This is a genomic window from Bacillus sp. LJBS06 (genome assembly GCF_016924995.1).
GTDB lineage: Bacteria > Bacillota > Bacilli > Bacillales > Bacillaceae > Bacillus > Bacillus stercoris.
This window is the reverse complement of the sequence record NZ_CP070483.1, coordinates 1,582,270-1,697,612: the sequence shown is the minus strand read 5'-3', so window position 1 is coordinate 1,697,612 and position 115,343 is coordinate 1,582,270. Positions and strand designations below refer to the sequence as shown.

Genomic DNA, 115,343 nt, shown 5'->3' with positions numbered 1-115,343 from the left:
GGGCCAACGGCATTCGCCACATTATTCATGCCGGCAGAGAATGCTTCGAAAAATCCGGCAACTAACAAAACAATGCCGAGGATTTTTTGCTGTTTAGAAGATTTCACTTCAATCTTAAAATAACGAAAAAGCTTAGATACGAAATAGGTGAAGCCAAAAGCGAACAGCGGGACAAAAACCCAAAATGTCACAATGATCAGAAGATTATTCACAAACAATACTTTATAAGCCACTCCCACGCCGACAACCGCGCCGACCGTCACTTCACTTGTCGATAAAGGAATGCCGAGCAGATTAGCCGTAAAGAGCGACAGCGCAGCAGCTCCAATAATGATGCAAACAATCGTCAGTGTAATCGTCTGTTCTGGGATAATGCCAGAGCTGATTGTTTTTACGACCTCGCCTCCGCCAATGACCGCCCCGGCCAAGACACCGACTGCGCATAGGATCAAAGCGTAGGTTTTCTTTTTGATGGCTCCAGAGCCGTAAGCAACTCCCATCGAAGCTGCAGCGCCGCTTGCACCAATATTCATCGCGAAAAACAAGCTAAATAAAATAGCGGCTAGTTCCATTTTGCAGCTCCTTATTCATGCAGTCCGCATTCTGTTTTCGCCATACCATTCCATCTGCCTGAACGCAGATCCTCTGCGGTAAAAGCGGGAGCAGTGCAAGGCGCACAGCCAATACTTGGGTATCCTTGGTCATGAAGCGGATTGTAGTCCAGTTCATTCCGTGATGTGTATCTCCAAATGTCTTTCCAAGTCCAATGGATAAGCGGGCAAACTTTTACTGACTTGAATTTTTCATCTTTGTTTAAGAAATTCGTATTGGCACGGCTTGGCCCTTGATCACGGCGCAGACCGGAAAGCCAGGCTGGATGTCCTGAAAGCGCCTCTCTTAAAGGAACGACCTTTCTAAGGTAGCAGCACTGATTCGGCTCTCTTTCCCACAGCTTGTCACCATATTCCTCGGCTTGTTCCTCAAGGGTGAGGTCTGGTTTTTTCAGGATGATATTAAGACCTGGATAACGCTCTTTCACTCGTTCAATTGTTTCATAGGTCTCTTTAAAATGAAGTCCTGTATCAAGAAACACAATCTCTGCGTCTTTTTTCACTTTATAAATTAAGTCAATCAAAACGATTCCCTCAATTCCGAAACTGCAGGCATAAACAAGCTGGTTGCCGTAATGGCCGTATGCCCACTTTAAAACTGACAGCGCTCCTTTATAAGGATCGTCTTCCGGAAATGTAATCGTTGGTTCTTCCCAATTATCATACGTTAACATTTCTTCTTTCCTCCTTTCGGAGACAAACAAACAGTAGCTTCCTGCCGGTTGTCTTTTCCCAATTGTAATGTGATTCTTGGCTGGTGATTTCAAACAGCCTTTTTGCCTCTTAAAATAAAAAACTTTCAATCCGGCGGAAAGAAAGACAGGAACAGCATGTAGCCCTTATCTTTCAAAATGGAATTCATTTTGCTGGAAGTAGCACCTTACAAACTATGCAGGTTGCCGGGCTTCATAGGTCCAGTCCCTCAGCCGCTCTTGATAAGTTTTTCAGATTTGTAGTAAATTTTAGCACAATTCTAACATAAGTCAACCCGACTTTTTTTATAGGATTAATAAAAAAACAGGCCTCATGGCCTGTTTTTAAGTACAGCAAGGCTTTGAAGCCTCTTTACATTGTTGGAATTTATTTTTTATTTTTTAAACCAATCTTTTGACTCGGGATTTCGTTTCCATGTTTTCAGCTTTTTTAGATCATCTGAATGAATATTTCCGTTCTCAAGTGCGACCTCTGTGAGCGTATCGTAATCAGTTAATGAGTAGTATGGCAGTTCTGCCTTTGCGAAGGCTTCTTCTGCTTTGGGAAGTCCGTACGTAAAGATTGAGACGACACCAAGCACCTCACAGCCGGCCGCTTGTAAGGCTGCACAAGCTTCAAGCACGCTGCCTCCTGTGGAGATTAAGTCTTCAATAACGACCGTTTTTTGCCCTTTCTGCACAGCTCCCTCAATCTGATTGCCTTTTCCGTGCGCTTTCGGCTTGCTCCTCACATAACACATCGGAAGATTCAAACGGTCAGCCGCCAGAGCAGCATGAGGAATACCCGCAGTTGCTGTTCCTGCTATCATTTCAGCTTCGGGAAAATGCTCTTTGACAAGCTTGCTGATGCCTGAGGCGACATCATTTCTGACCTCTGGGAAAGATAGCGTAAGGCGGTTGTCACAGTAGATTGGTGATAAAATGCCGCTTGCCCATGTGAACGGCTCGTTCGGACGTAAAAATACTGCTTGGATGTCTAATAGATGTTTTGCGATGATTTGTTTCAAGATTTGATTCCCTCCCATTCAAGTCTGACAGCCTTATAGGCTTTTACCGGATCTTCCGCTTTTGTAATCGAGCGTCCTACTACAATCGCTGATGAACCTTTTTCTCTTGCAATTGCAGGTGTCGCCACGCGGACTTGGTCATTCGCAGCGTCATCTGACATTCTGATCCCTGGAGTGACAGTCAGAAATGAAGGCGACACTGCTTGGTAAATGGCTTTTGCTTCATGAACAGAGCAGACCACTCCATCCAGTCCGCTTTCTTCCGCCTGTTTGCTGTAGTGCACAACCGTATCGATCAGAGGCTTTTCGATCAGCAGTTCATCCTTCATGATTTGTTCAGATGTGCTTGTCAGCTGGGTTACCGCAATAAGTGACGGGCGTTTTTTCCCCGCCGGCGTACCTTCTTCTAAGCCTTCAAGAGCTGCTTGCATCATTTTTTTGCCCCCGGCCGCATGAACATTGACGAGGTCTACGCCGAGACTGGCAAGACGCTTCATCGCCTTGTTTACAGTGGTGGGAATGTCATGAAGCTTTAGATCCAAAAACAGCTCGCAGTTTCTTTCTTTTAGCTGTTTCACGATAGATGGCCCTTCTTGGTAAAAAAGCTCCATTCCAACCTTTACAAATAACGGTTCTTGCTGAAAAGGCGTTAAGAACGCAAGTGTTTCTTCAGCTGATGCAAAATCAAGCGCGATGATGGGCAGGTTGTTTTTCATGATTCCAGCTCCTTCCGATGCATTCTTCAATTGATTGATAGCCGTATTGGCGCAAAACAGATGGAAGCTGTTCAATAATCTCTGGACACGCAAAAGGATTCACAAAGTTTGCTGTTCCGACAGCGACCGCGCTTGCTCCAGCGAGAAGAAATTCCAGGGCATCTTCGGCCGACTGCACGCCTCCCATTCCGATAATCGGGATGTTGACCGCCTGGCTGACTTCATACACCATGCGAATGGCAACCGGCTTCACAGCAGGGCCGGAAAGTCCTCCTGTTTTATTCGCTAATATCGGTTTGCCGGTTTTTAAATCGAGTCTCATGCCGATTAGTGTGTTGATCATCGTAAGGCCGTCCGCTCCCGCTTCCTCGATCGCTAATGCAATCTCTGTGATATTAGCCACGTTCGGGGAAAGCTTCACATAAACGGGTACATTTGAAACCTCTTTCACCGCTTTTGTCAAATCGGCAGCCATTTCAGGGTTCGTGCCAAAAGCGATTCCGCCTGTTTTCACATTCGGGCAGGAAATATTCAATTCAAGTGCATGAACATTAGGCGCTTTGCTGATACACTCTGCGACTTCAACATAATCCTCGACTTGAGAACCTGCGACATTGGCAATGATCGGCGTATCAAACTGCTCAAGCCACGGTAGTTCATGATGCAAAACGCTATCCAGCCCCGGATTTTGGAGACCGATCGCATTAAGCATTCCAGCACCTGTCTCAGCTACCCGCGGCGTCGGATTCCCGAAGCGAGGCTCCTTTGTCGTAGCCTTAATCATGATGGCTCCAAGACAAGACAAATCATAAAAACGTGAAAATTCTTTTCCAAAACCGAAGCAGCCTGATGCAGGAATGATTGGATTTTTCAAATCAAGTCCCGGCAATTTCACCTTGAGCATTACAGCGCCACCTCCTGAGCTTTAAATACAGGCCCGTCGAGACATACTTTTACATAGGATGTCTCACTTTCGTTTGTATGGCACACACACGCGAAGCATGCGCCGATTCCGCAGCCCATTCGTTCCTCCATGGACAGATATACTTCTTTATGGGCATATTCCTGTTTTAGCGCCTTGAGCATCGGTGTCGGCCCGCAGCTGAGAAGGATATCAAACTCTAGATGTTTCCGTTTAATCACATCTGTGACAAATCCGGTTTCCCCGTAGCTTCCGTCAGCTGTTGCCACAAACGTGTCTCCATACTGCCGGCATTCTTTCTCGTAAAAAACATCCTTTGCCGATTGGAATCCTAAAACGTGGATGACATTTACCCCTTTTTCAATCAAGCGTTTCGACAGCTCTTGGAGAGGCGGCACACCTACACCGCCTCCTACCAGCAAAGCCGTCTTTCCGGGTTGGACTTCATTGACAGGAAAGCCATTTCCCAAAGGCCCGAGGACATCCACAAGCTCTCCCTGCTGTTTCAGAGACAATAGCCTTGTACCTTCCCCATCTACTCGATAAATGATGGTGACTTCACTTTTTTCAAAATTGACGTCGGCGATGCTGATTGGCCTCCTCAAAAGAGGCGTAACCGCTTCGCTCACTTTAAGATGAAGGAACTGCCCCGGGGTTGTAAACCCTTGGACAAGCTCCCCTTTCAGAACCATTTGATACACCCGGTCTGCAATTTGCTGGTTAGAACATACTGTCAAATACGCTTTTTTCATATAGTGACTGCCGCCTCCTGATTTGTATTGACTGCCGGCATTTGATCAGCGCGGAATGTCATGCTTTCCAGCACTCGCAATATCGCCTCTGCCGTATCTAATGATGTTAAGCAGGCAACACCATTTTCTACTGATTCACGTCTGATTCTAAATCCGTCTCTTGCCGGCTGCTTTCCTTTTGTCAGCGTATTGATGACAAACTGTGCTTCACCGTTTCTGATGACATCAAGCAGGTTCGGACCATCCTGGCCGATTTTTCCGACAACCTTCGCTGGAATAGAAGCTTCTTTCAGGTAGCCTGCCGTTCCTTCCGTCGCTAAAATGTTGTAGCCAATCGCGTGGAACCGCTTAGCAATGGCAAGCCCTTCTTCTTTGTCCTTATCAGCTACTGTTAAAAGCACGGAACCGTAGTTCGGGATTTGAATACCTGAAGCAATCAAGGCTTTATAGAGCGCCTTTTCAAGGGTCGAATCTTTCCCCATGACTTCACCTGTTGATTTCATTTCAGGCCCTAACGTAATGTCAACTCTTCTCAGCTTGGCGAAGGAGAAGACCGGCGCTTTTACAAATACACCTTGCTGCTCAGGCTGAAGGCCCTCTGTATAGCCAAACGCAGCCAGCTTTTGACCGAGAATGATTTTTGTTGCGAGATTCGCCATTGGGATACCCGTAATTTTGCTTAAGAACGGTACGGTTCTGCTTGATCTCGGGTTCACTTCGAGCACGTACACCTCGCCTTGTGATAAGACGAATTGAATATTGAGCAAACCGACAATGTTCAGCCCTTTAGCAAGTGCGATCGTGTATTGTTCAATTTTTTTCTTAATGTCCTCAGTGAGCGATTGAGGCGGATAAACAGCGATCGAGTCTCCGGAGTGAACGCCCGCACGTTCAATGTGCTCCATAATTCCCGGAATGACGACTGTTTCACCGTCAGATACTGCATCAACTTCAATTTCTTTCCCAGTCAAATATCTGTCAATTAATACAGGGTGCTGCGGATTGATTTTGACTGCGTTTTTCATGTAATGAAGCAGCTCTTCTTCATGATACACAATCTCCATCGCCCGGCCGCCAAGTACATAGGAAGGGCGCACCAATACCGGGTAACCGATATCGCTCGCGATGCTTACTGCCTGATCAACTGATGTCGCTGTTTTGCCAAGCGGCTGCGGAACACCAAGTTCTCCAAGCGCTTGTTCAAATTTATCCCGGTCTTCCGCACGGTCTAAATCTTCTAATGAAGTTCCAAGGATTTTCACTCCGCGTGCAGAAAGCTCGTCAGCAAGGTTAATCGCAGTTTGTCCGCCAAATTGTACGACAACGCCTATTGGCTGTTCGAGGTCAATGATGTGCATAACATCTTCAATCGTAAGCGGTTCAAAATACAGCTTGTCTGAGATGCTGAAGTCTGTTGAAACAGTTTCCGGGTTGTTATTGACAATAATGGCTTCATAGCCTGCTTGTTTAATTGCCCATACAGAGTGAACAGTCGCATAGTCGAACTCGACACCCTGGCCGATTCGAATCGGACCCGAACCAAGCACCATCACACTTTTCTTATCTGTAACGACAGATTCATTTTCTTCTTCATATGTGCTATAGAAGTAAGGTGTTTCCGACTCAAATTCCGCCGCGCACGTATCTACCATCTTGAATACCGGCGCAATCCCCGCTTGTTTTCTCAAGCTGTATAGCTCGGATTCTTTCATTTTCCACTCGCGGCTGATGTACTGATCAGAGAAGCCGAGTTCTTTTGCCCGTCTCAGCACATCTGTATCGCCCACATTCGCCTTCAATTCTTTTTCAAACTGTACGATTCCGAACAGCTTATGCAGGAAGAAGACATCGATAGCGGAAAATTCATGAAGGTCTTCTACCGTGTAACCTCTTCTGTACGCTTCAGCTAAGTAGAATAAGCGTTCATCACCGGCCTTTTTAATTCGCTTTTCAAGAAGTTCATCTGAAATGTCAGCGGCGTCCTTCAATTCAAGATGATACACATCAGCTTCCAATGAACGCACCGCCTTCAGCAATGACTCTTCAAGCGTGCGGCCGATCGCCATGACCTCACCAGTCGCTTTCATTTGCGTGCCGAGCTTTCTGTTTGCTGATTCAAATTTATCAAACGGCCAGCGCGGAATTTTGGATACGACATAGTCAAGAGCAGGTTCAAATGCTGCATATGTTTTTCCTGTTACCGGGTTCATCATTTCATCTAATGAAAGGCCGACTGCAATTTTAGCAGCGAGCTTTGCAATCGGGTACCCCGTTGCTTTTGATGCAAGGGCAGATGAACGGCTGACACGCGGATTTACTTCAATAATGTAATATTGGAAGCTGTCTGGATCTAAAGCGAGCTGTACGTTACATCCGCCTTCGATTCCAAGCGCGCGAATCAGTTTTAACGATACATTCCGCAAGAGCTGATATTCGCGATCGCTGAGCGTTTGGCTCGGCGCGACAACAATACTGTCTCCAGTATGGATTCCAACTGGATCAATGTTTTCCATGTTACAAACGACAATGGCGTGATCCTGGCTGTCTCTCATGACTTCATACTCGATTTCTTTATAGCCGGCGATGCTTTTTTCAAGCAGACATTGGTGTACCGGGCTTAATTTCAAGCCGTTCTCAACGATTTCTTTTAACTCTGTCTCATTCGAGCAGATGCCTCCGCCTGTTCCGCCTAATGTATATGCCGGGCGGACAATGACAGGGAATCCAATGTGACTGACGAATTTTTCCGCTTCTTCGAGGGAATGGATAATCTCACTTTCAGGCACCGGTTCATTCAGTTCATTCATTAATGTTCTGAACAAGTCACGGTCTTCAGCTTGCTGAATCGCAGACAGTTTCGTGCCAAGCACTTCGACGCCGCATTCTGCCAAAACGCCTCTTTCAGAAAGCTCAACCGCAAGATTCAAACCGGTTTGGCCTCCGAGCGTAGGAAGAATGGCATCTGGGCGCTCTTTTCTGATGATTCGTGTCAGGAATTCAGGTGTGAGCGGTTCGATGTAAACCCGATCAGCCATTTCTGTATCTGTCATGATCGTGGCAGGGTTTGAGTTGACAAGGATGACTTCATAGCCTTCTTCTTTCAAAGCAAGACAGGCTTGCGTTCCCGCATAGTCAAATTCTGCTGCTTGGCCGATGATGATCGGCCCAGATCCGATTACTAAAATTTTGTTAATGTCTACGCGTTTTGGCATACCGCTTCCCCTTCTTTCTCTGTTGTTTCGATCATTTCGATGAATCTGTCAAATAGATGGTTAGCATCCTCAGGACCAGGTGAGGCTTCGGGATGATATTGAACCGTAAATGCCGGCAATGTTTTATGCTTCAGCCCTTCAATCGTATCGTCGTTGATTGCGATATGCGTCACTTCAAGTTCTGTTTCACTGATAGATGAAACTGTATAACCATGGTTTTGAGATGTTAAGGCAACTTTCCCTGTAGCCAGCTCTTTTACCGGGTGGTTTGAACCTCTGTGGCCGAATTTCATTTTTTCAGTATTCGCCCCGCACGCCAGCGCGAATAATTGGTGGCCGAGACATATTCCGAATAAAGGCACTTTTCCGAGAACACCTTTAATCATTTCAATCGCTTCAGGCACATCCTTCGGGTCTCCAGGTCCGTTAGAAAGCATGATGCCGTCCGGTTTCAGCTGAAGCACTTCTTCTGCTGTAATGTTGTAAGGCACAACGATGACGTCACATTTCCGTTTGTTCAGCTCTCTTAGAATCCCGTGTTTCATGCCGAAGTCAACCAAGACGATGCGTTTGCCTCTTCCCGGGCTCGGATATGCTGTTTTTGCTGATACTTGTGATACTTGATTTCTTGGCAATTCCGTTTCGTTCAGTCTTTTCAGCACAGCTTCGATGTCTTCATCAGATGAAGCGAATGTTCCTTTTAGCGCGCCTGCCGTGCGGATCATTCTTGTCAGCTTCCTTGTATCAATCCCCTGGAGTCCGGGAATGTTTTTCATTTTTAAATACTCGTCTAATGTGTATGCTGAACGCCAGTTGGAAGGCAGTTCACATAATTCCTTGATGATCAGCCCTTTGACAAAAGGGGTAATGGATTCAAAATCATCACGGTTAATGCCATAATTTCCGATAAGCGGGTATGTCAATGTTACGATCTGCCCGCAGTAAGAAGGGTCAGATAAAATTTCCTGATAGCCTGTCATCCCAGTATTAAAAACGACTTCTCCCATGTTGTGTTCTAAGCTCCCGAAGGCTTCTCCTTCGAATACCGCTCCGTTTTCCAGTACTAATCGTCTCTTCATTTGACAAGTCTCCCTTCTTCATAAGCAAGCTTTCCTGCCGCAATTGTAGCGACCGGCCAGCCGGTGCAGCTGATGCCATTGAATGGTGTATTTTTTCCTTTTGATAAAAATGTCTCTTTGTCTATAACTGCTTCTTTTTCTAAATCAATTAATGTCATGTCAGCAACTTGCCCCGTTTGTAATGTTCCATATGGGAGACCGAACGCTTCGCATGGCTTGATTGTCATGTAGTCAATGAGCTGCTTCAATGACCAGCTGCCATTTTTGACAAAGTGTGTGTAAAGAAGCGGGAATGCTGTTTCTAAGCCGACAATTCCGAATGGCGCCAGCTTCATTTCCGTGTTTTTCTCTTCTTCCGTATGCGGTGCATGGTCTGTTGCGATAAAATCAATCGTTCCGTCTAAAAGACCTTCAATTAAAGCAGCCCTGTCTTCTGCGCTGCGGAGCGGAGGATTCATTTTAAAGTTTGTGTCCAGCCCCGGGATGTCCTCATCACAAAGCAGCAAATGATGCGGCGACACTTCTGCTGTCACTCTGATTCCCGCTTTTTTCGCATCGCGTACAACTCTGACAGATTCTTTCGTGCTGATATGGCATACATGATAATGGCAGTTTGCCGCCTCAGCCAGCAGCACATCGCGGGCAATATGAACCGATTCACACACAGAAGGAATGCCGTTTAGCCCGTTCGCTTTGGAGAATGTCCCCTCATGTACGCTTCCTCCGTAAATTAAGGAGTTGTCCTCGCAATGTGCAACAATCGCTTTGTCAATTGCGGCTGCCCGTTTCATCGCTTCATACATCATGCCTGCTGTCTGTATCCCAACGCCGTCATCTGTAAAGGCAAATGCCCCGGCTTCTTTTAACGCTTCAAAGTTTGTCATTTCATCGCCGATTTGCCTGATCGTAATGGATGCATATGGAAGAACTCTGACACATGATGTTTCTTTAATTCTGTTTTGCACCCATTCCATCTGCTCCTTTGTATCGGGAACCGGCCGCGTATTCGGCATTGCTGCTACTGTTGTATAGCCGCCGCGTGCCGCTGCTTTCGCCCCGGTTTCAATTGTTTCTTTTTTCTCTCCGCCCGGCTCTCTGAAATGAACGTGGAGATCAACAAACCCAGGTGAAACAAGCAAACCTTTTGCATCAATTACAGTTTCATTATCCGTTGCATCAAGCTTGCCGATTGCAGTAATGGTTTCTCCTGTCACTCGGATATCCGCTTCTGTTTTTTCACCATTTTCGTTAAGTATCCAGCCGTTTTTAATGAGATATGACATACGCTGCTTCTCCTCTTTTCACATTGGTTTGTAAGGCACGCTGTATCACTGCCATTCTGATAAATACGCCATTTTGCATTTGCTTGAAGATTCTTGATTTTTCGCTTTCTACTAAGCTGTCATCAATCTCCACTCCTCTGTTTACCGGAGCAGGATGCATGATGATCGCATGCTGTTTCATACGCTCAGCCCGTTCTACGGTCAAGCCGTATTTGTTTAAATAGCCTTCCTGGCTGACAGCGGACTGATGCCGTTCATTTTGAATGCGCAGCAGCATGACGACATCGGAAGACTCAACTGCTTCATCCATTGAGACATACGTGCCGAATGTATTTTCTTCATCCTGCCATTCCGCAGGACCGGAAAACAGGACCCGGGCACCCAATCTTGTCAACACTTCCGCATTTGACCTTGCCACTCTGCTATGCTTGATGTCACCGTGAATGGAGACGGTAAGCCCTTTGAACGTACTGAACTCTTCATAAATCGTCATTAAATCAAGCAGTGATTGTGTCGGATGCTGGCCGCATCCGTCTCCCGCATTCAGAATCGGAATGCTCACCTGGCTGACAAGCTCTTGATAATACTCATCTTCACTGTGCCTGATGACGCACACGTCCACACCGATTGATTCGAGCGTCCGAATCGTATCATATAAGGTTTCGCCTTTTTGTACGCTTGTGCTTGTTCCATCAAGGTTCAGCACATTCATGCCCAGCTTTTTTTCTGCGACCTCGAAGCTGAACCGCGTTCTCGTGCTCGGTTCGAAAAACAGGTTTGCTGCAAACTTTCCTGTAAGCTGATTGTCTGTTTTTCCTTTTTTGAGGTCTTGTGCTGTGTGAAGAAAATCTTTGATTTCCTCAGTGCTGAGTTCACTCATCGTCGTTAAATGCTTCATGTTCTTTCCCCTCTCATTTCAACTTAAGGCTGAAAAAAACCCCGGGTCTAAGATAGACTCGGGGTATGGTTAAATAGAGGGCAGCATTGAAGCTTCCTTCTCTTCATAACCCTTCCAAGCCTCTCTGGACTTTCATTAAAAGGTTTTAAATATGATGTTGTTCAGATGTGTCAGCCTGCTCTTCCTTTGCTTCCGGAAGAATCAGGTTTAAGATGACACCGACAATTGCGGCAAGCGCCATCCCTGACACTTGGAATCCGCCTTGTGATACTTGGATAAATGCGCCTCCTACACCGATCACAAGGATCACCGATGTGATAATGAGGTTTCGGTTATTTTCATAATCAATTTTGTTGTCAATCAGCATTCTCAGACCGCTTGAAGCAATGATTCCGAACAGCAGGAAGGAGACGCCTCCCATGACCGCTGACGGCACTGAACTGATCAGCGCTGAAATTTTGCCGATAAAGCCGAAGCAAAGGGCAATCACTGCCGCGCCTCCGATGACAAAGACGCTGAATACCCTTGTGATGGCCAGCACGCCAATGTTTTCTCCGTAAGTCGTCGTCGGTGGGCCGCCGATCAGGGAAGCAAGAATTGTCGCCACGCTGTCACCCATAATGGAGCGATGCAGTCCCGGCTTTTTAATGAAATCTTGTCCAACAACCTTACTCAGCACCATTTGGTGGCCGATATGCTCCGACATTGTCACAAACGCGACCGGTACCATTGCGGCCGCGATGCCGAGTGTTACTGACGGTGAATAGTCTTTGAACGGGATGATAAATTCAGGCACTGCGAACCATTTCGCGTCAAGCACCGGCTGGAAGTTGACAATCCCTTGAGTAAGGGCGAACAGGTATCCGCCGATGATTCCGATCAAAACCGGAATCAGGCTTAAGAATCCTCGCAAGAAAATCGCGCAAATAATCGTGATGGCCAGCGTAACGCCTGCAACACTGAAGTGCTTTAAGCTGTAAACCAATTCACTCGCATTTGGATCAGCATACATCGCCATGTTTACCGCAGTGCTTGCAAGTCCCAGCCCGATGACGATAATAACAGGTCCTACGACTACAGGCGGGAGAATCTTCATCAGCCATCCTGTGCCAAGCTGCCTGATCAATAAGGCAATCAGCCCGTATACCAGCCCTGCAAGAAACGCCCCGACCATTGCCGCTCCCGGCCCGCCGGTCGCTTTTACCAGTATGATCGGAGAAATAAAGGCGAAGGATGAACCGAGATACGCCGGAATTTGCCCTTTCGTAATAAGAAGGTACGCCAGTGTTCCGATGCCGCTTGTCACCAACGCCACAGCAGGACTCATTCCGACGAGCTTCGGAACCAAAATGGTTGAGCCGAACATGGCAAACAAATGCTGAAGGCTGAATGAAACCCAAGAGAAAGGTGTCGGGACATCCCTGACCCCTAAATTTACTTTTTTCTTACTCATGATGATTTCCCCCTGATTGTTGACTTTCATTTTAGGATGACTCAATGGCTGTATAAAAAAACCTCTTTGCTATTTTTACGCAAAGAGGCATACAAAGACCTGCCGAATGCTTTTCGGGTCTTTGTTGTGCACCTCTTTGCAACCTCTCTGGATTGCCCTTAAAAAGGTGATCTATTATTCATTTTCATAAATGGCGACGAGATCGTTTTGATCTACCTCATCAAGCTGAACCATAACCTTTTCAGCCTTTGATGTCGGGATGTTTTTCCCAATATAATCCGCTCGTATCGGCAGCTCCCGGTGTCCCCTGTCAACAAGCACAGCCAGCTGAATGGAGGAAGGTCTGCCTACATCAACAAGCGCATCCATACCTGCTCTGACTGTTCTTCCGGTATAAAGGACATCATCAACGAGAATGACTTTTTGATCTGTGATATCTACCGGAATATCTGCACCTTTCACAAGCGGTTCTTCGTTGCTCGTTTTTTTAGAAAGATCGTCTCTGTAAAGGGTAATATCAATTTCACCAACTGTAACAGGATTTCCTTCAATCTGTTCAATTCGTTCCGCAAGGCGTTTTGCCAGGTAAATCCCTCTTGTCTTAATGCCGACAAGAATGCAGTTATTCATTCCTTTATTGCGTTCGATCATTTCGTGCGCAATCCTGGTCAAGGCTCGTCTGATTGCCTGTTCGTCGAGAATGACAGCTTTTTGATTCAATGTGTGACACCTCACAGTTTATATAGAAGAAAAAACCCCTCCTGCCAGAGCATAGAGGGGTTTTAGGACAAGGTGCGCACTATACACGCATCCCGTCTATCCGTTATCCTTCTCAGCCTCTCTGGACTGTTTTAAAGAATCTATTCAGCTTCGTTTATTATTTCAGAAAAGAAACACTCTGTCAACCGTTTTTTCTGAGGGTTTCGATTAATTCTGCCATATCCTCAGGGAGCGGCGCTTCAAATTCGACATATTCTCCTGTTCGCGGGTGGTCAAAACCTAAAACGCCCGCGTGAAGCGCCTGGCCGTTAAAGTCGATTGTTTTTCTCGGACCATATTTCGGGTCGCCCGCTAATGGGAATCCGATATATTTCATATGAACACGAATTTGATGGGTTCTCCCTGTTTCAAGCTGGCATTCCACTAACGTAAAGTCCTGAAAACGCTCAAGCACATGAAAATGAGTAACAGCGTTTTTGCCATCACGTGTCACAGTCATGCTTTGACGGTCTTTTTTATCCCGCCCGATCGGCGCGTCAATTGTGCCGTCATCATGAGAAATAAGCCCGTGAACAACAGCCGTATACTTTCGCGTGACCGTTTTGTTGACCAGTTGGTTTACAAGTGACTCGTGTGCCATATCATTTTTCGCCACCATTAATAAGCCGGACGTGTCCTTATCGATTCTGTGAACAATTCCCGGACGCATCACACCATTGATTCCGGAAAGGTCTGTGCAATGAGCCATAAGGCCGTTTACAAGTGTGCCCGTAAGATGACCGGGTGCTGGGTGTACAACCATTCCGCGAGGCTTATTGACAACCAGCACATCCTGATCTTCATAATAAATATCAAGATCCATAGGTTCTGCCAGGACGTCGAGCGCTTCCGGTTCGGGTACAGTGACGGTCACCCGATCACCCGGCTGAATTTTATAATTTGCTTTCACCGCGCTCCCGTTCACGACAACCTGTCCGTCTTTTACCCATTGCTGAACCTGGGTTCTTGACCAATCATTCTCAGTTGATGCCAAAAATTTATCAATCCGCTCACTTTTTTGTTCTTCTGAAGCGGTTATATCAATTTGATTCATGCTATTGCTCCTTTTTCTTTTTCCCGCTGTCCAACAGCATTTGTATAAATAAAAGCATGACGCCGACACATAGTGAAGAGTCCGCGATGTTAAAAATCGGGTAATTGTAATTCACAATTATAACATGGATAAAATCCACAACTTCTTGTCTGACAGCCCGATCGATAAAGTTGCCGATGGCACCGCCAAGCATAAGCCCGAGGGCAACGCCAAGAAGCCTTTGTCCTTTTGTGTAACGCTGTATGTAATAAACAATACCAATAATAACAGCGGTTGTTATGAGGTAGAAAAACCACATCTGACCCGCTAATATCCCCCATGCAGCACCCGTATTGCGATGGGAGGTGATATAGAATACCTGATCAATGATCGGAATGCTTTGGCCAAGTTCCATGTTCTTAACGACTAGCCATTTTGTCAATTGATCGGCTGCAATAATAAGTAGTGCAATTATATAATACAGCACAAACGTTCCTCCAGTTTACGGTTACTTTAATCCATTATGCATTTTATCAATAAAAAGCACTGGAGTAAAGAAATATCAGGCATATTAACTGGTCAGACACTGTTTATTCATACAGTGCCTGACCATATTCGATATCCGTTGATTTCCATATCGGAAGCGTTTTTTTTTCGAATTGGACAGAATAAAGAAAATCGTTTGCTGTTCGGGCCGTCGGCAGCACCGCCAGCTTTGAAAGAGGAATGGGGGCTCCGGTCTCTTCACAGTATCCGAATGTGCCGTTTTCGATTTTCGACAATGCAAGGAGAACGTCTTGAAGCTCTTCTTTAATGTGATAGATCAGAGTTGCTTTTTGTTTATGATTGATTGCTGCTTGCGGGCTTGTAGAAACCTGAAAGCAAGAATACTCAAATAATCTCGACTGTAATTCTTCTTTCATCAGAAGAAGTTCCGTGTAAATTGCGGTCAGTTGATCATTCATTCTTCACAACTCCTGCTCTTAACGTAGTACCTTTATTGTTGCCTATGAATGATGATCTAAAGCCCATAAGATTTTTCCTGCCGTTCTAAAGGATGTCACTCTTGGCACAAAAAAAGCCCGGCTTTTACGCCGGGCCCCTTTTGCATTATTTTTCATAGTATTTTTCAACGATCTCAGCATTGCGTAATGAAAGTGTAGGATATTTCGGATTTGCCCCTACATCTTTTGAAATCACACGTGATCTCTCACACATTTCGCCTTCCGCTTTCTCCACAGCGATTTTACCCGTCGGAAAGCTTTGCGCATCGTTCGGCGCTTCATGTTCTTCACTGATTGTCAGTTCTGACACAATAAACAGTTGAGAAAGATTTTCTTTAATGGAAGCCAAGAGCTCTTTGTTTTCTTTATTTGGATACAATTTCAGGTTAGCTTCCAATGATTTACCGATAATTTTTTCATTCCGCGCAGTTTCTAATGCTTTTAGCACGTCATCACGAAGAGCCATAAAGCGGTCAAATTTTTCTTCAGTCGCTTCACTGTTTGAAACTGCGATTGTTTCCGGCATATCTGTCAGCTGAACGCTCTGATCTTCAACAAATGTTAAATGAGACCATAATTCGTCAGCCGTATGCGGAAGGATAGGCGCTGAAAGCTTCACTAATGCAAGAAGCGTTTCGTAGAATACTGTCTGCATGCTGCGTCTATCCGGATGATCCGCATGCTCGATGTAAACAATATCCTTTGCAAAATCGAGATAGAATGAGCTTAATTCGATTGTGCAGAAATTATGGATGCTGTGATACACAACCGCAAATTCGTACTCATCATACGCTTTTTTCACTTTATCAATCAGTTTGTTCAGCTTAATCAGCATATACTGATCCACTTCACGAAGTTCTTCAACAGCCACCGCATTTGTTTTTGGATCAAAATCGAAAAGGTTGCCGTGAAGGAAACGGAACGTGTTACGGATTTTACGATATACTTCCGCAACCTGCTTCAGAATGGCGTCAGACACGCGAACATCCGCCTGATAATCCACTGAAGATACCCATAATCTTAAGATGTCCGCACCAAGCTGTTTCATAACTTTAGCCGGAACAACAACGTTACCGATTGATTTACTCATCTTGCGACCTTCTCCATCCAGTGCGAACCCATGGCTGAGCACACCTTTATACGGCGCTTTTCCTGTTACGGCTACTGCTGTAGAAAGAGAAGAGTTAAACCAGCCGCGATATTGGTCAGATCCCTCTAGGTATAAATCAGCCGGACGAACGAGGTCATCACGTTCTTCAAGTACTGCTTGATGTGAAGAGCCTGAATCAAACCAAACATCCATGATATCCTGTTCTTTTGTAAATGTGCCGTTCGGGCTTCCAGGATGTGTAAAGCCTTCCGGAAGAAGGTCCTTTGCTTCTTTTTCAAACCAAATGTTTGATCCGTGCTGTCTGAACAATTCAGAAACATGTTCAATGGTTTCATCCGTAATAATCGGTTCCCCATTTTCGGCATAAAATACCGGAATCGGCACACCCCACGCACGCTGTCTGGAAATACACCAGTCTCCGCGGTCCCGAACCATGTTGTGCAAACGCTGCTCGCCCCATTCAGGAACCCATTTGGTTTCTTTGATGGCGTCCAGCAGGTCTGATCTGAAATCTTTAATAGACGCAAACCATTGCGCTGTCGCTCTGAAAATGGTTGGTTTTTTTGTTCTCCAATCGTGCGGATAAGAATGAGTAATAAATTCAAGCTTCACAAGTGCGCCTTTTTCATCAAGCTGCTGTGTGATCGCTTTGTTTGCATCATCATAGAACATGCCTTCAAAGCCAGGAGCTTCGCTTGTCATGACACCTTTTTCATCGACCGGGCAAAGCACATCTAAACCGTATTTTTGGCCGATGATAAAGTCATCTTCCCCATGCCCTGGCGCTGTATGAACACAGCCCGTTCCGGCATCAGTTGTTACGTGTTCACCTAGCATAACGAGAGAATCTCTGCCATATAGCGGGTGTTCAGCTATAATGTTCTCAAGGTCTTTTCCTTTGACCGTTCTTGTCACTTCATACTGATCAAATCCGCATGCAGACGCAACATTTTCGACTAAAGCACTTGCTACGACAAAGCGGTCTTCACCTACTGCAATCACGCTGTACTCAAGATCAGGGTGCACTGAGATTCCGAGGTTCGCCGGAATTGTCCAAGGCGTTGTTGTCCAGATGATGATACGTTCTCCATTCTCAAGAACGCCTTTTCCGTCTTTTACACCAAAAGCAACGTAAATTGATGCTGAACGTTTGTCTTGATATTCGATCTCGGCTTCAGCCAAAGCAGACTCACTTGAAGGTGACCAGTTAACCGGTTTAAGACCTTTGTAAATGTAGCCTCGTTTTGCCATTTCACCAAATACGCGGATTTGCTGCGCTTCGTATTCCGGTTTTAATGTCACATATGGGTTTTCCCAATCACCGCGGACACCAAGACGTTTGAATTGCTCACGCTGTCCTTCGATTTGCTTCCAAGCGTACTCTTCGCACAGTTTGCGGAATTCCGCTACTGACATTTCTTTGCGGTTGACTTTTTTGTTTTTTGTCAGAGCTGTTTCAATTGGCAATCCGTGTGTATCCCAGCCTGGTACATACGGTGCGTTGTAGCCGCTCATTGATTTATAGCGGACAATGAAGTCCTTCAAAATCTTGTTAAGCGCGTGGCCCATATGGATGTCACCGTTAGCATACGGAGGTCCGTCATGTAAAACAAATTTCGGGCGGTCTTTCGTCCGTTCCTGCACAAGACGATAGATATCCTCTTCCTCCCATTTCTTTTGAATGTCAGGCTCACGGTTTGGCAAATTTCCACGCATCGGGAAATCTGTTTTTGGCATTAAGAGCGTGTCTTTAAAATCCATTTTCATTCCTCCACTGCATTTTTTCAGAAAATAAAAAAAGCCCTCTCATCCCATAAGGGACGAGAAAGCTTATCTCGCGGTACCACCCTTTTAGAAAAAGCCAGCATACGCTTTTTCCTCTTGAGCATCGTAACGTGATGAACGTCCTAACCTACTGTGAGTTCAGAAAGGAAACTTAAGGGCTGATCTACATGATTCCGGCCATCCCGGACTCTCACCATCTCCGGGTCGCTATGAAGGCCTGAAGGAAACATGACTGTCCCTTTCAACCGTTTTTTCATCTGAATTTATGAACGTATTATATTCGACAAGCTAAGAAAATGTCAAGATAATCAGAGAATTTATTCCTTTTCCTCAAATACAGCGTCGACTTCATACTCAAGGAGATGATCCCAATCGTCATTTTTCAGAAGATCGAGCTGAGCCTCAATCAGCATTTGGAAACGTGTTCTGAACACTTTAGACTGTTTTTTCAGCTCTTCGATTTCCATGGCGATTTTTCTTGATTTTGATAACGATTCGTTGATAATGCGATCAGCATTTTTCTCCGCTTCCCGTACGATCAGCTTTGCCTCTTTTTGTGAATTGCGTTTTACGTCTTCAGCTGCTTCTTGGGCAACTAAAATCGATTTATTCAATGTTTCTTCAATATTGGCAAAGTGTCCGATTCTTTCATCTAGCTCATTGACTTTCGCTTCTAGTTCCGTTTTCTTCCGGAGAACAATTTCGTAATCTTTTCTGACTTGCGCTAGAAATTCATTTACTTCATCTTCATCATATCCGCGAAAACTTTTTGTAAACGTCTTGTTGTGAATATCATTTGGCGTTAATGGCATGATGCCACCTCCATTTTTACATTTCAGTACGGTTATCTAGTTCACATTATAAAACAAATTTCGCACAGATGGAGAAAAAAACTGAAAAACCGACTATTTTTGTCGTTCAAACGTAACTCTCCATTTGTCTTTTTTGGTTTTTCCTTCGATTTTGGATAAACTGCAGCGGCCAAAGCCTCTGATAGACAGCATGTCCCCTTCTGCCACTATGTAGGAAGGATCTTCAACTACCTTCCAGTTCACTTTTACGAGCCCGTTTTTCACAAGTGTCTGTGATTTCTGGCGGGATTGCCTGCTCATAGAGGCGCAGACAGCGTCAAGCCTTAAAGAAGAAACCGTGTCATCTCTTATTTCGACATCAATAGCCGGAATGTTAAGGTCTGACAAGCCAATTTTCTCAAGGCTGACCGTCGCTTTGCCTGCTTGAGTCAGCTGTGCGGCCACAAAATCAGCGGTATCGGCTGATACAATCAATTGCACAGCTGATTCAGAAAACACGATGTCACCGAATTTTTGCCGCTTTAATCCTATGCCCATTAATGCACCAAGCAGAGAACGGTGATCTACTGAGACAAACTTGTCAGCATAACGGACGTGAAACGCCTGCAGTTCAAAATCCGATTCTTCTGTAGTAATGTATTCTGGATACAGAATCGCCCGTTTCCGCTCCGCTCTGTCATAGCCGCCGGAAAAAGCAAGCCCGACGTCTGTCTGTCCCGTAACAGCAGTGAGGATGACCTGCTCTCGAGGGTCTAAAAAGTCGGTCAGCTTCATTCTGTACTGCTCCTGGACAATTCTTTTCCATTCGAGCGCCTGATCAATAAAGGCCCGCTCGTCTTTTCTGAAGTGCTGATAGATATCGCTCATCGTCTTTCCCTTCTATGTAAAGAGGCTTGGCTGCTGCCAAGCCCCTATCAAACTGTCACATTAAAACGCAATCATGCGGTAAAGTCCCCACAAGCCAGTAGTCGCAAATCGAAGCACAAGGATTGCTACGATTGGTGAAATATCCAGCATTGCAATCGGAGGGATGATTTTTCTGAATGGTTCGAGATATGGTTCACAAATCGATGCTAAAAAACGCCCGACTGCTGTTTCCCTCGTACTCGGCACCCATGACATAAAAATGTATATGATCAGGGCAAATGAGTATATTGTGATTAATAAGCTTAAAACCGAAAAAACTTGATAAAGGATCATCTCGCTTTACCACCTCTGATGTTCGTCTTCAGATATGAGCTCAGAAATTGTGCCTGATACATCTACGTTATCAGGCGTGCAGAGAAAGATATCTGAGCCGATTCTTTGAATATCTCCGCCGATGGCATAGACGGTTCCGCTTAAAAAGTCAACAATCCGCTTCGCCTGGTCATGCTGTATCCGCTGAAGATTGACGACAACTGCCCGCCGGTTCTTCAAATGGTCGGCTATTTCCTGCGCCTCCGCATACACGCGCGGCTCACTCAACACCACTTTAGAGGATTTCTGAACACTTTGCAAGCTCACTACATTCTGTTTGCCCGCAGGTTTATTCCCGGTATAAGCCGGCTTTTCTTTTTGCTCATGCTCCTCATGCGATTCCCGCTCTGTCTCAATATATTCATATTCATATTCTTCATCTTCCATCGAGAAAAAGTTTTTCAGTTTATTTTTCATACTCATTGCTGTACACCCCCTGTTTCATTTCCGACTAACGATGAGCCGATTCTAATATAAGTAGCCCCTTCTTCAATTGCAATTTCAAAATCATTTGACATGCCCATCGACAGTTCAGTACACGGAGCGTTCGGCTGCTTCAGTTTCTGAACCTGGTCACGGAGTTCTCTCAGCGACCTGAAACAGCTTCTGATCTGATCTTGATCATCAGTCAGCGGAGCCATTGTCATCAGTCCGGCCACTTGGATATGTTCGAAACCGGAAAGCTCCTGTATGAATGGAATGACTTCTTCTTTTTTCATGCCGTGTTTAGAAGGCTCAAGAGAGGTATTGACCTGCACAAAGCATCGGACAGTACCTTCAGCCCGTTTTTCAATTTCTTTCGCTAATGAGAGCCGGTCTAGGGAATGGATATAAGAAACCGCATTGACGACAGATTTTGCTTTTCTTGATTGCAGACTGCCGATAAAATGCCATTCCGGATTCCCTTTCATCAATTCCTGTTTGCGGAGCAGTTCCGCATCCCGATTCTCTCCGAGGCAGGTGATGCCAGCATCTACTGCCTCCTGTGCTCTTTCAGGCGATACATATTTTGTGACTGCAATAACCGTAACTTCATCGGAGCTGCGGCCCGATCTGTTACATGCTTCGTTTATTCGTTCGTTTATATGTCGTAAATTATCAACAACACGCAAGATCTTTATGCCTCCTTCATTCCGATAAAGGACATCATCCGTCCAGTTTTCCCCTGATCGCGGCGGTGAGAATAGAAAAGAGACGGCTCGCTTTCCGTGCATAAACCGCTGACAGAAATCTGTTCATTTGCCAAACCGCTGTCTATCAGTATGAGGCGGTTCAGCTCTTTCAAATCAAGCTGATATTGTGCCATTGCCGTCTGATTAACGGCACGGTCTGCTGAAACCGGCAATGCGCGGACAGCATCCATGACACGGTCATCTACCGTATAGCATGCTCCGCTGATAGACGGACCAATAACAGCCTGAATATCTGAAGGATTTGAACCTTCCTTCTCAGTCCATTGCTTCACCATTTCTCTGCCAATCTGTTTGACAGTGCCTTTCCACCCGGCATGGGCAACTCCGACAAGTGATTTAACCGGATCATAAAAGAAAAGAGGCACACAATCAGCAAAGCATAATGCTAAAAATACATTTTTTTCATTTGTATAGAGACCGTCCGTTGCTTTTAGCGCTGTGTGATACTCACGGGCGCCTTTTCCCCTATCCCTCTGCGTTACTTTCTGAACGCAATTATCATGTGTCTGATCAGCGAATACCCAAGACTGCAAATCAGTATTAAACATATCGGCAATATATTCACGATTTTTAACTACATCTGCATCTTTGTCATGAACGTGCAATCCTGTATTTAACGATTCAAAAGGCTTTTGGCTGACACCGCCGTTTTTCGTCGTAAATCCGGCAATGACTTCTTTGTTGTTTTGATTCGTTTGAGCCCAGTCTTGTATCATGAGTGTCGAGGGTGTGGTAAGACTAAATGGGTGATATGTATTCATGATGATCCAACCTTTCGACAAACATTTAAAAAAGCGGAATTTCCCACTTATTTTACCACATCTTTCTGCATTCGTTGAGCGCCGATTTGCATATTTCTAAATGAAATGTGCCGGAAGAAACGAGACTTCCGGCATTTGCCAATCCGCGGTAGAAAAGCAGGTTTATGCATGCGGTTCACTTAATCGGACCAAGATTACATCTTCCCCGATTTTTACTATATTTCGCCATGGAATGACCAATTCCTCTTCTTTTCCGAAAAATCCGAGCACTTTCCCATTTCCTCCTAGTATGATCGCCTGAATTTTACCAGTGGTCACATTGATATCAATATCCCCAATACTCCCCAGCTTTTTTCCGTTTGAGACATTGACGACATCCTTCACCTGAAATTCTGAAATGCTGATCATTCCATCACGTCCTTTTCCCGTCCTTTTTTCAAGTATATGAACGGGCAGGCTGAACCTTGTCAGCAAGAAGAAATTTTCATGTCACTGTTCTTTTTTCCGGCTGCACCAGCTCATGATAAAATCGAGGATGATTTTTGTATACTCTACTAGCTGCTCAATCGATACCTTCTCATTCACGGAGTGTGCATTGTGCAGATCGCCAGGACCGTATATCACGCATGGAATACCGGCATCATACAGCCACCCGCCATCTGTAACCGATTGAGAAACGTCAATAATTGGACTCTCCCGCTTCACTTTCTCATGAGAGGCAGTAAGCGCTAAGACGCCTGGGTGGCCAGGGTCAACTTCCAATGCCGGAAAAATTTCTCCTCTGTCTTCAATCATCGATGAGCCTCCCCACTTAAATAAGGGGCGGTTTTCCCTAAGCCAAATATCACTGTCACTCAGCCGATTGACGTAATCTTCTATTTCCGCTGCCACTTGGTCATGGGTTTCATTCGGATAAAAATGAACTGTGATCCACAGCCGGCATTCGTCCGCTATAAAAGCCGCATGTCTGCCGCCTTCTATAACAGCCGGGTTAATTGTATTTGTGCCAGGTTTAAAGCCGGGATAACGTTTCATAATGGACCAGTGGCGCTCAAGCTCACCGAGCCCCGAAATGATTTTCGCCATTTTTTCAATTGCGCTTGCTCCGAATGTTCCTCCGCCTGCATGAATCATATTTCGTCTCGTTCCATCATGAAATGTTTGACTGCTTTTGATTTCTATCCAGCCTGTAATGACACCGCCTTGGCCTTGAATATGCATATCGCTCGTATCCGCGACAATTGCAAAATCAGCGTGGTAGCCCCTCTTGCAGCATTCAAGCGTGCCGGCTTCTCCAACTTCCTCCCCGATAACCGATTGCAGAATCAGATCACCGGGAAGTTCAATGCCTGCTTCACGAATTAATTTGACAGCAAACAGCACACATGCCATTCCGCCCTTCATATCGGAAGCGCCTCGCCCGATTAGGAGACCGTTTTTTTCAATTGGATGAAATGGATCGTGCTCCCATTCCTCATCCTCCTTTACCTCTGCCACATCTACATGGCCATTAATGATCAGGCTATGATAATCTGCTGAACCTGTTCCCTTTAGCTGGCCTACAACATTGGGGTCTCCAGGGTACACATCCCATTTGTCGATCGAAAATCCTAATTCATTTAAAAATCCCGAAATCCATGACTGAATCCCCTCTGTATTTCTTGCAGGCGGAGCAGGTGTTTGATAAAAAATCAGCGTTTTTGCCAGCTGAATAAGCTCCTCCTTTTGTTCTTCCACTTTTTTGAGCAAAGAGTCTATTTGTTGTTCCAATCTAATCCGCTCCTATTCTTCAAAAATAAAAAGCCGCTTCAAGTTATGAAACGGCTCAATAAAAACAAACAGAGTCCTATGCACTCTGTTTCTTCACCGCTTCCCTCCGCTGGCATGATCCAGATCAGGTCAAAAGGGTTGAGACAAAGTCTCTCTCAGCTTCGCAAAGCACCCCTAGGATGAATCTATGTGTTTGTCAGGCATTCGTTATCGGCTCAGCTCTTGTTAAAAACGGCCGATCTTGGTTCCATAATACATGGATTGGCGTATCAAAAAAAGCGGAAAGTATTTGATCAGTAAGCATTTCCTTTATTTCTCCGGCTCCAAAGACCTCTCCCTGCTTTAATAAAAGAGCTTTATCAAAGACAGGCAAAATTTCCTCAGCATGATGAGTCACATAAAGGATAGATGGTGCATTTTCTTTGTTTGCAATGTATGTAATCGTATCTAACAACTTTTCCCGGGCAATAAAATCCAGCCCTGTGACTGGTTCATCCAGTATCAGCAGCTCCGGATCGGCCATTAGTGCTCTTGCAATCAATGCTCTTTGTTTTTCCCCTTGAGAAAGGGTTTCATAGCGACGGTCGGCATATTCAATTGCTCCCAAGTCCTCTAACAAACCAATCGCTTTTTCCCTGGTTTCCTTACTTGGCGTTTCATATAACCCAATCGAAGCGTAAGCTCCGCTCAAAGCAATTTCAAAGGCTGAATCTGCCGGGTACAATTTTTGCTGAAGAGCTGCTGAGACGAGGCCAATTTTACGTCTGAGTTTTTCCCCAAGCTCTGTCTTGCCAAATTCATGGCCAAGCACCTGCATCTCGCCTGATGTTGGAAAATAATATGAGCAAAGCATATTTAACAGTGCTGTCTTCCCGGCGCCATTTAGGCCGTAAAGCACCCAATTTTCCTTTTCTTCCACCTTCCAATGAATATCTCTCAGTATCCATTTCCCATTCCGTTTTAATGAGACATTGTCAAGCTGCAAAATCATCGTGGTCCTCCTCTTGATTGCCTTTTGTAATTGTTTTAATTTTCTTAAAACTTCGTACAAACTAGGATACCTTATTTCTTCCAAAACGTAAACCGTCGGCAAACAATAGAAAAGCCTTTAAAACAAAATCGTTTTAAAGGCTTTTCATTATTGATGAATATTTTTATTCATTTGTTTGATAGCCGCTTTTTCAAGTCTGGACACCTGTGCTTGGGATATTCCGATTTCCTCGGCGACTTCCATTTGGGTTTTTCCTTGGAAGAATCGTTTTCTCAAAATCATTTTTTCCCTATCGTTCAGCCTTCTCATGCCCTCTTTTAAAGCCAGCTCTTCAATCCATTGTGTATCTGTATTGCGCTCATCACTGATTTGGTCCATCACATAAATCGGGTCTCCGCCGTCGTTATAGATCGGTTCAAATAGAGAAACCGGATCCTGAATGGCATCAAGCGCAAATACAATTTCCTCATGCGGTACTTCAAGAACTTTTGCGATGTCTTCTGCAGTCGGCTCCTTGCTTGTCTCACTGATTAACCGCTCTCTTACCTGAAGCGCCTTGTAAGCGATGTCCCGGAGTGATCTTGAGACACGGATCGGGTTATTATCGCGTAAATACCTGCGGATCTCTCCGATAATCATAGGTACAGCGTATGTTGAAAACTTAACATTGTGGCTTAGGTCAAAATTATCAATGGATTTCATTAGTCCGATGCAGCCGACTTGAAATAAGTCATCAACATACTCCCCTCTGTTATTAAATCGTTGAATGACACTTAAGACAAGACGCAAGTTCCCATTTACAAGCTTTTCTCTTGCTGAATCATCGCCTTCATCCTGCAGCTGCCTAAACAGCTTTCTCATCTCTTCATTCTTGAGTACTGGTAATTTGGAGGTATCCACCCCGCAGATTTCGACTTTATTTCTCGACACTTTTTTCCCTCCCTACAGGAGCTGCTGTACACCGTTAAGTATCTCCTTGGGTGGGAAAAATATGCACTGCAATCAGGCCGAAAAACTGTCGAAATCAGGAAATCCCTGTAAAATCAAGGGGTTCTTCCCATAAAATTTTTTACACCATTTTGTTGAACTCTTTTCTCAATCTTTTTATAATTCGTTTCTCAAGCCGTGAAATATAGGACTGTGAAATCCCCATCATATCCGCTACATCCTTTTGGGTTTTTTCTTCTTCACCGACAAGCCCAAACCGCAGCTCCATAATTTGCTTTTCCCTCTCATTAAGCTGTTCAAGCGCTTTTTTCAAAAGCTTTTTATCTACGTTAGCTTCTATGTCTTTAGTGATGATGTCATCGTCTGTGCCGAGCACATCAGAAAGCAAAAGCTCATTGCCGTCCCAATCAATATTAAGCGGTTCATCAAAGGAAACCTCTGAACGGATTTTGTTGTTTCTCCTCAAATACATCAGAATTTCATTTTCTATACAGCGGGAGGCATAGGTCGCCAGCTTAATTTTCTTTTCTGGGTTGAATGTGTTCACAGCTTTGATTAATCCGATGGTACCTATGCTGATTAAATCCTCTATATTAATTCCCGTATTTTCAAATTTACGGGCGATATAAACGACCAGGCGCAAATTGCGTTCAATTAAAATGGCACGTGCCGCCTGATCGCCGTTTGGGAGCTTCATTAACAACACCTGCTCCTCATCTTTAGACAATGGAGGCGGCAGGGCTTCACTCCCGCCTATGTAGTAGACTTCATCACTTTTCAGCCCAAGTTTCATCAGCAGCTTATACCAGAGGTGCGTCAACCGTAATTTTAGTTTTTTCATCTTCCTCTCCCTTCTAAATGTACCGCCGTTTGAGTATGATAAGTAACGGACATTTGCGAACTTTATGAAACGTGTTTGACAGCCTTGCCCGAAAGCATTTTCGGATGAATAATCGCATCAAACTCTCCATCTGCTGAAAGCTTTGTTGTGCTGATACCGATTAAGCATTTATCTGCACAAATCATTTCTTCTTTTGTCATAATCGTTACGTGATCCGGTTTAACACATAATAAAAATTGATTTTGCTGACCAACTCCCCTGTATGGAATCAACCTCATTTTATCTAAAAAGCGAAATGAATCATCAAGCTGTTCGATGGCTTCCAGCGGGTCTGTGTTTCGAATGATCATCGTTTCGGCTGCTCCGAAAATCGGCTCCAATTTATCAACGTAAATGATCATAACCGGTGTTTTTGTAAGAGGATCGTACAGCTGATTGCCCGAATCAATCAGGCCTCTGACATGAAGTGTTTGGTTGCCCAAATCGGCCTGCACGCTGACTCGTTCCTCATATTGAATGTTTTTTGTTTCAATATCTTCGATTCTTCTTTTAGAAAAAAACCATAATGCTGGAAAGCCAGCAACAATAAACAACCAGCTGATCGGGTCTCCAAACCCTGTTTGATTAGTAATCATGACACCGTTTCGAACAATAGAATTTGACTGCAGCAAAGAATGAGCTCCAATAATTCCTCCTCCCATTAAAAAAGTGGCAAAATAAAAGGAAAACAAATTTTGAAAGAAAAAGCGAAATCTTTTAAAGCCAAATGTCACCATTACAATCACAACTGAAAAAGCTAGCTTCCCAGCTGGATGGTCAACAATCGGCGAGAAAGGAGTAAACATCAAAAGGACAATACTTGAACCGATGAACGCCCCGCCTATCAGTCTTCTTTTTTTCACATGCCGTTTTAAAATAAATGCCGTGAGCAAAAGCAAAAGTGCATCAAAACAAAAGTTTAACAGCCAAATGACATCTAAATAGATTTTCACATCTGACTCCTTTCTTTCTTGCCTCACGCTGTTCCTCTTCTTGCTTCATAAGTATAAAGCAAGCTCTGTGGGAAAGTCTGTCAATTAATGTTGAGAGGAAAATACAATTTTTCAGGGAAATCTGCTTAATTTGTCGAGGAAGTGTAATGAGAGGATATAAAAAAAGCTGCCAGTGACGGCAGCTTTTTTCTACTTAATTTTCTGTGTTGATATTAAGTTTTCCATTCGCAGTTTTTCTCGTTTCATTTCCATAATCATCTCGTACGATCACTTCTACTTTTGCTCCGGTTGCTTTAATAGAAGAAGTGGCTGTCCAATAGCCTTCATATCTCCCCGGAGAAATTTCTCTTAACGGGAGCTCGGTGGCGTTTTGCACACTCGCTCTTGCATTTGTCAGCGGCATACGAATGATAAACGTTGCATCCAAATCCTCAGCGCTTGAGAAAGCGATTTTCACAGATTCACCGGCTTTTAAGTTTTTATCCTCTCCCGGAATCAAGCCAGAAATGACAGGCTTGTCAAAGTTGACATCAATGACTGTCTTTTTCGTCGTTTTGTTGCCTGCAAGGTCTGTAGCAATCACCTTGATTTCATTTCTTCCATTATCCAAAAGAATACGGGCTGAGTATGAACCATCAGCTACTGTTGCTTTTTTGCCATTCACCTTGACGTCTTTCAGATTGTCATCGGATACAGCCCCTTTGACAGTCAGCGTTTCTTTATTTGTTTTCTCGCCATCCTTTGGATTGTCCAGTGTTAATTCAGGCTTTTCTTGATCAAGCGTGACCGTGATTGGGCTGGAGGCATCCGTTGCTCCGTTATCTGTTGATGCAGTTGCCGTCAGCTTATTATCGCCCTTGCTGAGTGTGATGCCTGTCTGGAACGTGCCGTCCGCGGCAGTTTTTGTTTCTCCTGCTTCTTTCTCTTCATTATAAATGTGTACCGTTGTACCAGGTGAAGCTTTTCCTTTTACAGTGACGTTCTCCTTATTTGTGTATGACTTGTCTGTCGGTGAAGTAATCTCAGGCACAGCAGCTTCGTAATCAACTAATGCGCGAATCATATAGTTGCCGTCTGCTTCGTCACCCGGCTCCCATTTTCCACCTATATACTGCCAGTTGCGGCCGGAATTCTTGCCGGTTTCATCCATTGCCAGTCCAGGTGAATACGGGTCAGGTTTCGACTGGATATATACGAGATAAAAGTCTTTATCGACCATAATCCCTTTTGAACTGAGATCTACCTTAGTCCACTCGCCATTGCGAAGAGCTTCAGCGTTAAATGGCCCGGCAATTTTCTTGCCCGGTGCTCCGTCTTTTCCTGTAGCATCGTATACCTCAACCTTAAACTCTGTACCGCCTGGATCTGGGAACTCTGTATCCCAGAATCTAAACAGCCCTCCTGTAAGCATGCCTTTGTCCTTGCCGTCAGCCAGCGTCATTTTTACCGCCCATCCGTTCCCGGCAGCAAAATAAGAATTGGCATTCTCGGCTGTCCCGTCATCATATGCAATTTCACCTGGATAACCAACGAAAGGCTTCAATGCAATTTCTTTTGTAACATTACCTTTTAACTCAACGGAAAATTCATCGCTGTAATAACCCGGTGCAGCGACTTTAATCGTATAAGCGCCTTCATAGGCCTCGAGCGTATATTCACCTTTGTCGTTCGTCGTAGCCGGTTCAACCGCAGCATCCTCTACAACATAAATGGAAGCGCCTTTTACCGGCTCTTTTGTCGTTTTATTGATAACCGTACCTTTTAATGTGCCCTTCTTCATTTCTTCTAACGTAAAATTAGCTTGTGTCGTCTGGTCCGCCTGCAGAGACACTTTTTGTGTTTTCGATTGATAACCGTATGCTTCTGCAATAAGCGTATAGTCTCCCGCTTTGTGCGTCAGCGTGTACCGCCCTGTGGATTGATCGGAATATGTTGATTTTCCTGTTTCCACTACACTGACTTGTGCCCTGAGCGGCAAAACTTGCGGCTGTATAGCTTTACTCTCGGTTTTTACAGCTGTATGTTGAGATGGCTTTGCTTTTTTCGGATTTACTGCCTTTTTCTTTTGTTTTCCAGACGGCTTTTCGACGCCCAGCTTATTCTTTTTGGCTGTTTTTCCGGCTGATTTGTCAGAAAGCGCTACATCATCAATGTACCAGCCCTCTTTGTTAATACTTTCATCTGATTGTAGGTTAAACATCACTTGAATGTTTTGGCCTTTATAAGCCGATAAATCAATTTCTTCATTCGTCCAGCTTGATGTCTTTCCATTATAAACACCGGCCTGCTCCCAATTCTTTTCTCCCTCAGGCAGAACAAAAACGTAGCCGTAATCAAAGTCATCCTCTAAATTGTGCCAGCTTTTAAATTGAAGAAACAGACTTCCTGAATCAGGCACTTTAACAGGAGGCATAACAAGGTTCATGTTTGCCGAGTTGGCATAATTCCCCGCCAGATTTGTTCCATATACTTTTTCTCCGGATGCTGCTGTATTTGGGCCAGTTGACGGAACGCCCCATTCCCAGTTATTATTTGTTCCGCTTGCAAGCCAGCCGCCGGCTGCAGTTTCAAAATCCTGCTTATATCCCACCGTAATACTTGGTTTCACTGTTATATCATATATATCAGACGAAACCATATGTCCGCCAAAATCCTGAATGATCCACTTATAGCTTAGCTTAGTTCCTTTGATGTCTGGAATCTCTGCCTGATACGTTCCTTTTAGATGATCACCACTGATTCGTTTAGCCGTTACTTCTGTCCATTCACCTTGATCAAGCTTGTAGGACAGTTTTACAGATGTCACACTCACATTGTCTTCAGCTGTTATAGTCAGCGGCAGGCTGCCACCTTCATACGCTTCTGTCACTTTCTCATGCTGGAAGACAGGAGGCTCTTGATCATCCCCCTCTACAGAGACTTGTCCTTCTGCTTTGCCTAACCCATCTGTGACAGCGGATACAGCATCAAAAGCGTTCACCAAACCATGGCCATATCCGTTATTCGGAGAATCAGGGAATGTTGAATCCGTCAGCGGTTCAGCCGTGCTGGTTAATATATCCTCCATCTCATCGACAGAAAGTGAGGCATCCGCCTGTTTCAGCAGTGCAGCAACAGCGGATACATGCGGCCCTGCCATTGATGTGCCGTCCCATCCGTCCTCATATGTCTGACCGGGAACGGATGAACGAATATTTACGCCCGGTGCAGAAATTTCCGGCTTTATTTCATCATATGGAGATGGCCCTTGAAGAGAAAAGTCAGCGAGCTTTTTATTGATATCAGTCGCTCCAGTTGCAAACGATTCCGGATAGTTTGCAGGGTTTGCGATAGATCCAGGCCCGCCAGGAATAAAGAGATCTGTATTCCCCGCAGAAAACTCAGGGAAAATGTCGGCCGCACGCCAGGCATTGACCATGTCTCTATACCATTCATCAAGTCCTGAGCCTCCGCCCCATGAGTTATTGACAACATCAGGAGCCATTTCCGGGTGAGGGTTGCCCTCTGCGTCCTTTGGTGCTAAAACCCATTCACCAGCTTCCAAAATGTCAGCATCAGTGCCTCCATCTTCCGAGAACGCTTTAACAGCGATCCATTTTGCGCCAGGCGCTACACCGATTTGATTTGTTTCATCAGGTTCAGATCCCACCATCGTACCTGTCACATGGGTTCCATGAGCCAAATCATCATAAGGGCTTGCCCCGCCTGCTACAGCATCATACCAGTTCATTTCATTTTCAGGCTCATCGGGATTTTCCGGGTTATATCCGCGATATTTCTCTTTTAATGCCGGATGGTTCCATTCCACACCGGTATCAATAGAGGCAACAACTGTACCAGTTCCATCGTATCCAAGCGCCCAGGCTTTTGGAGCATCGATTTGGTCGACATTCCATTCCACACTGTCAGTTGCTTTAACTGCTTTTTGCGCTTTTTTCATATTAAATGGGGAGGATGACTTAAAAAGCTGCCGTTTCTCATTAGGAAGCACTTTTTCCACTTCAGGAAACTGTGCCACTTTTTCCATAACCTCTTTTGAGGCATGAACAGCAATCCCATTCACCACATAATAAGAATGAATCTGGTCTGCATTTCCTTTATCTTTCTGGGTGTTCAAGTATGTTAGGACGTCTTGCTGGGATTCATCGGCTGTGACTTTTAAAGATGACACAACGGCAGAACGCTTTTGATATTCCGTTTTAGCGGCAGACAGCTTCTTCGATTTCGCCTTTTTAACAGCCGCTTTTGCCGCTTTTTCTGTGTCGGCCTGATCTTTAAATTTAATCAGAAAGGTCGTTTTGTCTTTCTTTTTAAAGCTTTTCTTTAATGAACTCGAGATCTTGTTTTGAATGGATTCCGCAGATTGAAGCTCCTTTTTAATAGAAGCTGAGGTGACTTTGCTGCTTGCCCCGGCTGCTCCCGGAAACAGCAGTGAACTAATGACAACCGTACTTAAAACAGAGCTGATGAGTCTGTTTTTCGTTTTTTTCCTCATTTTCATCCCCCTTTTTCAACATGCTTTGTAAAAAATATGTCGTCCCTCCTTTTAAAAATGAATGGTTTGTCAGAACATCGCTGTATGTTAACTGTAGACAATCTAAATTACAGATATTGTCGTTTCATGTCAGCTAATTTCCATATATATGAAAATGATAAAATTGTCACGAAAATAAATAGGTCTATTCATCTATTTCATTACTAAACGAAGGAGGTAATAGGGAAAAAGGCTATATAAGAAGAAAGTTTGATGAGAAAAACAAAAAGGACAAAATCGAAAACGATTTTGTCCTTTACATTAGCCGCGTTTATTACGGTTTCTTAAGAATGTCGGGATGTCAAGCGTATCATCAGCCGGCTGTGAAGTATGACGGCTTACTGTGTTCTGCTGCTGAGGCTCCTCACGTTTTGGCTCACGCTTTGGAACACTTTGATTGTGTGTCTTAATGCTTTGATTTAAGCCTGGGCGCTGAGGCTTCGTCACGTCCTTTTCTTGTTCAATAAAGCCAGTTGCAATCACTGTCACCACAATCTCATCTTTTAGATTTTCATTAATAACAGAACCGAAAATCATGTTTACGTCTTGATCAGACGCCGAAGCGACAATGTCTGCTGCTTCCTGAACTTCATATAGGCTGAGGTTTGTTCCCCCAGTGATGTTCATGAGAACGCCTTGCGCACCGTCAATGGCCGCTTCAAGAAGCGGGCTGGAAATGGCTTTTTTCGCTGCCTCTGCCGCACGGTTTTCCCCGGTAGCAATACCGATACCCATCAAAGCAGATCCTTTGTTTGACATGATCGTTTTCACATCAGCAAAGTCAAGGTTGATAAGACCAGGTGTAGCAATCAAGTCAGAAATACCTTGGACCCCTTGGCGGAGTACGTTATCCGCTTCACGGAATGCTTCAAGCATCGGTGTGTTTTTATCAACAATTTCAAGGATACGGTCGTTCGGGATCACAATCAGTGTATCCACAGCTTCTTTCATTGCCGAGATTCCGCCTGCAGCCTGAAGCTGTCTTTTGCGTCCTTCGAAGGTAAACGGTCTTGTTACAACTCCGACTGTTAATGCGCCTAAGTCTTTCGCGATTTGTGCGATAACCGGTGCGGCACCTGTTCCTGTTCCGCCGCCCATACCAGCTGTCACGAATACCATGTCAGCGCCTTTTAACGCTTCTTCAATCTGCTCTTTGCTTTCTTCAGCGGCTTTTTTTCCGACTTCCGGATTCGCACCTGCTCCCAATCCTCTGGTCAGCTTTGCGCCGATTTGCATTTTCACTTCTGCTTTTGACAGGTTAAGAGCTTGAGCGTCCGTATTTACCGCGATGTACTCTACTCCTTGCACTTCATTTTCAATCATTCGGTTAACGGCGTTGTTACCGCCGCCTCCTACTCCGATTACTTTAATTGATGCTAAGCCGTCTATGTTTGTTTCGAACTCCAACATGCTAAATCCTCCTAATCTGCCGAATGACTATCTATCTATTCCCAAAACATGCTTAATAGTTTTTTCATTTTGCTCTGTTTATTATGTTCGGCTTGTGTTTTTTGTTTTCCTTTTGGCCGCTGCTGCACCTCATTTTGATGATGATGCTGCTCTTGTTCCTCAGATGATGAGACTGCGATTTCCTGTATCGCTTCTTCAGGCATCTTAAAGCCTATTTTTCTGCCTTGGATTCTTGCATTCCGGCAGGCGAATTGGATCAGGCCCACTCCCGTCATATATTGAGGATCTCTTACACCGATATAATTCGGGCTTGCCACCCTGACGTTGTTTTGCAGCACATCCTGTGCCAAAGACATGACACCCGGCATTGCCGCTTGTCCTCCTGTCAGCACGAAGCCTCCCGGCAGATCGGTAATTCCCATACTGCGAAGCTCTTCTGAAACAATTTCAAGAATTTCTTCTACTCTCGCTTCAATGATATTCGCTGCTTCTTGCTGTGTAAATGTTTGTTTTTGATTGGTGCCTATAACGGTTACCTCAAATACTTCATCCTCCGAGGCTTCGTCATAGTAGGCATGTCCAAATTGTTTTTTCACGCGTTCTGCTTCTTCTGTTGACGTTCTCAATCCGATGGAGATATCTTTGGTGATATTTTCGCCTCCGAGAGGAATGACACGGGTAGAAGTGAGATGTCCGTTCTGGAATACGGCAATGGTTGTTGACCCTCCCCCTATATCAATGAGAGCCACACCAAGGTTTTTCTCGTCCTTTGATAATGCAGCAGAACCGGCTGCCAGCGGCTGAAGACAAATATCAGTTATTTCAATACCAGCTCTTTCAACACAGCGGAGTAAATTATGTAAGATTGTTTTTGAACCGGTGATCAAGGTGCCCTCTACTTCTAAACGCACACCCAGCATTTTTTTCGGGTCGGTGATTTCATCTCTTCCATCTACGATAAACTGTTTAGGAATGACGTCGACAATCAGCTGTTCGTGCGGTACTGAAACAACCTGTGCCGCCTCCATGACACGGCGTACATCTTCAACCTGAATTTCTTTATTTTCACTGGAAACTGCTACAACGCCGTTTGTATCTTGAATATTGATATAATTTCCATTAACGCCGACAATAGCTTTTCTAAGCGGAAAACCTACCATTCTTTCAGCTTGGTCAAACGCTTTTCTTATAGAATGAACGGTCTCATCTATATCAACGATTGAGCCTTTTTTCAACCCTTCAGACGGTACATTTCCCACACCGATAATATTAAGGGAATCATCTGTCATTTCTCCGACGATCACTTTTGTATTGGACGTACCGATGTCAAGACTGACGTAAAGTTCATTGTTGTTCATTCTATGGCACCTCCTCACATTTCGATCATTTCTATTCTATTATTTGCGGAACAACAATACAATGAATGTGGCTTTACAAGTGTGTAACAAAAAATAACAACAGAATATTTTTATGTGCTATTCACATTTTATGTTTATTGAAAATATTCGTTATATCCTATGTATATCCTCTTTTATATCACATTTTTTTTATTTTTTTTAGAAAGAGTCCACTTTGTTAGTAGATTTCTTCTGATAACGGCTATATTCTGAAATAATCTGACTCCAAAAGCGAATATACCTGCTAAATACAAGTCTACACCAAGATGGACTCCCAGAAAAGCTAAACTTATTGCCAATATAATATTAAAAAAGAAACCGGAAACAAATACCATTTCATCATATGTACCTTGTAAATGCGCCCTGATTCCGCCGATTAATGTATCAAGTGCGGCAAGCACCGCAAGCGATAAATAGTTTGAGTATTCACTCGGTATCGTTAAGTTTGTCATCAGTCCAATCGCTATTCCGAGCACCAGTCCCAACACGGGCAGCCACATGACAATTCTCCTCCTTTTCAGTCTTTAAGCAGTTTCAGCTGTTGTACGTCCAATGGTCTGTCATATGCTTTTAATGTTAGTTTGCTTTCAGATTTACCGGCTTTTAATGCTAAATTTTCAGATGCAAAAAGATCCTCAAGGCCTGACCCCTTCACTCTGCTGTACAACATGTCCGGATCTTTGGCAAGCACTTTTACTGTTAAAGGATAATCGTCAAGAGCGTACCCGTCTATTTTTGTTGTGCCGTTGATATCTCTGATGACTGTATGATTCACAACTCTTCGCTCGTTAATTGAGATATGCTCTGCACCGAAGAAGTTGAGTTCATTCATCAGCTTTTTCAGCAAATCCGGAGGCGGATTTTCGATCGCCTCTCCTGTTAAGCTTTCAGAAAAAAGCGGGGAAATAGTGATGACAATTCCGCTACCTGTTATATCGGTCATGCCGGCTGTTTTTTTTAAGGTTTGCAAGGTATTATTGAGCGCGGTTTCTTTTGTCATTTCTTTCGTTTGCGAATAGCTATTCAGCAGTTTATCATATTTGTTTATTTCAGCCAGCAGCTTTTCCTGCTTCTTCTGCTCTGATGTCAGCTCTTCCCTAATGTCCCACATATCTCTTGTATCCCGGACTTGAGGGTGTTTTAATGAATTAAACTGAACAGAAATCATCAGGCCGAAGATGACCATAAGCACACTGATGCTTATGAAGGAACGCTTTATTTTCAATCTGTTTCACCCGCTTTTTCAGTCATTCCTTCGTTTTCAGAATCGGTTTCATTTGTACGTTTTTCTCTTTTTCTGCCGAAACAGAAATATGATCCAGTGACAGCTGATCGATCAGGCCTCCTGCGATATTTAACGAAGGCAGCAGGACATCCGGATCTCCAATAGCAGATATCGTAAACGGAGCGGGATGCTGCACCCCGTCTACCGTTACAACAGGACCATTGCACTTGATATAAGAATCATGCGTCAACCGCTGTCCATTTACGGCGACGGCAGCTGCTCCCGAGATATACAGTTCGTTTACCACTTGGAAGATATGGCTTTCGTGAACGATATAACTGTTCACATTCTCCCCTTCCGGTATGTATGACGCATCTTCCAATGTCACCTCAACGCCCTCTCCCTGCACACCGACTTCCCCAATATACATCCTGTATTTTTCTGTATCTTCGAGGACGTTATAGTATTCCGTCTTCTCTTTCTTCAGCTTATTTTCCGCCTGGCGGACTTTGTTTTGCTTTTGATATAATTCTTTTTCAAGCTTCCTATTTTCTTTCTCTTGTTTCAGAAGTTCATCTCTCAGTGCATATTCTTTTTTCCACTCTTCCGTCTCAGCCGCGCTTTTGTTGTTTTCTTTTGTCATTTGAAAAGAAAATGAAATCAAAAAGCCTGCAATAAGCATAATCAAGGAAAGAAGGACTGCTGATTTGCCCCTCAATTTTCATCTTCCTTTTTGGCAGCTTTATCGTTTTTTCCGAACTCTTCAAAATAGGTGGCAACTTCTAAATGAATAATTCCTTTTTTATTGCTGCTAAGCTGTGAAATGATAGAAGGATACGTCTTCATTCGGTCTGCAAAGGTTTTAATAGACGCGGTGACAACATAACCTTCGTTCATGTACAACTTAATACGGTTTTCATCCATTTTTACAGGCGTATAATAAATTTCTGAAATCGACTGTTTTAGCGAATTTGACAGCTCATCAAGCTGCTTGGCCATTTGAGAGCGTTTCTTCGCGTTTGTCCAATTCACCAAAATCGGCCCGGCATCATCCGGTGTTACTTCATTTGGCAGAACTGAGCCGTTTTCAAGCACTTCATAGTACACATCGTCTTTTTCTAAATAAGCAATGGCTTTATATTCTTCGATTGCAATGTTGATTTTATTAGGAAGCGATTTGCTGATCTCCGCTTTTTTCACTAATTTATTTTGCTGAATCTTCTTTTCTGTTTTTTGCTTGTCCAAACTCCAAAACTCAGTATCTCCGCTGTTAATATCGGAAAGGTCGATAATTTCCTTTTTAGATACATTTTCATTCCCAGTAACAGAAATTGTTGATACTTTACTGATTGGCGTTTGCAGGTACACAATGACCAGCACCATAATAAAAAAGAGCATAATAAATGAAATGAGACGGCGGTTTGCCTTTTGTTTCCTCTGTTCTTTAATTTTAGGGATCCGCTCTTCAATGTTAACGATTTTTTCTCGGTCTTGACCCGGGTTCATTGCCTGTTCACCTCATTCAAATGAAACAGCTGTTAAAAGTCTGTCTATTCCAAAACAAACGGCATGCTATGATGCCGTTTGTCGTTTGCTTACAGTATATCATATGAACAGCTTCAGTCAGAACTTGAATCAGCGATTTCCGCCGATGATTTCAACCTCTGTGTGCATATCAATCTCGTATTTTTCACGGATTGTCTTTTTCACATGGTCAATAAGATCAAGTACATCTTTTGCTGATGCTCCCCCCGCATTGACGATAAAGTTTCCGTGCATCTCCGATATCTTTGCACCGCCGATTTGATATCCTTTCAAGCCTGCTTTTTCAACAAGGTTCCCGGCATGATTCGGAAGCGGATTTCTAAAGATGCTTCCCGCACATGGGCTTGAATACGGCTGTGTATTTTTTCTATAGTCTTTATTGCTTTGCATTTGCTGAACGATTGATTCCTTATCCTTCTGCTCCAGCTTCAAAACAGCTTCAAGGCAAACGCCCGGGCGTTTCTTTTGCAATACAGATGTCCTGTAGCTGAAATCCATCTGTTCATTTGTCAGCCACTCAATCGTGCCGTCTTCAAATAATATGTGCGCTTTGACGAGGATCTCGCTCATATCAGAACCGTGAGCGCCGGCATTCATATAAACCGCGCCGCCGACTGATCCTGGAATGCCGGCAGCAAATTCCAAACCGGACAGGCCTTTTTTGCTCAATGATGTAGCAAGGCGGACCACTGAATAACCGCCTCCGACTGTTACTTGTTCCCCTTCAAGCTCCAAGTGGTCAAGACCCGCGCCCAGCTTAATCACTACGCCTCTTATTCCTTCGTCTAAAACAAGAAGATTTGATCCGCGTCCGATGACTGTCCACTTCACATCATATTTTTTAATCACGTCCATGATGTCTTTAACAGCATCTACACTGCTTGGAATGACCAATACATCCGCAGGTCCGCCGATTTTCATTGTTGTATGATTCGCGAGCGGTTCATTTGCAAGAACCTTGCCGACTTCGCGTTCTTTTAATTCCTGTATCACTTTCTCCATCGTAAACCTCCGCATTCCATTTGCTTTTCTATTATTTTTTCAATTCCTCGAGTACGCTGTATAGACGGGCAGCCGCGTCAGGAACACCGAGTGACTTTGTTCGTTCGCTCATTTCCTTTAACGTTTGCTCATTCAGTACAATCCGGTCTAGCGCTTCAATCAGCTTCTCCCCGCTGAGCTCTGTTTCTTTCAGTACAATCGCCGCATCATGCTGGCCGAGAGATCTCGCATTGACCTCCTGGTGGTTCGCTGTCACGTATGGACTCGGGATCAGAACACTTGGAATTCCAAGAGCAGTAATTTCGGCAATCGTAGTCGCACCGGCTCTGGCCACAATGACATCAATGGCGTTTAAATACTCCGGCATTTGATGAAGAAACGGCTTTGTGACCATATTATCAGCTGCACCCTTGCTTTTCAGCTCATTCATTACTTTTTCATAGTGAACTTCACCGGTGATATACAGCACTTGGTAGTCTCTTGTTTTTAACTCATCCTGCATCTCAATGACAGCGCGGTTAATCGGTGCTGCACCCCTGCTTCCGCCAAAGATTAAAACGGTTTTTTTCTCTTCAGAAAGCCCAAATTCAGCCATTGATCGGCCCGTCTTTATTGAGACGACTTCAGAAGCTCTCGGGTTTCCCGTAAATACAACTTTCTCACTAGGAAAATGTGATTTTGCTTCTTCAAAACAAATCGCTACCTTATTAACATATTTTGAAAGAAACTTATTTGTGATGCCCGGCAGGCTGTTTTGCTCATGGACAATAGTCGGAATTCCCATTTTCGCAGCGGCATAGACCACCGGCCCGCATACATAACCGCCCGTTCCAATCACGGCATCGGGCTTAAATTCCGCTAAATATGATTTGCTCTTTTTGACGCCCTTTAGAAAACGCATCACAGTCTTGACGTTTTCAAATGACAGCTTTCTTTTAAATCCTGTAATTTCAATTGATCGAAACGGTATATTCTCCCGCTCAACAATTTTTTTCTCCAGCCCGTTTTCTGTTCCGATATATAAAAATTCTACATTAGGATGACGTCTTTGCACTTCTTTAATAAAAGCAAGCGCGGGATAAATATGTCCCCCTGTACCGCCTCCGCTTATTGCAATTCGCATATCTTTTCCCCCAGTCTAAGTTTCTCTATAACATAACGATAACCCTGTTTTGTTGGACAGGGTTATCGCATCAATTGTTTCCTAGCTTCCTGTTAGACAGGGCGCTAGGCAAAACATCGTTAATACCTCGAGTAGCGGCTTACATTCAGCAGCACCCCGACTGCCATCAGCATCAGAGTCAATGAAGAGCCTCCGTAGCTCAGAAACGGGAGCGTGATGCCTGTTACCGGAATCAGGCCTGTGACTACGCCGATATTGATCATGACTTGAATGGCAATCATTGAAATAATACCGACTGCGACAAAGCTTCCGTACAGATCAGGCGCACCAAGCGCAATTCTGATTCCTCTCCAAAGCAGGATGCTGAAGAGGAGCAAAATAAGTGTTCCCCCGATAAAACCCAGCTCCTCTGACAAGATGGCGAAAATAAAGTCTGTTTGCGGCTCAGGCAGATAAAAGAACTTCTGTCTGCTTTGTCCGAGTCCCATTCCGAACAATCCGCCGGGCCCCACTGCATAAAGCGATTGAATGATCTGAAATCCGCTTCCGAGCGGATCTTCCCATGGATTTAAGTATGAGGTAATCCGCTTAATCCGATATGGAGCCGATAGGACGAGCCCGACAAATCCGCTGAGGCCGATCAGCCCGAGAAAGACGAAATGGGCGATCCGCGCGCCGGCTACAAAAATCATGACAATACAAGTTCCGACCATTACTGTCCCCGTTCCGAGGTCAGGCTGGCACATAATAATCAAAAATGCTGAAAACACGATGCCAAGTGCAGGGATGAACCCCCGTCTGAACGATGTAATGTTTTTTTGTTTTTCAGAGAGAAATTTAGCAAGGAATGCAATCATCGCAAGCTTCATAAACTCTGAAGGCTGTATGCTGAATGCTCCGACTCCGATCCAGCTTCTTGAACCGTTCCGCACCATTCCGACGCCCGGTATCAAAACAAGCACCAGAAGGAAAAAGCAGATAACCATCAGCAATTTGGACCATGTCCTCCAAGTCCAATAATCGACATTCATGATAAAAAACATAGCTATGACGCCGATTCCCGCAAACAAAAGCTGCCGTTTCGCGAAAAAGAATGAGTCGTCAAATTTATAATCCGCCCATACCGCACTCGCACTGTACACCATAATTAATCCGATTGTTAATAATAATAACGTAATGATGACCAATAACAAATCAGGCGATGTTTTTTTAGTAGTCAAAGCAATCGACACCCCAAGCTTAAAGTCATTAGGGCTGCCGATTACTTCAAGACAAGCCCTTACTTAAGCATATGCACGGCATCTATAAACATGTCACCGCGTTCTTCAAATGTTTTGAATTGATCCCAGCTCGCACACGCGGGTGAGAGCAGGATGACATCTCCTTCATCTGAGAACGCAAACGCCGCAGATACTGCTTGTTCAACATTATCGACACGTTTGACATGTTGTATTCCCAGCTCATTGCCGAGTTTCTCGAGTTTTGGCGCCGTCTGGCCAAAAGTAAGCACTGCTTTGACATGCTTCATATAAGGTTTCAAGTCATCAAAACCATTTCCGCGATCCAGTCCGCCCGCAAGCAGAATGACCGGCTTATCGAAAGCTGATAGCGCCTTGCTTGTCGCCAAAATGTTTGTTGCTTTACTGTCGTTATAAAATTTGCGGCCATTCACTGTCGTCACATATTGGAGGCGGTGCTTCACGCCAGTAAAGCTTGTCAGCACTTTTTTAACCGCCTCATTGGACGCACCTGCCGTTTTCACAACTGCAATTGCTGCTAAAATGTTCTCCAGGTTATGAGCGCCGGGCAGGACAACCTCTTCCAGAGGAAGAATGACTTCGCCGTTAAACATAATCATACTGTCTTTTACGTAAGCGCCCTGTTCAAGCGTTTTGCTGACTGAAAATGGGACTGTTTCGGCTTTTCCAGCTTCAGCAAGACGCACAACCGTGTCATCATCTTGGTTGACAATGGCTTTATCTGAGGCAGTCTGATGAAGATACACTTTCTGTTTCGCTTTTTCATAGTTTTCCCGTGTATGGTGATAATCCAAATGGGCGTCAAATACATTTAAAATCAGGCTGATTTCCGGTCTGAAAGCGTGTGTTCCCATCAGCTGGAACGAAGACAGTTCAGTAACAATCCATTCATCTCCATCAGCATGATAGGCAACCTCACTTGCGACTGTGCCGATGTTTCCGGCAATCAGTGCTTTTTGCGAGTCAGCTTTGAGCATTTCGTAAATCAGCGTTGTCGTGGTTGTTTTACCGTTCGATCCGGTAATTCCGATAAACTTGGCGTTTGTCAGGTAGTAAGCGAGCTCAATTTCCGTCCAAACCGGAATGCCTCTTTTCTCCGCTTCCTGAACCATAATGTTTTCATAAGGAATTCCCGGGTTTTTGATCAGAATCGTGATTTGATGCTGATCGAACAGAGAAACTGGATGCTCTCCGCAAACCACTTCGATTCCTTTTTCAGAGAGCTTTTGTGCCGGTTCGTTTTCTTCAAAAGGCTTTTGGTCATTGACTGCAACATAACTGCCTTTTTCATGAAGAATGGAGGCCGCCGCATACCCGCTTTTCGCAAGCCCAAGGATTAAAAAATGCTGATTCTGTAAAAATTGATCATTTTCCACTTATAACCACACCTCGATGTAAATTCCTAAAACGGCAAGCAACAGTCCCGCAGCCCAAAACGTCACGACTACTCTCCATTCAGACCAGCCGACAAGCTCGTAATGGTGATGAAGCGGACTCATTTTGAAAATTCGTTTACCTGTCGTTTTAAAGCTGATGACCTGCAGAATAACAGATAATGTCTCAATAACGAATACACCGCCAATGATAACCAGCAGGATCTCTAATTTCGTTAAAATGGCAATGGTAACAATGGCTCCTCCCAATGCAAGCGATCCCGTATCTCCCATAAACACTTTGGCCGGATGAGCATTAAATACAAGGAAGCCCAGAACTGCGCCGACAACGGCCACTGAGAAAATCGCTACGTCATATTGAGACTGATTCCATGCTAGAATGGCAAAGGCGCCAAAGGCAATCGCCGCAGTACCGGATAATAAGCCGTCAAGACCGTCAGTCAGGTTAACTGCATTTGATCCGCCGACAAGCATAAATAGCACCAGAATAAAGTAAGCCCAGCCTAGATCAAATGATAAGTCAGTTCCAGGAACGCGAATATTTGTCGCAAAATTGTAGTAATAGTACACCGCATAAAATACAACTGCAATAATAATTTGGCCGATCAGCTTTTGCTTTGATGTCAATCCAAGGTTGCGCTTCATGACAACCTTGATGTAATCATCTAAAAAGCCAAGCAATCCATAGCCGAGCGTAACAAACAGAAGCAGCACCATTTCGGGGCTTATTTCTGAAAACTTCTGTGTCATCACAATAGTTGTCACTATGATAGAAAGTATAATCATAACCCCGCCCATTGTCGGTGTCCCTGATTTTTTCTGATGTGATTTCGGTCCTTCTTCTCTAATACTCTGGCCGAATTTTAATCTTCTTAAAAACGGAATAAGAATCGGAGAGAGCAGAACACTAATTAAAAAACCCATTAAAATTGTAAACAGAATGACTTGCTCAAGCATTGTCCTTTTCTCCTCCTGTTTCTTTCAAACGACATACGTAGTTATCATATTCATGATTTTTTTCCATATGAAAAATCTTTTCAAGCTCCATTATTCAATAACATCTCTTTCCTATGAATTCGTCTTATTCTTATTGAGTTCAACAATGGCTCTCGCCGCTACTTCAGCATCATCAAAATCGAAGGTTTCATTTCCGATCTGCTGATAGGTTTCATGTCCTTTTCCTGCAATGAGGACAACGTCGCCTTTTTTGGCATTGGCAATCGCGAAAAAGATCGCCTGTTCGCGGTTTGCAATACTGTGATAGTATGCGTTCTCTACTCCGGCTTCCATATCTCTTAAAATCGCGCGAGGGTCTTCGCTTCTCGGGTTATCTGAAGTAAAAATTGGCTCGTCAGCCAGCTCCACAGCAATTTTAGCCATTTTCGGGCGTTTCGTCTTATCTCTGTCTCCTCCGCAGCCGACAACGACAAATAGCTTTCCTTCTGTCATGTCTCTGCAGGTCTGCAGCACATTTTCAAGGCTGTCAGGTGTGTGCGCGTAGTCTACAATGACTGGAAACTCCTGCTGCTGATTGACCAATTCAAAACGTCCTCTTACACCACGCAATTCTTCAACAGCCTCAGTGATGATTTCAAATGGTATGCCTGCTGCAATACATGTCGCAACAGCGGCCAGCACGTTATACACATTAAATTGTCCGACGAGAGACATCGTGATGTGCTTCGTGCCTTTGTTTGTCACGAGATCAAAGCTTGTGCCCTGTGCAGTGATATTGATGTTCTTCGCCATCACGTCAGCATTGTTTTTAATTCCGTATGTAGAGATATGCGCTGCTGTTACCTTTTCAAAATAAGCGCTCGCCTCATCGTCAGCATTCAGTACGGCACGCTTTGGATGTTCATGGTTGAAAGCCCCGCCAAGTTGGGAAAAGAGCAGGCTTTTTGCATGCCGGTACTCATCCATCGTTTTATGATAGTCCAGATGGTCCTGTGTTAAATTCGTAAACACGGCAATATCATAATCACAGCCATGGACGCGTCCTAAAGACAAGGCGTGGGAAGAAACCTCCATGATAGCAGTGTCGACGTGCTTGTCATTCATTTTCTTAAACGTTTTCTGCAGCGTGACGCTTTCCGGAGTCGTGTTTTTCACTGGAAGTGTTTCGTCTCCGATTTTCATGTACATTGTACCGATCAAGCCTGTGCGTTTTCCCGCTTTTTTCAAGATCTCATCGACCATATGGGTCGTTGATGTTTTGCCGTTTGTCCCCGTTATCCCGATCAGCTGGAGCTTTTTCGTCGGCTGTCCGTAAAATGCATCAGACAAAACGCTGAGCGCGCGAAGTGACTGCCGGACAATAATAACAGGAACATCCACATCGACCTCTCGTTCTGCCACAATAGCCGCTGCGCCGTTTTCTACTGCTTTTTGCGCAAAATCGTGGCCATCCACCGTATACCCTTTTACACATACAAAAAGACTCCCTTTCTTTACTTCTCTGGAGTCCATCTCAATTGAAGTTATTTCAGGGTCTTGTGAGTCGTTTACAGAAGGTTCGGTTGTTAAGTATGTAAGCAGCTTTGTAAGTTTCATCGTATCAAACCTCTCAACATTCTAATTCGTTCTTTTTATCATTGAAGTCACATCAAAGGATGTGGTAATGATTTTAAGCATACAGTTCATATTTTAGCGTAAATAAAAGGATACATCCAGCTAATCTTGAAAGATATCAGCATTTTTTCTGCAATAAAAGAATAGGCAGCCCGAATCAATCGGCTGCCTCCTTTTCATCTTCTTCAGTCAAATACACGCGTATCTTCGAACCCTCTTTTACTTTCGTTCCGGCAGCTGGCGATTGTTTAACGATTTTGCTTCCTTTCCCGGAAGCATCTACATTGAGATTCACCAATAGTGACTCAAGATCTGAGACAGACATCCCTACAACATTCGGAACTTCTATTGTTTTTGTGTCGTTCCATTGGTATTTTTTCTCGATTTGATTTTTCCGGGGCTTCACACCAAGTTCCGGCAGGCTGTCTCTCATAATATTCCCGACAATAGGCGCTGCAACCGTTCCGCCAAACTGAATCGTGCCTTTCGGGTTATCCACCGCAACGTAGACAACCAGACTCGGATCATCGGCGGGCGCGAAACCGATAAATGATACAATATGGTTATTTTCGAGGTATTTTCCATCTTTAACCTTTTGTGCCGTTCCCGTTTTTCCTCCGACACGATATCCTTCCACAAATGCATTGCGGCCGGTGCCTTCTGCGACAACGCTTTCTAGAGCATAGCGGATTTGTTTGGATGTTTCTTCAGAAATGACTTGTTTCTTTGCGATTGGTGATTGTTTTTTGACCGTTTTCTTCGTAACAGGATCGATCCATTCCTTTGCAATATAAGGTGTGTAGAGCGTCCCTCCGTTTACAGCGGCAGATACGGCTGCAACCTGCTGAATCGGCGTGACGGATACTCCCTGTCCGAAAGCCGTTGTTGCTTGCTCCACCGGGCCCACTCTGTCAAGAGGGAATAAGATGCCTGTTCCCTCGCCTTGAAGATCAATCCCCGTTTTTTGTCCAAAACCAAAGTCTTTGATATATTTGAAAAGCTTTTCTTTTCCTAAGCGCTCGCCCAATTCAACAAACCCCGGGTTGCAGGAGTTCTGTACAACTTCTAAATACGTCTGCAGCCCGTGCCCGCCTCTTTTCCAGCACCGCAGTCTCGCTCCGTCCACTTCCGCATGCCCCTTATCATAAAATTGATCCCGTTTTAAATTAACTTTTTGCTCTTCAAGGGCTGCTGCAAGCGTAATGATTTTAAAGGTAGATCCCGGTTCATACGTGCTCCATACTGGCAGATTTCGATTGTAGACGGACGGATCGACTGATTGGTAATCAGCAGGGTCAAAGTCAGGCCTGCTAGACATCCCCAAGATTTCTCCGTTTTTCGGATTCATGGCTACGGCAATCATGCCGTCCGGATGATATTTGGCCTCAGCGTTATCAAGCTCTCTTTCCAGTATCGTCTGAACCTTTGAATCAACTGTCAGCTTCATATCAAGCCCATCCTTAGGCGGCGTATAGTCGTCCGCTTCATCAGGCATCTTCTTTCCCTTGGCATCTGTATAAAACTTCACAGAACCTTTTTCCCCTTTTAGATCATCGTCGTAATAGGCTTCCAGTCCAAGGAGCCCTTGGTTGTCAATTCCTGCAAATCCAAGCACATGTGATAAAAAGCTGCCGAACGGGTAATGACGGATACTGTCCTCCGCAACATACACACCTTTTAAATCAAGCGCTTTGATTTCCTTCGCCTTCTCATTTGAGATTTTTCTCCCCTCAGGAGTGATCTTTTCGATTGACGCTTTTTTTGTCACATGTTTATATACTTTTTCTTCTGACATGTTGAGCACCGCCGCAAGCTGCTTGCTCGTTTTCATCGGATTCTGTACTTGGCGCGGCACGACGAATACGGTCGGCGCACTTTTGTTTGTTGCGAGTTTCACGCCGTTCCGGTCCAGAATCTCGCCTCTCTCCGGCTCAAACGGCAAGTTACGGCTCCAGGAATCTTTCGCCAGCGAAGTCAGTTTTTCGCCCATCACAAACTGAACATACCCCAGCCTTGTATCAATGATCAGAAACACGATCACGCCAAAAAGCAAAACAAATAATAAACGTTTTCTAACCGTTACATTCGAGACGCGCAAGAGACCGTTCACTCCTTATTTAGGCTTGTTTCATTTTATGCCTGAAATTGGACAGGTAGAACGAGGCTCCTCTGAAGGCATAAAAAAAGAAAGCCTGCATAACGCAAGCTTTCTTTTTAATCAGGATTTTTAAACTTAACCTTGATTACGGTTTTATCTTTTATTTCTTTGTCTTTCTTAACGCTTTGGCTGACAGCGTAGCCTTGGCCGTTTACTTCAATATGAATTCCCGCGAGCTCGCCGTACTGAAGAACCTCTCTTCTAGACCACCCTGTCATATCAGGCATTTTGATTTTGCCGCCCGTTTTCAGGAACACCTTCTGATTGGTGAGAACTTCCTCATCCGCTTTCGGATACTGTTCTTTTACAGCGACATCACTGCCGATGACAATCGGTGTGAGATTCTCTTCTTTTGCTTTCTTTTGAGCAGCAGTAACCGTTTGATCTGTTAAATCAGGCATTGTCTGCGCTTTTGTTTCTTCCTTATCTGAGTCAGATTTTTCAGTTGGCTCTATGTTTAGGTAATGCAGGCTGTTTTTCATTGTTGGGTTGAAGATTTCTGATACTGGATCTGAACTGCTTTGACCTGCTTTTAACTGCGGCTGCTGTACAGCAACATAAATTAAAAGCTCAGGATCATCTTTAGGCGCCATACCCATAAACGAAAAGATATAGTTATCTGTGCCGTCTAAATATCCGCCTTTACCGGCTATTTGCGCAGTACCTGTTTTCCCGGCAACATCAAAACCTTCGATTTTATAGGCTTGCCCTGTTCCGATTTTCGATGTAACGACTTCTCCCAATATATCCCGCACCTTTTTCGCAGTGCTTGCAGAAATCGGAGTTCCGGCTGATTCCGGCTTATTTTGATAAATAGTTTTATCTTTATCGGGATCAACGATATGGTCAATCACATAAGGCTTCATCATTTTACCGTCATTCGCAATTGCCGTTGCGGCCTGAATCTGCTGAATTGGTGTGACCGCAGACGCTTGGCCATATGCAGTTGACGCCTTATCAAATTCATATTTAAAGTTAATTTTGCTGGAGACTTCTCCTGGCAAATCAATACCTGTTTTCTGGTAAAAATTGAACTTGTGCAAATATTGATTGAGGCGGTCATATCCCAGCTTTTCTTTCGCCAGTTTCGCAAAAGCGACATTCGACGACCTTAGAACGCCGTCATGATAGGTTGTCGGACCCCAGCCTACACCGTTATTGTGATCCCTAACAGGTGCTCCGCCAACTTCAAATGTCCCTGACTTATATTGTTCGTTCGCATTAAACACGTTTTCCTGCATCGCAGCAGCAAGTGTAAATATCTTCATCGTTGATCCGGGTTCATACGCATATGAAATCAAATCATTATAGTAGTTTGTCACATCGCGCTTGTTCGGATCAAAGCTTGGCCGCTGTCCCATGGCAAGGACTTTGCCGGTTTTCGGATCGACGACTGCGGCCATAATTTTTTTCGGGTTATACTTTTGCGCCACTTTCGACATGCTGTCTTCCAAAAAGGTTTGAATTTTCTGGTCAATGGTTAAATATACATTGTCACCATTTTTTGGCGCGGTAATTTTGTTTTTGCTGTTCGGGAGCTCCCAGCCGGATTTGTCGCTTTCATATGTCACATATCCGTCCCGCTCCTTCAAATACTTATCCAGCACTTTCTCTAATCCCATCGCGCCGGAAATTTCATTTGTGTCCTGATCAACCTCGGCATAGCCGATTAGATTAGATGCAAATATACCGTTTGGATAGTAGCGTTTTGTATCCCGTAAAAATGAAATGCCCGGGAGTTTCATTTTTTCGATTTTTTGCTTTTGTGAATACGTAATATCCCGGCCAGCTGAGCCAAACTCGACTTGTTTTGCATCTTTATTTAAGATATCAAGGATGTCAGCCTTGTCCAAGTTTATCACTTTAGACAATGCTTCCGCCGTTTTTTCTTTGTCTTGGACATGCTGAGGATGCTTGACATCAGTGGTCATTTTTTTATCGAGAATCGCAATCAGCTTATACGTCGCTGTGTCCTCAGCAATCACTTTTCCGTTTCGATCTAAAATCGAGCCGCGGCTTGCCTCGATGGTCCGTTTCTTTTCATGCTGCTCTGTCGCTTTTGTCGCAAGCACTTCGCCGTCCGCTTTTCCGGTTATTTGAATATATGCCATTCTCCCTAGGATGACAAAGAAAAAGAGAGCGAAACAAATACTTAGAATCGCTGCTCCTCTATTCATAAATTTATTCTTTTTTGGCATTTGAATCATTCCTGTATGTTTTTCACTTTTTTATCTTTTAAATTCAAGCCGTTCTTTTTCGCAATGTCCATAATACGCTGCGGTTTGCTTAAATCAGCAACGCTTTTTTCGAGGTCACCAATTTGCTTATTTTCGGATGAAATTTGCTCCTCAAGCTTTTGCACCTCAATATTGGTTTGATATGCCGCATATGCCTTCGATACGATCAAAAGCGATACGCTGAGCACCGCCGCAGCAAAGAGGGCAAGAAGCACTTTTTCTCCGAGAGTAATGGAAGCCCTTTTTTTGACAATCACTTTTTTCTCAGGATTGATCGCATGCCGCTGCTGTTTCTCTGGTTGGTAAGCTAAATTGCTCATAGGCTGATGACCTCCTTTTAATTTTGCATTCGCGTTTCGTTATTTTCTTTTTTCAGCAATCCGAAGCTTGGCAGAACGGGCCCTGTTGTTCTCTTCAAGCTCTTCTTGAGATGCCGTAATCGGTTTTCGTGTGATGAGCTTCAGCTCCGGCTCAAACTCTTCCGGTATAACAGGAAGACCCGGAGGAAGTTCCGGAAGCGACGACTTTTCTTTAAAAGTGGTTTTGCAAATTCTGTCTTCTAGCGAGTGGAAGGTAATGACCGATACCCTGCCCCCTGGCTTCAGAACCTCAATTGCCTGCTCCAAAGCTTCTTCAAACACCCTAAGTTCATCGTTTACGGCAATTCTGATTGCCTGAAACACGCGTTTAGCGGGATGTCCTCCGCTCCTTCTCGCTGGAGCGGGAATCGCGTCTTTTATTAGATCGACCAGTTGGCCCGTAGTTTGAATAGGAGACTTCATTCTTGCCTCCTCAATTTTTCTGGCGATCTGTTTACTGAACTTCTCTTCTCCGTATTTAAAGAAAATACGGACGAGATCCTCATAGCGCCACTCATTAACGACTTCTTTCGCCGTAAGCGTAGCCGACTGGTCCATCCTCATGTCCAACGGTGCGTCATGATGGTAACTGAATCCGCGCTCCGGTGTATCCAGCTGCGGAGAGGACACCCCTAAATCAAATAAAATACCGTCTACTTCTGTAATACCTTGTTCATTCAAACATTCTTTTAAATACCTGAAATTGCTTTTAATCAGAATAAGCTGCCCTTTATAATCGGACAACGCTTCTTTCGCATGCTGTAATGCCATATCATCTTGGTCAAAAGCGATTAAACGCCCCTTCTCGGATAACTGCTGCAATAAGTATGTACTGTGCCCAGCTCCGCCGAGTGTGCAGTCTACATATGTACCGTCCGGTTTAATATTGAGTCCGTCTACGGTTTCACGAAGAAGTACTGTCTTGTGTTGAAACATTTTGTGTTGGTCCCACCTTTTATCAGGATGAATTGAAATTGTTTTTAGAGTGTTATACACGAAGAATCATTATATATCAAACCCAATCATGTTTTCAGCAATTTCAGCAAATGAATCTTCTTGCTCTTCTGTGTATTGTTCCCAAATTACTTTACTCCACAATTCAATTCGATTAGAAACCCCGATAACAACACATTCTTTTTCCAGTTTGGCGTAATTCAATAGAGATGATGCAATATTTACCCTGCCTTGCTTGTCCAGTTCGCATTCGGTCGCCCCTGAAAAGAAGAAACGGGTAAACGCGCGGGCATCTTTCTTTGTGAGAGGAAGAGCTTTCAGTTTTTCTTCAATTTGTTTCCATTCGTGCATAGGGTAGCCGAAGAGACATTGGTCAAGCCCTCTAGTCAGCACAAATTGCTCACCTAGGCCTTCTCTAAATTTAGCGGGTACGATCATGCGGCCTTTCGCATCGATGGTATGCTGATATTCACCCATAAACATGATCTCTTGCCCCACTTTCTCTCCTTAACTCACCACTATTCACCACTTCGCTCCACAACTTCATTTTACACTGTTTACCCATAAAAAAAAACCCTGAACTATTCAGGGTTCTTTAAAACTTTATTTCAAAGTTTGACAACTTGATGTTGATTTTGAAAAGAAAATGGCAGATTCTTGAATGTCATGAAGAATTTTGGACCGTACCTGTTCAAATAATACATGATATTCCAAATCCGTTCTTGCGGTGCAAGAAGCGGCTTAATGCTATTTTGAATTCTCTCATAATCCTTCAAAACGTAGCCTTCTTTTTCTTCAATTCGCTTCGTCACCGTGCGCTCTAAGAATTGAAGCTGATCCTGAATAAAAGCGGCATTTTTCAGGAGTAAAGGTTCCATGCTTTGATCGACCTTTAACGCCTCCTGCCGGACCGTTTTGTGAATCGCTTCAATTTGGCTTCTCGCTTGATCCATCACCGCCGTAAACTCTTCCGGAATCTGGCGCTCGAAGTATGTCTCTCTTTGATTCTCCGTACCGCGCTCAATCGCATCTTGTAACGAGATATTCCGTTCAGCCAGTTTTTTCTCAATATGCCGCTCAAGTATCGTAATGTTCAGCCTTGGCATGACAGGAGGCATTTTGAAGCCCATCACCGCAAAAGCTTGTTTGAGTTCACCCCAATAGTTGATTTCACCGGGCCCTGCAATAAATGCTAAAGTCGGAATGAGAAATTCCTGCATTAAAGGTCTCGTTACAACATTGTTGCTGAAGCGCTCCGGATGTTCTTCCATATGCGTATGAAGTTCATCCATCGTCCATCCTAGATCAAGCTCTTTGACAAGAAATCGGCCGTTATCTTTTTCAATTAAAAAACGTTCTTCTTCATATTCATAAAACAGATTCGCTTGCTCTTTTCCGGACTCGATAATCGGTTTGTAGCCTGCTTGGCGCATGAAGGCCTGCTGATCTGATACAGCGCGGGCGAGTTCATCATTTTCTCGAAGAATCTTTTGGAACATGGCCGTTTCCAGCTTTTTAATCCCAGGATCTCCAGAATTTAATAAAACTAAGCCCTCCTCTTGGAACAGATCCGCGATCAGCAGCTCAAAGAAGTCAGTAAACGTAACAGATTCTCGTAAACATCGTTTCACATTGTCAAGAAGTGAATTCGTGTGGTCTGTTTCTTCAAAAGCGGCAAACACATCATCTATCCACGCGGAACACTTTTCCTGGTCAAGCGTTGTGCTCGCTGCTGATGACTTCTTCCAATATGACTGAGACAGCTTTTTTTTCACAGGACCATTCTCTTCAGAAATATGAACAAAATTAATCTCATCCAAATCGTGGTCTTCTCCGGCCACCCAGAAGATCGGTATGACAGGCACTTGCAGTTCCTTTTCTTGTTGCTTTGCTAAAACAATGATTGAAATGATTTTATGTATGGTGTAAAGCGGCCCTGTTAAAAGTCCTGCCTGCTGTCCGCCGACTACAGCGGCACTTGACGGGTCCTTCAGCTTCTCAATAGCGTACTGCATCGCACTTGAACCGAATTTATTATGGTACGAGGATAAGTACGCCGCCAATTCCTCTCTCGCGAAAAACCGGGAGGATAAGTCTTGCAGTCTTTCGCGCCACATGTCCTTATGATGAATGCTGTAATCAAAAAAAGAAGACATTTCTTCTTTGCCATCTATATAGTGCTGTACAAACACATTCTGATTTTTGATGGAAAGTTCAGTTAGCTGCATCTTCTAGAACTTCCTTTCTCCAATAAATAGTTAGTTATCCGAAATGAGTATAGCATGTTACCGAAAAAGCTCAAAAGACTTTGTTTGTATTTCGCTCCAATGCTTTGATGCTGCCGTATAAAAACGCTAGATGGACGGCATCAATTCCGTGAAGACTTGCTTCCTTCAATAAGTATCCGATGATGGCGTCAGCTTCCGTTTGCCGGCCTTCAATGACATCAACCAGCATTGAAGAGCGATTTTCTTTCGTTAGTCTGCAAACGGCCTGAACCCGCTCCCAAGCCTCTTCTTCGTTTTCAAGCCTTAAAATGCGGCACGCCTCCTGAAATACCAGCTTCATAAAAGCCAGATAAGCTGGCGTTGTCAGCAGGTCTCCATTTTTCACCTGCAATAACGCAGTTAAAGGATTAATACACGCATTTACAATCAGCTTGCCCGTTAGCAGACGGTACCAATCTGTCTCATAACAAATCGGAAAATCCGAGTGGTTATGCTGAAACAAGATGTTCAGCCGATCTGGTTCAGCATCGAACGCGCTCCATTTTATCGCACCTAGACCTGTATGATCAACAGCTGTAGCCGATTTTCTTACAGCTCCGTGCTCAACGATTCCAACATAAATGGAGTGGCCAACATGCCAGTCTTTTAGGTTGTGGATATGCCCCATGCCGTTTTGCAAAAATAATATATTCGTTTTTCCGATCCGTTCAAGCGACGGAAAAACAGACTGAAGCTGATGCTGCTTCACTGTCACGACAAGCAGGTCGAAATCCGAATTGATACGCGTGTCTGCATTGCAATCAGCGCTGAATTCCTCCCCGCCTTTATAAAGCCGGATTCCTTCAGACTGAATGGCCGCAGCCTGTTCCTGCCGCCTCGTCACAACAGTCACGTCGTGATCAAGTGACAAATAATAGGCGCATAAAAGACCGACGGAGCCTCCGCCGATAATTCCAATTTTCATGATGTCACACCCAATTTAGCTTTTACGTATTATCATAGCAGAAGTATGAAGAAATTACTTCTCAAAGATCCTATGTGTTTAAAATTAAAGTTTAAATATTTGGATTTTTTAAATAAAGTGTTTACAATATATATAGAAACAACAAAGGGGGAGATTGGTTTGACAAAGGTAGAACGTCTGCTTATCAACTATAAAACGCTGGAAGAATTCAAGAAATTTAAAGAATACGGCATTCAGGAGCTTTCAATGCTTGAAGATCTTCAGGATAATATTATTGAAAATGACAGCACTTCGCCTTTTTACGGGATTTATTTCGGCGATAAACTTGTAGCACGAATGAGTCTGTATCAAGTTAACGGCAAATCGAATTCCTATTTTGACAATCGCCAGGATTATTTGGAGCTGTGGAAGCTTGAGGTTCTTCCAGGCTACCAGAACAGGGGATATGGGAGAGCCTTGGTTGAATTTGCAAAATCATTCAAAATGCCAATCCGGACAAATCCGCGAATGAAGTCAGCAGAATTTTGGAACAAAATGAACTTTAAAACTGTTAAATATGATATGGCGCGGGACAAAGGGGAAAACCCGCTCATCTGGCATCCTGATATGGATCGCGAAATGACACCGGGAGAGTCCGCATAGACATAAAAACAACCGGCCTATTCTTCCTATAGGGCCGGTTCATTTCAAGCGTTTCTTTACGTTTCTTGAGCCGCTTTTTTCATTCTTCCGTCTTCCTTGGATACAACCATTTTTCTGGCCCGATCCATAATGTCGATCAGTGCCTTGTAATCCTCTTCTGTCATCTCTAGCTGATTCCGCAATGTTTGATTTTCACTCCGCAAATCCTCAAGCTCTTTTTGCAGCGATTGGATTTGCTCCTTCAATTTTTCCCTTTCGAGCTGAAATTCTTGTGCAGAAGGTGCTTCTTTAAATTGTTCGAGAAATTGAATGACATCCTGAATGGACAAGTCTCGTTTTCCTTCTGACGATGCCGAGGCAGTCTGCTTCACGGAATTCGGCATATTGACCGAATGAACGCCGATTTGCTTTCTCAGTTCTTTCCTCTGCTTTTTCGCAAGCTCTATACCTGACTGGTATTGTTTTCTTACATATGAGTTCCACCTGAAACCGCAGGCTGCCGCGGTTCTGGTCAGCGCCCTTCCTACCTCCTCAAAGGCGGAAAGCTGTGTTCCTCCCTCTCGAATATGACGAAGCACCACTTCTGCCAGCAGCAAATCCTCATCCTGAGTCCAAGCATCTTGTCTTGTAATGGTCAAATTCAATCTCCCTCCATGTCAGCTTATTTATCTCATACATATGCCGGTAATAGATTAGATAGACTATTTGCACTCACAAATTTTCCCCAAGCTGACAGGAAGAGAAAAAGAAAAAGCGCAGGGCTTTCACCCCGCGCTTTTCTCATTAGTTACTTTTTACATTTATGTCTTTGCCGTTGTATGATCCGCATGCTTTGCATACACGGTGAGACAACTTCATCTCTCCGCATGACGGACATTCTGTCATACCAGGTACATTAAGTTTGAAATGTGTACGGCGCAATCTTTTCTTCATTTTAGAAGTTCTTCTAAAAGGTACAGCCATTATTCCCACCTCCTTAAAGAGTTAAGATTCATCATCTTGTTTTAAGAGCTTTTCGAGGGCTGCAAGTCTCGGATCAACTTGATTCTTCTTGTCTTCTTCCGAAATGACTTGCCAGTCCTTTCCTTCTTGAGGAGCAGCTCCTTTTTCTTGTTCAGATTCACAAAAGATTTGCATAGGGATTTCTAAAAGAATTTCTTCTTTCACGATCGGAGTTAAGTCGATAGTATCGTCCTCAACAATGTGAACGTCATCATCTTCTATATCATCCGTGTGATGAAATATAAACAGTTCTTTTGTTGAAATTTCAAATGGATACGGGACATCAACGAGTGTTCTTGAGCATGGCAAAATCATTTCGCCTGAAATTGTAAAATCAAACGAAACCTGTTTGGATTTGATATCCGCTCTGCCCTTCACCCGGACGGGAGAAATGCGGCGAATGTCAGAATTCAGCTTTGTCAGCTCATTTAACTCAACTGTTTCATCAAATTCAAAACTTTGTTTTGGCATTTGATGCAGCTGATAAATCGTCCATTTCATTTGTATCACCTCAGGAAAGCAACAAACATGATTATAGCTTTTAAGATTGTTTTTGTCAATATTTTTTCTTTACAGCATAATGCTGCCATCCAAGTATCGTTGACAGCGGAATATGCTATGCATACACTTAAAACAAAAATAAGGCGTAAGAGTTTTCATTTGCAAATGTACCATACGTTTTTAAACATAGCAAGAAAGGCGGAAAAAATATGAATGCTGTCGGATTGGTGGTTGAATATAATCCCTTTCATAACGGTCACCTTTATCATGCCCAAACAGCAAAGCGGCAAACCGGATGCGACACGGCTGTCGCGGTGATGAGCGGGCATTTTTTACAGCGTGGGGAACCGGCTGTTGTGTCAAAATGGGCCCGAACAAAAATGGCGCTGCAAAGCGGAGTTGATCTTGTTATTGAGCTGCCTTATCTTTATGCCGTGCAAAAAGCGGACATTTTTGCACGCGGCAGTGTTTCCATCCTAAACGAAATTGAATGTGAGGCGCTGTTTTTCGGGAGTGAGAATGGGGATATCAAGCCGTTTTTAGAAACAGCACAGCTTATTAATGAGCATAAACATACATTTGATGACCGAATTAAAGAAGAACTTAAAACGGGGACGAGTTATCCAGCAGCGGCGGCTAGCGCCTTCAGCTCCATTTTGCATTCCGAAAGTGCACTTGACTTGTCAAAACCAAATAACATTTTGGGATACCAGTATGTGACTTCGATTCTAACCGGGGGATATCCTATGAAACCTTATACCACGGCACGCATCTCTTCGGACTATCATGATGCCGATCTCCCTGAAGGCGAAAACCCTATCGCAAGCGCCACAAGCATTAGAAAAGCGATGACTGGCCAGAGTCTCGAAGCCTGCCTTCGTTTTCTCCCTGCTGCATCTGCACGAGAATTAGCAGCTTACCGCAAATCTTTCGGATTGTGGCATACACCTGAGAGCTACTTTTCTTACTTAAAATACAGCCTTTCAACAGTAACAGCACAGGAATTACAGCAAATATACGAGGTGGAGGAAGGTTTAGAGCACAGAATTCTTCGTTCGATCAGAAAAGCCAGCTCCTATCTGGAATATATGGAGCTGCTGAAAACGAAACGTTATACATGGACAAGGCTCCAGCGGATGAATACGCACATTTTAACCAAAACAAAAAAGCAGGATATAAAAAAGCTGCTTGACGACGATAAGGTGCCATATATCAGGCTTCTCGGCATGACGAAAAAAGGACAGGCTTATTTATCCGAAAAGAAAAAGACACTTTCTGTTCCGCTTGTCAGCAAACTGTCCTCTTTCTCTCATCCAGCTCTCGATCTGGACATAAAAGCAAGCAGAATTTACAGCCTGCCGATAGAAGAGCCGCTGAGAACCGAGTTTGACCTGCAGGAATACGGACATGCACCGATTCGCTATGACGAAGATGGACAACACTTTTTAAATGTATAGAAAAAGCACCTGAGAATCAGGTGCTTTTCGCTTTCAGCTTATTCAAATAGTCAATCGCATCCTGCATGGTATCAACAGGCACAATCTTCATATCTGAATCAATATCTTTTGCTGTTTTTACAGCATTTTCATAATCGGAATTGCTGGCGCCGTTTTGATTTGGCGCGAAGAAAATGTCTTTTCCGGCTTTGTCTGCGGCGACGACTTTTTGATCAATTCCGCCAATCGGGCCTACTTTTCCGTCAACATCGATGGTACCTGTTCCCGCAATATCATAACCTTTTGTTTCGTCTGTTTTTGTCAGCTGATTATAGATTTCAAGAGACATCATTAACCCTGCCGACGGGCCGCCGATATTCTCGATTTCAAAATCAATATCCGGCTCCACTTTGACGTTTCTGTCCGTATAAAGTGAAACACCGATCCCAGCCCGTTGCGGCTCATCAGGGAATTGTTTTAACGTAAGAGTGACACGCTTTTCTTTTTCTTCTCTTTCGATCTTTAACGTCACTTTATCGCCTGCGTTTTTGCTGCTGATATAATCAATCAGCTTTTCAGCTGACTGATAGTTTTTGCCGTCTGCACTGATGATTTTATCACCGACCTCTATTTTCCCTTTTGCCGGCATGTTTTCTACAACTGAGCTTGCATATATGCCGTTAAAGGAGTAGCTGACTTTTTTTCCTGCTTTTTGATAGGCGGCTATAACCGCGTTTTCTTGCGAGCTTTTCATCATTTGGAGCTGCCTTTTCATATACTCCTTATCTGACTCGCCTTCTTCCTTAATGCTCTCATCAGGAACAATTTCATAATAAGGGTGCATCTTTGCCCACACATATGTAAACGGATTAGCCGGTCCCACTTTGACAGTCATTAAGGACAAGCTTCCTTTTTCCGGGTAGCCTCCCTCCACTTTTATCAATGGAGCAAGCTCTGTCGCTTCTCCCGGTTTTGTAATATAGTATGGAAGTTTTATAAATGATAAAACGGCGATCAGTATGAGGATGACGAGCATCCAGCTAAAATGTTTTTTACGTAGCAAATTATGAGCCCTCCCAATTCTCTATTTCTTTTCTTATCTTGCTGATCATTCGGTTTGTCGCCTCTTCGCCTGCCGATATCATTTCTTCAATATTGGCAAACGAGCTTGAGCTGTATGTTTCAAGAGAAGGGCGAATCATGATATCTGCGGCAATCGTTTGATGCCGAACCAATTCATTTTGCAGGATATCCATACTTTGCATAATCACATCAAAAATATGCACTGCTGTTTCAGTTTTTCGAACCCTGGAAACATCCGAAGCGATGATAATATCAGCTCCCATGTCTTTTACAACAGAAACCGGAATTCGATCGACGACCGCGCCGTCTACAAGAAGGCGTCCGTCCAGCCTCTGCGGAATAAAGATACCTGGTATGCTGATGCTGGCCCTCACTGCATCTGACACTGATCCTTTGCGGAACACAATCTTTTCTCCCGTCTGTAAATCACATGCAACAATGCCCAGCGGAATTTGGAGCTCTTCAATCGGTTTTCCGAATGTATAAGCATGCACAAGCTGTCTGACGCGGTCACCTTTTAGAAAACCGAGCTTCGGCACCGTATAATCAGCATAAAGCCTCCGTTTAAAGGCTTTGGCTACTTTTTTCATCGTTGCCACGTCATGGCCGGCGGCATAAAAACTGCCCACCAAAGCGCCCATGCTGCTTCCTGCAATCATATCCACATGAATTTGATGCTTATGTAAACTGGAAAGCACACCGAGATGAGCAAGCCCTCTGGCCCCTCCCGATCCTAACGCTAACCCGATTTTAGGTTTGGCCAAAGCGTTAACCTCCTGCCTGAATTCCCTGTATACCGAATTCTATGGTCTAAACTGAACCCCTATGCTCGTATATTAGTACAAAGAATCAAGAGGACAGGTACTGCTTGGCCGTTTCATGTCATACATTATTTTATCATGATATACATGTCATTGGGCATTTTTAGCATCGGGGAGGTAAGAATGAACTTGTCGAAGATCAATACACTTTTGATTGCCTCGTTTTTTCTTTTTTTAACAGCGACTGTCATCTCACATCCACAGGCCTCATTCGAAGCCTCTAAAACCGGGCTTTCTATGTGGTGGGAGGTTGTGTTTCCGTCATTGCTGCCATTTTTTATTCTGTCCGAACTCTTAATCGGCTTTGGCATTGTACGGTTTGTCGGTGTTTTGCTTGAGCCTTTTATGCGGCCGATCTTTCGCGTGCCGGGTGTCGGCGGTTTCGTTCTTGCTATGGGAATGGCATCAGGAAACCCAGCGGGAGCAAAACTCACTGCCCGTCTGCGGCAGGAAAAACAAATTTCAAGAGTAGAGGCAGAACGGCTTGCGTCGTTTACCAATTCTTCAAACCCGCTCTTTATTTTCGGCGCTGTTGCTGTCGGTTTCTTTCAAAACGCGTCACTAGGCATTTTATTGGCTTCTGCACACTATTTAGGGAATCTGGCTGTTGGATTAACGATGCGTTCCTACGGCCGCAAGGAAGAGCAGCATCTCAGAAGAAAGAAAACGATACCCTTTCCTTCGATCAAAGATGCGTTACACGCCCTTCATACCGCCAGACTTGCGGAAAAACGGCCTTTGGGCAAAATTTTAGGCGACGCCGTGACGTCTTCTGTTCAAACGCTTCTTATGGTAGGCGGCTTTATTATTTTATTTTCTGTCTTCAATCGGCTGTTGTCCGTGGTTCAGCTGACTGATATTTTGTCTGTTTTCACAAAAGGCGCGCTGACTTTGTTCCAGCTTCCGACTCAATTGGACATTCCGCTTTTATCGGGGATGTTTGAAATCACGTTAGGCAGCAAGCTTGTCAGCGAGACAGATGTTTCTCTTCTGCAAAAAGCGATTATCGTCAGCTTTATTCTCGGGTTTAGCGGCTTTTCCGTACAAGCTCAAGTGGCAGGTATTTTATCGGAAACTGATATTAGATTTAAACCATTCTTTATCGCACGGTTGCTGCAGGGCGTTTATGCCGCTGTCTTCGTCATGCTTTTATGGAAACCGCTTTACACGGCGTGGCATGATCCTTATCAGTATGTATTTAAATCTTTTAATAGCAGTGACATGCCAGCTGCATTTATAAACGGCTGGAATCTGCTTGTGCAGATCGGACCTGCTGTCACACTATGCGCGCTGTTTACGTACATTATCATTTTTTCTTACAGACTGACAAACGGCACAAAAAAAGGATGAGTCAACCCCCTCATCCTTGTCTGTATTTTTGCTGAAGCGCAAGCTCTACTTCCGGCGGTACAAATTCTGATACCGAGCCGTTGTATCTCGCCACTTCTTTTACGATGCTTGAACTTAAAAACGAATACTGATTGTTTGTCATCATGAAAAATGTCTCAATGGATTCATCAAGCACACGGTTTACTGACGTTCCCTGCATCTCGTATTCAAAATCTGATACAGCTCTCAAGCCTCTTAATATCGCTTTGGCATTTTTTCTTTTTGCATAATCAATTAACAGTCCTTGTGATGTTTCAACTGTTATGTTCGGAATGTCTTTTGTCACTTCTCTCAGAAGCTCACACCGTTCCTCTACACTGAACAAAGGCTTTTTTGAAGAATTATTCAGCACACATACATACACTTGTTCAAAAATATGCGCCCCGCGTTTGATGATATCCAGATGCCCGTAGGTCACCGGATCAAAACTGCCGGGACAGACAGCTATACTCGCCACCTCACTACCCCCTCTTTTTATAAATCGCCACACCTGTAAGCCCATAGGTTTCTTTTCTTGTCATCACAAGATCTCCTACGGTTTCGGGAAGCTCGACCTCTCTGTCATGCTCAGCGACGATAAAGCCGTCTTCTTCCAGCATTTGATATTCGTCAATCAAAGTTAAAAGTGCTTTCAGCTTTTGATCCTTATACGGCGGATCGAGAAAAATGCCGCGAAAGCCGGTTTCTCTCTTTGCAGCAGCTTGCAAAGCACGTTCCGCCTCATTGCGGTATACCTGTGCATGTTTTGTAAGCTCCAGTGTTTTCAAATTAGATTTTACCGTTTGAATGGCCTTAAAATCACGGTCAACGAATATACAATGCTCAAACCCGCGTGAAAGCGCTTCGATTCCAAGACCTCCGCTCCCTGCGAATAAGTCTAGTCCCCTGCCTCCATCAAAATAAGGGCCGATCATATTGAAAATGGATTCCTTCACTTTGTCGGTTGTCGGTCTTGTTGATGTTCCCGGCACAGCCTTTAGTGAACGGCCTTTTTTTGATCCAGAAATTACTCTCATGTTCCACACCACTTTTTCTAAAAGCTATTTTGTTTCTTTATTCGGCCAGACGCCGCTATGTACATAGAAAAAAATCAATCCTATCTTAACATAAAGCATTCTCCCAAACAATGAACGCTAATCTTGATAAACAGGTGTATAGGCAGCATGATCCTTGTCCATACTATAAGCAACAGCATCTAGAGGATGTTGTTGCCAACCGCGGAGAAGACTTACGTTTCCCCATAAGTTCTTCCTCCGGTTTCTCCTCTCCCTTTGCCTTCTCCTTAACATATTAAGGAATAGAAGGACCCCGCAGATGTCTGCGGGGGTTTTTTTATTGCTATATGCCGATTTTATAATCGTATTCTTTTGCCTTATCAAGCTTTGACTCGAATTCCAATTTTAAAAACGGTTTATAAGAAGGCTCTACTTTTTTCACAAAAGAGTAAGACGCAATCTTGTCCATTGTTTTTTCAATTTGGTCCATATCACAGTACAGTACGACATATTTTAATCGTTTTGATACATAGTGCACATTCCCGAACTTTCTCAGCATTTTGCTTTGCTTTAGGGAGTGCAGATACACAACCATGCCCTGGCGCCTATTCTCCAATACAATCACCTGCCTGATTTCTTTTATATGTAAAAGACGAGACGGCCAGTCTCGTCAGGACACTTTACATCCGCAGCTTCCGCCTGAACCGCAGCCGCCTCCGCATGAAGACAAACCGTCAAAATAAGGATTCCCAGTCGGAACTTTCACATGCTCCGAAACAGCTGTCCCAATCTCGACGCTGACCTCATCAAGAATGGACTGGAGTTCATTTTCAGCTCTCTTGAAGTCAGCCACCTTGTCGTTCAGGTCCAGCTCACGTTTGATCTCCCTCATTTTCCGGGATATTTCTCTATAGTCAGGATGATATTTGCCAAAACGCTGTACATCCTCATACTGCTCTTTTATTTTGATAAAAGAACGAATAATCCGCCCTGCCTCTTCATCTTCCTGGAGACGCTTGTAACAATTGCGGTAGTTCTCAGCCGTCTCCGACTGCAGAATCATCTCGGCAAGCTGCTGAGCTTCACTTTGAAGCCGCACGGATTCCATCGTCGCATACATAACATGCACCTCCAGTTGTTAGTTTACCATGAAACCAGCCAATTGGAAAATGCTTAACCACAGCCGAAAACAAACTCCGTATGGACGCACGAAAAAGACCCTTTCCCGGGCCTTTTAATCTTTTGTCCGCATCGCTTGGAACATTTGCATCATCATTTGCGCCATTTGAATCCCGTTTGTAAACTGATTCACCCGATGCGGAATGGTTTTTTCATAAAAATTCATCATCTCAAGCTGAAAGGTGGACAGATCATCCGGTTTTCTCGAAAGCCTGCGGTACCATATCGGCTGCTCTCTGATGAATCGTTTCCGTTCTTCGTTTGCGAAAATATATTCCTGCACCTCTTTGCGCATATGAGATCCCCTTTTTTAATCCTTTCGAAAAGAAAAAGGATGCTGTCCAGAGCCTGGCTGAGATTGCTTCTGGCTGTTCCCGGAAAATGTATTAAGAAGGCTTTGCAACGATGAGATCGACTGGCTCATTTTATTGATTTGTTCGTTCATTTGATTGACATCCATCTTTTTCACCGCTGTCACCATTTTCGTGACAAAATCATTTTTTTGCGGTGTTTCGGGCACAGCCTCTGCAGCTTCTTCCGGTTCCCGATACGGATCCCAAATCGGGTCGCTCTCCCCGAAGAGAACCCAATTTTCATATACGTCCTGCCAGCTTCTTTGTTCTTTTCGCACTTCTTTTATCAGCTTGGGATGCTTTTTGACGAATTGTTTAAAGTCATTGATTGAATGATTGGCATGTTGATTCGCCACAATCCTCACCCCCTCCGAAAATCGTTACCTACTACAATGTATCGTTTTGTCGGGCATTGTGTTCGCCTATATTCATTCACAAATGAATTTTTAGTAGCTGTCCCTAGACACTGGTGAAAAGCCTTAAGAAGAAGGGGAAATCCGCTCCTCAACAGCAAGAAAAGTAACATATTGAACCGTCTGTGTTTACACTTCTCTTAGCGCAAGACCAGCTTGTGTGAAAATAGAAAAAGCCCGGAACCATTCGTCCGCGGCTTTCATTACCATCGCTTAATAAAATTTTGGGTGTAATATTTTCGGTCTACTCCGACACCAAGATGCGTATAATCTGAATTCAGGAGCGCTTTTCGATGGCCTTCGCTATTCAGCCAGCCTTCTACAGCGGCCGGACCGTCCACATAATTGTATGCGATATTTTCTCCCGCTTGTTGAAAGTCAACATGCCCTTCTTCTAAGCGGTCTTTCAGTGAGCCGTATTTCTTAGAAACATGTGAGAAATAATTATTTTCCTTCATATCCTCGCTATGCCCAAAGGCAACTTCCGCCGTTGGCTGATCCCACTCAAGCTTCGCAAGTCCATGTTTAACGCGTATGACATTCGTCAAATCAAGTATTTGCTTTTCGCTCGTTGTTTGGATCTTTTTCCACTTCTCATCTGAAACGGCTTTCGGTTTGATTAATTCCCCGCGGTACACTACCTCATAAGGCCTTTGCTTTACAAAGGTCTGCGCATCAAACGCCCTGATGCTGGATAGCTTCCCTTCAAATTTGTCCATATACAGCTGGACGTACATTTTTCCTACCTTTACAGTCGGTCTTGTATTGATATCCTCTTCAGAAAACTCAAACCGATAGGAATTTCCTTTATACTCTACATTCACAAATGGCGCCACCTGGGTCGTCTTGAACACATCTCCGGTTGATTCGCCAATTTTGAAAGGCTTGGCGTTAATGTCATTCCCAGCAGCGAATAATGTGACCACTTTATTGTTTAATACCCCGATTTGGATATATTGGTCCTTACCTTGATTGTATACCCACCAATCGTAATCATAAGCTGAAGGGTCAATGCGTTCAGGTTCCCCAAGCTTTTTCGTTACTTCATCGGCGGACTTGCCCATGAAGGACAATAATCCTGAAGTCGGCATATGTATTCGTTTGCCGCTTTGTGCTTCCTCATTTGACACCTGAGGCTCGCTGTCATTTGATTTCTTTTCAGGAACAGATCCATATTGAATAAACAGAACATAAGTTCCGTAAATAATCAAGAGGATAACCATTGCTCTCAATATATTTTTCAATCTATCACCCCCATGGCGATTCACAATGTCTTGCCTTACAACCCATTACAATACAGCCTATTTAACATGTCAAAGATTTATGTGTTAATGAAAAAAGCCTTCTTCTCGATTATCACCTTCGGAAATATCCGATAAGGCGCTGCCGGCACGTTCATTTGTTTGCTCTGATAAAGAAAGATCACCAAGCGTGACAATTCCAGTCAGTTTTTTATTTTTTGTAACTGGTATCCTTCTGAGCTGATGCGATGCCATCAAATGAAGAACCTCATCAACTGAAGCATCTTCCTCCACACTGACAGGTTTTTCGGTCATCGCGTCAGTGATTTTTTGCGAGTTCGGTTTTTTGATGGCGATTCCTCTTAACACGAGATCACGGTCGGTCACGATGCCGACCAATGTTTCCCCATCCTCATCAACCACTGGAATCGCCCCTACATTCGCGTCCTTCATCTTTACTGCAGCTTCATATACATTATCTAATACCGTGCAATATTGCAAGTCGGCTGTCATCAGATCTTTTATTTTTGTCATCCGTTTAACCTCCTTTAGTCTAGTGCTATTGTCGTCAAAATTTAATTTTTGCATACTTTCAAAAGAAGAAGATTCATTGAAAGTTTAACGCTTTCATACTATGATTGTCAGGAAAGGTAATTTTTATAAGGAGGGGTCGGTGTTGAAGTTTACTGAAAGCGGACTTGAAGGGGTTAAGGCTGAACTCAGCTTGCTAGACGACTTAATGGAAAGCAAAGGTCTCATCAGAGCGGGCCAATGGGATTACGAGAGAGTCACCTATGACAAGAAGTTTTCGACGATTGAGGGCACGTTTTACCTGCGGATACAAGGAATTGCGGCAGAGGGTGATGTCGGAAGCGGACGCGCGGTGATTCAATTAATGTCCCCTCTCCTAGGCAAGCATTATTACCCGCACGGAATAGAGTATGGAGAAACGGAAGAGTTTCCCATACAGGTTGTGACAAAAAGCAAAGCACTGATTCAGGACATATCCGACATGTTAAAAACAGTTCAAATGTAACGAAAAGGTACAGCGTATTCCGCTGTACCTTTTATGATATCGTCTGCTGAATATACGGCGGCTCCTCCTGCCCGTCCTTTTCCCTTTCTTTCTTCACCCATTGGAAAAAAATAATCGCCAAAAAAGTACCGTACACAATTTCCTGAATGATTTTCATCATGACGGCTCCAAGCTGCTGATCCTCTAACAAAGGCAGTGTATTCAACATCTCCGGTCCTGTTAATGGGACCTGCCCCATCATATCCGCAGGCACGCAAAGGCTCATTGCCTCGGCCCATGCAGACGGATCTGTATAGGTGGCGTATAACGGCGCACCGCTGAACATGATTAAGGCGCAAGCAGGTGTGAGCAGCATACCGTCCGCCATAATATACCCCAGCTTCATCAACCCGCTAAGCTGACGTAGACGCCCCACCTTATGAACAAGCGGCCACCACATGAAGAATGCAAGCACAAAGATAAGCCAAGTGATGAATGTATGGTAAAACGGATCGGTTTTGACAGTATCAAATATAAGCGGTACATGATATAAAGAAAAAATGCCATTAAACAAAAGCAAAGCAATTAAGGGCTTCGTGAAAAAGGAAAAAACCGGTTTGATGGCAGGCCTGAAAATGATTTTCTCCCAGAGCCATGCAGGAATTCCAGCGATCAACAGTGGCGGTACAACCAAATACAGGACAGCCATCTGTACCATATGCGCGCTAAACATAATATGTCCGAGCAAATCAACAGGGCTTCCCTCGGCCGCATATAAAAACAGCATCGCCGACAGAAAACACGCCATCTCTTTACCAGTTATTCGATTCGGCTTTGAAAACATTCTCCTGTAAAAATAGAGATAAATCGCCGTAATGCCTAACAGGATACAAAAAAGATAAGGGCTCCACATGGCGCGAAACCCAAATATCTCCAACTGATTCATTTCTTCACCTCCGGCGGCTGTTCAAATTACCACCATATAATTGTGACAAACGCAAGCACAGTGATAAACGCGACAAACACCCCTGAATACAAAAATAATGCCGGCGCCTCGTGCCCTTTTTGATTCATATGCATGAAATAATACAGCTGAAAGATGACTTGAATTGCAGCAAGCAAAATAATGAAAGGAATCGTAAACCAGCTTGCGACACCGTCTGTTGCCACAGTCAGAAATGCAACAATCGTAAGACCGATCATTAAACCAAAAGATAAAACCTGATATTTCATCTCCTGGGCGTGCTTTTTTTTCTTAAATTCAAGGTCGCTGTTGATATGCCCTCTGCTTTTTTTACCGACCATGTTTATCCCACCATCCCCATTAAATATACAACGGTAAAGATGAAGACCCACACGACATCAATAAAGTGCCAATAAAGGCTGGCAACGTAAAACTTAGGCGCCGTATACAGGTTCAGCCCTCTCTTGGCATTGCGGATCATCAGCGTGCTGATCCACATCAGCCCAAACGCCACGTGGGCGCCGTGTGTACCGACAAGCGTGTAAAACGCAGAACCGAGCGCAGAGCTTGTGATGGTAAAGCCAAATTCATGGGTGTAGTGCTTAAATTCATAGATTTCCAGTCCTAAAAAGCCCGCCCCCAATAAAACCGTAATTCCCAGCCAAAGCTGCATCTTGCCGAAGGAAAAGTTCTTCATGTGGTACATCGCGTACACACTCGTTAAACTGCTCGTTAATAACAGCATTGTCGCAATGAATACAAGTGTTACGTCGAACATTTCGGTTGTAGGCGGATCACTGGCGTTTGAATTCCGAAGCGCCAGAAACGTGGCGAAGAGAGACGCAAACAGAACAGTCTCTCCGCCAAGAAAAAGCCAAAAGCCTAGAAATTTATTTTTCCCTTCCAGTGTTACTTTTTCAGGAGAAGCTGGAAAGGTTTCTGCGGTGAATTTTTCTTGAATTTGCATTATGCCTTCACCCCTTTATCATCGTTCGGCAGTTCCTCTTTATGAATATGATAGCCGTGATCATCAATGACTGAGCGGAGCAGCATCGTAATAAAGGTGATGCCGAGCCCGATAAAGATCACCGGCAGGCCCCAAGCGTAATCGCTTCTGTACAGCAGCCCGAACGCTGCGACAAAAAGGCCGAAGGAAATGATGAGCGGCAGGATTGAGCCGTTTGGCATATGAATATCATCAACCGGTTCCGCCGGTGTCATTGATTTGTGACCTGCCTGCTTCTCGATCCAAAGCGGATCAAGTCCTCTGACAAAAGGAAGCTGTTTAAAGTTATACTCAGGCGGCGGCGAAGAAACGGCCCATTCAAGCGTACGTCCGTCATGCCATGGATCATCGCCTACATACTCGCCTTTTACCGATGTCCAAATGACATTGACCAGCAGAAGAATAACAGCTGCCGCCATAAAAAACGCCCCGATTGTACTGATCAAGTTGCCGGTTTCAAGACCCTGGCCTGGCAAAAACGTATAAACCCGGCGCGGCATACCCATTAAACCGACAAAATGCTGAATGAAAAACGTGAGGTGAAAGCCGATAAAAAACAGTACAAATGAAATTTTCCCCATCGTCTCATGCAGAATTTTACCGAACATTTTCGGCCACCAGAAATGAACACCGGCTAATAGGCCGAATACCACGCCGCCAATGATGACGTAGTGGAAGTGCGCCACCACAAAATACGTATCATGGAACTGATAATCAGCAGCGGCCGCTGCCAGCATGACTCCCGTCACACCGCCGAGCACAAAGGACGGAATAAATGAGACAGCATACAGCATAGCGGTCGTATACTTCACATTTCCTCCCCAAATCGTCAAAAGCCAGTTAAAAATCTTAATCCCGGTCGGAATCGCGATAGCCATTGTGGCAACCGCAAATATCGCATTTGCAATCGGGCCGAGACCAGTCGTGAACATGTGGTGCACCCATACCATAAAGCCCAGAAAGCCAATGAGCACGATGGCAAAAACCATTGAAGAATAGCCAAACAAACGCTTTCTGGCGAAAACAGGGATGACCTCGGAAAAAATACCGAATGCAGGCAAAATTAGGATATAAACCTCCGGATGGCCGAAAATCCAAAATAAATGCTCCCAAATGACCGTATTCCCGCCAAGCTCGGGATTAAAGAAATTGGTTCCGAACAGCCGATCCAGCATCATAAGAGCCAATCCGACCGTAAGCGGCGGAAAGGCAAACAAAATCAATGCCGAGGCCACGAATGTCGTCCATGTAAACAAAGGCAGCCTCATGTACGTCATGCCCGGAGCCCTCATATTGATAATCGTGGCCAAAAAGTTAATCCCGGCTATCAGCGTCCCGAGCCCCGATATTTGGAGTCCGAGGACAAAAAAGTCTATGCCGTGCCCTTTTGAATGAAGCGAAAGTGAGGCATATGACGTCCAGCCCGCATCTGGCGCTCCGCCCAAAAACCAGCTTAGATTTAAGAAAATGCCTCCGAAAAAGAAGAGCCAAAAACCAAGCGCATTTAAAAATGGAAACGAAACGTCCCGAGCCCCGATCTGCAATGGCACAACCGCATTCATCAAGGCAAATAAGAGCGGCATCGCAGCCAGAAAGATCATCGTCGTTCCGTGCATAGTCATTACTTCATTGTACGCTTGAGCACTGAGAAACGCATTTTCCGGCTTTGCAAGCTGAATTCTGATAAACATCGCTTCAATTCCCCCGACAAGAAAGAAGAATCCTCCTGCCGCTAAATAAAGAATCGCGATTTTTTTATGGTCCACCGTCGTCAAATAATCCCAAAGCATAGATCCGCGCGTCCGCTTTTCTGTAAGCGCATTCAACATATGTGACCTCCCCCAATATCTCCCTTTCTTCCCTACTTGCTTTCCGCTTTTAAGCCTTTTAAGTATTCATAAAGCGCATCTGTTTCACTGTCTGAGAGCTTTGGATATGTTCCTGTCATTTTGTTCCCCGGCTTTATGCTGTCAGGGTCCTTCAGCCAGGCCTTCACATTTTCTTTGTTAGCCTCTTTCACCCCTGCCACTTTTGTCCTTTCACCGAAAGTCGCCAAGTTGGGTGCCGTTCTAGCGGCTTCTGCACGCTTATCATTCGGCTCTACCGCATGGCAGCTCAGGCAGTTTTTCTCTTTAAACAGTTCTTCACCCTGCTTAGCCAAATCGCTCTCTGCTGTAGATTTATAGTTTTTCATTTCTTTTGTCCAGCCCTGAAATTCCTTTGCAGACATTGTCTTCACTTTAAAATCCATCAGCGCATGTGAAGGGCCGCAAAGCTCTGCACACTTTCCAAAAAACATATCTCCTGCCTCTTTGCTTCGTTTCGAATCAAAAGTCAGGAAAAACTTATTTTCATTATCCGTATTCGTATCAAGTTTTCCTCCAACTGAAGGAATCCAGAAGGAATGTTTCACATCAGAAGCTTTTAAATTAAAATATACACGCTGGTCTGTCGGCACAATCAGCTCCTGGCTTGTGATAATGCCGTAATCAGGGTACTCAAACTCCCACCAGTATAAATTTGCCCGGACATTGACTACAAGAGCATCCTCAGCTTTGCGGCCTTTCTTATCCATTGGTGATGTGTCTGCTAGCTCCAGCGTATATAATACAACAGGGATCACAAGAATAATGAGCAGCAAAATCGGGATCACGGTCCATGTGATTTCTAAAAATTTATTCCCCTCTACCTGTTTCGGTATCGTGTTCTCACCAACCCGTGATCTTCTAAATCTCACAATCACATAAAAGAAGATAACAGATACTACTGCAACAACAACCACCATAATCAATGTGCTGAGCACTGTCAGGTCATACTGTTTATCAGCCACCTCGCCAGCAGGCTTGAGCGTGGATAAAAAAGGTTTTCCACATCCGCTTAATAGAAGCGGCACTAAGGCTAATAATAAAATAAGACGCCAATGCTTTACCATTTCACCCAACCCCTTTTCTGGTCAATACAAAGGCGGAAAGCAGATCGAAAACCATCGCCTCCAGCCTATCACCAATAAAGCACTTACATTTCCTCTTCTCTTAAATTATGAGTTTTTTTACTCAAAATGCCATCTATGTATAAAAGTAAAGCCGCCTGATTAAACAAGAGGTCAAGGCGGCATTTACTAGTTGTCATCGTTTATTTTGAAGCGATAAAACAAGCAGCATATCTATTTTTTAGAAAAGAGTTAAGACAACCATGGCAACGAAATAGATAGTCATGTAGTTAAGTGAGTATACGAACATCTGCGTTGCCCACTTCATAATATTCTTGGAGCGGAATCCCATTAAGCCAAGAATCAGCCAGCCGATATTTAACAGCAAACCGAGGATGACAATTGGAAGCCCTAGGCTACCAAGGAAAAACGGAAGCGGCATCAGGCACGCAACCCACACAATAATTTGTCTTTTTGTCACTTCAAATCCGTATACGACAGGAAGCATCGGAATATTTGCAGCTCTGTAATCCTCAGTTTTCTTAATAGCCAATGCTAAGAAGTGAGGAATCTGCCAAATAAATAAAATCATGAATAACACCCATGCTACGACACCGATATTCCCTTCCACTGCCGTCCATCCAATAAGCGGCGGCACTGCACCTGAAACGCTTCCTACTACAGTGTTAATCGTATAGCGGCGTTTCGTCCACATTGTGTACAATACAACATACGTAAAGACTCCGATAAAACCAATGACAGCAGCCATGACAGTTGTCATCAGCAGCATAATCAATCCTAAAGCAACCAGCAAAATTCCTGACCATAACGCCTGACTCGGCTGAATTTTACCCGTAACCGTAGGTCTTACTTTCGTGCGCTCCATAAGATGGTCAATATCCCGGTCATACCAGTTATTGATCGCGCAAGAACCCGCAATAATCAGAGATGAACCGATTAATGTAAGAAGAACGGTGTTTATATTGCCTAAAAAACTTAAACCGGAAATATGTAGTGCAAGCCACATTCCAGTGAAAGTCGTGATGAGGTTAGAATTGACGATCCCTATTTTAATAAGGGACAGAAAATCTTTCCATGCCGTTGTTTCTTCAATTTGTCCGTCTATAGCTGTATCATTTAAGATTCTGGAGTTAGCCATAACGTAAACCTCCCTTACAAACCTAACGCAGGAGAATAAAAAAACCTGCAACTCTATCATACAAGATAACATCTTGTAAAAAAACATCCTATTAAATATTAAACGACAAACAGGAATTTATTTGTGAACTTTTTATGAATTTTACCAAAGATGCAGGCAATCGCCAAATTGGCATTGCGTTTACCTTATTTCTATCAGACCCGGCACGAATAATCAAGTGTACATTTTCCAGAAGCCGTCATTCTATTATATTTTTGTGAACAAAAGCCTCTGGGAATTGCCACAAAACACATATTCGCTTACACTTGGAACGTATATAAAATTGCAGCAGTATGTTGAGAAGGTGAATATTGTATGAATAAAGCATTAAAAGCTCTCGGTGTCTTGACGACATTTGTCATGCTTATTGTTTTAATCGGGGGTGCTCTCGTTACAAAAACAGGTTCCGGCCAAGGATGCGGCAGACAGTGGCCGCTGTGTCACGGCCGTTTTTTCCCTGAACTGAATCCGGCCTCAATTATTGAATGGAGCCACAGATTTGCAAGCGGGATCTCTATTATCCTTGTGTTAAGCCTTGCGTTTTGGTCATGGAGAAAAATCACGCCGATTTTCCGTGAAACAACGTTTCTCGCGATCATGTCTATTATCTTTTTATTTCTACAGGCATTGCTTGGCGCATTGGCTGTCGTATTCGGTTCGAACGCGTTGATAATGGCGCTTCACTTCGGCATCTCATTAATTTCTTTTGCTTCAGTGCTTATTTTGACATTACTCATATTTGAAGCTGATAAATCAGTCAGAAAACTGGTTAAGCCGCTTCAAATCGGCAAAAAGATGCAATTTCACATGATAGGAATTTTAATATATTCCTATATCGTTGTGTATACAGGCGCATATGTAAGACACACCGAATCAAGTCTGGCATGTCCTGATGTGCCGCTGTGCAGCCCGTTGAACAATGGACTTCCGACCCAATTTCATGAATGGGTGCAAATGGGCCACAGAGCAGCAGCCTTACTATTATTTGTATGGATTATTGTTGCCGCTGTTCATGCTATCACTTCCTATAAAGATCAAAAACAGATTTTTTGGGGATGGATCTCGTGTCTTATTTTCATCACATTACAAGCACTGTCAGGTATTATGATCGTATACACTGAACTGGCACTGGGCTTTGCACTTGCCCACTCGTTCTTTATTGCCTGTCTGTTTGGCGTTTTATGCTACTTCTTATTATTGATTGCTCGCTTCCGTTACGATTCCAGACAGTCATAAAGACTCTAGACCAAAGCCTTAAGCGGCTTTGGTCTTTTTTTATGTCTTGTTTTGTCGCTTTATTGTTTCAATGGCCAGTCTTTGTATTAGTATCACTTCATGAAAATAAGCCCTTTTGACCATGGATAATCAGATAGAGCCTATAGTAATAAAGTATCTAAAAGATCGCCGGTATAAAAGCCTGTTTGATTTTGAAAAGGAATTGGCTTGTGACAGCACTACTGTATAATCTTTGAAGGCCGCTTACATCTCTTCTAAACAGTTTCACTCCGCATTTCCCATAAAAAACAAGAGTGTATATCAAATGATATACACTCTTTGTTTTTTATGCTTTTTCAATTTCGAGGAGCAGATCTCCCGTTTGAATCGGCTCGCCATTTTTCACATGAACCTGCTTGACTGTTCCTGAGAAAGGGGCTTGAACCGTTGTTTCCATTTTCATCGCTTCATTAATCATCAAATGATCACCTTTATTGACTTTTGTACCTGCTTCAGTCAATACCTTAATAACGGTTCCAGGCATGGAAGCTGCAATGTGGCTTGGATTTGTCCGGTCTGCTTTCAGCCTTTCCTGAACGGAAGACTTAATGCTTTCATCTTTAATGACTACTTCACGCGGCTGCCCGTTCAGTTCGAAATAAACGACGCGAGTGGCGTCAGGCTGAGGCTCACCGATTGAAATCAGCTTAACGATCAGCGTTTTGCCGCGCTCAATTTCAACTTCTATCTCTTCACCTAATGTCATGCCGTAGAAGAATGTCGGTGTATCTAATACCGAGATGTCTCCGTAGCTTTCTGTCGTTTTCACATAATCAGTGAAAACTTTAGGATAAAGGGCATACGCCACAGCGTCCTGATCTGAAATTTCCAAGTTATGCTGCTCTTTAAATTCCTGTTTGATCGCTTCAAATGACACCGGCTCAAGCAGTTCGCCCGGTCTGACTGTAATCGGCTCCTGCCCTTTTAAGATCAGCTTTTGCAGTTTTTCCGGGAATCCGCCATGAGGCTGCCCGATATTCCCTTTGAAAAGCTCCACAACAGAATCAGGGAAATCTAATGATTCGCCTTTTTCGTAAACGTCTTTTTCAGTCAGGTTGTTTTGCACCATATAGAGTGCCATATCTCCGACTACTTTTGAAGAAGGCGTTACCTTGACGATGTCACCGAACATATCGTTCACGCGTCTGTACATTTCCTTGACTTCATTCCAGCGGTCGCCAAGACCTACTCCCTTGGCCTGCTGCTGCAGGTTGCTGTATTGGCCCCCTGGCATCTCGTGCTCATAAATTTCAGTATGCGGAGACTTCATTCCGCTTTCAAATTCACTATAATATTTACGCACTGACTCCCAATATTGGGACAGCAATTCAACGTTTTGAACATTCATTTCCGGACGGCGGTTGTTGCCTTCCATCGCATGATAAAATCCGCTCGCGCTAGGCTGTGACGTTAATCCCGCCATTGAGCTGACCGCCACATCTATGATATCAACACCGGCTTCCACAGCTTTTGCATACATATAAATACCGTTTCCGCTCGTATCATGTGTATGAAGGTGAACCGGAATGTCGATCGTTTCTTTCAACGCTGAAACGAGTTCATATGCAGCCTGCGGTTTTAACAGCCCTGCCATATCTTTAATCCCGAGAATATGGGCACCGGCCGCCTCAAGCTCCTTCGCCATCGATGTATAATAAGCAAGATCGTACTTCGTCCGGTTCTTGTCAAGGATATCTCCCGTATAACAAATCGCCGCTTCTGCCACTTTGCCTGTATCCCGAACGGCATCAATGGCTAACGTCATTCCTTTTACCCAGTTTAAGCTGTCGAAAATACGGAACACATCAATGCCCGATTGAGCTGATTGCTTCACAAATTGTTTAATCACATTGTCCGGATAATTCGTATAGCCGACCGCATTTGATGAGCGAAGCAGCATCTGAAATAAGGTATTCGGCACTTCTTCACGAAGGTCTTCCAAACGTTTCCACGGATCCTCTTTCAGGAATCGGTAGGCTACATCGAAGGTCGCGCCTCCCCACATTTCCATACTGAACAGTTCAGGCCATAATGCAGCCGTTGGATTTGCGATTTTTTTCAAATCATGCGATCTGATTCTAGTTGCCAATAACGATTGGTGGGCATCCCTGAATGTCGTATCAGTTAAAAGGACAGATTTTTGCTCCTTAACCCAATTTGCAAGCCCTTCTGCACCTTTTTCATCGAGAATTTGCTTTGTTCCTCTGGCGGGCTGCTGATCAGCGTCTACCTTTACGGTTAACGGCTTGTCAAACGCCGGTTTTTCTTTTTTCCCGATTCCGGGGAAGCCGTTCACTGTCACATTGCCGATGTAAGTGAGCATTTTCGTTCCGCGGTCTTTTTGTTTAGGAAAAATAAATAATTCAGGCGTTGTGTCAATGAAAGACGTATCATATTGCCCTGTCAGGAACTTCTCATGTTTTGCAACGTTCTCAAGGAACGGAATGTTCGTTTTTATGCCTCTGATTCTAAACTCCTGAAGGTTTCGTACCATTTTGGCAGCCGCCTGTTCAAACGTTAAAGCCCAAGTTGAAAGCTTAACGAGCAGTGAATCATAGTATGGTGTGATCACGGCGCCTTGGAAGCTGTTTCCAGTATCAAGACGGACACCAAAACCGCCGCCTGAACGGTAAGCCATAATTTTTCCTGTATCAGGCATGAAATCATTTTGCGGATCCTCAGTCGTAACCCGTGACTGAATGGCATAGCCGATTGTAAAAATGTCCTTTTGCTCAGGAATATTTACTTTTTTGCTGTGAAGACTGTGCCCTTGGGCAACAAGGATCTGTGTTTGAACAATATCGACACCCGTAATCATTTCTGTTATCGTGTGTTCAACTTGTACGCGAGGATTTACTTCAATAAAGTAGAACTCGTTGTTTGCAACAAGGAATTCGACCGTACCCGCATTTATATAGTTTACATTTTTCGCAAGCGCAACAGCCGCCTCACAAATTTGATCCCTTAATTCAGGTGACAGCGACACACTTGGCGCCACTTCAATGACCTTTTGGTGGCGTCGTTGAACGGAACAATCCCTTTCAAAAAGATGGACGACATTGCCCTGCTTGTCTCCAATCACCTGAACTTCAATATGTTTTGGATTTTCAATTAATTTTTCTACATAAACTTCATCATTGCCAAAGGCTGCTTTCGCCTCTGATTTTGCACGCTCATATGCTTCTTTGACTTCACTTTCAGCTCTGACAATCCGCATACCGCGGCCGCCGCCGCCAAGCGAGGCTTTAATGATAATCGGATAACCGTTAGCTTGTCCAAATTGTTCAACGGCTTCAAGCGTTTCTGCAGGACCGTCGCTTCCGGGAATCACGGGGATTCCGGCTTTTTCTGCCTGCTCACGCGCTTTTACCTTGTCACCAAACATATCGAGATGCTCGGATTTTGGACCAATGAATACGATTCCTTCTTCTTCACATCGTCTCGCAAAATGAATATTTTCAGATAAGAAACCGTATCCCGGATGAATTGCATCGACTTTGTTTCTTTTCGCAATATCAATGATCCCTTCAATATCCAGGTAAGCATCAATCGGTTTTTTCCCTTCACCGACTAAGTATGCTTCATCCGCTTTGTACCGATGGTAGGAACCGGAATCTTCTTTTGAATAGACCGCAACTGTACGAATATTCAACTCGGTACACGCCCGGAATATTCGGATTGCAATTTCTCCCCTGTTTGCTACTAATACTTTTTGTATCGATTGCTGAGACAAACTTTTTTCCCCCTTACCCGAATGGAATATAATCTATCATAGCGGAATATCCTTCCCCTGTACACACTTGTTTTTTACTGATAAACAGTTTTTTTAAGCTGTTTCTTTTTCAGTCCCTTCGTCGCCAAGGGTTCTCTCTTTTTCTTATTCTCTGAATATTTTACAAACATGCTGATATTCGCTAATATCCCCATACTCCCCAGCAGCAGCACCAAAGAAGAGCCCCCGTAACTGATAAATGGCAGGGTAACCCCTGTAATCGGAATTAATCCGCTGACACCGCCAAGGTTAATAAACGACTGGATGGCAATCATGCTTGAAATGCCGATCGCTAGAAGACTTCCAAACGGGTCCTCGCATTTTCTGGCAATATAAAAACCTTTTATGACGACAAAACCCAATAAGAAAATCACAAACAATACCCCAAAAATGCCGAGCTCTTCAGCAATGACAGCCATAATAAAGTCAGTGTGTGATTCAGGCAGATATCCGTATTTTTGGATACTTTCACCGAGCCCCAGACCGAAAATGCCGCCTGAGCCGATCGCATAATAAGAATTGATCACTTGCAAACCTGATGAATTTGCATACTTAAATGGGTCTTCAAGACTCTCAAAACGCGCTAAACGGCCTTCAGTTAAAATTTTATCCTGATTCAAATAGATAATCGGGCTGACTAAAATCAAAACAATTCCGCCCAGTATGACAAGCCTCATCAGTGTCTTTCCGCTGAAGCCGGAGCACAAGATCATGCACGTCGCAATTAACCCGATAATCATGGCTGTACCGAAATCTGGCTGCATGGCAATTAACCCGCAAATCACAAGCGTCATGACTACCGGAGGGGCTACTCCCGTTAACAGATGGTCGATATAACTTTGTTTTTTTGCATATACGGCTGCAAGATATAAAATCACGACCAGTTTCACAAATTCCCCCGGCTGAATACTCATTCCGCCGATTTTAAACCAGCTCTGCGCGTTTCCGGCAACATGCCCGAAAACAAACAGTGAGATAAGCGCAAGAACAGATACAAGCAGTATCCCCTTCTGAAACTTTTGATGGGCCAGTGCTTTATAAGGAAACAACGCCATGAGAATAAATAGAGCGCCACCCGCAATTAAAGCAAACAGCTGCCGCATGAAGAAAAAATTACTGCTTACTCCATACCGGGAGACAGCCGTAATCATGCTTGAGCTGTATACCATCACTAAACCGAATCCGCACAGTAAAACAATTGCGAATATCAGTGAGTAATCATAAGATTTTAGCATTTTTTTTAACATAACATCCTCTTCCCTGCTTCTAACTTCCATTAACTATGGTTTTTATGTATTTATCTTTTTTATTTTACTACAATTTATCAAACGAGACGAAGAATCTCTATACGATTCGGAAGGAATGTGTAAAAAAAGACCGTCTTTAAGAGAGAAAAATAGCGGTTATAAAAAAACCCAAACTGTTAATAAGTTTGAGTTTTATCATTTATTTACTTGTAAACGCGTCATGCAATGCAGACAATTCACGTTCCAATGTGTATAAAAGGTCTTTACCGTCTTTTTCATCAACCAATCCCAGGCGGACAGCAAAATCGATTTCCCTCGAAAGCCCGAACATTTGAGTATCTAAGACCTCTTCATATAGAGGACATTGAGGCATCGTTAAGTTATCCATTTGTACTCGGATCAGCTTCAAAATCTTCTCAGCGTCAACTTTTAAGAGTTCAAAAGCTTTTTGCCGATGGTCAACTATCATCTCTGAAGCCAAAAGTATCCCTCCGTTCCCCAGGCGAGTACCTAATTCTTCTATTTATCATAAAGGGTATCAGCAGAAAATGCAAGAGGATTTAAGCAGATGACATAAATTAAAAAATACTCAGTCTGTACATCTCAGACATGATTTCCAATAGCTTTACACCTGCAATGCTGTTGCCTTTTTCGTCCAATGCCGGACCGAAAATACCGATCCCGAAATCATAAGGTGAAATGCCCATAATCCCGCCGGATACGCCGCTTTTCGCAGGGATTCCGACCTTAATTGCGAATTCCCCGCTTGCATTGTACATTCCGCACGTCACCATAAATGTTTTGCAAATTCTTGCGACATCTTTTGAGATGACCTGCTCCCCAGTCTCAGCATTTCTGCCGTTCAATGCAAATACAGATCCGATTTTCGCTAAATCCAAGCTGCTCATCTCAATCGCGCATTGCTTCGTGTATAAATCCATTACTGCTTCTACATCATCCTCAAAAATGCCGTACTGCTTCATATAATAACACATTGCCCGATTAATCATTGAAGTGCTGTATTCGGATTCAGCCACTTCCCGGCAGTATGTAATCTCTTGGTTGTTTGTCAGCCTTCTAATAAAAGAAAGCAAATAATCAAGTCTCTCTTTCACCGTTCTTCCTCTAATCAGACTTGTCACTACCAATGCCCCGGCATTAATCATAGGGTTTAACGGCTTGCTTGGATTTACTGTTTCCAGCTTGATAATTGAATTAAACGGATCACCGGTCGGCTCCTGTCCAACATAACTGAAGACCTTATCTTTGCCGTATTCCATTAACACCAAAGCAAGTGCAAGGACTTTCGATATACTTTGAAGCGTAAATGTTTTTTCTACGTCACCTGCTGACAGGCAAACATTATTGGAATAATAAATCGCCACTGACAGATCGTGTTTATCAGCTTTTGCCAAGGCAGGAATATAACTGGCTACCTCCCCCTTGTCCGTTACTTTTTTCGCCTTTTTCACTAAGGCTTCAAGCTCATCATTATGCCGGCATACCATGCAAACACCCTCGTTCCCTCAGCATTTCAATACACATAATTTGTACACAAAGTGACAATTCATGCGAAAACTTTTATAATTTTGAGAGAAGGGGGTCATATTATGAGCGTTATCCAAGTAAAAGGCAATGTTACATATCCGATTACCATTGATCCAAGCGTCTGGATTTTTGATGATCGCAAATTTTCGTTTGACCGCAAAGGGGACAGTCAAGACACATTACAATCTACCGGGGATGAATCCGAGCTTGATTCAGAGCGCGTCATCAGAGAGGGCCGGATTGCGCCGCCGACTTTAAAGACCGAAAAACAATACGAGAAGCAAAAACTGATGAACGGCAGTTTTGCAATGAGACTTGGGACTGTGCTGAAAAATGCCGAGCCGAACAGCTCTGCGACACAATGTGTATTTGTCACAAGTTCAGGAAAGGCCGCCGTTTCTCTGGAAACCGCTTTGAACAGTATTGTCCATTTCAGTGAGGCAGGCAAGCCGATTCAAGAAGGCGGCCCCGTGCATATTTACTTTGAAGATCCGGTTCATCATAAACAGCCGATTACCGATTTAAAAGAAATCGAAATCATTTAATGTTACAGCAAGTCAGCGGCAAGCTGGGCGAGACCTGATCTCTCACCTTTTAACAGCTTCACGCTGCCTGAGATGGGTTGTCCTTTAAACCGCTCGACCACATAGGCCAAACCATTGTTCAGACTGTCTAAATATGGGTGATCAATTTGTTCAGGATCGCCCATTAAGACTATTTTACTGCCCTCACCGACCCTCGTTAGCAATGTTTTTACCTCATGCCTGGTCAAATTTTGCGCTTCATCAATGATAATAAATTGATCTGGAATGCTTCTCCCTCTGATATAAGTCAGCGCCTCTACCTGAATTGAGCCAATTCCCGCCAAAATAGCCTCAAGCTCCCCTGGTTTTTTCGCATTGAACAGAAACTCCAAGTTGTCAAAAATCGGCTGCATCCAAGGCTTTAGCTTTTCCTCTTTTTCGCCTGGCAAATACCCGATGTCTTTGCCAACAGGAACAATTGGCCTTGCGACGACCAGCTTTTTATATATTCCCAAGTCTTCTGTCTGTAATAGCCCTGCCGCCAAGGCTAAGAGCGTCTTTCCGGTCCCTGCTTTTCCGATCAGGGTAACAAGCGGAATATCTTCCCGCAGCAAAAGCTCTAACGCCATTGTCTGCTGTACATTTTTCGGCCTGATCCCCCATATATGTTCATCATCAAATACGAGTCTTTTTAATACCGTTCCGGTTTTATCTGCAATCCCGACAGCCGAGGAGGACCCTCCCAGCTCATCCTTCATTAAAGCAAATTGATTCGGATAAAACGCATGCTGCTTCACATCGTTTACTGAAATTTGATTTTTCCCGTAAAAAGAGCTGAACAGCTGCTGGCTGATATATATATCTTTATAGCCGCTGTACATTTCATCATTGTCCACAACCCTGTCATTTAAGAAATCTTCGGCATGAAGTCCAATTGCGTCCGCTTTAACCCTAACAAGTACGTCCTTGCTCACGAGGATAACCGGCCTGCCATTTTCCTTTGTTTCTTCCTCTAGGCTTAGGTTTTTCGCCACAGCTAATATGCGATTATCGTTCGTCTTTTCAATAAAGATCTCTTGCAGCTGGTGAAACGAACGATGATTCAGTTCAATTCTCAGTGTGCCGCCAGTGTCAAGCGGCACATGCTCATGCAGCCTGCCTTTTTGCCTTAGCGCATCGATCAGCTTAGATACGTGCCTTGCATTCCTCCCAACTTCGTCCATATACCGTTTTTTTGAATCAACCTCTTCTAATACGACAGCAGGGATGACAACCTCGTTTTCTTCAAAAGAAAATATCGCGTTAGGATCCTGTAATAACACATTCGTATCTAACACATAAATTTTACTCAAGTCTCAGCCTCCTGATATAAGGGTCAAAGTTCTTCCTGCTTCTCTTTTGATGAAAAAGGTGAATGCCTGCTAAAATATATGTTTTTGTGCATAAAGATAGAAGGTTAATTCAACAATAAAATTAATGAAAGCATTTCAAGGAGGGACCCGCAAGTGCGAATTCTTTTCATTATCATACAGCTGACGCTTATCCTGTCCGCTTGTGCCTATCAACAAGGTAAACAGGACCAGAATGTTGAAAAGGAATCAACAAGACAGCAGGAGACTAAACCGATTCATGTAAAGGACACAACTCAGGAAACAAAAGACAATGGAACTAGAGCGGATATAGCCAAGCATCTGGTCAGCGTTGCTGATAGAAACCCCGACGTCAAGGATGCAACAGCTGTTGTGCTGGGAGGTTATGCTGTTGTTGGGATTGATGTCGATGACACTTTGGATAGAAGCAAAGTGGAAACCATCAAATACTCTGTAGCACAGGCTCTAAAAAATGATCGATATGGCGCCAACGCAGTTGTTATTGCAGATCCCGATACGGTCAGCCGCCTGCGTGAAATGAGCAGAGAAATCAGTGAGGGCCATCCGGTAACAGGCATACTGGATGAATTAGCTGCGATTGTCGGCAGAGTGCTTCCCGAAGTGCCTAACGATGTGATTGACAATGAAGACGAGCCGCAAACAAAGCAGCAAAATGATCAATTAAATAGAAAACAGCAGCAGGAAATGGAGAAGGAACAAAACGATCAATCAGATCATCATATGAAAAAGAACAACAATGATTAAGCTATAGCCTTGCGCTTTAGCTTTTTCTTATTTTGGACAGCTTCTGATCCGTGCTATAATACATGTTAGTGAAAGAGGTGATATGATGAGGGTCAAATGTTCTATTTGCGATAAAATTGAAACAATTGATGATGATACCCTGATCGCGAAACGGCTTCGAAACCGCCCAATCCATACATATATGTGCCAGGAATGCCACGATCGGATTGCCAAAAAAACAGAAGAACGGCTGAAAACGGGAAAATTTACGTTTCACCCGGGACAGCAGAAAAAAGAAAAAGTCAAAAAATAAAGCGGCCGCTTAACATACAGAACAAAAAAAGACTCAGCTTTCAGCTGAGTCTTTTATGATTTTGCAGACTGTCCCTTTTTCGACTGATACAGCCGAATTTTGTAAATGATTAAAATCAGCGCAGCGACGACCAATCCTTCTGCCACGGGCAAAAACACTCCTAAAAAAGTCAAAACAGTGCAGCCTAAAGCAAGAAATACATACACCACCGCTGATTTTAACACAGGAAGCCGTTTAGCAAATCCAAGCTTAAATACAATAACGGCCAACACAAAAATCGTGCCGTACAGCAGCCACATGCCTGCCGCAGGCTGCCGGTCTACTTGATATAGAGCGGCGAAGAACGACAGGCGTTCGCTTACGTCATTCAAAAAGATTCCCTCCCCTGTAAACGTACGGGTTCTATCTTTTCAAATTCTGCACGAGCTTAAGACAATCCTGCTGTTTTTTTCTTTTTAGCCGCTTTTTCACGTTCATTCTTATTGAGGATTTTCTTTCTTAAACGGATGGATTCAGGTGTTACTTCACAATATTCATCTTCGTTTAAGTACTCTAGAGACTCCTCAAGAGACATGATGCGCGCTTTTTTAATTGTAGTTGTCTGATCCTTTGTCGCAGAGCGGACGTTTGTTTGCTGTTTCATTTTGCTGACGTTAACAACAAGGTCATTGTCACGATTATGCTCTCCAACGATCATTCCTTCGTATACTTCAGTTCCCGGCTCAACGAAGATAACACCGCGGTCTTCAATTCCTTGAATACCATAAGATGTCGCTTTTCCGTTTTCCATTGACACAAGCACACCTTGACGGCGTCCGCCGACTTGGCCCGCCTGCATCGGCTGGTAGCTGTCAAACGTATGGTTCAGAATACCGAATCCGCGTGTTAATGATAGGAACTCAGTAGAGTAACCGATCAATCCGCGGGAAGGAACTGTAAAGATGAGACGGACTTGGCCGTTTCCATTGTTGATCATATCAACCATTTCGCCTTTGCGTGCTCCCATTGATTCCATGACAGAGCCAGTATGCTCTTCAGGCACATCAATTTGCACACGCTCAACAGGCTCACAGCGTACGCCGTCAATTTCTTTGATGATAACTTCAGGTTTTGACACTTGAAGCTCATAGCCCTCACGGCGCATATTTTCGATTAAAATTGACAAGTGCAGCTCACCGCGTCCGGAGACAACCCAAGCATCAGGTGAAGCTGTTGGCTCTACACGCAAGCTCACATCCGTCTGAAGCTGTGATTGAAGACGCTCTTCGATTTTACGAGCCGTTACATATTTGCCTTCACGGCCTGCAAACGGACTGTTATTCACGACAAATGTCATTTGAAGTGTCGGCTCATCAATGCGAAGCACCGGAAGCGGATCTTGATGGTCTACAGGGCATACCGTTTCACCAACGTTGATATCTTCCATCCCGGATACCGCAACGAGGTCTCCCGCTTTTGCTTCTTCAATTTCCACACGCTTTAAGCCTTGGAAACCAAAAATCTTTGTTACACGGAATGACTTAGCCGTTCCGTCAAGCTTCATAAGAGAAACCTGCTGTCCGACTTTCATCGTGCCGCGGAATACGCGTCCGATTCCGATACGGCCTACATAGTCGTTGTAGTCAAGAAGGGCAACTTGGAATTGAAGCGGCTCCTCTGCATTATCAACAGGTGCCGGAACATGCTTAATAATTGTTTCATATAAAGCTTCCATGTTTTCATCCTGTTGTTTCGGATCAAGACTCGCTGTTCCATTAATCGCGGAAGCATATACTACTGGGAACTCGAGCTGCTCTTCATTGGCATCAAGCTCAATGAACAGATCAAGAACTTCATCGATTACTTCCTCAGGACGGGCAAAATCACGGTCAATTTTGTTTACAACAACAACCGGGTTCAGGTTTTGCTCAAGAGCTTTTTTCAGAACGAACCGAGTTTGAGGCATACAGCCTTCATATGCGTCAACGACAAGCACTACGCCGTCAACCATTTTCATAATCCGTTCTACTTCTCCCCCAAAGTCTGCGTGTCCAGGGGTGTCCAAAATATTGATACGTGTATCTTTATAGTTAATCGCAGTATTTTTCGCCAAAATTGTAATGCCGCGTTCGCGTTCAAGATCATTAGAGTCCATTGCGCGTTCAGCAACCTGTTCGTTGGCACGGAATGTTCCAGCCTGATGTAAAAGCTGATCGACTAAAGTCGTTTTCCCATGGTCAACGTGGGCAATAATCGCGATGTTGCGAAGATCATTTCGAAGTTTCACTTTTTCATCTCCTAAAAAAATTAGATAACTTTCATATTATACCACACATCCTCTTTAAAAGCGTCACGTTTTTCAGTAAACTTAATATAAGACGTAAAAGGGGATGGAAAATATGAAAAAAACGAATTGGCTTTTACTATTATTTGCATTTGCAGCGGTTTTCAGCATTATGCTGATCGGCGTCTTTATCGCTGAAAAAAGCGTTATTGGCATTATCGCCAGCATTGTACTTGTTTGCGCCGTTATGGGCGGCGGATTTACATTGAAAAAGAAAATGCGCGAACAGGGTTTGCTTGATTAAAAGCATTGCCCCGCCGGCGACATTGTAATCAAAAAACACCGCAAAGAAAGCGGTGTTTTTTCATTTCTTTAAGCCTTATCTCCCCTGTTTCTTAGTCAGGAAGAAGCAAATCATCCTTCATACATAGACAATCGTTCTAACGATCACACACGCAGCCTTCAAAAAGTAGTTCGACAACGATACACATAAAATACCATTGCGCCTATTTCTCCACCGGTAATTACTCCCTATAATGGAATTTGTAGCACAATTCATAAAAGGGAGAGAAGAAACATGAAGAACACATTTGTAAAAAAAGCGATGCTAACGACTGCCGCAATGACCTCAGCTGCTCTATTAACGTTCGGCCCTGATGAAGCCAGCGCAAAAACACCGGCTGATCACACTGATGTTTATGTTCAGCATCAGACAGTCACAAACGAAGATATCAATGCATTTATTGATATTCTAAATCAGTGTATATACGAACAAGACGGTGTATATTATTTCGACAGCGAAAAAGCTGTCGAGTTAGGAATGACAAAAGAAGAGGCTCAAGTCATCGCAAAATTGTGGGAATCGACATCAGAATTTTTCAGCATTGTTTCACAATGTGTGTATCTCGAGGATGGAGATTATAAATTCGATACAGAAAAAGCAGTTGAACTTGGCTTCACAGAAAAAGAAGCACTTGCACTTGAACAATTTTTCTCCGCTGTTACCTTAAAGATTCACATTCTTCAAGCAGCCATTGTGCTGCAAGATGATGTATACAGCTATGATAAAGATGCAGCGGTACAAGCAGGCGCAACGCCAATGCAAGCTGACGTTTATGAAAAACTCTTCAGTGCCCTGTCACAAGAACAGCTTGCCGCTATCTACGATATGATTCATCCCCAGGCTTAATCTAAAAAAGCGCTTGTCAGACGGACAAGCGCTTTGCTTTATATCAGCAGTTTGATGATCAGCATCACGGCAAATGCCGCTCCAAACCAGCAGGCAGCTTTTATGATCAGTAAACCATAGTACCTCTGTTTAAAACGCATTTCTTCTTCCGGCAGAAAAGCCTCCTCAACAGCCTGCTCACTTTCCAATTCAAATGGCTCAGCCATCGTGTCATTCATATCTCTGCAGTCGCTGCATATTTTTAAATGCTCTTCTATGATGTGTTCCGTTTCTCTTTTACAATCACCCTCAAGATACAGAGGAAGCAGGTCTCTTACTAGAAAGCACGTCATATCCGCTCCTCCTCTTTCCTTTTCGTCATGTTTTTCTTCAGCTCTAATCTAGCCCGGTGCAATGTGGTTTTCACCTTAGAAAGACTCCATCCTAATATCTCAGCGATTTCTTCATAAGAAAGCTCTTGGAATTCTCTTAAAATCAAAACGGATTGATGCTGATCTTTTAACTTCAGGAGCTCCTGCCGCAGCGTTTCGCTTTTTACCGTCCGTGACAGATACTGTTCAGGCTGCTCATAAGTTGTTTGCGTTAACCCTTCATTTTTGCTGATATCAGTAAATTGGTATTTGACATCCCTGCGGTACCAATTGATAAAGGTGTGATGGGCAATGGTGTAGAGCCATGTTCTGATGGAAGAATGCCCCCTAAACGAGGCCAGGCCGTTAAGAGCTTTCACAAACGTGTCTTGCGCTAAGTCCTTGGCTGTTTCAAGGTGATGAGTCCTTCTGAATAAATAATTTAAAATTTCTTGATAATACTGCCGATACAAGTCCTCAATGGAATCCCTATGCTTCATTAAAAGTAAAACCACACCGTCATCCAAATGGCCAATAAAATGAAACAGATATACATGGAAGACAGGTATACTTTCATATATCTCATTTGGCTTTCTTCCTCAGCACCAGGGCTTCTCTTTAAACAAGTTCTACTCTTTAAATCCTCCGCATTCTTTTCAAATAGGGACTCATGCTGTTTCATCCATTCCATTGATTCATCCTCTAACTCTCCTTCTTTATACAGGTCGTATAAGTCTAAAAAAACGGACTCTTTTTCTTTATGATTCATAAAGACTTTTCACCTCTTGTGTTTCTCCATCCACTACATAGGCATCATGGCGATTTGAACCAAACGGCTGAATAATGATCAGCCATGCATAATGCCGTTCATCCCCTCTTTGAACGATAATCGGACGCATACGCTTTTTGTAAATGACATCCTTATATGCAGAAGCTACTTTTTCGTAAGCCAATGTTCCATTACGATACGTATATGGGAATGCCTGATCAGGTGTATCGCTGTATACATAAACATTTAGCTGACCTTGATCTTCAAAAAACTCATATGTTTTAGAAGAATCAGTATACATTACCAAGTCACTCTTCCTGCTTTTTTTCTTCATTTCTGATACATCAGCATCAAAGACCGTTAATACCTGCTGCTGCAGCCGGCTGTTAGTCAGTGAAATTTCCTTTTTCATTGGAATTGAGAGACTGTGTAAACTACCGGATTCTCCATCAAATTCAAATATAATTCCATCTTTTGTTTCAACACGCACCATGCTTCCGAGCAGGCTGTCGCTTTCAATACCTGTGATCTGATAAGGCTGTTTTGATATGTTCAACGCTGTAAACATTTGTTCCACTTTGTCGTGAATGTCTTGTTCTGTTATATGAACATGCAAAAGAGAGTCAAGCTGATAAATCGACGGATCTTCACTAAAACCCATTAAGGTTTCCTTTTCCCAATAAAATACCGCGCCATCATCAGCATGATCTTTTTTATGAAGTTGATTTTTGAGGTATATACGTACGACTGTCTGGCCGTCCTCATTAGATACCTTTGTTTCGATATGATCCTTATGTAACACACGTCCGTGTCGCTCAAGGAAAGCGATAGACTTCCGCTTGTACTCCTGATTCGTTAGCTTTTTCCCATGCGCTTTTTCCAAGTATTCATAATTGCGAATCAGCTGCGATACTTCATCTACCTCAGCTTTATAACTCTTGCTTTCAAATGAGTAGAAATAATGCACATCCATGTTCGTATCGTGCAAATAAAGTGTTTCATCCGTAGGAAAAAATGACTTTAGTATCTGTTCCGCTTTTTCTGATGAAATGTGCTCCCCGACATAATTGAATGAATCATGGACATTTATCGGTTTTGATACAGCGAAAGCAGCCGTTGCTATGTTATATATCGGATTTAAGAGAAGGACAAAAAACACCATGACAGCCATCGGCAGCCACTTATTCACACGCACATAAACCTTTCCTGACTTTTGGAACAGATGATAGCTCATCAAAAATCCCGCCATTGTCAAATAAATCGTATATGGCATTACTGCACCATAATCTTTTGAGATTTGATTGGGATATGGCGCAAGCAGCAAGACAAGCAGTCCGATAATCAACGTATAAAATAAACCTAGTAAGATCTTATTCGTTCTCCAATACAGCTTGAAAAACACTACATTCAACACAATGGGAAGAGTGATGATGAAAAACAGAAACACGAATGCAATCGGCTCCATCCCATCCGGGTATTCCTTCCAATACGAAAAGAAACTAAAAATCATTTGTACGATCGGCAAACTGACAACGGCAAGGTCGAACGTATAAAACTTACCCTTTCCGCCATGATCACGAAGCATCAACATGTAGTGAAAAGCCGTCAGCAGCACATAACCGTATAACAAAAAATGCAGCAGCGGCAGCAGTTCATTTCCGTCCTCTCTTAAGTACACGCTCGTGAAGTTTGTTGATTGCACCTGGTGAATAAGTTCAACAGACACCCCTGCCAGCAGCACAATCCGCAATATAACACCCGCCAAGAACATTGTGCGCTGCCGGTTTATTTTGGGATGATGCACCAAAAGATATAAGCCCGCCAGAACAACAATTGACCATTGAATCAGCAGCGTGCTTTGTCTGCTTAATATAAAATAACGTTCGAAATGCAATACATAATGACTGAATAACTCCAACACAAACAACAATCCTTTACTTCTTATTAAGGCCTCATTCGGTTAGACAGCGGACTTTTCAAAAAGTTTCAATAAAAAACAAAAATATCTCATCTTCCCCTTGATATGTAAAAAACATAACTCTTAAATAAACCATCACATGACACTTGACTCATCTTGATATTATTCAACAAAAACAAACACAGGACAATACTATCAATTTTGTCTAGTTATGTTAGTTTTTGTTGAGTATTCCAGAATGCTAGTTTAATATAACAATATAAAGTTTTCAGTATTTTCAAAAAGGGGGATTTATTGTGGGTTTAGGTAAGAAATTGTCTGTTGCTGTCGCTGCTTCGTTTATGAGTTTATCAATCAGCCTTCCAGGTGTTCAGGCTGCTGAAGGTCATCAGCTTAAAGAGAATCAAACAAATTTCCTCTCCAAAAACGCAATTGCTCAATCAGAACTATCTGCACCAAATGACAAGGCTGTCAAACAATTTTTGAAAAAGAACAGCAACATTTTTAAAGGTGATCCTGCCAAAAGGTTGAAGCTTGTTGAAAGCACGACTGATGCTCTTGGGTACAAGCACTTCCGATATGCGCCTGTCGTTAACGGAGTGCCGATTAAAGATTCGCAAGTGATCGTTCACGTCGATAAATCCGACAATGTCTATGCGATCAATGGTGAATTACACAATCAATCTGCTGCAAAAACAGAAAACAGCCAAAAAGTCTCCTCTGAAAAAGCACTGGCACTTGCTTTCAAAGCTATCGGCAAATCACCAGACGCTGTCTCTAACGGAGCGGCCAAAAACAGCGATAAAGCTGAATTAAAAGCTGTAGAAACAAAGGACGGCAGCTATCGTCTTGCTTACGACGTGACGATTCGCTATGTCGAGCCTGAACCTGCAAACTGGGAAGTCTTAGTTGACGCCGAAACAGGCAGCATTTTAAAACAGCAAAATAAAGTAGAACATGCCGCCGCCACTGGAAGCGGAACAACTCTAAAGGGCGCAACTGTTCCTTTGAACATCTCTTATGAAAGCGGAAAATACGTTCTTAGAGATCTTTCAAAACCAACAGGCACCCAAATCATCACATATGACTTACAAAACAGACAAAGCCGCCTTCCGGGCACGCTTGTCTCAAGCACAACGAAAACATTTACTTCTTCATCACAGCGGGCAGCCGTTGACGCACACTATAACCTCGGAAAAGTGTACGATTATTTTTATTCAAACTTTAAACGAAACAGCTATGATAACAAAGGCAGTAAAATCGTTTCTTCCGTTCATTATGGCACTAAGTACAACAATGCTGCCTGGATAGGAGACCAAATGATTTACGGTGACGGCGATGGTTCATTCTTCTCTCCGCTTTCCGGTTCATTAGACGTGACTGCACATGAAATGACTCATGGCGTCACTCAAGAAACGGCCAACTTGATTTATGAAAATCAGCCGGGAGCACTAAACGAATCATTCTCTGACGTATTCGGTTACTTTAACGATACAGAGGACTGGGACATCGGTGAAGACATTACAGTCAGCCAGCCTGCTCTCCGCAGCCTGTCCAATCCGACAAAATACGATCAGCCTGATAATTACGCCGATTACCAAAACCTTCCAAACACAGATGAAGGCGATTACGGCGGCGTACACACAAACAGTGGAATCCCAAACAAAGCCGCTTACAACACAATTACAAAGCTTGGTGTATCTAAATCACAGCAAATCTATTACCGTGCGTTAACAACGTACCTCACGCCTTCTTCAACGTTCAAAGATGCCAAGGCAGCTCTCATTCAGTCTGCCCGTGACCTTTACGGCTCTACTGATGCCTCTAAAGTTGAAGCAGCCTGGAATGCTGTTGGATTATAATATTAGGAAAAGCCTGAGATCCCTCAGGCTTTTTTTGTTACATGTATTCAGTTCTGTCTTCAGCATGAAAGGATAATGTTAAAAGATCAGAAACCGCTTCCAATTTACAAAAAACAGCCGCAAGTGTGCAGCATAGGGAAAGCAGAAGTCGATCCTCCCTGATTCAACGCACAAAATTGATAGAGAAATTCTTCTAGCGACACTTGTTATGTGAAGATTGCGCGTCCAGTAAAGAGCAAAAACATTGACAAAAAAATTTATTTATGCTAAAATTTACTATTAATATATTTGTGTGTATAATAAGATTCTCCTGGCCGGGGGAATCTTATTTTTTTGTGGGAGGACCATTTTATGCGGAACAATGAGACCAGCTTAACGTCTTTGGTTTCAGCTTTTGCCCGTGCATATCATAGCCGATATGACACCCCTCTTATTTTTGATGATTTTATGGCAAAAGAACTCATTAATGAAAAAGAGTTTACAAATATCAATGAAAATATGATTCAAGGAATATCGTTTTTCAACAAAGAGATCGCCGAACGTCTTCAAAATGATCCTGAAAAAATATTAAAATGGGTTGTACAAATCCAGCTGTCGCCCACACCCCTGGCACGTGCATCTTATTGTGAAAAAGTTTTGCACAATGAATTAATGCTGGGAGCAAAACAGTATGTCATTCTTGGAGCAGGACTGGATACTTTCTGTTTTCGGCATCCAGAATTAGAAAACAGCTTACAGGTTTTCGAAGTGGATCATCCAGCTACACAGCAATTCAAAAAAAATAAGCTAAAGGACGCAAATCTGGCAATTCCGGGTCATCTTCATTTTGTTCCTATGGATTTTAGCAACATGTTTTCATATGAGCCTCTCATAGAAAACGGATTTGAGAACACAAAAACATTTTTCAGTCTTCTGGGAGTGTCTTATTATTTAACGCATGAAGAAATTGCGAGCCTCATCAGCAATTTATTTTCTCATGTCCCGGCTGGAAGCTCTATTGTTTTTGATTATGCGGATGAAACACTCTTTACAGCAAAAGGAACGTCGAATCGAGTGGAACATATGGTGAAAATGGCTGCCGCAGGCGGAGAACCGATGAAATCGTGTTTCGCTTATCAGGAGATTGAACACCTGTTAGCATCATCTGGTTTACTGATCTATGAACATCTATCACCAGACGACATTAATGACCATTTCTTCGGCAATCGAAAAGACAATTTGTCAGCGTTTGAAACGATTCATTATATTCATGCGGTAAAAAAATAATTTTTAAATCATTAAAAGCCTCTCAATGCTTGAGAGGCTTTTGATGGTACCCGCACGCAGCTTATGCTAAAGGCTTCACCAGGATCATAAATGATTTGCCTTTCTCATCTTTTTCCGTTTTCAGCTGTTCAAAACCGCATTGGCTTAAAAACAATATCCATTCCCTGCGCTCAATGGGAACACCCGCAAACATCGCTTTATGTTTCGCTCTAAGCAATTTACTGATCTGTTCAATGATCATCTTCGCATATCCCTTTTTTTCTTCAGCCGGGTCAATCAGCACCGTTCCGAGCCACGGCTTACCGTTTGAAGGAGACCATTCGAGATGATAGCTGACGGCAACAGGCAGACCGCCTTTTTCCCACACAAGCCATGACCCGTTGTACATGGAGTAGGAGATGATATAGTCTTCTGCATTTTTATCCCCAAACTCCTCCTCTCTCCATACAGGATGAGCCTCCGCGAGCTTTTCTAATAAGCTGAGATCATCCTGCTCAAATGGCCTACTTCCCAGCATGAAGATACTCTTCAAATATCGTTTTATGTATAGATGGGTTGCCGGCTAGCACACTGTGGTTTTCTAAAAAGGTAAACGCCGATCCTTCGATGGTCGTATAGATGCCCCCTACTTCATTTAACAGCACACAGCCTGCTGCATAATCCCATGGCGCAAGCCGCATAGTGATGTAAGCATCTATCCTTCCTGCCGCGACATTTGCCAGCTCTAAAGCGGCAGAACCGTAGGAGCGTGTGCCTCTGACTCTTTTCACAAGTGGCGCTAACACATTTTGATCAATTCTTCTGTTTTCCGTTACCCATGTTGCATTAATGGCAAGAATCGCTTCTTCAATGACGGTTTCTTTTAAAGGAGCCAGCTTCGTTTCATTCATGTAAGCTCCTCTGCCGCTAAATGCGTGATACAGCTCATCGTGCACCACATCATAAATTAAACCGATTTTTCCTTCACCGTTTTCAAAAATCCCAATTGAAATCGCAAAATTTCTTTGCTGGTGCACAAAATTCATCGTCCCGTCAATCGGGTCGATAATCCAGACGACTCCCTCCAGTGAGTGGAGTTTGTCTCCTTGCCCCTCTTCACCGAGTATGCGGTGTCCCGGAAACGTTTCTTGAATTCGATCAATGAAAAACTTTTCGGTTTCTTTGTCAATATTGGTGACTAAATCATTCGGATTTGATTTCGTTTCAATTGTCAGGCTTTCATGCATAGATTGTTTAATTCTCGCGCCTGCTTCTCTTATCCATTTTTTTGCAATCTCATCAATTTCCGTCCAATTTGTCATTCGTGCGTACCTCTCTTCTATGTAGACCTTTATTTTATAGGATACTGATAACGGCGGTGAAAAAGCAAGGAAAATGAAAAATATCCCTTCTCATGTAAAAACGAACCATTCATGCGGTTCGTTTTCACTATCGCTTTTTACCCGTTAAGACGAATCCATTCTTTTCTAAGTCGCTCAAGTTTGTTTTTGCTTTGTTCAATCTGCTCTTCATTTTCTTTTTGCATTGCTTCATATAGGGTTGCCAATTCATAATCAACCTCTAGTCTCCAGACAGCAACACGATTGTTTTTCTCTTCCTTAAATCCCTCTTTTACAACTTGCCTCATTGTCTTTCGCCCCTTCCAGAGATCATTTGTTTGTAAGAAAGCATCCCATTTTGCCATTCAACAATGATTACTTCTTATATCGTATGATTGTTCTATTTACGCGCAACATGATTCTGAAAATTGTGTGTTTACCTATTCGTTTATTACCACATTTCCCCTTACTTCAAACGCGCTCAATCTTTTTGAAGCTCGTATGAACTGTGATAAAATATGTATACTTAGCATGAAGGAGGAAAATCATGACACAAATGCGTTTCACTGAAGAAGACTTTAATACATTTACAATAGAAGGCTTAGACGCGCGCATGGAGGTATTAAAAGAGACGGTCCGCCCCAAGCTTACAGCTCTAGGCGAACATTTTGCCCCGACTTTAACAGCATTAACCGGAGATGAAATGTTTCCGCATGTGGCAAAGCACGCAAGAAGATCTGTCAATCCCCCTGCTGACAGCTGGGTGGCGTTCGCAAACAGCAAAAGAGGCTATAAAAAACTGCCGCATTTCCAGATTGGTTTATGGGAAAGCCACGTCTTTGTGTGGTTCGCAATTATTTATGAATCCCCTATCAAAGAAGAATACGGCAAATTGCTTGAAGCAAATCAGGAAACCATTACGAAAAATATTCCTGACAGCTTCGTTTGGTCCGCGGATCACACAAAACCGGGAGTACATAAACAGTCTGAAATGGACAAGGAGCAGCTGAAGACTCTGTTTGAGCGTTTGCAGACTGTAAAGAAAGCCGAGCTGTTATGCGGCATACAGCTTCAAAAAGAAGAAGTATTGAATATGAATAACCAGGAATTCCTTCAGCATATCGACGACGCCTTTAAGCAGCTTGCTTTTCTATACCGTCTCACCCAAAAAGTATCACAAGCATAAAAAAGAGCCGGGCTATCCCCCGGCTCTTTTTCCTACATTTTAATCTTCGCCTGATCAGATTCTCTCGCCTGTTTGACCGTGCGATATGGAGAATATGTACTTTGTTCCTCAAACTCGCCGCATAGCTTTTTTTCCTCTGCCTTCCCCGGCACAATTTCCTTGAAACGGCGGTAAGCTTTAAGCAGTTCTTCGCGGTCTGCCCCTTTTTCATATGCTAGCTCAACCTGCTGGAAAAATGCAATCACATCTACTGCTTCTTCGGTTGTCCAGTCTTCGTTCATCGGATATTGGTACTCCATTTTCTTCACTCCTTATAAAATTACTTCCTTTAAGAGAAAGCATCTTCATTAGATCATAAATTGTTCTTTACATTCTTTCAAGTTCATAATATAATTCATTTGTTTTACGTCTAAAAAACGGTTGAGAAACTGATTTTAATACACACTATTATGCATAGGTATGATTACAAAGGTGGGAAAACAATTGTCGCAACATGAAACACCCTTATATACAGGACTGAAAAAGCATGCAAGCAGACAGCCTGTTCAATTCCACATTCCCGGCCATAAAAAAGGGGCAGGAATGGACCCGGAATTCAGACAATTCATCGGTGAAAACGCGTTAAGCATAGATTTAATTAATATTGAGCCATTGGACGATCTGCACGCGCCTAAAGGCATTATTAAACAAGCACAGGATCTTGCTGCTGAAGCATTTGGCGCGGATCACACATTTTTTTCTGTTCAAGGAACGAGCGGCGCCATTATGACAATGGTAATGGCTGTTTGCGGACCTGGCGATAAAATTATTATTCCAAGAAATGTTCATAAATCAATTATGACAGCTATTGTATTTTCCGGAGCGGTTCCAATTTTTATTCATCCTGAAATTGACAATGAATTGGGCATCTCGCACGGCATTACACTTGAATCTGCAAAACGGGCGCTTACCGAACATCAGGATGCAAAAGGGCTTCTCGTCATCAACCCGACATATTTCGGGGTTGCAGCCGATTTAAAAAGCATTGTAGAACTCGCTCATTCGTTTGATGTGCCAGTGCTTGTGGATGAAGCACACGGCGTTCACATTCACTTTCACGACGAATTGCCGCTATCGGCCATGCAGGCAGGAGCTGATATCGCAGCGACAAGTGTACACAAGCTGGGCGGATCACTCACGCAAAGTTCGATTTTAAACATGAGAGAGGGCCTTGTATCTAAAGACCGAGTGCAATCCATCCTGAGCATGCTGACAACGACGTCAACTTCTTACTTGCTTCTCGCTTCTTTGGATGTTGCCAGAAAACGCCTTGCCACAGAAGGCCGCAAGCTTGCTGAGGAGACACTCAAGCTTGCCAATCAGACGAGAGATCGCCTCAACCAGATTGGAGGCATTTATTGTGTCGGTTCTGAAATTCTTGGTTCCAAAGCAGCTTACAGCTATGATCCGACAAAATTGATTATCTCTGTGAAAAATCTTGGACTGACAGGACATGACGTTGAAAAATGGCTTCGTGAATCCTTTAATATTGAGGTTGAGCTTTCTGATCTGTACAATATTTTGTGTATTTTCACTCCTGGTGACAGCCAAAATGATGCAGACCGGCTTGTAGAGGCTTTAACAAGCATAGCACAGCAAATGTCAGAAAAAGACGTCACACATCAGCAAACTGAGGTATTGCTTCCGGAAATACCTTTATTGGCAATGACTCCGCGTGATGCTTTCTATGCAAATACGGAAGTCATCCCATTGAAAGAAGCATCCGGACGGATTATCGCTGAATTTGTCATGGTATATCCGCCTGGTATTCCAATCTTCATTCCAGGAGAAATTATTACAGAAGAAAACATCAGCTACATTTTTAAAAACCTTGACGCAGGCCTTCCTGTTCAAGGACCCGAGGACTCGACTTTACATATGATCCGGGTCATCAAAGAGCAAAAAGCAATTCAATAAAAAATAAAAAGCATGCGGCTTAAAGCCGCATGCTTTTATTACTCTTCATCAACAGGACACTGGCATTGTCCGCAGCATGTTCCATATAACGTTGTCACTTTCTCATCTTCAAAGTAATGAATGGCTTCGTTGCAATCTTGACAAACAATCGTTCCCATCTCTTATTCCCCATTTCTTTGAAATTTGAAAACGCTTAATTTCTTTTGTTGTTATTATATTAATATGACACATTTAAAATGTCAACAATAAACTGTATAACACATTTAATTTTAATTCATCATATACATCGTGTTTTTTCATTTTTACAATTTCTTATTCATACAGCAGCTTTATCCGATATATATGCCGCAACACATAAGGTAATTTCACGTTTTCTTGAACTTTCATTAAAGAATGCAGCAATAAATTCAATATACCCCCAGGTTGCTATTTGAAACGATTGATATCATATGTAATCTCACTTTAAAAACGGTTTCAATTATATAACAATTAGGTAACAAGAAGCAGTTTAAGCCGCCTCTCGTGATAAACTAAAGCTAGTTAACTACTGTTTATACAGAGGAGAAGATAGATGCGATATCGCGCGGTATTCCCCATGCTGATAATAGTACTTGCTTTATCGGGCTGTACGCTTTCCACCATCAATCCGATGAAAAAAAGCCGGATTGACAACATTCATCATACACAAATCCTGTTTTTTTCTGATGAGAACCAAATAGACCAGGAAGCGCCTTATTACGACGCACTGCTTGATCTAGAAAAAGATTATCCCGAGCAAATAGATAAAATGAAGGTTTATGATAAAAAAGAAGGCTGGGAAGATGAGATTGAAACTGTCCCTACCCTTATGGTTGTTGATCAGCGCCATGTCGTGGTGAAAATCGAGGGATGTGTGAAAAAGAAAGAAGACATCATTAAACCATTACAGCACGTGCTGTCAAAATAAAAAAAACAGCCCCGCTTTGAGCGAGGGCTGTTTTTGATGTTCAATTTATTTTACGATATGGATCGGACTTCCGATTGCCACTTCAGCTGCTTCCATTGTGATTTCGCCCAATGTTGGGTGAGCGTGAATTGTCATCGCGATATCTTCAGCAGTCATGCCGCCTTCGATCGCTAAGCTTAATTCAGAGATCATATCAGAAGCACTTGCTCCGGCGATTTGCGCACCGATCACAAGACCGTCCTCTTTACGAGTGATCAGCTTCATGAAGCCGTCTGTTTCGTTAAGAGAAAGCGCGCGGCCGTTTGCTGCAAATGGGAATTTAGCAGCAACAATGTCAAGACCTTCTTCTTTCGCCTGTGCTTCAGTGTAACCAACTGATGCAAGTTCAGGCTCAGAGAAAACAACCGCAGGAATACCAAGGTAATCGATTTCTGCAGGCTCTCCAGCGATAGCTTCTGCAGCGATTTTACCTTCGTAAGATGCTTTATGAGCAAGCGGCGGTCCTTCGATGATATCGCCGATTGCATAAATGTTAGGTACGTTTGTGCGGCACTGTTTGTCAGTTTTCACGACACCGCGGTCTGTCATTTCAATACCGACTTGCTCAAGACCAAGCTCATCAGTGTTTGGACGGCGTCCTACTGTAATCAATACGTAATCAGCATCAACCGTTTTTTCTTCGCCTTTTACTTCGAAAGTAACTGTTACGCCGTCTGGTCTTTCTTCAACGCCTTTAGCCATCGCATTTGTATGGATTTCAACGTTTCCTTTTTTCTTCAGTCTGCGTGTAACAAGAGAACTCATTTGTTTTTCGAAGCCAGGAAGAATTTCTTCTCCGCCTTCAAGAATAACAAGCTCAGTACCGAAGTTAGCATACGCAGTTCCAAGCTCAGTACCGATGTATCCGCCACCGATAACAACAAGCTTTTTAGGAATTTCTTTAAGAGCTAAAGCGCCTGTTGAATTCAGGACACGCTCACTATATTTGAAGTTTGGCAATTCGATAGGACGAGAACCAGTAGCAATGATTGCGTTTTTGAACGTGTATGTTTGAGCAGAGTTCTCATCCATCACACGAACTGAATTGCTGTCTACAAAGTAAGCTTCACCTTTTACAACATCTACTTTGTTTCCTTTAAGAAGACCTGCTACACCGCCAGTAAGTTTGTTGACAACAGAAGCTTTCCATTCTTGAACTTTTGTGAAATCAACTGTTACGTTCTCAGCAGTGATTCCCATGTCATCAGAATGCTTTGCATTCTCATAACGGTGACCTGCGTTGATCAGCGCTTTTGAAGGGATACATCCAACGTTCAGACAAACGCCTCCAAGAGTTGCTTTTTCAACGACTGTTACTTTTTGTCCAAGCTGTGCAGCGCGGATGGCAGCTACATAGCCGCCAGGTCCCGCACCAATTACAAGAGTATCTGTTTCAATAGGGAAATCTCCTACTACCATAACATTACGCCTCCATTAAAATTAATTGTGGATCGTTCAGTAAACGCTTGATGTGATTTAATGCATTTTGCGCAGTTGCTCCGTCGATCATACGGTGGTCGAAGCTGAGAGAAAGAGCTAAGACTGGAGCTGCTACGATTTCGCCATCACGAACAATCGCTTTTTCTGCAATGCGTCCGATACCAAGAATCGCAACTTCTGGATGGTTGATAACCGGAGTGAACCATTGTCCGCCGGCAGAACCGATGTTTGTAATTGTGCAAGATGCGCCTTTCATTTCAGCTGGAGCAAGCTTGCCTTCACGAGCTTTTGTTGCAAGGCCATTGATTTCATCAGAAATTTCAAAGACAGATTTACGATCTGCATTTTTCACAACCGGTACAAGCAAGCCTTTTTCAGTGTCAGCAGCGATACCGATGTTGAAGTAATGTTTTTGGATAACTTCATCTGTTTTATCGTCAATTGACGTGTTTAAAACAGGGAATTTTTTCAGTGCAGATGTAAGAGCTTTTACAACGTAAGGCAAGTAAGTCAGCTTGATTCCTTGATCAGCAGCAACTTGTTTGAACTGTTTACGATGTGCAACAAGGTTTGTTACGTCCACTTCGTCCATTAACGTTACGTGAGGAGCAGTGTGCTTAGAGTTAACCATCGCTTTCGCAATTGCTTTACGGATACCGCTCATTTTTTCGCGTGTTTCTGGGAATTCGCCCTCAGGAGCTGGTGCAGCAGCCGGTTTAGCAGCTGTTTCTTGTGGTGCAGCCGTTTCTTGCGGCGCAGCTTCTTGCGCTCCTCCGTTTACAAAGCTGTCGATATCCTCTTTGACAACACGTCCGTTGTTGCCAGAACCAGTTACTTTACGGATGTCTACGCCTTTTTCACGAGCATATTTGCGTACAGAAGGCATAGCGATCACGCGTTTGTTCGGGTCAACTTCAGCTTGGTCTTGCTGTCCTGCACCAGTAGCTTTTGCAGGCTCTTTAGCTTGCTCTTCTTTCGCAACGTCTTGTCCAGCTTCTGCAGTTGACTGAACTTGTGCTTCAGTTTTCGCTTCGTCAGACTCATCGCTGCCTTTAAATTGAAGATCTTCGTAACCAGGTGCATCAAACGTAATAATCGTTTGTCCAACAGTTGCAACCGTTCCCTCTTCAACTTTTAATTCTAATACTTTTCCTTTAACAGGTGAAGGAATTTCTACTACTGCTTTATCATTTTGGACTTCAGCCAGTACATCATCTTCGTCTACCTCGTCGTTAGGCTTGACAAACCATTTTACGATTTCGCCTTCGTGGATACCTTCCCCGATATCTGGAAGTTTAAATTCAAATGCCACAGTTCTCGACCTCCTAGTTTGATTAAGCAATTTTAAAGTTACATCGTAAGCATTGAAAACAGATATATAATAGAGGGAAAACGTCATCTTCCCTCTTGATTATGCAGTTTGATTAAAATTCAAGTACTTTTCTTGCTGTTTCAAGAACGTCTTTATGGTTTGGAAGCCATACGCTCTCAGCTTGAGAGAAAGGAAATACTGTATCAGGCGCAGCTACGCGAAGTACAGGTGCTTCCAAGCTCAAGATTGCACGGTCATTAATTTCTGCTACTACGTTTGCAGCAATACCGGCTTGTTTTTGCGCCTCTTGAACGACAATCGCGCGTCCTGTTTTTTCTACAGATGCGATGATTGTATCGATATCAAGCGGGCTTACAGTACGAAGGTCGACAACTTCAGCAGAAATGCCGTCTTTTTCAAGCTCCTCAGCAGCTTTTAATGATTCATGAACCATTGCGCCGTAAGTGATGATTGAAAGATCAGTACCTTCACGTTTCACGTCAGCTTTTCCAAGCTCAATTGTGTATTCTTCTTCAGGAACTTCCTGACGGAAAGAACGGTAAAGCTTCATGTGCTCTAAGAAAACAACAGGATCGTTGTCTCTGATCGCAGAAATTAAAAGTCCTTTGGCATCGTAAGGAGTTGATGGAATAACAACTTTGATACCAGGCTGTTGTGCAACAAGACCTTCTAAGCTGTCAGCGTGAAGTTCAGGCGTATGAACACCGCCGCCGAATGGAGAACGAATTGTTACAGGTGAAGTCCAGCGTCCGCCAGAACGGTAGCGCATACGAGCCATTTGGCCGGAAACTGAATCCATTACTTCGTAAACAAATCCGAAGAATTGGATTTCCATTACCGGACGGAAGCCGTTTAAGCCTAAACCAAGGGCAAGACCGCCGATGCCAGATTCAGCAAGTGGCGTGTCAAACACACGGTCTTCACCGAATTCTTTTTGCAATCCTTCTGTCGCACGGAATACGCCGCCGTTTACACCAACGTCTTCTCCGAAAACTAAGACATTTTCGTCATTTTTCAGTTCTGTGCGTAACGCATCCGTGATTGCTTGAATCATTGTCATTTGCGCCATGGCTTACTTCGACTCCTTCTGTGTATAAATTTCAAATTGCTCCTCAAGGTTGTGAGGCATTTTTTCGTACATGATTTTCATTAAATCAGTTACTTTTTGCTTCGGTTCAGCATCAGCTTTTTTGATCGCTTGCTTAATTTCTTCTTTCGCATCCTCAATTACTTTTGCTTCTTCTTCTTCAGACCATAAGCCTTTGTTTTCAAGGAACGCACGGAAGCGTACAAGCGGATCTTTTTGCTCCCACTCATTTTCGATTTCTTTTGTACGATATTTAGTAGGATCGTCACCAGCCATTGTGTGCGGGCCATAACGGAATGTAAGTGTTTCAATTAGTGTCGGACCTTCGCCGTTGATTGCACGCTCACGTGCTTCAGCAGTTGCTGCGTATACAGCAAGCGGATCCATTCCGTCTACTTGTACGCCAACAATACCGGCAGCTACAGCTTTTTGTGCAATTGTTTCAGCTGCAGATTGTTTTTCAACAGGAGTTGAAATCGCATAACGGTTGTTTTGCACCACGAAGATTGCAGGTGCTTTATAAGCGCCGGCAAAGTTAATTCCTTCGTAGAAGTCCCCTTGAGAAGCTCCGCCGTCACCAGTGTAAGTGATTGCAACAGCTTTCTTACCGCGTTTTTTAAGACCTAGCGCAACACCGGCAGTTTGAATGTATTGAGCACCGATAATGATTTGTGGAGAAAGGGCATTCACATCATCAGGCATTTGGTTTCCTCTGAAATGTCCGCGAGAGAAAAGAAACGCTTGATATAATGGAAGGCCGTGCCAAATTAACTGAGGCACATCACGGTATCCAGGAAGAACAAAGTCTTCTTTTTCAAGCGCGAAATGCGTTGCAATCTGAGAAGCTTCTTGACCCGCAGTAGGAGCGTAAAATCCGAGACGTCCTTGACGGTTTAATGAGATAGAGCGCTGATCAAGCACACGCGTAAATACCATGCGGCGCATTAGCTCTTTTAATTGATCATCAGTTAAATCAGGCATCGCCGCTTCATTCACGACTTCTCCCTTTTCATTTAAAATTTGGAACGTTTCGAACTGCTTTTTAATGGCATCAAATTGCTTCTTACTGTCAACGATAGCTTTTTTCGTTTTTGCAGCCATACTAAGTCACCTCTTCCTTTCTTTTAAACAGTCATTAGACGTGCATTCCTTTATACATACAAACTTAGGGTACCCTAAAGTATCAGCAGTAAGTCGTATATATTTTAGCCGATCCCCAGTTTGCCAAAACCTTTTATGTAGGATAGTTACACTCTGCTTTGAACTGTATTATTTCGAAGTTGTAAAAAACTAATACAACACCGCTTAACATGGATTAGTTTACACCAAATAAAGAAGAGCCGTCAATCGTTTTCATCGCTGATTTTCAATAAATGTATTCGCTTTACATTTTCATTGAAAAAACAGATGTCAACTGCACCCAAAACTGTACTAGTATACCTCACTATGCTGTACTACAATAGAAATGAAAATTTTGAACAAAATCTGCATCGCATTTATTTAAAAAAAGAGCTGATCGAGTCAGCTCTTTTTCACATGATAGCCTGCAGCATCATATAAATCTTCACGGGCTTTATTATATTTTTGCGTTTGCACATTAAATTCTCCGTTATATTTATGGATCTTTTCATAAGAAACATTAACTTTATCGATCTGCTGATCCAGATCATCTCTTGTCAAGTCTTTGTTTTTTAGCTGCATATACAGCTTTTTATTAAGCTTAAGCGCTTTTTGATACTCTTCATACATGGAGCCATATGATGTATACCTTTTCTCCATGTGGTTTGCTGCGGCATAGGCCTTTTCTTTTATGTCTTTTTCCTTAATATGTTCTGCTGACGTTTTTGCTTCTTCAAATTCCGATTCCGATTTTTTCATGCTGTCATTTTCAAGCTTCAGATGTTCTTCGCGCTTGCTGACATTTTCAAGCGCCTCATTAGATAAAGCTACAATTTTTTTATAATCATCCATATTGAGCTTCATCACACTATCGTAAAGCTGATTTTCTTTTGCCTCTAATTCTTTGAGTGTTTTTTGTTCTTCTTGAAACGGTTTTTCCGACTCTGCGGCTTTTTCTAATGAATGATGAAGTGAATCAACCGGGTCCTGCTCCATGCATCCTGTTAATATCAGTAGCATAGAACAAAAAGCTCCAATCATTATTACAGGCCGCCGTTTTATTGCGTCTATCACGTTGAATCCCCCAATCTTGACAATTTCTACTATAGAATCCATGGGGACATTTGGCAATAGCTGTGCTGTATAAATGCATACTGAAATTAAATCAAAAAGTGAAAAATCAGGACAGATGACCATACAACTTTTTAGTTTTTACATAGGTTATAGTAGACGCTATGCCTACTTAATAAGGCTCTGGCGTAATTAAAAGAGGAGGTTATGTAATATGTATGGATATGGTTTCGGCGGAGGCTGCTGCGGTTATGGTGGTTACGGATATGGTGGCTACGGATATGGCTACGGCCGCACCTTTGCGCTAATCGTTGTTTTATTCATTCTGTTAATCATTGTCGGAGCTGCTTATTTAGGCGGAGGCTGTTGCTAACCACACAGCATGAACTTGACCAGCCATATACGGCTGGTCATTCGTTCGTTGCACCTTTGTGAAGAAATCCGATATAATTTACATATTAAGCTTTAGGAGTGAGTTTCTTGATTACTATGGAAAACATCGTACGTGACGGCCATCCAGCCCTCAGAGAGACTGCAGAACCAGTTGAGCTGCCTCCAACTGATGCAGAAAAACAGCAGCTGGCCGACATGATCGAATTTGTTAAAAACAGCCAAAATCCGGAATTAGCCGAAAAATACAAGCTGCGCCCTGGCGTAGGACTCGCAGCTCCTCAAATTAATATCAAAAAACGAATGATCGCCGTTCATGCGGAAGATGCTTCCGGCAAGTTGTACAGTTATGCACTGTTTAATCCTAAGATCGTCAGCCATTCAGTTGAAAAAAGCTACTTAACAAGCGGCGAGGGCTGCCTGTCTGTGGATGAAGCGATTCCCGGTTATGTTCCCCGCTATGCTCGCATCAGAGTAAAAGGAACAACACTAGAAGGCGAAAACATTGATATTCGTTTAAAAGGGTTTCCGGCTATTGTGTTTCAGCATGAGATCGATCATTTGAACGGCGTTATGTTCTATGATCATATTGATAAGGAAAATCCTTTTCAAGAGCCTGAAAATGCAATCGCAATTGAACGCTAAAAGAAAAAACGGCTGGCACAATGCCAGCCGTTTCTTTATTTTAAAAGGCCCAATTCTTTGACAGCGTATGCAATTCCATCCTCGTCCACCGGCTTTGTTACAAAGTCCGCGATTTCCTTCAATTCAGGAACAGCATTTCCCATAGCAACGCCTGTTCCAACATATTCAATCATTTGCAGATCATTTAATCCGTCGCCGAAAGCATATGTATCTCCGACATCAAACGGAAGACGCTCGATGACTTTTTTGATCCCTTCTGCCTTCGAGCCTCCGTGAGGCAAAACATCAGTCGATAGCTCATGCCAGCGCACTAGATCAAACTCAGGAAAAGCGGCATAAGCTTTTTCTTCTTCATCCTGACAGAATAAAAGAAGCTGAAAAATTTCTTTTCCTTCATAAAAAAGGTCATCGGTCTCCGGATAATCGGTTTTAAGGCTGCCGATTCCCTCGAGAATATGAGGGTGATCCGCAACTGTGGCTTTCATCGTGTCTTCAGCCATAAACACAACAGGATGTTTGTCTTTCCCCGCCTGTTTTAATAATCGTCTGATTGCATCTTCAGGCAGCGGATTTTTATAAATCACTTGATTTTCAAAGACAACATACTGTCCATTGTAGGAAATAAATGAGTTGATCCCAAGCTCCTCCAAAATCGGCTTAACCATAAACGGCGACCGACCGCTGGCAATAAACACATGATGCCCTTGGCGCTGCAGCTCCGCCACGGTTTTTCTCGTACTTTCCGGTATATTCTTATCATGATCATATAACGTGCCGTCAATATCAAAAAAGATTAATTTTGAATCCATCGCAACTTCCCCTTTATCGTCTAGTTCTGCAATTCCCACCCTCATCATACAAAAAGTTTGTCATTCAGCAAACAATTTCGTTCAAAAATCATATTAAATTCCATTAATAACCACGAAAAGTCTTCCTTAATCTCCGTATACTATTAGTATAAAAGAACTCTGGGACAAATTTTTTATTAAAGGAGGGACTGGCTAATGCTGCGTAAATTAAGAAAGAAACTCAGAAGACAATGGAACGGAATGCTCCGCAAGAAAGCCATTGCCTGACAAGGGATCTTTCACTTTTTGAGAGGTCCTTATTTTGCTCAAGGCTTTCCTTATATTCCGTTTTCGAATATAATAGAATGAGCGAGTCTAACATACGGCATTTAAGGAGAGATTTGGAATGATTTATAAGGTATTTTATCAAGAAAAGGCTGACGAAGTACCTGTACGGGAAAAGACAGATTCACTTTATATTGAAGGCGTATCTGAGCGTGACGTCAGAACAAAGCTGAAAGAAAAGAAATTTAATATTGAGTTTATTACACCTGTGGATGGTGCATTCTTAGAATATGAACAACAGAGCGAAAATTTTAAAGTATTGGAGTTATGAGCGGTATGAAATTTGTAAAAAATGATCAGACTGCTGTTTTCGCCCTCGGAGGTTTGGGCGAAATCGGTAAAAATACGTACGCGGTGCAATTCCAAGATGAAATTGTGCTGATTGATGCGGGGATCAAGTTTCCCGAGGACGAACTGCTCGGAATTGACTACGTTATCCCTGATTATACGTATTTAGTCAAAAACGAAGATAAAATTAAAGGGCTTTTTATCACCCACGGTCACGAAGACCACATCGGCGGTATTCCATACCTGCTCAGACAAGTGAATATTCCTGTATACGGCGGAAAACTCGCGATCGGCTTACTTCGGAATAAACTTGAAGAGCATGGATTATTAAGACAAACGAAACTAAACATTATCGGCGAGGATGATATCGTAAAGTTCCGCAAAACGGCCGTGTCATTCTTCAGAACGACACACAGTATTCCGGATTCCTACGGCATTGTTGTAAAAACGCCACCTGGAAACATCGTACATACTGGGGATTTCAAATTCGACTTTACTCCAGTCGGAGAGCCAGCAAACTTAACGAAAATGGCCGAAATCGGAAAAGAAGGCGTTTTATGCCTTCTTTCAGACAGCACAAACAGTGAAAACCCTGAGTTCACCATGTCTGAGCGCCGTGTAGGAGAAAGCATTCATGACATTTTCCGCAAGGTGGACGGCCGAATTATCTTCGCTACATTTGCGTCGAATATTCACCGCTTGCAGCAGGTAATCGAGGCTGCTGTACAAAATGGAAGAAAAGTTGCCGTATTTGGACGCAGTATGGAATCGGCTATCGAAATTGGACAGACACTCGGTTATATTAACTGTCCTAAAAATACGTTTATTGAGCATAACGAAATCAATCGTATGCCTGCTAATAAAGTAACGATTTTATGTACAGGAAGCCAAGGGGAACCAATGGCGGCGTTATCAAGAATTGCAAATGGCACACACCGCCAAATTTCAATCAATCCTGGGGATACAGTCGTATTTTCTTCATCCCCTATCCCAGGCAACACAATCAGTGTGAGTCGGACGATCAACCAGCTGTATCGTGCGGGTGCTGAGGTTATTCACGGCCCTCTAAACGATATCCATACATCTGGTCACGGCGGACAGGAAGAACAGAAGCTGATGCTTCGTTTAATCAAGCCTAAATTCTTCATGCCGATTCACGGTGAGTACAGAATGCAAAAGATGCATGTCAAGCTTGCAACAGATTGCGGCATCCCAGAGGAAAACTGCTTTATCATGGATAACGGTGAAGTATTAGCGCTTAAAGGCGATGAGGCTTCGGTTGCAGGAAAAATCCCGTCCGGTTCAGTATACATTGACGGAAGCGGTATCGGTGATATTGGCAATATCGTACTTCGTGATCGCAGAATTCTCTCTGAAGAAGGCCTTGTCATCGTTGTTGTCAGCATTGACATGGACGACTTCAAGATTTCAGCGGGTCCTGATTTGATTTCCAGAGGATTTGTATACATGAGAGAATCTGGCGACTTGATCAACGACGCTCAAGAGCTCATTTCAAATCACTTACAAAAAGTCATGGAACGAAAAACGACTCAATGGTCTGAAATCAAAAACGAGATTACAGACACTCTTGCACCTTTCTTGTACGAAAAAACAAAGCGCCGTCCGATGATCCTGCCGATCATTATGGAGGTTTGAAAAAAAGATGCACTCACTTAGGAGTGCATCTTTTTTATTGCAGTGATATATGTTGAAATGCTTTTACATCAAATAATCCTGTTGTCGTCATTTTGATATCAGGAATAACAGGCAAAGCTAAAAACGACAATGTCAAAAATGGATTAAATCCGCCTGTGAAACCGACTAACGACAATTGATCATGCAGCGTCAGCAAGCTTTGATTCACTTGCTCCGCGGATTGGTCGGATAATAACCCTGCAATCGGCAGCGGTACTGAATGGAGCTCTTCCCCATTTTTTATAATCGTTAATCCTCCGCCAATTTCCTGCAGCTTATTTACTGCCGCCGCGATATCCTCATCATTCGTTCCGACGGCAATAATATTATGGGAGTCGTGTGAAATGGTTGTGGCGATTGCTCCGCTCTTGAATCCAAATCCTTTCACAACACCGAGCCCGATTTCTTTTAATCCTTTATGCCGCTCAACAACTGCAATCTTTAACAAATCGAGCTCAGTGTCAGGCTCAAAGTTGCGGGCACCAGAAGCCGGAACATGTACTAATCGTGTTTCAAGCTGGTTTGGAATGATTTGAATGACATTGAGCTGCTGCTCTGAATCAATTGGCATAAGAAAATCCTGTTTGTTAAGAGGAGCAGCAAGCTTAACTGAATCAAGCAGTGCCGGTTCTGATGCTGCAGTTGAAGCATGCTCCTGATAGACTGCTTTGCTGTCTTCAGCAACAGTCTGTCCTTTTATCATCGTCCTTGTGACAATGACATTTTCCAGATCAGATACAAAGAGCAAGTCAGCGTCAAAACCCGGGGCAATCGCTCCCTTTGTATCTAGTCCGTAGCATTCGGCTGCATTGAGGCTTCCTAATTGATAAGCTATAAACGGATCAAGACCGGCTTGAATCGCCATTTTCACCTGATGATTCACACTTCCCTCTGACAGCAAATCATCCACATGCTTATCATCTGTACAGAAAAAGAAACGGCGTGCGTTCTTTTCATTCACCGCCGGCAGCACATTGAGAGTATTTTTTGCGACTGAACCCTCACGCATCATGACATACATGCCCCTTCTGATACGATCAAGAGCTTCTTCCTTCGATGTTACTTCATGATCGTTTGAAACAAATGCGGTTCTATAAATGTTAATGAGGTCTGTTGATAAACCGGCTAAATGGCCGTCTATCCGTTTTCCTGCAACACGTGCATCAAGCAGTTTCTGAACCATATCTTCTTCAGCCTGCTGAACCGACACATAATCCATAACTTCAGCCAGCCCTAATACTTCTTCTTCTTCATAAAAAGGCTTGAGATCGGCAGCTTTGAGAATTGCGCCTGATCGCTCAAAACTTGCGGCAGGCACACTGGAAGGAAGCATAAAATAAATGTTCAGCGGTGTATGCCGAGCTTGTTCAAGCATAAACGCAATCCCTTTTTCCCCAGACACATTCGCGATCTCATGCGGGTCTGTAACAACGGTCGTCACGCCATGAGGCAATACTGCTTTAGCAAACTCTATCGGTGTAACCATTGATGACTCAATATGTACATGCCCATCAATAAAACCCGGAGCAATCATTTGTCCCTCTGCATCAATAATATTTTCGCCTTCATAGTCGCCAAGGCCTACAATAACCCCATCTGTAATCGCAATATCTTCATATATCCACTCTTGATTATATACGTCCATCATTTTTCCGTTCTTAATGACGATATCAGCTTTTTGTCTTCGGGCTGAAGCATTCAGCCTATTGACTAGCGCTTCTTTATTCAAATAGGCCCCTCCTCTTTTTTATTATATGGTACAATATGCTATCGGATCGCCTATGCTTAGTCAATAAAATATTAAGAAATTGACGCTCGGTTCATTAAAGTTGTTATATTCTGATAATATTAAAACCGCCCTCTGTGGACGGTTTTTTTTACTGCTATTTTGTATGAAGAACTCTTTTTTCAAAACGGGAGATGTCTGTGACTGACCCAATAACAATAAGTATATCTTCTTGGTGGATGACCTCGGTTGCAAGCGGTGATACGATGACTTCCTTGCCCCTTTTAATGGCTACAATGTTAATACCGTATTTTGCACGAATATCTAAGTCAAGAAGTGTATTTCCAGCCAGGCGGCTGTTAGCTACGATTTCAACAAGACTATGCTCTTCAGACAGCTCCAAATAGTCAAGTACATTGTTGGACACGATATTATGTGCAATTCGTTTTGCCATATCGCGTTCCGGGTGGACAATGTGATCCGCACCAATTTTAGACAGCACTTTTTCGTGATAATCGTTCTGTGCTTTAACTGTAATCGTATGAACGCCGAGTTCTTTCAGAATGAGTGTTGTTAAAATACTCGCTTGAATATTTTCCCCGATGGCTACAATCACGTGGTCAAAATTTCGCAGGCCTAAATTTTTCAGGACAGATTCGTCTGTTGAATCACCGATAACGGCGTGAGATGCTATCTTGGCATACTCGTTGACTTTATCTTCATCGATATCCATTGCCATAACCTCGACGCCTTCTTCGCTTAATGCTTTGCAAATACTGCCGCCAAAACGGCCCAGCCCAATTACCGCAAATTCTTTTTTCATAGTGGTGCTCCTTTATATAACATCATATTGATCAAATTTTATCATAATCTTTTGTTACAGTGTTATCCTTTGGCAGCGAATTCATATGCTGCTTAAGCTTTTCAGTAAACTCAGGCGACAAATACAGCTCCGCCCCGCGTTCAATTTCAATCTGATAGTGCTGAGGCGGAGCAGTTTCCGCTTCTTTTTTGAGAACGAGAAAGGTTAAGCAGTCTGTATAGTGTCTTCCGCCTGCTTCAACGTCCACAAATGCCGGCCGATACGTAAGTGATTCAACGCCCTCCCTTTTATATAGATAGGAGAGAGCAGAATAAGGGATCCGATATAAAACGCCTTCTGTTATTCCTCCGTCTTCCAGCATATCCGCTCTTGAGCCGTCTTCTCTTTTTAACGTGAAGCGGGTTGTGTATCCTTTTAAAACAGCTCTTCCCACTGGATCTTGAAAATAGTGACTGACTCCCGCCTTTTGAAAGCGGGCATGATCCATGCATGATCCATAGGCAAAATAATAAACGGGATTTTTCGATTTGCTGATCATCTGATGTTCTTTCCAGTCGCCAATGCTTATTTTCGTAAAACCGGCACACTCGTCTTTGTTCATAAAATAAATAAGCGCATTTTTAATCCCGACATCCGTTTCTACAAACACCATTTGTTTATGAAATCCTTGAAAAAATTGATCAAGCTTATGTATACACAATTCGTCTGCTTCATATACTTCGCCGTATATATAGCCTTCACCATTTAAAACGGCTGTGGGCCCCTCTTTGGCAGCAAACATACTTCCCTTTGTTCTGGCCTGCTCATTGATACATGCCGATTGTGCCATCAAATGATGGTTTTTTTCATGCTTTCTTAGTGTCCCGTATACAAACAGAAGCGAGTTCATTTTATTTTTCTCCTCTCAGCTGTCTGATTTTAAAGGCAAAACCACTTGAAAGACACTGCCTTTTCCAGCTTCGCTTTCGATTTTCAATTCCCCGTCATGTTCCTTCAAGATTCTCAAACAAATGGGAAGTCCCAATCCGGTACCCTTTTCTTTTGTGGAATAAAAAGGTTTGCCAATCTGCTTCAGTTTTTCCTGCGGCATACCGCTTCCTTCATCCTTTACGCTTATCACTGCATGAGAGGCGGTTTTTGCAGTTGAAATGGTTACGACACCGCCCTGTGGCATTGCCTCAATTCCGTTTTTAATGATATTGATAAAAACCTGCTTTAGCTGATTCTCGTCCCCGTTAATCATGCAGCCATCTGTCTCTTTGAAATGTTTCTCTATGACGATATTGGACAGAATAGCATTGGTATCAAGCAATGTCGTGACTTGTTTCAAAATCTCATTAAGCTGGTGCGTTTTGAATGTAATCGCCTGCGGTTTTGCAAGCAGCAACAGCTCGCTGAGAACTAAATCGATTCTTTTAATCTCTGAAAAGATGATGTCAAAATAGTCTTTTCTGTCCGGATATTGTGTTTTCATAATCTGGAGGAAACCGCTGACAGATGTTAAAGGGTTTCTGACCTCATGAGCAATACCGGCGGCAAGTTCACTTGTGATTGATAGTTTCTGGGATTCCCTCGCCAGCCGTTCATTAATCTCAATGAGCTCATCTTCAGCCTCTTTCCGCTCAGTGATATCTGACATTGTACCCAGGCTGCCTGTAAATTGGTCATCCCGGTCATAGTAAAGTTTATAATGAACTTCTCCCCAAAAAATCGTGCCGTTCTTTGTCACGTATTTTGCCGTAAACATGCCAGAAGACGCCTTGTTTTGGATTTGTGTGTTAATGTGGTCCGCTACGTGCTTTTCTTTTATGAAGTAATCATTATACATCGTTCCCATACATTCACTGATTGAAAAGCCGGTTATTGATGCCCACGCTTGGTTTAAATATGTAATTTCGCCTTTTGCATTCGTTTGAAATACGATTTCCTGCAAATTATCCATGATACGATTTTTTTCTTCAGAAAGCTGCTTATACTTCCATTCGTTATCCTTCATTTTCTTAACCAGCTGCTGTTTCTCATCAATATAATAAGCCAGCATCCAGACACTCACCAGCGTGACTGCAGTATACACAATATCAACAGGCCAATTAATCGGGTTTTTGCCTATAAAATAAAATAAATAATCCCAAAACATTATAAAAATCATTGCCAAAATGATGGAAATGATACGAGCTTGATATTTTCTCATATGACCACCTGCCGCTTGTGTTTCTCTACTTATTGTACCATTCTTCGACAAATAATTGAGTAAAATATGTAAAGTATCCCAAATCATTCATTACCAAATATTCTTGATGTCTTATCTTAGGCGGCGGTAATCAAAAATTGGCACGCAAAAAAGGCGGAGATGATATCGCTCCGCCTTTTTCAACATAATTTTATTCTTTTAAAGCGGCTTGAATTTCTTCGAGAAGCAGCTGTGCACCCTCAGGGCTTAGCGTAATTTTGCCGTTGCCGTAATCTTTATTTTCTGAAGTGATTTCTCCAGTCATTAAACAAACGCCATGAGGTTTGTACTTTTTCAAGATAATTTTATCTCCGTCAACAAAAAACTCAATGCTGTCTTTTATGGCAATATCCAGTGCCCGTCTTAACTCTATCGGCATAACAATGCGGCCTAATTCATCTACTTTTCTCACAACACCTATTGATTTCATAAAAACCCTTCTTCCTTTAAATGTTTCTTTTCTCATGTAATGTTTAAGGATGCACCTCAATATATCGTAGACGAATGAAACTCAAAAAAAGTTTCCCGCTTTCTATAAGAATCACAAGATATTTTTTCCATAAAACCGAAAAATGTATTACTTCTGTTACACAGCTCCTTGATTTTTTACAAAAACATTTCTTTACCGACACACACCCCCAAAAATCGCAGTATTTCTGAGAAACTTTAAATGTAGAATCATATTAAATTAGGATAGAGATTGGGTGAAAACATGTTTCAATCAACTGAAATTGGGATTGACTTAGGAACTGCTAATATACTTGTTTACAGCAAAAATAAAGGGATTATCCTAAATGAACCATCTGTTGTCGCAGTGGATACAACGACAAAAGCAGTGCTTGCAATCGGAGCTGACGCCAAAAACATGATCGGTAAAACACCGGGAAAAATTGTGGCTGTCAGACCGATGAAAGATGGCGTGATCGCAGACTATGATATGACAACTGATCTGCTAAAGCACATTATGAAAAAAGCCGCAAAAAGCATCGGCATGTCGTTCAGAAAGCCGAACGTAGTCGTTTGCACACCGTCAGGCTCAACAGCGGTAGAGCGCCGTGCCATCAGTGATGCGGTGAAAAATTGCGGCGCGAAAAACGTTCATTTAATCGAAGAGCCAGTAGCAGCCGCCATCGGAGCGGATTTACCGGTTGACGAGCCGGTTGCCAATGTGGTCGTAGATATCGGCGGAGGGACGACAGAAGTCGCTATCATTTCCTTCGGTGGCGTTGTTTCCTGCCATTCTATTAGAATCGGCGGAGACCAGCTTGATGAGGATATCGTTTCTTTCGTCCGGAAAAAATACAATTTACTGATCGGCGAACGTACGGCTGAGCAGGTAAAAATGGAAATCGGCCATGCTCTGATTGAACATATACCTGAGGCAATGGAAATTCGGGGACGCGACCTCGTGACAGGCCTTCCAAAAACCATTATGCTTCAATCCAACGAAATTCAAGATGCAATGCGCGAATCTCTCCTGCATATTCTTGAAGCCATCAGAGCGACACTTGAGGACTGCCCGCCTGAATTAAGCGGAGATATTGTCGACCGCGGCGTTATTTTAACAGGAGGCGGCGCGCTTCTTAATGGAATTAAAGAATGGCTTACAGAAGAGATTGTCGTGCCTGTACACGTGGCGCAAAACCCGCTTGAATCTGTAGCAATCGGCACAGGCCGTTCTTTAGAAGTGATTGATAAGCTGCAAAAGGCAATTAAATAGTCTTCCCCCGCATAAATCTCATACGCGGCAAATTTCTTGCTTCTTTTTTCCTCACTTCCTTCATATTGTGGGAAATGGAGAAACGTTAAGGAGGAAACCGATGCTAAGAGATTTAGGAAGAAGAGTAGCGATCGCAGCCATTTTAAGCGGAATTATTCTTGGGGGCATGAGCATTTCTTTGGCAAATATGCCCCATTCGCCTGCAGGCGGCACTGTAAAACTGAATCATCCATAGTATTGAAAAACCCAAGACATGTCGTTTTGGGTTTTTCACTTTGGCCTCCTTCTTTCCTTTATAGGATCATATTTGATATGATGAGAAAAAAGCTTGAGGAGGAATGGTTTATGGATTCATTTTCACAGAAGTTAAATACA

General features: G+C 43.4%; 117 protein-coding genes, 2 riboswitches and 1 other annotated feature (2 of these 120 only partly in view). Of the genes, 23 read left to right on the top strand and 94 right to left on the bottom strand.

What is annotated here, in order from left to right; all coding sequences use genetic code 11:
- The 48 genes from cysP to JQX68_RS08535 form a co-directional block, all read right to left on the bottom strand.
- Window positions 1–572, bottom strand: partial view of a sulfate permease gene (gene cysP / locus JQX68_RS08770; protein ID WP_040083201.1) — the 5' portion only. 493 nt of this gene lie to the left of the window's left edge; the window shows 572 of its 1,065 coding nt (coding positions 1–572); it begins with the start codon at window positions 570–572; the stop codon falls past the left edge of the window.
- 11 nt (window positions 573–583) lie between these two features.
- A complete protein-coding gene (locus tag JQX68_RS08765; RefSeq protein ID WP_003238646.1) occupies window positions 584–1,285 on the bottom strand; it encodes a phosphoadenylyl-sulfate reductase in 702 nt (233 codons plus the stop codon).
- 162 nt (window positions 1,286–1,447) lie between these two features.
- Window positions 1,448–1,553: riboswitch (SAM riboswitch) on the bottom strand.
- A gap of 145 nt (window positions 1,554–1,698) precedes the next feature.
- On the bottom strand, window positions 1,699–2,331 hold the full coding sequence (gene pyrE / locus JQX68_RS08760; protein ID WP_040083202.1) for an orotate phosphoribosyltransferase: 633 nt from the start codon (window positions 2,329–2,331) through the stop codon (window positions 1,699–1,701).
- Window positions 2,328–3,047, bottom strand: a complete 720-nt coding sequence (gene pyrF / locus JQX68_RS08755; protein ID WP_071580686.1) for an orotidine-5'-phosphate decarboxylase — start codon at window positions 3,045–3,047, stop codon at window positions 2,328–2,330. Before pyrF ends, pyrE begins: the two co-directional genes overlap by 4 nt.
- Entirely contained in the window at window positions 3,016–3,951 is a 936-nt protein-coding gene (locus JQX68_RS08750) for a dihydroorotate dehydrogenase (protein WP_148343040.1), read from the bottom strand. Before JQX68_RS08750 ends, pyrF begins: the two co-directional genes overlap by 32 nt.
- Entirely contained in the window at window positions 3,951–4,721 is a 771-nt protein-coding gene (pyrK, locus tag JQX68_RS08745) for a dihydroorotate oxidase B electron transfer subunit (RefSeq protein WP_095431274.1), read from the bottom strand. The genes JQX68_RS08750 and pyrK overlap by 1 nt, the downstream gene beginning before the upstream one ends.
- Window positions 4,718–7,933, bottom strand: coding sequence for a carbamoyl-phosphate synthase (glutamine-hydrolyzing) large subunit (carB, locus tag JQX68_RS08740; protein ID WP_147771876.1), 3,216 nt, complete (start codon window positions 7,931–7,933; stop codon window positions 4,718–4,720). The genes pyrK and carB overlap by 4 nt, the downstream gene beginning before the upstream one ends.
- Window positions 7,918–9,012, bottom strand: a complete 1,095-nt coding sequence (locus JQX68_RS08735; RefSeq protein ID WP_014663911.1) for a carbamoyl phosphate synthase small subunit — start codon at window positions 9,010–9,012, stop codon at window positions 7,918–7,920. Before JQX68_RS08735 ends, carB begins: the two co-directional genes overlap by 16 nt.
- Entirely contained in the window at window positions 9,009–10,295 is a 1,287-nt protein-coding gene (locus JQX68_RS08730; RefSeq protein ID WP_103032036.1) for a dihydroorotase, read from the bottom strand. The genes JQX68_RS08735 and JQX68_RS08730 overlap by 4 nt, the downstream gene beginning before the upstream one ends.
- A complete protein-coding gene (locus JQX68_RS08725; protein ID WP_147771875.1) occupies window positions 10,279–11,193 on the bottom strand; it encodes an aspartate carbamoyltransferase catalytic subunit in 915 nt (304 codons plus the stop codon). The genes JQX68_RS08730 and JQX68_RS08725 overlap by 17 nt, the downstream gene beginning before the upstream one ends.
- Before the next feature lie 145 nt (window positions 11,194–11,338).
- A complete protein-coding gene (gene pyrP, locus JQX68_RS08720) occupies window positions 11,339–12,646 on the bottom strand; it encodes a uracil permease PyrP (RefSeq protein WP_040083209.1) in 1,308 nt (435 codons plus the stop codon).
- A 174-nt stretch (window positions 12,647–12,820) separates the two neighbouring features.
- Entirely contained in the window at window positions 12,821–13,366 is a 546-nt protein-coding gene (gene pyrR / locus JQX68_RS08715) for a bifunctional pyrimidine operon transcriptional regulator/uracil phosphoribosyltransferase (protein ID WP_003221477.1), read from the bottom strand.
- Between the two features lie 181 nt (window positions 13,367–13,547).
- Window positions 13,548–14,459 (bottom strand): RluA family pseudouridine synthase, encoded by a 912-nt coding sequence (locus tag JQX68_RS08710; RefSeq protein ID WP_147771874.1) that lies wholly within the window; start codon window positions 14,457–14,459, stop codon window positions 13,548–13,550.
- A gap of 1 nt (window position 14,460) precedes the next feature.
- Window positions 14,461–14,925 (bottom strand): signal peptidase II, encoded by a 465-nt coding sequence (gene lspA / locus JQX68_RS08705; protein ID WP_014663906.1) that lies wholly within the window; start codon window positions 14,923–14,925, stop codon window positions 14,461–14,463.
- Between the two features lie 103 nt (window positions 14,926–15,028).
- Window positions 15,029–15,403: a sporulation-related RNA polymerase-binding protein YlyA gene (ylyA, locus tag JQX68_RS08700; protein WP_014476755.1), complete on the bottom strand. Its 375-nt coding sequence runs from the start codon at window positions 15,401–15,403 to the stop codon at window positions 15,029–15,031.
- A gap of 145 nt (window positions 15,404–15,548) precedes the next feature.
- The gene (gene ileS / locus JQX68_RS08695) at window positions 15,549–18,314 is read right to left on the bottom strand and encodes an isoleucine--tRNA ligase (RefSeq protein ID WP_147771873.1); all 2,766 of its coding nucleotides are present in this window, start codon (window positions 18,312–18,314) and stop codon (window positions 15,549–15,551) included.
- 52 nt (window positions 18,315–18,366) lie between these two features.
- Window positions 18,367–18,593, bottom strand: a binding site (T-box leader).
- Between the two features lie 62 nt (window positions 18,594–18,655).
- Window positions 18,656–19,150 carry a septum site-determining protein DivIVA gene (gene divIVA, locus JQX68_RS08690; protein ID WP_003221468.1) on the bottom strand — a complete coding sequence of 165 codons (495 nt, stop codon included), beginning with the start codon at window positions 19,148–19,150 and terminating at the stop codon, window positions 18,656–18,658.
- A 93-nt stretch (window positions 19,151–19,243) separates the two neighbouring features.
- The gene (locus tag JQX68_RS08685; RefSeq protein WP_147771872.1) at window positions 19,244–20,017 is read right to left on the bottom strand and encodes a YlmH family RNA-binding protein; all 774 of its coding nucleotides are present in this window, start codon (window positions 20,015–20,017) and stop codon (window positions 19,244–19,246) included.
- 60 nt (window positions 20,018–20,077) lie between these two features.
- Entirely contained in the window at window positions 20,078–20,350 is a 273-nt protein-coding gene (locus JQX68_RS08680) for a YggT family protein (RefSeq protein WP_003221463.1), read from the bottom strand.
- A gap of 6 nt (window positions 20,351–20,356) precedes the next feature.
- Window positions 20,357–20,812 carry a cell division protein SepF gene (gene sepF, locus JQX68_RS08675; RefSeq protein ID WP_014476753.1) on the bottom strand — a complete coding sequence of 152 codons (456 nt, stop codon included), beginning with the start codon at window positions 20,810–20,812 and terminating at the stop codon, window positions 20,357–20,359.
- Window positions 20,809–21,501: a YggS family pyridoxal phosphate-dependent enzyme gene (locus JQX68_RS08670; protein WP_014663902.1), complete on the bottom strand. Its 693-nt coding sequence runs from the start codon at window positions 21,499–21,501 to the stop codon at window positions 20,809–20,811. Before JQX68_RS08670 ends, sepF begins: the two co-directional genes overlap by 4 nt.
- A 5-nt stretch (window positions 21,502–21,506) precedes the next feature.
- Window positions 21,507–22,343 carry a peptidoglycan editing factor PgeF gene (gene pgeF, locus JQX68_RS08665; protein WP_069149562.1) on the bottom strand — a complete coding sequence of 279 codons (837 nt, stop codon included), beginning with the start codon at window positions 22,341–22,343 and terminating at the stop codon, window positions 21,507–21,509.
- Between the two features lie 162 nt (window positions 22,344–22,505).
- The gene (locus JQX68_RS08660; RefSeq protein WP_003232153.1) at window positions 22,506–22,751 is read right to left on the bottom strand and encodes a YlmC/YmxH family sporulation protein; all 246 of its coding nucleotides are present in this window, start codon (window positions 22,749–22,751) and stop codon (window positions 22,506–22,508) included.
- 81 nt (window positions 22,752–22,832) lie between these two features.
- Window positions 22,833–24,113, bottom strand: coding sequence for an N-formyl-4-amino-5-aminomethyl-2-methylpyrimidine deformylase (ylmB, locus tag JQX68_RS08655; RefSeq protein ID WP_147771871.1), 1,281 nt, complete (start codon window positions 24,111–24,113; stop codon window positions 22,833–22,835).
- A gap of 84 nt (window positions 24,114–24,197) precedes the next feature.
- Window positions 24,198–24,299, bottom strand: a riboswitch (TPP riboswitch).
- A gap of 10 nt (window positions 24,300–24,309) precedes the next feature.
- Entirely contained in the window at window positions 24,310–25,104 is a 795-nt protein-coding gene (locus JQX68_RS08650; protein ID WP_014663897.1) for an ABC transporter ATP-binding protein, read from the bottom strand.
- A gap of 147 nt (window positions 25,105–25,251) precedes the next feature.
- Window positions 25,252–26,034, bottom strand: a complete 783-nt coding sequence (gene sigG / locus JQX68_RS08645) for an RNA polymerase sporulation sigma factor SigG (protein ID WP_014663896.1) — start codon at window positions 26,032–26,034, stop codon at window positions 25,252–25,254.
- Window positions 26,035–26,173: 139 nt separating this feature from the next.
- Window positions 26,174–26,893, bottom strand: coding sequence for an RNA polymerase sporulation sigma factor SigE (sigE, locus tag JQX68_RS08640; RefSeq protein WP_003221446.1), 720 nt, complete (start codon window positions 26,891–26,893; stop codon window positions 26,174–26,176).
- A gap of 62 nt (window positions 26,894–26,955) precedes the next feature.
- Window positions 26,956–27,885, bottom strand: coding sequence for a sigma-E processing peptidase SpoIIGA (spoIIGA, locus tag JQX68_RS08635; RefSeq protein ID WP_147772425.1), 930 nt, complete (start codon window positions 27,883–27,885; stop codon window positions 26,956–26,958).
- 193 nt (window positions 27,886–28,078) lie between these two features.
- A complete protein-coding gene (locus tag JQX68_RS08630; protein ID WP_147771870.1) occupies window positions 28,079–32,380 on the bottom strand; it encodes a bacillopeptidase F in 4,302 nt (1,433 codons plus the stop codon).
- Window positions 32,381–32,680: 300 nt separating this feature from the next.
- Complete coding sequence (ftsZ, locus tag JQX68_RS08625) at window positions 32,681–33,829, bottom strand: cell division protein FtsZ (protein WP_014663893.1); 1,149 nt, start codon at window positions 33,827–33,829, stop codon at window positions 32,681–32,683.
- A gap of 35 nt (window positions 33,830–33,864) precedes the next feature.
- The gene (gene ftsA, locus JQX68_RS08620; RefSeq protein ID WP_003238682.1) at window positions 33,865–35,187 is read right to left on the bottom strand and encodes a cell division protein FtsA; all 1,323 of its coding nucleotides are present in this window, start codon (window positions 35,185–35,187) and stop codon (window positions 33,865–33,867) included.
- Window positions 35,188–35,360: 173 nt separating this feature from the next.
- Window positions 35,361–35,726: a small basic family protein gene (locus JQX68_RS08615; RefSeq protein ID WP_003238683.1), complete on the bottom strand. Its 366-nt coding sequence runs from the start codon at window positions 35,724–35,726 to the stop codon at window positions 35,361–35,363.
- A 17-nt stretch (window positions 35,727–35,743) separates the two neighbouring features.
- Window positions 35,744–36,451: a DUF881 domain-containing protein gene (locus tag JQX68_RS08610; protein ID WP_041521328.1), complete on the bottom strand. Its 708-nt coding sequence runs from the start codon at window positions 36,449–36,451 to the stop codon at window positions 35,744–35,746.
- 22 nt (window positions 36,452–36,473) lie between these two features.
- Window positions 36,474–37,169: a DUF881 domain-containing protein gene (locus JQX68_RS08605; RefSeq protein WP_014663891.1), complete on the bottom strand. Its 696-nt coding sequence runs from the start codon at window positions 37,167–37,169 to the stop codon at window positions 36,474–36,476.
- Window positions 37,166–37,957, bottom strand: coding sequence for a cell division protein DivIB (gene divIB / locus JQX68_RS08600; protein WP_205440618.1), 792 nt, complete (start codon window positions 37,955–37,957; stop codon window positions 37,166–37,168). The genes JQX68_RS08605 and divIB overlap by 4 nt, the downstream gene beginning before the upstream one ends.
- Before the next feature lie 129 nt (window positions 37,958–38,086).
- A complete protein-coding gene (gene murB / locus JQX68_RS08595) occupies window positions 38,087–38,998 on the bottom strand; it encodes a UDP-N-acetylmuramate dehydrogenase (protein ID WP_014663889.1) in 912 nt (303 codons plus the stop codon).
- 31 nt (window positions 38,999–39,029) lie between these two features.
- On the bottom strand, window positions 39,030–40,121 hold the full coding sequence (gene murG, locus JQX68_RS08590; RefSeq protein ID WP_147771869.1) for an undecaprenyldiphospho-muramoylpentapeptide beta-N-acetylglucosaminyltransferase: 1,092 nt from the start codon (window positions 40,119–40,121) through the stop codon (window positions 39,030–39,032).
- Between the two features lie 119 nt (window positions 40,122–40,240).
- Complete coding sequence (spoVE, locus tag JQX68_RS08585; protein ID WP_071580676.1) at window positions 40,241–41,341, bottom strand: stage V sporulation protein E; 1,101 nt, start codon at window positions 41,339–41,341, stop codon at window positions 40,241–40,243.
- Window positions 41,342–41,400: 59 nt separating this feature from the next.
- Complete coding sequence (murD, locus tag JQX68_RS08580; RefSeq protein ID WP_136654507.1) at window positions 41,401–42,756, bottom strand: UDP-N-acetylmuramoyl-L-alanine--D-glutamate ligase; 1,356 nt, start codon at window positions 42,754–42,756, stop codon at window positions 41,401–41,403.
- On the bottom strand, window positions 42,757–43,731 hold the full coding sequence (mraY, locus tag JQX68_RS08575) for a phospho-N-acetylmuramoyl-pentapeptide-transferase (RefSeq protein WP_147771868.1): 975 nt from the start codon (window positions 43,729–43,731) through the stop codon (window positions 42,757–42,759).
- Between the two features lie 111 nt (window positions 43,732–43,842).
- On the bottom strand, window positions 43,843–45,327 hold the full coding sequence (locus tag JQX68_RS08570; protein WP_069838802.1) for a UDP-N-acetylmuramoyl-L-alanyl-D-glutamate--2,6-diaminopimelate ligase: 1,485 nt from the start codon (window positions 45,325–45,327) through the stop codon (window positions 43,843–43,845).
- A 175-nt stretch (window positions 45,328–45,502) separates the two neighbouring features.
- A complete protein-coding gene (locus JQX68_RS08565; RefSeq protein WP_014663883.1) occupies window positions 45,503–47,443 on the bottom strand; it encodes a stage V sporulation protein D in 1,941 nt (646 codons plus the stop codon).
- 116 nt (window positions 47,444–47,559) lie between these two features.
- Window positions 47,560–49,701, bottom strand: coding sequence for a penicillin-binding protein 2B (gene pbpB / locus JQX68_RS08560; RefSeq protein ID WP_481748475.1), 2,142 nt, complete (start codon window positions 49,699–49,701; stop codon window positions 47,560–47,562).
- Window positions 49,702–49,706: 5 nt separating this feature from the next.
- Window positions 49,707–50,060 (bottom strand): cell division protein FtsL, encoded by a 354-nt coding sequence (ftsL, locus tag JQX68_RS08555; protein ID WP_147771866.1) that lies wholly within the window; start codon window positions 50,058–50,060, stop codon window positions 49,707–49,709.
- Between the two features lie 39 nt (window positions 50,061–50,099).
- Window positions 50,100–51,035: a 16S rRNA (cytosine(1402)-N(4))-methyltransferase RsmH gene (gene rsmH, locus JQX68_RS08550; RefSeq protein ID WP_014663880.1), complete on the bottom strand. Its 936-nt coding sequence runs from the start codon at window positions 51,033–51,035 to the stop codon at window positions 50,100–50,102.
- Between the two features lie 69 nt (window positions 51,036–51,104).
- A complete protein-coding gene (gene mraZ / locus JQX68_RS08545; protein WP_003221402.1) occupies window positions 51,105–51,536 on the bottom strand; it encodes a division/cell wall cluster transcriptional repressor MraZ in 432 nt (143 codons plus the stop codon).
- Between the two features lie 125 nt (window positions 51,537–51,661).
- A complete protein-coding gene (gene bshC / locus JQX68_RS08540; RefSeq protein WP_147771865.1) occupies window positions 51,662–53,281 on the bottom strand; it encodes a bacillithiol biosynthesis cysteine-adding enzyme BshC in 1,620 nt (539 codons plus the stop codon).
- 70 nt (window positions 53,282–53,351) lie between these two features.
- Window positions 53,352–54,245, bottom strand: a complete 894-nt coding sequence (locus JQX68_RS08535; RefSeq protein ID WP_147771864.1) for a 2-dehydropantoate 2-reductase — start codon at window positions 54,243–54,245, stop codon at window positions 53,352–53,354.
- Between the two features lie 159 nt (window positions 54,246–54,404).
- Here JQX68_RS08535 and JQX68_RS08530 point away from each other — a divergent pair, with 159 nt between their 5' ends.
- Window positions 54,405–54,887: an N-acetyltransferase gene (locus tag JQX68_RS08530; RefSeq protein ID WP_014663877.1), complete on the top strand. Its 483-nt coding sequence runs from the start codon at window positions 54,405–54,407 to the stop codon at window positions 54,885–54,887.
- Between the two features lie 56 nt (window positions 54,888–54,943).
- On the opposite strand, the gene gerR is transcribed toward JQX68_RS08530, so the two are convergent.
- The 3 genes from gerR to JQX68_RS08515 form a co-directional block, all read right to left on the bottom strand.
- The gene (gene gerR / locus JQX68_RS08525; RefSeq protein ID WP_014663876.1) at window positions 54,944–55,525 is read right to left on the bottom strand and encodes a sporulation-specific transcriptional regulator GerR; all 582 of its coding nucleotides are present in this window, start codon (window positions 55,523–55,525) and stop codon (window positions 54,944–54,946) included.
- A gap of 145 nt (window positions 55,526–55,670) precedes the next feature.
- A complete protein-coding gene (gene rpmF / locus JQX68_RS08520; protein ID WP_003154457.1) occupies window positions 55,671–55,850 on the bottom strand; it encodes a 50S ribosomal protein L32 in 180 nt (59 codons plus the stop codon).
- 21 nt (window positions 55,851–55,871) lie between these two features.
- Window positions 55,872–56,390 carry a YceD family protein gene (locus JQX68_RS08515; RefSeq protein ID WP_014479718.1) on the bottom strand — a complete coding sequence of 173 codons (519 nt, stop codon included), beginning with the start codon at window positions 56,388–56,390 and terminating at the stop codon, window positions 55,872–55,874.
- Between the two features lie 27 nt (window positions 56,391–56,417).
- Between JQX68_RS08515 and JQX68_RS08510 the strand changes: the two genes are divergently transcribed.
- A complete protein-coding gene (locus tag JQX68_RS08510; RefSeq protein ID WP_014663874.1) occupies window positions 56,418–56,603 on the top strand; it encodes a hypothetical protein in 186 nt (61 codons plus the stop codon).
- Window positions 56,600–57,847, top strand: a complete 1,248-nt coding sequence (locus JQX68_RS08505) for a nucleotidyltransferase (protein WP_147771863.1) — start codon at window positions 56,600–56,602, stop codon at window positions 57,845–57,847. The genes JQX68_RS08510 and JQX68_RS08505 overlap by 4 nt, the downstream gene beginning before the upstream one ends.
- 16 nt (window positions 57,848–57,863) lie before the next feature.
- Here JQX68_RS08505 and ddcP read toward each other — a convergent pair whose 3' ends face one another.
- Window positions 57,864–58,889 (bottom strand): protease DdcP, encoded by a 1,026-nt coding sequence (gene ddcP / locus JQX68_RS08500; protein WP_069838808.1) that lies wholly within the window; start codon window positions 58,887–58,889, stop codon window positions 57,864–57,866.
- A 1-nt stretch (window position 58,890) separates the two neighbouring features.
- A complete protein-coding gene (locus tag JQX68_RS08495; protein ID WP_069149551.1) occupies window positions 58,891–59,673 on the bottom strand; it encodes a patatin family protein in 783 nt (260 codons plus the stop codon).
- A 180-nt stretch (window positions 59,674–59,853) separates the two neighbouring features.
- Between JQX68_RS08495 and spoVV the strand changes: the two genes are divergently transcribed.
- Entirely contained in the window at window positions 59,854–61,080 is a 1,227-nt protein-coding gene (gene spoVV / locus JQX68_RS08490) for a dipicolinic acid transporter SpoVV (protein ID WP_147771862.1), read from the top strand.
- 10 nt (window positions 61,081–61,090) lie between these two features.
- Here spoVV and coaD read toward each other — a convergent pair whose 3' ends face one another.
- From coaD to JQX68_RS08450, 8 genes are all read right to left on the bottom strand, one after another.
- Window positions 61,091–61,576: a pantetheine-phosphate adenylyltransferase gene (gene coaD, locus JQX68_RS08485; RefSeq protein ID WP_014663869.1), complete on the bottom strand. Its 486-nt coding sequence runs from the start codon at window positions 61,574–61,576 to the stop codon at window positions 61,091–61,093.
- Window positions 61,577–61,580: 4 nt separating this feature from the next.
- Window positions 61,581–62,135, bottom strand: coding sequence for a 16S rRNA (guanine(966)-N(2))-methyltransferase RsmD (rsmD, locus tag JQX68_RS08480; protein WP_147771861.1), 555 nt, complete (start codon window positions 62,133–62,135; stop codon window positions 61,581–61,583).
- Window positions 62,136–62,457: 322 nt separating this feature from the next.
- Entirely contained in the window at window positions 62,458–62,730 is a 273-nt protein-coding gene (locus JQX68_RS08475; RefSeq protein WP_009967171.1) for a YlbG family protein, read from the bottom strand.
- 54 nt (window positions 62,731–62,784) lie between these two features.
- Window positions 62,785–63,234, bottom strand: a complete 450-nt coding sequence (ricF, locus tag JQX68_RS08470) for a regulatory iron-sulfur-containing complex subunit RicF (RefSeq protein WP_003221370.1) — start codon at window positions 63,232–63,234, stop codon at window positions 62,785–62,787.
- Window positions 63,235–63,348: 114 nt separating this feature from the next.
- On the bottom strand, window positions 63,349–63,588 hold the full coding sequence (locus JQX68_RS08465) for a YlbE-like family protein (protein ID WP_014663867.1): 240 nt from the start codon (window positions 63,586–63,588) through the stop codon (window positions 63,349–63,351).
- Between the two features lie 15 nt (window positions 63,589–63,603).
- A complete protein-coding gene (ylbD, locus tag JQX68_RS08460) occupies window positions 63,604–64,002 on the bottom strand; it encodes a YlbD family protein (RefSeq protein ID WP_014663866.1) in 399 nt (132 codons plus the stop codon).
- A 260-nt stretch (window positions 64,003–64,262) separates the two neighbouring features.
- Window positions 64,263–65,303, bottom strand: a complete 1,041-nt coding sequence (locus JQX68_RS08455; protein ID WP_147771860.1) for a CAP domain-containing protein — start codon at window positions 65,301–65,303, stop codon at window positions 64,263–64,265.
- Between the two features lie 84 nt (window positions 65,304–65,387).
- Window positions 65,388–65,834: a CBS domain-containing protein gene (locus JQX68_RS08450; RefSeq protein WP_003221362.1), complete on the bottom strand. Its 447-nt coding sequence runs from the start codon at window positions 65,832–65,834 to the stop codon at window positions 65,388–65,390.
- 139 nt (window positions 65,835–65,973) lie between these two features.
- Between JQX68_RS08450 and JQX68_RS08445 the strand changes: the two genes are divergently transcribed.
- Window positions 65,974–66,336, top strand: a complete 363-nt coding sequence (locus JQX68_RS08445) for a YugN family protein (RefSeq protein ID WP_134975565.1) — start codon at window positions 65,974–65,976, stop codon at window positions 66,334–66,336.
- A gap of 31 nt (window positions 66,337–66,367) precedes the next feature.
- On the opposite strand, the gene ctaG is transcribed toward JQX68_RS08445, so the two are convergent.
- The 6 genes from ctaG to cyoE all read right to left on the bottom strand — a co-directional run bounded on the left by ctaG (window position 66,368) and on the right by cyoE (window position 72,373).
- Complete coding sequence (gene ctaG / locus JQX68_RS08440; RefSeq protein WP_103032017.1) at window positions 66,368–67,261, bottom strand: cytochrome c oxidase assembly factor CtaG; 894 nt, start codon at window positions 67,259–67,261, stop codon at window positions 66,368–66,370.
- Between the two features lie 26 nt (window positions 67,262–67,287).
- A complete protein-coding gene (gene ctaF / locus JQX68_RS08435) occupies window positions 67,288–67,620 on the bottom strand; it encodes a cytochrome c oxidase subunit IVB (protein WP_014663862.1) in 333 nt (110 codons plus the stop codon).
- Between the two features lie 2 nt (window positions 67,621–67,622).
- Complete coding sequence (ctaE, locus tag JQX68_RS08430) at window positions 67,623–68,246, bottom strand: cytochrome c oxidase subunit III (protein WP_014663861.1); 624 nt, start codon at window positions 68,244–68,246, stop codon at window positions 67,623–67,625.
- Window positions 68,246–70,114: a cytochrome c oxidase subunit I gene (gene ctaD, locus JQX68_RS08425; RefSeq protein WP_014663860.1), complete on the bottom strand. Its 1,869-nt coding sequence runs from the start codon at window positions 70,112–70,114 to the stop codon at window positions 68,246–68,248. The genes ctaE and ctaD overlap by 1 nt, the downstream gene beginning before the upstream one ends.
- Before the next feature lie 32 nt (window positions 70,115–70,146).
- Entirely contained in the window at window positions 70,147–71,217 is a 1,071-nt protein-coding gene (gene coxB, locus JQX68_RS08420; protein ID WP_014663859.1) for a cytochrome c oxidase subunit II, read from the bottom strand.
- Window positions 71,218–71,455: 238 nt separating this feature from the next.
- Window positions 71,456–72,373 carry a heme o synthase gene (gene cyoE, locus JQX68_RS08415; RefSeq protein WP_003232250.1) on the bottom strand — a complete coding sequence of 306 codons (918 nt, stop codon included), beginning with the start codon at window positions 72,371–72,373 and terminating at the stop codon, window positions 71,456–71,458.
- Window positions 72,374–72,727: 354 nt separating this feature from the next.
- Here cyoE and ctaA point away from each other — a divergent pair, with 354 nt between their 5' ends.
- Window positions 72,728–73,648: a heme A synthase CtaA gene (gene ctaA / locus JQX68_RS08410; protein WP_014663857.1), complete on the top strand. Its 921-nt coding sequence runs from the start codon at window positions 72,728–72,730 to the stop codon at window positions 73,646–73,648.
- A 325-nt stretch (window positions 73,649–73,973) separates the two neighbouring features.
- On the opposite strand, the gene pyc is transcribed toward ctaA, so the two are convergent.
- From pyc to glsA, 4 genes are all read right to left on the bottom strand, one after another.
- Window positions 73,974–77,420 carry a pyruvate carboxylase gene (gene pyc / locus JQX68_RS08405; RefSeq protein WP_103032013.1) on the bottom strand — a complete coding sequence of 1,149 codons (3,447 nt, stop codon included), beginning with the start codon at window positions 77,418–77,420 and terminating at the stop codon, window positions 73,974–73,976.
- Window positions 77,421–77,494: 74 nt separating this feature from the next.
- Entirely contained in the window at window positions 77,495–78,706 is a 1,212-nt protein-coding gene (gene ftsW, locus JQX68_RS08400; protein WP_014663854.1) for a cell division protein FtsW, read from the bottom strand.
- A 199-nt stretch (window positions 78,707–78,905) separates the two neighbouring features.
- Window positions 78,906–79,187, bottom strand: coding sequence for an Fpa/YlaN family protein (locus JQX68_RS08395; RefSeq protein ID WP_014663853.1), 282 nt, complete (start codon window positions 79,185–79,187; stop codon window positions 78,906–78,908).
- Between the two features lie 97 nt (window positions 79,188–79,284).
- Window positions 79,285–80,214: a glutaminase A gene (gene glsA, locus JQX68_RS08390; RefSeq protein WP_147771859.1), complete on the bottom strand. Its 930-nt coding sequence runs from the start codon at window positions 80,212–80,214 to the stop codon at window positions 79,285–79,287.
- 102 nt (window positions 80,215–80,316) lie between these two features.
- Here glsA and JQX68_RS08385 point away from each other — a divergent pair, with 102 nt between their 5' ends.
- Complete coding sequence (locus tag JQX68_RS08385) at window positions 80,317–80,799, top strand: hypothetical protein (RefSeq protein ID WP_014663851.1); 483 nt, start codon at window positions 80,317–80,319, stop codon at window positions 80,797–80,799.
- Window positions 80,800–80,801: 2 nt separating this feature from the next.
- Here the strand turns inward: JQX68_RS08385 and JQX68_RS08380 are convergent, their stop codons facing one another.
- Window positions 80,802–82,130: a PhoH family protein gene (locus JQX68_RS08380; RefSeq protein WP_069149545.1), complete on the bottom strand. Its 1,329-nt coding sequence runs from the start codon at window positions 82,128–82,130 to the stop codon at window positions 80,802–80,804.
- A gap of 153 nt (window positions 82,131–82,283) precedes the next feature.
- Here JQX68_RS08380 and JQX68_RS08375 point away from each other — a divergent pair, with 153 nt between their 5' ends.
- Together JQX68_RS08375 and JQX68_RS08370 are read left to right on the top strand one after the other, a co-directional pair.
- Window positions 82,284–82,913 (top strand): YhcN/YlaJ family sporulation lipoprotein, encoded by a 630-nt coding sequence (locus tag JQX68_RS08375; RefSeq protein WP_014663849.1) that lies wholly within the window; start codon window positions 82,284–82,286, stop codon window positions 82,911–82,913.
- Between the two features lie 82 nt (window positions 82,914–82,995).
- On the top strand, window positions 82,996–83,205 hold the full coding sequence (locus JQX68_RS08370; protein WP_003232271.1) for a YlaI family protein: 210 nt from the start codon (window positions 82,996–82,998) through the stop codon (window positions 83,203–83,205).
- A gap of 53 nt (window positions 83,206–83,258) precedes the next feature.
- On the opposite strand, the gene JQX68_RS08365 is transcribed toward JQX68_RS08370, so the two are convergent.
- Window positions 83,259–83,576, bottom strand: a complete 318-nt coding sequence (locus tag JQX68_RS08365; protein WP_003232274.1) for a YlaH-like family protein — start codon at window positions 83,574–83,576, stop codon at window positions 83,259–83,261.
- Between the two features lie 56 nt (window positions 83,577–83,632).
- On the bottom strand, window positions 83,633–85,471 hold the full coding sequence (typA, locus tag JQX68_RS08360; protein WP_003232278.1) for a translational GTPase TypA: 1,839 nt from the start codon (window positions 85,469–85,471) through the stop codon (window positions 83,633–83,635).
- A 112-nt stretch (window positions 85,472–85,583) separates the two neighbouring features.
- On the opposite strand from typA, the gene JQX68_RS08355 reads away from it, so the two are divergent.
- Window positions 85,584–85,772 carry a YlaF family protein gene (locus JQX68_RS08355; protein ID WP_014663848.1) on the top strand — a complete coding sequence of 63 codons (189 nt, stop codon included), beginning with the start codon at window positions 85,584–85,586 and terminating at the stop codon, window positions 85,770–85,772.
- Window positions 85,773–86,045: 273 nt separating this feature from the next.
- Window positions 86,046–86,657 carry a hypothetical protein gene (locus JQX68_RS08350; protein ID WP_147771858.1) on the top strand — a complete coding sequence of 204 codons (612 nt, stop codon included), beginning with the start codon at window positions 86,046–86,048 and terminating at the stop codon, window positions 86,655–86,657.
- Between the two features lie 38 nt (window positions 86,658–86,695).
- Here the strand turns inward: JQX68_RS08350 and JQX68_RS08345 are convergent, their stop codons facing one another.
- Genes JQX68_RS08345 through JQX68_RS08330 form a run of 4 tightly spaced genes read right to left on the bottom strand, consistent with a single transcriptional unit; the run spans window position 86,696 to window position 89,706 of the window.
- Complete coding sequence (locus JQX68_RS08345) at window positions 86,696–86,989, bottom strand: zf-HC2 domain-containing protein (protein WP_147771857.1); 294 nt, start codon at window positions 86,987–86,989, stop codon at window positions 86,696–86,698.
- Complete coding sequence (gene ylaC, locus JQX68_RS08340; RefSeq protein ID WP_069149542.1) at window positions 86,986–87,507, bottom strand: RNA polymerase sigma factor YlaC; 522 nt, start codon at window positions 87,505–87,507, stop codon at window positions 86,986–86,988. The genes JQX68_RS08345 and ylaC overlap by 4 nt, the downstream gene beginning before the upstream one ends.
- The gene (locus JQX68_RS08335) at window positions 87,507–87,776 is read right to left on the bottom strand and encodes a hypothetical protein (protein ID WP_040083248.1); all 270 of its coding nucleotides are present in this window, start codon (window positions 87,774–87,776) and stop codon (window positions 87,507–87,509) included. Before JQX68_RS08335 ends, ylaC begins: the two co-directional genes overlap by 1 nt.
- Window positions 87,766–89,706, bottom strand: coding sequence for a hypothetical protein (locus tag JQX68_RS08330; RefSeq protein WP_147771856.1), 1,941 nt, complete (start codon window positions 89,704–89,706; stop codon window positions 87,766–87,768). The genes JQX68_RS08335 and JQX68_RS08330 overlap by 11 nt, the downstream gene beginning before the upstream one ends.
- Window positions 89,707–89,990: 284 nt before the next feature.
- Here JQX68_RS08330 and nprE point away from each other — a divergent pair, with 284 nt between their 5' ends.
- Both nprE and JQX68_RS08320 read left to right on the top strand, forming a co-directional pair.
- Window positions 89,991–91,556, top strand: coding sequence for a neutral metalloprotease NprE (nprE, locus tag JQX68_RS08325; RefSeq protein ID WP_014663842.1), 1,566 nt, complete (start codon window positions 89,991–89,993; stop codon window positions 91,554–91,556).
- 351 nt (window positions 91,557–91,907) lie between these two features.
- Window positions 91,908–92,822 (top strand): class I SAM-dependent methyltransferase, encoded by a 915-nt coding sequence (locus JQX68_RS08320; RefSeq protein ID WP_014663841.1) that lies wholly within the window; start codon window positions 91,908–91,910, stop codon window positions 92,820–92,822.
- A gap of 61 nt (window positions 92,823–92,883) precedes the next feature.
- On the opposite strand, the gene JQX68_RS08315 is transcribed toward JQX68_RS08320, so the two are convergent.
- The 3 genes from JQX68_RS08315 to JQX68_RS08305 all read right to left on the bottom strand — a co-directional run bounded on the left by JQX68_RS08315 (window position 92,884) and on the right by JQX68_RS08305 (window position 94,449).
- A complete protein-coding gene (locus JQX68_RS08315; protein WP_069149538.1) occupies window positions 92,884–93,339 on the bottom strand; it encodes a GNAT family N-acetyltransferase in 456 nt (151 codons plus the stop codon).
- Window positions 93,326–94,123 carry an inositol-1-monophosphatase gene (gene suhB / locus JQX68_RS08310; RefSeq protein WP_014663839.1) on the bottom strand — a complete coding sequence of 266 codons (798 nt, stop codon included), beginning with the start codon at window positions 94,121–94,123 and terminating at the stop codon, window positions 93,326–93,328. The genes JQX68_RS08315 and suhB overlap by 14 nt, the downstream gene beginning before the upstream one ends.
- Window positions 94,124–94,260: 137 nt before the next feature.
- Window positions 94,261–94,449: a hypothetical protein gene (locus JQX68_RS08305; protein ID WP_009967148.1), complete on the bottom strand. Its 189-nt coding sequence runs from the start codon at window positions 94,447–94,449 to the stop codon at window positions 94,261–94,263.
- Window positions 94,450–94,688: 239 nt separating this feature from the next.
- Here JQX68_RS08305 and JQX68_RS08300 point away from each other — a divergent pair, with 239 nt between their 5' ends.
- The gene (locus tag JQX68_RS08300; RefSeq protein ID WP_014663838.1) at window positions 94,689–95,327 is read left to right on the top strand and encodes a YktB family protein; all 639 of its coding nucleotides are present in this window, start codon (window positions 94,689–94,691) and stop codon (window positions 95,325–95,327) included.
- A 32-nt stretch (window positions 95,328–95,359) separates the two neighbouring features.
- Here the strand turns inward: JQX68_RS08300 and JQX68_RS08295 are convergent, their stop codons facing one another.
- Window positions 95,360–95,626 (bottom strand): UPF0223 family protein, encoded by a 267-nt coding sequence (locus JQX68_RS08295; protein ID WP_014663837.1) that lies wholly within the window; start codon window positions 95,624–95,626, stop codon window positions 95,360–95,362.
- Between the two features lie 184 nt (window positions 95,627–95,810).
- Here JQX68_RS08295 and speA point away from each other — a divergent pair, with 184 nt between their 5' ends.
- Window positions 95,811–97,283 carry an arginine decarboxylase gene (gene speA / locus JQX68_RS08290; protein WP_205440617.1) on the top strand — a complete coding sequence of 491 codons (1,473 nt, stop codon included), beginning with the start codon at window positions 95,811–95,813 and terminating at the stop codon, window positions 97,281–97,283.
- 38 nt (window positions 97,284–97,321) lie between these two features.
- On the opposite strand, the gene JQX68_RS08285 is transcribed toward speA, so the two are convergent.
- Entirely contained in the window at window positions 97,322–97,441 is a 120-nt protein-coding gene (locus JQX68_RS08285; RefSeq protein WP_003232305.1) for a GapA-binding peptide SR1P, read from the bottom strand.
- 413 nt (window positions 97,442–97,854) lie between these two features.
- Between JQX68_RS08285 and slp the strand changes: the two genes are divergently transcribed.
- Entirely contained in the window at window positions 97,855–98,229 is a 375-nt protein-coding gene (slp, locus tag JQX68_RS08280; protein ID WP_040083253.1) for a peptidoglycan-associated lipoprotein Slp, read from the top strand.
- Window positions 98,230–98,274: 45 nt separating this feature from the next.
- On the opposite strand, the gene lpdA is transcribed toward slp, so the two are convergent.
- From lpdA to JQX68_RS08255, 5 genes are all read right to left on the bottom strand, one after another.
- On the bottom strand, window positions 98,275–99,687 hold the full coding sequence (gene lpdA, locus JQX68_RS08275) for a dihydrolipoyl dehydrogenase (RefSeq protein WP_014663834.1): 1,413 nt from the start codon (window positions 99,685–99,687) through the stop codon (window positions 98,275–98,277).
- A gap of 4 nt (window positions 99,688–99,691) precedes the next feature.
- Window positions 99,692–101,020 (bottom strand): pyruvate dehydrogenase complex dihydrolipoyllysine-residue acetyltransferase, encoded by a 1,329-nt coding sequence (pdhC, locus tag JQX68_RS08270; protein ID WP_014663833.1) that lies wholly within the window; start codon window positions 101,018–101,020, stop codon window positions 99,692–99,694.
- A gap of 112 nt (window positions 101,021–101,132) precedes the next feature.
- On the bottom strand, window positions 101,133–102,110 hold the full coding sequence (gene pdhB / locus JQX68_RS08265) for a pyruvate dehydrogenase complex E1 component subunit beta (RefSeq protein ID WP_014113660.1): 978 nt from the start codon (window positions 102,108–102,110) through the stop codon (window positions 101,133–101,135).
- A gap of 3 nt (window positions 102,111–102,113) precedes the next feature.
- Window positions 102,114–103,229, bottom strand: coding sequence for a pyruvate dehydrogenase (acetyl-transferring) E1 component subunit alpha (gene pdhA / locus JQX68_RS08260; protein ID WP_003222294.1), 1,116 nt, complete (start codon window positions 103,227–103,229; stop codon window positions 102,114–102,116).
- A gap of 420 nt (window positions 103,230–103,649) precedes the next feature.
- Window positions 103,650–104,321 (bottom strand): YkyA family protein, encoded by a 672-nt coding sequence (locus JQX68_RS08255; protein ID WP_134975577.1) that lies wholly within the window; start codon window positions 104,319–104,321, stop codon window positions 103,650–103,652.
- Window positions 104,322–104,532: 211 nt separating this feature from the next.
- On the opposite strand from JQX68_RS08255, the gene JQX68_RS08250 reads away from it, so the two are divergent.
- Entirely contained in the window at window positions 104,533–104,691 is a 159-nt protein-coding gene (locus tag JQX68_RS08250) for a YjcZ family sporulation protein (RefSeq protein ID WP_014663830.1), read from the top strand.
- Window positions 104,692–104,798: 107 nt separating this feature from the next.
- On the top strand, window positions 104,799–105,353 hold the full coding sequence (gene def / locus JQX68_RS08245; RefSeq protein WP_069149536.1) for a peptide deformylase: 555 nt from the start codon (window positions 104,799–104,801) through the stop codon (window positions 105,351–105,353).
- Window positions 105,354–105,388: 35 nt separating this feature from the next.
- Here the strand turns inward: def and JQX68_RS08240 are convergent, their stop codons facing one another.
- The gene (locus JQX68_RS08240) at window positions 105,389–106,162 is read right to left on the bottom strand and encodes a Cof-type HAD-IIB family hydrolase (RefSeq protein WP_069838827.1); all 774 of its coding nucleotides are present in this window, start codon (window positions 106,160–106,162) and stop codon (window positions 105,389–105,391) included.
- A gap of 385 nt (window positions 106,163–106,547) precedes the next feature.
- On the opposite strand from JQX68_RS08240, the gene rnpZA reads away from it, so the two are divergent.
- Window positions 106,548–106,757, top strand: a complete 210-nt coding sequence (gene rnpZA, locus JQX68_RS08235) for an RNA polymerase subunit omega 1 (RefSeq protein WP_003222303.1) — start codon at window positions 106,548–106,550, stop codon at window positions 106,755–106,757.
- A 5-nt stretch (window positions 106,758–106,762) separates the two neighbouring features.
- Entirely contained in the window at window positions 106,763–108,430 is a 1,668-nt protein-coding gene (gene rnjA, locus JQX68_RS08230; RefSeq protein ID WP_003245660.1) for a ribonuclease J1, read from the top strand.
- Between the two features lie 34 nt (window positions 108,431–108,464).
- On the opposite strand, the gene ade is transcribed toward rnjA, so the two are convergent.
- The 5 genes from ade to abhA all read right to left on the bottom strand — a co-directional run bounded on the left by ade (window position 108,465) and on the right by abhA (window position 113,678).
- Window positions 108,465–110,198 (bottom strand): adenine deaminase, encoded by a 1,734-nt coding sequence (gene ade / locus JQX68_RS08225; protein WP_147771855.1) that lies wholly within the window; start codon window positions 110,196–110,198, stop codon window positions 108,465–108,467.
- A gap of 154 nt (window positions 110,199–110,352) precedes the next feature.
- Window positions 110,353–111,018 (bottom strand): Ktr system potassium transporter KtrC, encoded by a 666-nt coding sequence (gene ktrC, locus JQX68_RS08220; protein WP_003222311.1) that lies wholly within the window; start codon window positions 111,016–111,018, stop codon window positions 110,353–110,355.
- Window positions 111,019–111,049: 31 nt separating this feature from the next.
- Window positions 111,050–111,907 carry a gamma-glutamylcyclotransferase family protein gene (locus JQX68_RS08215; protein ID WP_147771854.1) on the bottom strand — a complete coding sequence of 286 codons (858 nt, stop codon included), beginning with the start codon at window positions 111,905–111,907 and terminating at the stop codon, window positions 111,050–111,052.
- A 15-nt stretch (window positions 111,908–111,922) separates the two neighbouring features.
- Window positions 111,923–113,209: a two-component sensor histidine kinase KinC gene (kinC, locus tag JQX68_RS08210; RefSeq protein WP_040083258.1), complete on the bottom strand. Its 1,287-nt coding sequence runs from the start codon at window positions 113,207–113,209 to the stop codon at window positions 111,923–111,925.
- Window positions 113,210–113,399: 190 nt separating this feature from the next.
- Window positions 113,400–113,678 (bottom strand): transcriptional regulator AbhA, encoded by a 279-nt coding sequence (abhA, locus tag JQX68_RS08205; RefSeq protein ID WP_014663823.1) that lies wholly within the window; start codon window positions 113,676–113,678, stop codon window positions 113,400–113,402.
- Between the two features lie 282 nt (window positions 113,679–113,960).
- On the opposite strand from abhA, the gene mreBH reads away from it, so the two are divergent.
- From mreBH to JQX68_RS08190, 3 genes are all read left to right on the top strand, one after another.
- Window positions 113,961–114,968: a cell shape-determining protein MreBH gene (gene mreBH, locus JQX68_RS08200; protein ID WP_003245743.1), complete on the top strand. Its 1,008-nt coding sequence runs from the start codon at window positions 113,961–113,963 to the stop codon at window positions 114,966–114,968.
- A 100-nt stretch (window positions 114,969–115,068) separates the two neighbouring features.
- A complete protein-coding gene (locus JQX68_RS08195; protein WP_003238865.1) occupies window positions 115,069–115,203 on the top strand; it encodes a protein YkpC in 135 nt (44 codons plus the stop codon).
- A 110-nt stretch (window positions 115,204–115,313) separates the two neighbouring features.
- Window positions 115,314–115,343, top strand: partial view of an aminopeptidase gene (locus JQX68_RS08190; protein WP_147771853.1) — the 5' end (the start) only. Its footprint extends 1,203 nt past the window's final position; only the first 30 of its 1,233 coding nucleotides appear in the window; its start codon is at window positions 115,314–115,316; its stop codon lies beyond the right edge, outside the window.

Excerpts from the sequence above, each read along its gene's own strand:
- mreBH (WP_003245743.1), top strand. The coding sequence starts at position 113,961 with ATGTTTCAATCAACTGAAATTGGGATTGACTTAGGAACTGCTAATATA.
- ctaG (WP_103032017.1), bottom strand. The coding sequence starts at position 67,261 with ATGAATCAGTTGGAGATATTTGGGTTTCGCGCCATGTGGAGCCCTTAT.
- sepF (WP_014476753.1), bottom strand. The coding sequence starts at position 20,812 with ATGAGTATGAAAAATAAACTGAAAAACTTTTTCTCGATGGAAGATGAA.
- JQX68_RS08350 (WP_147771858.1), top strand. The coding sequence starts at position 86,046 with ATGAAGAACACATTTGTAAAAAAAGCGATGCTAACGACTGCCGCAATG.
- JQX68_RS08240 (WP_069838827.1), bottom strand. The coding sequence starts at position 106,162 with ATGGATTCAAAATTAATCTTTTTTGATATTGACGGCACGTTATATGAT.
- JQX68_RS08615 (WP_003238683.1), bottom strand. The coding sequence starts at position 35,726 with ATGTGGCTGCCCGTGTTGGGACTGGTGCTCGGAATAGCGATTGGACTG.
- pgeF (WP_069149562.1), bottom strand. The coding sequence starts at position 22,343 with ATGAATACATATCACCCATTTAGTCTTACCACACCCTCGACACTCATG.
- JQX68_RS08680 (WP_003221463.1), bottom strand. The coding sequence starts at position 20,350 with ATGATCCTTTATCAAGTTTTTTCGGTTTTAAGCTTATTAATCACAATA.
- spoVV (WP_147771862.1), top strand. The coding sequence starts at position 59,854 with ATGAACTTGTCGAAGATCAATACACTTTTGATTGCCTCGTTTTTTCTT.
- rsmH (WP_014663880.1), bottom strand. The coding sequence starts at position 51,035 with ATGTTTCAACACAAGACAGTACTTCTTCGTGAAACCGTAGACGGACTC.
- JQX68_RS08195 (WP_003238865.1), top strand. The coding sequence starts at position 115,069 with ATGCTAAGAGATTTAGGAAGAAGAGTAGCGATCGCAGCCATTTTAAGC.
- JQX68_RS08215 (WP_147771854.1), bottom strand. The coding sequence starts at position 111,907 with ATGAACTCGCTTCTGTTTGTATACGGGACACTAAGAAAGCATGAAAAA.
- JQX68_RS08765 (WP_003238646.1), bottom strand. The coding sequence starts at position 1,285 with ATGTTAACGTATGATAATTGGGAAGAACCAACGATTACATTTCCGGAA.
- ctaE (WP_014663861.1), bottom strand. The coding sequence starts at position 68,246 with ATGCAAATTCAAGAAAAATTCACCGCAGAAACCTTTCCAGCTTCTCCT.
- JQX68_RS08385 (WP_014663851.1), top strand. The coding sequence starts at position 80,317 with ATGAGCGTTATCCAAGTAAAAGGCAATGTTACATATCCGATTACCATT.
- pyrP (WP_040083209.1), bottom strand. The coding sequence starts at position 12,646 with ATGAGTAAGAAAAAAGTAAATTTAGGGGTCAGGGATGTCCCGACACCT.
- JQX68_RS08725 (WP_147771875.1), bottom strand. The coding sequence starts at position 11,193 with ATGAAGCATTTAACGACGATGAGTGAACTCAGCACTGAGGAAATCAAA.
- murB (WP_014663889.1), bottom strand. The coding sequence starts at position 38,998 with ATGGAGAAAGTGATACAGGAATTAAAAGAACGCGAAGTCGGCAAGGTT.
- pdhB (WP_014113660.1), bottom strand. The coding sequence starts at position 102,110 with ATGGCGCAAATGACAATGATTCAAGCAATCACGGATGCGTTACGCACA.
- pyrK (WP_095431274.1), bottom strand. The coding sequence starts at position 4,721 with ATGAAAAAAGCGTATTTGACAGTATGTTCTAACCAGCAAATTGCAGAC.
- JQX68_RS08250 (WP_014663830.1), top strand. The coding sequence starts at position 104,533 with ATGTATGGATATGGTTTCGGCGGAGGCTGCTGCGGTTATGGTGGTTAC.
- JQX68_RS08355 (WP_014663848.1), top strand. The coding sequence starts at position 85,584 with ATGAAAAAAACGAATTGGCTTTTACTATTATTTGCATTTGCAGCGGTT.
- JQX68_RS08300 (WP_014663838.1), top strand. The coding sequence starts at position 94,689 with ATGACACAAATGCGTTTCACTGAAGAAGACTTTAATACATTTACAATA.
- ctaD (WP_014663860.1), bottom strand. The coding sequence starts at position 70,114 with ATGTTGAATGCGCTTACAGAAAAGCGGACGCGCGGATCTATGCTTTGG.
- pyrF (WP_071580686.1), bottom strand. The coding sequence starts at position 3,047 with ATGAAAAACAACCTGCCCATCATCGCGCTTGATTTTGCATCAGCTGAA.
- JQX68_RS08320 (WP_014663841.1), top strand. The coding sequence starts at position 91,908 with ATGCGGAACAATGAGACCAGCTTAACGTCTTTGGTTTCAGCTTTTGCC.
- coxB (WP_014663859.1), bottom strand. The coding sequence starts at position 71,217 with ATGGTAAAGCATTGGCGTCTTATTTTATTATTAGCCTTAGTGCCGCTT.
- pbpB (WP_481748475.1), bottom strand. The coding sequence starts at position 49,701 with ATGCCAAAAAAGAATAAATTTATGAATAGAGGAGCAGCGATTCTAAGT.
- JQX68_RS08515 (WP_014479718.1), bottom strand. The coding sequence starts at position 56,390 with ATGAAATGGACGATTTATCAGCTGCATCAAATGCCAAAACAAAGTTTT.
- JQX68_RS08370 (WP_003232271.1), top strand. The coding sequence starts at position 82,996 with ATGATGAGGGTCAAATGTTCTATTTGCGATAAAATTGAAACAATTGAT.
- abhA (WP_014663823.1), bottom strand. The coding sequence starts at position 113,678 with ATGAAATCAATAGGTGTTGTGAGAAAAGTAGATGAATTAGGCCGCATT.
- JQX68_RS08305 (WP_009967148.1), bottom strand. The coding sequence starts at position 94,449 with ATGAGGCAAGTTGTAAAAGAGGGATTTAAGGAAGAGAAAAACAATCGT.
- murG (WP_147771869.1), bottom strand. The coding sequence starts at position 40,121 with ATGCGAATTGCAATAAGCGGAGGCGGTACAGGGGGACATATTTATCCC.
- JQX68_RS08285 (WP_003232305.1), bottom strand. The coding sequence starts at position 97,441 with ATGGGAACGATTGTTTGTCAAGATTGCAACGAAGCCATTCATTACTTT.
- ylaC (WP_069149542.1), bottom strand. The coding sequence starts at position 87,507 with ATGAAGCATAGGGATTCCATTGAGGACTTGTATCGGCAGTATTATCAA.
- ctaA (WP_014663857.1), top strand. The coding sequence starts at position 72,728 with ATGAATAAAGCATTAAAAGCTCTCGGTGTCTTGACGACATTTGTCATG.
- pdhA (WP_003222294.1), bottom strand. The coding sequence starts at position 103,229 with ATGGCTGCAAAAACGAAAAAAGCTATCGTTGACAGTAAGAAGCAATTT.
- divIB (WP_205440618.1), bottom strand. The coding sequence starts at position 37,957 with ATGAACCCGGGTCAAGACCGAGAAAAAATCGTTAACATTGAAGAGCGG.
- JQX68_RS08335 (WP_040083248.1), bottom strand. The coding sequence starts at position 87,776 with ATGAATCATAAAGAAAAAGAGTCCGTTTTTTTAGACTTATACGACCTG.
- bshC (WP_147771865.1), bottom strand. The coding sequence starts at position 53,281 with ATGCAGCTAACTGAACTTTCCATCAAAAATCAGAATGTGTTTGTACAG.
- mraZ (WP_003221402.1), bottom strand. The coding sequence starts at position 51,536 with ATGTTTATGGGTGAATATCAGCATACCATCGATGCGAAAGGCCGCATG.
- ftsL (WP_147771866.1), bottom strand. The coding sequence starts at position 50,060 with ATGAGCAATTTAGCTTACCAACCAGAGAAACAGCAGCGGCATGCGATC.
- kinC (WP_040083258.1), bottom strand. The coding sequence starts at position 113,209 with ATGAGAAAATATCAAGCTCGTATCATTTCCATCATTTTGGCAATGATT.
- JQX68_RS08710 (WP_147771874.1), bottom strand. The coding sequence starts at position 14,459 with ATGAATCAAATTGATATAACCGCTTCAGAAGAACAAAAAAGTGAGCGG.
- JQX68_RS08630 (WP_147771870.1), bottom strand. The coding sequence starts at position 32,380 with ATGAGGAAAAAAACGAAAAACAGACTCATCAGCTCTGTTTTAAGTACG.
- lpdA (WP_014663834.1), bottom strand. The coding sequence starts at position 99,687 with ATGGTAGTAGGAGATTTCCCTATTGAAACAGATACTCTTGTAATTGGT.
- JQX68_RS08450 (WP_003221362.1), bottom strand. The coding sequence starts at position 65,834 with ATGACAAAAATAAAAGATCTGATGACAGCCGACTTGCAATATTGCACG.
- JQX68_RS08660 (WP_003232153.1), bottom strand. The coding sequence starts at position 22,751 with ATGATCAGCATTTCAGAATTTCAGGTGAAGGATGTCGTCAATGTCTCA.
- suhB (WP_014663839.1), bottom strand. The coding sequence starts at position 94,123 with ATGACAAATTGGACGGAAATTGATGAGATTGCAAAAAAATGGATAAGA.
- JQX68_RS08345 (WP_147771857.1), bottom strand. The coding sequence starts at position 86,989 with ATGACGTGCTTTCTAGTAAGAGACCTGCTTCCTCTGTATCTTGAGGGT.
- ftsA (WP_003238682.1), bottom strand. The coding sequence starts at position 35,187 with ATGAACAACAATGAACTTTACGTCAGTCTTGACATCGGTACGTCCAAT.
- rnjA (WP_003245660.1), top strand. The coding sequence starts at position 106,763 with ATGAAATTTGTAAAAAATGATCAGACTGCTGTTTTCGCCCTCGGAGGT.
- ktrC (WP_003222311.1), bottom strand. The coding sequence starts at position 111,018 with ATGAAAAAAGAATTTGCGGTAATTGGGCTGGGCCGTTTTGGCGGCAGT.
- cyoE (WP_003232250.1), bottom strand. The coding sequence starts at position 72,373 with ATGGCTAACTCCAGAATCTTAAATGATACAGCTATAGACGGACAAATT.
- ylyA (WP_014476755.1), bottom strand. The coding sequence starts at position 15,403 with ATGAATGATCAACTGACCGCAATTTACACGGAACTTCTTCTGATGAAA.
- rnpZA (WP_003222303.1), top strand. The coding sequence starts at position 106,548 with ATGATTTATAAGGTATTTTATCAAGAAAAGGCTGACGAAGTACCTGTA.
- JQX68_RS08570 (WP_069838802.1), bottom strand. The coding sequence starts at position 45,327 with ATGAAACTTACAAAGCTGCTTACATACTTAACAACCGAACCTTCTGTA.
- JQX68_RS08685 (WP_147771872.1), bottom strand. The coding sequence starts at position 20,017 with ATGAGCGATATCTATCAGCACTTCAGAAAAGACGAGCGGGCCTTTATT.
- JQX68_RS08750 (WP_148343040.1), bottom strand. The coding sequence starts at position 3,951 with ATGCTCAAGGTGAAATTGCCGGGACTTGATTTGAAAAATCCAATCATT.
- ricF (WP_003221370.1), bottom strand. The coding sequence starts at position 63,234 with ATGTATGCGACGATGGAATCCGTGCGGCTTCAAAGTGAAGCTCAGCAG.
- glsA (WP_147771859.1), bottom strand. The coding sequence starts at position 80,214 with ATGGTATGCCGGCATAATGATGAGCTTGAAGCCTTAGTGAAAAAGGCG.
- JQX68_RS08735 (WP_014663911.1), bottom strand. The coding sequence starts at position 9,012 with ATGAAGAGACGATTAGTACTGGAAAACGGAGCGGTATTCGAAGGAGAA.
- JQX68_RS08510 (WP_014663874.1), top strand. The coding sequence starts at position 56,418 with ATGATTATAGCTTTTAAGATTGTTTTTGTCAATATTTTTTCTTTACAG.
- mraY (WP_147771868.1), bottom strand. The coding sequence starts at position 43,731 with ATGCTTGAGCAAGTCATTCTGTTTACAATTTTAATGGGTTTTTTAATT.
- rpmF (WP_003154457.1), bottom strand. The coding sequence starts at position 55,850 with ATGGCTGTACCTTTTAGAAGAACTTCTAAAATGAAGAAAAGATTGCGC.
- ctaF (WP_014663862.1), bottom strand. The coding sequence starts at position 67,620 with ATGGTCGGTAAAAAAAGCAGAGGGCATATCAACAGCGACCTTGAATTT.
- ftsW (WP_014663854.1), bottom strand. The coding sequence starts at position 78,706 with ATGTTAAAAAAAATGCTAAAATCTTATGATTACTCACTGATATTCGCA.
- divIVA (WP_003221468.1), bottom strand. The coding sequence starts at position 19,150 with ATGCCATTAACGCCAAATGATATTCACAACAAGACGTTTACAAAAAGT.
- ftsZ (WP_014663893.1), bottom strand. The coding sequence starts at position 33,829 with ATGTTGGAGTTCGAAACAAACATAGACGGCTTAGCATCAATTAAAGTA.
- slp (WP_040083253.1), top strand. The coding sequence starts at position 97,855 with ATGCGATATCGCGCGGTATTCCCCATGCTGATAATAGTACTTGCTTTA.
- JQX68_RS08505 (WP_147771863.1), top strand. The coding sequence starts at position 56,600 with ATGAATGCTGTCGGATTGGTGGTTGAATATAATCCCTTTCATAACGGT.
- sigE (WP_003221446.1), bottom strand. The coding sequence starts at position 26,893 with ATGAAAAAACTAAAATTACGGTTGACGCACCTCTGGTATAAGCTGCTG.
- rsmD (WP_147771861.1), bottom strand. The coding sequence starts at position 62,135 with ATGAGAGTAATTTCTGGATCAAAAAAAGGCCGTTCACTAAAGGCTGTG.
- JQX68_RS08650 (WP_014663897.1), bottom strand. The coding sequence starts at position 25,104 with ATGATTTTGCAGCTTGACAATGTCTCATTAAAACGGAATGGGAAATGG.
- JQX68_RS08535 (WP_147771864.1), bottom strand. The coding sequence starts at position 54,245 with ATGAAAATTGGAATTATCGGCGGAGGCTCCGTCGGTCTTTTATGCGCC.
- ileS (WP_147771873.1), bottom strand. The coding sequence starts at position 18,314 with ATGGATTTTAAAGACACGCTCTTAATGCCAAAAACAGATTTCCCGATG.
- carB (WP_147771876.1), bottom strand. The coding sequence starts at position 7,933 with ATGCCAAAACGCGTAGACATTAACAAAATTTTAGTAATCGGATCTGGG.
- JQX68_RS08315 (WP_069149538.1), bottom strand. The coding sequence starts at position 93,339 with ATGCTGGGAAGTAGGCCATTTGAGCAGGATGATCTCAGCTTATTAGAA.
- JQX68_RS08295 (WP_014663837.1), bottom strand. The coding sequence starts at position 95,626 with ATGGAGTACCAATATCCGATGAACGAAGACTGGACAACCGAAGAAGCA.
- JQX68_RS08465 (WP_014663867.1), bottom strand. The coding sequence starts at position 63,588 with ATGCGCAAAGAGGTGCAGGAATATATTTTCGCAAACGAAGAACGGAAA.
- JQX68_RS08730 (WP_103032036.1), bottom strand. The coding sequence starts at position 10,295 with ATGTCATATCTCATTAAAAACGGCTGGATACTTAACGAAAATGGTGAA.